This window comes from Nitrospirales bacterium (genome assembly GCA_031315865.1).
GTDB lineage: Bacteria > Nitrospirota > Nitrospiria > Nitrospirales > UBA8639 > JAGQKC01.
Window position 1 is genome coordinate 1,378,357 of record JALDRJ010000002.1, and the last position, 115,343, is coordinate 1,493,699.

At 50.0% G+C, this 115,343-nt stretch carries 101 protein-coding genes, 1 tRNA gene and 1 pseudogene (2 of these 103 only partly in view); 45 read left to right on the plus strand and 58 right to left on the minus strand.

The features are described from left to right. Nucleotides 1-241: the beginning of an orotidine-5'-phosphate decarboxylase gene (gene pyrF / locus MRJ96_06405; GenBank protein MDR4501065.1), read on the minus strand. Its footprint begins 488 nt before the window's first position; the window shows 241 of its 729 coding nt (coding positions 1-241); its start codon is at nt 239-241; its stop codon lies off the left edge, out of view. 519 nt (nt 242-760) lie between these two features. On the opposite strand from pyrF, the gene MRJ96_06410 reads away from it, so the two are divergent. Continuing rightward, nucleotides 761-2,641, plus strand: coding sequence for a TonB-dependent receptor (locus MRJ96_06410; protein MDR4501066.1), 1,881 nt, complete (start codon nt 761-763; stop codon nt 2,639-2,641). Nucleotides 2,642-2,849: 208 nt separating this feature from the next. Then, nucleotides 2,850-3,443, plus strand: a complete 594-nt coding sequence (locus MRJ96_06415) for a DUF3365 domain-containing protein (GenBank protein ID MDR4501067.1) — start codon at nt 2,850-2,852, stop codon at nt 3,441-3,443. 13 nt (nt 3,444-3,456) lie between these two features. On the opposite strand, the gene MRJ96_06420 is transcribed toward MRJ96_06415, so the two are convergent. After that, nucleotides 3,457-4,866 carry an SEL1-like repeat protein gene (locus MRJ96_06420; protein MDR4501068.1) on the minus strand — a complete coding sequence of 470 codons (1,410 nt, stop codon included), beginning with the start codon at nt 4,864-4,866 and terminating at the stop codon, nt 3,457-3,459. Between the two features lie 574 nt (nt 4,867-5,440). On the opposite strand from MRJ96_06420, the gene MRJ96_06425 reads away from it, so the two are divergent. Continuing rightward, nucleotides 5,441-6,610, plus strand: coding sequence for an aromatic ring-hydroxylating dioxygenase subunit alpha (locus MRJ96_06425; protein MDR4501069.1), 1,170 nt, complete (start codon nt 5,441-5,443; stop codon nt 6,608-6,610). On the opposite strand, the gene MRJ96_06430 is transcribed toward MRJ96_06425, so the two are convergent. From MRJ96_06430 to MRJ96_06445, 4 genes are all read right to left on the minus strand, one after another. Then, a complete protein-coding gene (locus MRJ96_06430) occupies nt 6,604-7,017 on the minus strand; it encodes a response regulator (GenBank protein ID MDR4501070.1) in 414 nt (137 codons plus the stop codon). The two genes, MRJ96_06425 and MRJ96_06430, sit on opposite strands and share 7 nt — an antisense overlap. Nucleotides 7,018-7,028: 11 nt before the next feature. Beyond that, nucleotides 7,029-7,412, minus strand: coding sequence for a response regulator (locus tag MRJ96_06435; GenBank protein ID MDR4501071.1), 384 nt, complete (start codon nt 7,410-7,412; stop codon nt 7,029-7,031). A gap of 237 nt (nt 7,413-7,649) precedes the next feature. Next, complete coding sequence (locus MRJ96_06440) at nt 7,650-8,357, minus strand: response regulator transcription factor (protein ID MDR4501072.1); 708 nt, start codon at nt 8,355-8,357, stop codon at nt 7,650-7,652. Continuing rightward, the gene (locus MRJ96_06445) at nt 8,354-11,341 is read right to left on the minus strand and encodes a PAS domain S-box protein (GenBank protein ID MDR4501073.1); all 2,988 of its coding nucleotides are present in this window, start codon (nt 11,339-11,341) and stop codon (nt 8,354-8,356) included. The genes MRJ96_06440 and MRJ96_06445 overlap by 4 nt, the downstream gene beginning before the upstream one ends. Before the next feature lie 335 nt (nt 11,342-11,676). On the opposite strand from MRJ96_06445, the gene MRJ96_06450 reads away from it, so the two are divergent. Continuing rightward, entirely contained in the window at nt 11,677-12,360 is a 684-nt protein-coding gene (locus MRJ96_06450) for an ankyrin repeat domain-containing protein (protein ID MDR4501074.1), read from the plus strand. 391 nt (nt 12,361-12,751) lie between these two features. Here MRJ96_06450 and MRJ96_06455 read toward each other — a convergent pair whose 3' ends face one another. The 6 genes from MRJ96_06455 to MRJ96_06480 form a co-directional block, all read right to left on the minus strand. Continuing rightward, nucleotides 12,752-13,060: a HigA family addiction module antitoxin gene (locus tag MRJ96_06455; protein MDR4501075.1), complete on the minus strand. Its 309-nt coding sequence runs from the start codon at nt 13,058-13,060 to the stop codon at nt 12,752-12,754. A gap of 108 nt (nt 13,061-13,168) precedes the next feature. Then, entirely contained in the window at nt 13,169-13,447 is a 279-nt protein-coding gene (locus tag MRJ96_06460; protein MDR4501076.1) for a type II toxin-antitoxin system RelE/ParE family toxin, read from the minus strand. A gap of 289 nt (nt 13,448-13,736) precedes the next feature. After that, nucleotides 13,737-13,810 (minus strand) — tRNA-Gln (locus MRJ96_06465). 69 nt (nt 13,811-13,879) lie between these two features. After that, entirely contained in the window at nt 13,880-14,542 is a 663-nt protein-coding gene (locus tag MRJ96_06470; protein MDR4501077.1) for a class I SAM-dependent methyltransferase, read from the minus strand. A 10-nt stretch (nt 14,543-14,552) separates the two neighbouring features. Further along, the gene (locus tag MRJ96_06475) at nt 14,553-15,038 is read right to left on the minus strand and encodes an MOSC domain-containing protein (GenBank protein MDR4501078.1); all 486 of its coding nucleotides are present in this window, start codon (nt 15,036-15,038) and stop codon (nt 14,553-14,555) included. A gap of 100 nt (nt 15,039-15,138) precedes the next feature. Further along, nucleotides 15,139-15,873 (minus strand): alpha/beta hydrolase, encoded by a 735-nt coding sequence (locus MRJ96_06480; protein MDR4501079.1) that lies wholly within the window; start codon nt 15,871-15,873, stop codon nt 15,139-15,141. A gap of 124 nt (nt 15,874-15,997) precedes the next feature. Between MRJ96_06480 and MRJ96_06485 the strand changes: the two genes are divergently transcribed. The 4 genes from MRJ96_06485 to MRJ96_06500 all read left to right on the plus strand — a co-directional run bounded on the left by MRJ96_06485 (nt 15,998) and on the right by MRJ96_06500 (nt 21,078). Beyond that, nucleotides 15,998-16,804, plus strand: a complete 807-nt coding sequence (locus tag MRJ96_06485) for a symmetrical bis(5'-nucleosyl)-tetraphosphatase (GenBank protein ID MDR4501080.1) — start codon at nt 15,998-16,000, stop codon at nt 16,802-16,804. A 317-nt stretch (nt 16,805-17,121) separates the two neighbouring features. After that, on the plus strand, nt 17,122-17,451 hold the full coding sequence (locus MRJ96_06490; GenBank protein ID MDR4501081.1) for a hypothetical protein: 330 nt from the start codon (nt 17,122-17,124) through the stop codon (nt 17,449-17,451). A gap of 250 nt (nt 17,452-17,701) precedes the next feature. Beyond that, the gene (locus tag MRJ96_06495) at nt 17,702-18,757 is read left to right on the plus strand and encodes an ABC transporter substrate-binding protein (protein MDR4501082.1); all 1,056 of its coding nucleotides are present in this window, start codon (nt 17,702-17,704) and stop codon (nt 18,755-18,757) included. Between the two features lie 59 nt (nt 18,758-18,816). Further along, nucleotides 18,817-21,078 (plus strand): ATP-binding protein, encoded by a 2,262-nt coding sequence (locus MRJ96_06500; GenBank protein ID MDR4501083.1) that lies wholly within the window; start codon nt 18,817-18,819, stop codon nt 21,076-21,078. Here MRJ96_06500 and MRJ96_06505 read toward each other — a convergent pair. The 3 genes from MRJ96_06505 to MRJ96_06515 form a co-directional block, all read right to left on the minus strand. Further along, entirely contained in the window at nt 21,075-22,490 is a 1,416-nt protein-coding gene (locus tag MRJ96_06505) for a sigma-54 dependent transcriptional regulator (GenBank protein MDR4501084.1), read from the minus strand. The genes MRJ96_06500 and MRJ96_06505 overlap by 4 nt on opposite strands. A gap of 255 nt (nt 22,491-22,745) precedes the next feature. Then, nucleotides 22,746-23,723, minus strand: coding sequence for a hypothetical protein (locus MRJ96_06510; GenBank protein MDR4501085.1), 978 nt, complete (start codon nt 23,721-23,723; stop codon nt 22,746-22,748). Then, nucleotides 23,716-24,288: a D-sedoheptulose 7-phosphate isomerase gene (locus tag MRJ96_06515; protein ID MDR4501086.1), complete on the minus strand. Its 573-nt coding sequence runs from the start codon at nt 24,286-24,288 to the stop codon at nt 23,716-23,718. Before MRJ96_06515 ends, MRJ96_06510 begins: the two co-directional genes overlap by 8 nt. Nucleotides 24,289-24,478: 190 nt before the next feature. On the opposite strand from MRJ96_06515, the gene MRJ96_06520 reads away from it, so the two are divergent. From MRJ96_06520 to lipB, 5 genes are all read left to right on the plus strand, one after another. After that, nucleotides 24,479-25,741: a TIGR02710 family CRISPR-associated CARF protein gene (locus tag MRJ96_06520; GenBank protein ID MDR4501087.1), complete on the plus strand. Its 1,263-nt coding sequence runs from the start codon at nt 24,479-24,481 to the stop codon at nt 25,739-25,741. A gap of 24 nt (nt 25,742-25,765) precedes the next feature. Next, a complete protein-coding gene (locus tag MRJ96_06525) occupies nt 25,766-26,146 on the plus strand; it encodes a YbgC/FadM family acyl-CoA thioesterase (GenBank protein MDR4501088.1) in 381 nt (126 codons plus the stop codon). A 132-nt stretch (nt 26,147-26,278) separates the two neighbouring features. Continuing rightward, a complete protein-coding gene (locus MRJ96_06530) occupies nt 26,279-26,692 on the plus strand; it encodes a transcriptional repressor (GenBank protein ID MDR4501089.1) in 414 nt (137 codons plus the stop codon). 55 nt (nt 26,693-26,747) lie between these two features. Further along, nucleotides 26,748-27,824: a cytochrome-c peroxidase gene (locus MRJ96_06535; GenBank protein ID MDR4501090.1), complete on the plus strand. Its 1,077-nt coding sequence runs from the start codon at nt 26,748-26,750 to the stop codon at nt 27,822-27,824. Between the two features lie 28 nt (nt 27,825-27,852). Next, nucleotides 27,853-28,581 (plus strand): lipoyl(octanoyl) transferase LipB, encoded by a 729-nt coding sequence (gene lipB, locus MRJ96_06540; GenBank protein MDR4501091.1) that lies wholly within the window; start codon nt 27,853-27,855, stop codon nt 28,579-28,581. 64 nt (nt 28,582-28,645) lie between these two features. Here lipB and MRJ96_06545 read toward each other — a convergent pair whose 3' ends face one another. The 8 genes from MRJ96_06545 to MRJ96_06580 all read right to left on the minus strand — a co-directional run bounded on the left by MRJ96_06545 (nt 28,646) and on the right by MRJ96_06580 (nt 35,556). Beyond that, nucleotides 28,646-29,428: an SDR family oxidoreductase gene (locus tag MRJ96_06545; protein MDR4501092.1), complete on the minus strand. Its 783-nt coding sequence runs from the start codon at nt 29,426-29,428 to the stop codon at nt 28,646-28,648. A gap of 56 nt (nt 29,429-29,484) precedes the next feature. After that, complete coding sequence (locus MRJ96_06550; protein MDR4501093.1) at nt 29,485-30,249, minus strand: TIGR04282 family arsenosugar biosynthesis glycosyltransferase; 765 nt, start codon at nt 30,247-30,249, stop codon at nt 29,485-29,487. After that, nucleotides 30,233-30,928, minus strand: a complete 696-nt coding sequence (locus tag MRJ96_06555) for a TIGR04283 family arsenosugar biosynthesis glycosyltransferase (GenBank protein ID MDR4501094.1) — start codon at nt 30,926-30,928, stop codon at nt 30,233-30,235. Before MRJ96_06555 ends, MRJ96_06550 begins: the two co-directional genes overlap by 17 nt. A 108-nt stretch (nt 30,929-31,036) precedes the next feature. Continuing rightward, entirely contained in the window at nt 31,037-31,477 is a 441-nt protein-coding gene (locus MRJ96_06560; GenBank protein ID MDR4501095.1) for a hypothetical protein, read from the minus strand. Nucleotides 31,478-31,479: 2 nt separating this feature from the next. Then, nucleotides 31,480-32,643 (minus strand): 2'-deoxycytidine 5'-triphosphate deaminase, encoded by a 1,164-nt coding sequence (locus MRJ96_06565; protein MDR4501096.1) that lies wholly within the window; start codon nt 32,641-32,643, stop codon nt 31,480-31,482. After that, nucleotides 32,643-33,767 (minus strand): KamA family radical SAM protein, encoded by a 1,125-nt coding sequence (locus tag MRJ96_06570; GenBank protein ID MDR4501097.1) that lies wholly within the window; start codon nt 33,765-33,767, stop codon nt 32,643-32,645. The genes MRJ96_06565 and MRJ96_06570 overlap by 1 nt, the downstream gene beginning before the upstream one ends. A gap of 44 nt (nt 33,768-33,811) precedes the next feature. Next, on the minus strand, nt 33,812-34,060 hold the full coding sequence (locus tag MRJ96_06575; GenBank protein ID MDR4501098.1) for a glutathione S-transferase N-terminal domain-containing protein: 249 nt from the start codon (nt 34,058-34,060) through the stop codon (nt 33,812-33,814). 47 nt (nt 34,061-34,107) lie between these two features. Then, the gene (locus MRJ96_06580; protein ID MDR4501099.1) at nt 34,108-35,556 is read right to left on the minus strand and encodes a hypothetical protein; all 1,449 of its coding nucleotides are present in this window, start codon (nt 35,554-35,556) and stop codon (nt 34,108-34,110) included. 309 nt (nt 35,557-35,865) lie between these two features. Between MRJ96_06580 and MRJ96_06585 the strand changes: the two genes are divergently transcribed. The 3 genes from MRJ96_06585 to MRJ96_06595 all read left to right on the plus strand — a co-directional run bounded on the left by MRJ96_06585 (nt 35,866) and on the right by MRJ96_06595 (nt 38,442). Beyond that, nucleotides 35,866-36,459 (plus strand): YkgJ family cysteine cluster protein, encoded by a 594-nt coding sequence (locus MRJ96_06585; GenBank protein ID MDR4501100.1) that lies wholly within the window; start codon nt 35,866-35,868, stop codon nt 36,457-36,459. A gap of 116 nt (nt 36,460-36,575) precedes the next feature. Beyond that, nucleotides 36,576-37,457 (plus strand): phosphatidylglycerol lysyltransferase domain-containing protein, encoded by an 882-nt coding sequence (locus tag MRJ96_06590; protein MDR4501101.1) that lies wholly within the window; start codon nt 36,576-36,578, stop codon nt 37,455-37,457. Between the two features lie 172 nt (nt 37,458-37,629). Further along, entirely contained in the window at nt 37,630-38,442 is an 813-nt protein-coding gene (locus MRJ96_06595) for a CbbQ/NirQ/NorQ/GpvN family protein (protein MDR4501102.1), read from the plus strand. Between the two features lie 83 nt (nt 38,443-38,525). On the opposite strand, the gene MRJ96_06600 is transcribed toward MRJ96_06595, so the two are convergent. Then, nucleotides 38,526-38,837, minus strand: a complete 312-nt coding sequence (locus MRJ96_06600) for an STAS domain-containing protein (GenBank protein MDR4501103.1) — start codon at nt 38,835-38,837, stop codon at nt 38,526-38,528. A 321-nt stretch (nt 38,838-39,158) separates the two neighbouring features. Between MRJ96_06600 and MRJ96_06605 the strand changes: the two genes are divergently transcribed. From MRJ96_06605 to MRJ96_06615, 3 genes are all read left to right on the plus strand, one after another. Beyond that, the gene (locus MRJ96_06605) at nt 39,159-39,497 is read left to right on the plus strand and encodes a pentapeptide repeat-containing protein (GenBank protein MDR4501104.1); all 339 of its coding nucleotides are present in this window, start codon (nt 39,159-39,161) and stop codon (nt 39,495-39,497) included. A 298-nt stretch (nt 39,498-39,795) separates the two neighbouring features. Then, nucleotides 39,796-40,674, plus strand: a complete 879-nt coding sequence (locus tag MRJ96_06610) for a haloacid dehalogenase-like hydrolase (GenBank protein MDR4501105.1) — start codon at nt 39,796-39,798, stop codon at nt 40,672-40,674. A 136-nt stretch (nt 40,675-40,810) separates the two neighbouring features. Beyond that, entirely contained in the window at nt 40,811-41,416 is a 606-nt protein-coding gene (locus tag MRJ96_06615; GenBank protein ID MDR4501106.1) for a hypothetical protein, read from the plus strand. 254 nt (nt 41,417-41,670) lie between these two features. Here the strand turns inward: MRJ96_06615 and MRJ96_06620 are convergent, their stop codons facing one another. Then, nucleotides 41,671-43,323 (minus strand): DEAD/DEAH box helicase family protein, encoded by a 1,653-nt coding sequence (locus MRJ96_06620; protein ID MDR4501107.1) that lies wholly within the window; start codon nt 43,321-43,323, stop codon nt 41,671-41,673. A 703-nt stretch (nt 43,324-44,026) separates the two neighbouring features. Here MRJ96_06620 and MRJ96_06625 point away from each other — a divergent pair. The 6 genes from MRJ96_06625 (at nt 44,027) to MRJ96_06650 (ending at nt 49,722) form a co-directional block, all read left to right on the plus strand. After that, nucleotides 44,027-44,353 (plus strand): PepSY domain-containing protein, encoded by a 327-nt coding sequence (locus tag MRJ96_06625; protein ID MDR4501108.1) that lies wholly within the window; start codon nt 44,027-44,029, stop codon nt 44,351-44,353. A gap of 349 nt (nt 44,354-44,702) precedes the next feature. Then, nucleotides 44,703-45,299: a BON domain-containing protein gene (locus tag MRJ96_06630; GenBank protein ID MDR4501109.1), complete on the plus strand. Its 597-nt coding sequence runs from the start codon at nt 44,703-44,705 to the stop codon at nt 45,297-45,299. A gap of 101 nt (nt 45,300-45,400) precedes the next feature. Continuing rightward, a complete protein-coding gene (locus MRJ96_06635) occupies nt 45,401-45,970 on the plus strand; it encodes a hypothetical protein (protein ID MDR4501110.1) in 570 nt (189 codons plus the stop codon). Between the two features lie 204 nt (nt 45,971-46,174). Continuing rightward, nucleotides 46,175-46,786, plus strand: a complete 612-nt coding sequence (locus MRJ96_06640; GenBank protein MDR4501111.1) for a hypothetical protein — start codon at nt 46,175-46,177, stop codon at nt 46,784-46,786. A 300-nt stretch (nt 46,787-47,086) separates the two neighbouring features. Further along, on the plus strand, nt 47,087-47,386 hold the full coding sequence (locus tag MRJ96_06645) for a hypothetical protein (GenBank protein ID MDR4501112.1): 300 nt from the start codon (nt 47,087-47,089) through the stop codon (nt 47,384-47,386). A gap of 71 nt (nt 47,387-47,457) precedes the next feature. Continuing rightward, on the plus strand, nt 47,458-49,722 hold the full coding sequence (locus MRJ96_06650; GenBank protein ID MDR4501113.1) for an FdhF/YdeP family oxidoreductase: 2,265 nt from the start codon (nt 47,458-47,460) through the stop codon (nt 49,720-49,722). Between the two features lie 59 nt (nt 49,723-49,781). Here the strand turns inward: MRJ96_06650 and fdhD are convergent, their stop codons facing one another. After that, the gene (gene fdhD / locus MRJ96_06655; GenBank protein MDR4501114.1) at nt 49,782-50,621 is read right to left on the minus strand and encodes a formate dehydrogenase accessory sulfurtransferase FdhD; all 840 of its coding nucleotides are present in this window, start codon (nt 50,619-50,621) and stop codon (nt 49,782-49,784) included. A gap of 331 nt (nt 50,622-50,952) precedes the next feature. Between fdhD and MRJ96_06660 the strand changes: the two genes are divergently transcribed. Then, on the plus strand, nt 50,953-51,225 hold the full coding sequence (locus MRJ96_06660) for a YrhK family protein (GenBank protein ID MDR4501115.1): 273 nt from the start codon (nt 50,953-50,955) through the stop codon (nt 51,223-51,225). Nucleotides 51,226-51,317: 92 nt separating this feature from the next. Further along, nucleotides 51,318-52,532 (plus strand): hypothetical protein, encoded by a 1,215-nt coding sequence (locus tag MRJ96_06665; protein ID MDR4501116.1) that lies wholly within the window; start codon nt 51,318-51,320, stop codon nt 52,530-52,532. A gap of 91 nt (nt 52,533-52,623) precedes the next feature. Here MRJ96_06665 and MRJ96_06670 read toward each other — a convergent pair whose 3' ends face one another. The 5 genes from MRJ96_06670 to MRJ96_06690 all read right to left on the minus strand — a co-directional run bounded on the left by MRJ96_06670 (nt 52,624) and on the right by MRJ96_06690 (nt 57,884). After that, a complete protein-coding gene (locus MRJ96_06670; GenBank protein MDR4501117.1) occupies nt 52,624-54,255 on the minus strand; it encodes a radical SAM protein in 1,632 nt (543 codons plus the stop codon). Nucleotides 54,256-54,259: 4 nt separating this feature from the next. Beyond that, nucleotides 54,260-55,060, minus strand: a complete 801-nt coding sequence (gene ubiE / locus MRJ96_06675) for a bifunctional demethylmenaquinone methyltransferase/2-methoxy-6-polyprenyl-1,4-benzoquinol methylase UbiE (GenBank protein MDR4501118.1) — start codon at nt 55,058-55,060, stop codon at nt 54,260-54,262. A gap of 7 nt (nt 55,061-55,067) precedes the next feature. Continuing rightward, nucleotides 55,068-55,877 (minus strand): hypothetical protein, encoded by an 810-nt coding sequence (locus tag MRJ96_06680; protein MDR4501119.1) that lies wholly within the window; start codon nt 55,875-55,877, stop codon nt 55,068-55,070. A gap of 156 nt (nt 55,878-56,033) precedes the next feature. After that, on the minus strand, nt 56,034-56,588 hold the full coding sequence (locus MRJ96_06685) for a hypothetical protein (protein ID MDR4501120.1): 555 nt from the start codon (nt 56,586-56,588) through the stop codon (nt 56,034-56,036). 168 nt (nt 56,589-56,756) lie between these two features. After that, nucleotides 56,757-57,884 (minus strand): hypothetical protein, encoded by a 1,128-nt coding sequence (locus tag MRJ96_06690; GenBank protein MDR4501121.1) that lies wholly within the window; start codon nt 57,882-57,884, stop codon nt 56,757-56,759. Nucleotides 57,885-58,061: 177 nt separating this feature from the next. Between MRJ96_06690 and MRJ96_06695 the strand changes: the two genes are divergently transcribed. Next, complete coding sequence (locus tag MRJ96_06695; GenBank protein ID MDR4501122.1) at nt 58,062-58,607, plus strand: redoxin domain-containing protein; 546 nt, start codon at nt 58,062-58,064, stop codon at nt 58,605-58,607. Nucleotides 58,608-58,616: 9 nt separating this feature from the next. Here MRJ96_06695 and MRJ96_06700 read toward each other — a convergent pair whose 3' ends face one another. Beyond that, the gene (locus MRJ96_06700; protein ID MDR4501123.1) at nt 58,617-59,234 is read right to left on the minus strand and encodes a DUF429 domain-containing protein; all 618 of its coding nucleotides are present in this window, start codon (nt 59,232-59,234) and stop codon (nt 58,617-58,619) included. A 129-nt stretch (nt 59,235-59,363) separates the two neighbouring features. On the opposite strand from MRJ96_06700, the gene MRJ96_06705 reads away from it, so the two are divergent. Further along, entirely contained in the window at nt 59,364-60,062 is a 699-nt protein-coding gene (locus MRJ96_06705) for a DUF2490 domain-containing protein (GenBank protein MDR4501124.1), read from the plus strand. A gap of 65 nt (nt 60,063-60,127) precedes the next feature. On the opposite strand, the gene MRJ96_06710 is transcribed toward MRJ96_06705, so the two are convergent. After that, nucleotides 60,128-61,102 carry a hypothetical protein gene (locus tag MRJ96_06710; protein MDR4501125.1) on the minus strand — a complete coding sequence of 325 codons (975 nt, stop codon included), beginning with the start codon at nt 61,100-61,102 and terminating at the stop codon, nt 60,128-60,130. 240 nt (nt 61,103-61,342) lie between these two features. Between MRJ96_06710 and MRJ96_06715 the strand changes: the two genes are divergently transcribed. Then, a complete protein-coding gene (locus tag MRJ96_06715; GenBank protein MDR4501126.1) occupies nt 61,343-62,131 on the plus strand; it encodes an AsmA family protein in 789 nt (262 codons plus the stop codon). A 67-nt stretch (nt 62,132-62,198) separates the two neighbouring features. Here MRJ96_06715 and MRJ96_06720 read toward each other — a convergent pair whose 3' ends face one another. Continuing rightward, a complete protein-coding gene (locus MRJ96_06720) occupies nt 62,199-62,588 on the minus strand; it encodes a response regulator (GenBank protein MDR4501127.1) in 390 nt (129 codons plus the stop codon). Between the two features lie 629 nt (nt 62,589-63,217). Beyond that, on the minus strand, nt 63,218-63,733 hold the full coding sequence (locus MRJ96_06725) for a hypothetical protein (GenBank protein ID MDR4501128.1): 516 nt from the start codon (nt 63,731-63,733) through the stop codon (nt 63,218-63,220). Between the two features lie 728 nt (nt 63,734-64,461). On the opposite strand from MRJ96_06725, the gene MRJ96_06730 reads away from it, so the two are divergent. After that, nucleotides 64,462-64,779 (plus strand): hypothetical protein, encoded by a 318-nt coding sequence (locus tag MRJ96_06730; protein ID MDR4501129.1) that lies wholly within the window; start codon nt 64,462-64,464, stop codon nt 64,777-64,779. Nucleotides 64,780-65,125: 346 nt separating this feature from the next. Beyond that, a complete protein-coding gene (locus MRJ96_06735) occupies nt 65,126-67,630 on the plus strand; it encodes an MMPL family transporter (protein MDR4501130.1) in 2,505 nt (834 codons plus the stop codon). Between the two features lie 152 nt (nt 67,631-67,782). On the opposite strand, the gene MRJ96_06740 is transcribed toward MRJ96_06735, so the two are convergent. Beyond that, on the minus strand, nt 67,783-68,121 hold the full coding sequence (locus MRJ96_06740; protein MDR4501131.1) for a YegP family protein: 339 nt from the start codon (nt 68,119-68,121) through the stop codon (nt 67,783-67,785). A gap of 330 nt (nt 68,122-68,451) precedes the next feature. Between MRJ96_06740 and MRJ96_06745 the strand changes: the two genes are divergently transcribed. Continuing rightward, the gene (locus MRJ96_06745; protein ID MDR4501132.1) at nt 68,452-69,294 is read left to right on the plus strand and encodes an aldo/keto reductase; all 843 of its coding nucleotides are present in this window, start codon (nt 68,452-68,454) and stop codon (nt 69,292-69,294) included. A gap of 52 nt (nt 69,295-69,346) precedes the next feature. On the opposite strand, the gene MRJ96_06750 is transcribed toward MRJ96_06745, so the two are convergent. Both MRJ96_06750 and MRJ96_06755 read right to left on the minus strand, forming a co-directional pair. Continuing rightward, nucleotides 69,347-70,135: a hypothetical protein gene (locus tag MRJ96_06750; GenBank protein ID MDR4501133.1), complete on the minus strand. Its 789-nt coding sequence runs from the start codon at nt 70,133-70,135 to the stop codon at nt 69,347-69,349. Further along, nucleotides 70,035-71,300 carry a hypothetical protein gene (locus tag MRJ96_06755; protein ID MDR4501134.1) on the minus strand — a complete coding sequence of 422 codons (1,266 nt, stop codon included), beginning with the start codon at nt 71,298-71,300 and terminating at the stop codon, nt 70,035-70,037. The genes MRJ96_06750 and MRJ96_06755 overlap by 101 nt, the downstream gene beginning before the upstream one ends. Before the next feature lie 395 nt (nt 71,301-71,695). On the opposite strand from MRJ96_06755, the gene MRJ96_06760 reads away from it, so the two are divergent. Both MRJ96_06760 and MRJ96_06765 read left to right on the plus strand, forming a co-directional pair. Then, nucleotides 71,696-72,022: a TRL-like family protein gene (locus MRJ96_06760; protein ID MDR4501135.1), complete on the plus strand. Its 327-nt coding sequence runs from the start codon at nt 71,696-71,698 to the stop codon at nt 72,020-72,022. Between the two features lie 14 nt (nt 72,023-72,036). After that, complete coding sequence (locus MRJ96_06765; protein ID MDR4501136.1) at nt 72,037-72,516, plus strand: hypothetical protein; 480 nt, start codon at nt 72,037-72,039, stop codon at nt 72,514-72,516. Here MRJ96_06765 and MRJ96_06770 read toward each other — a convergent pair. Continuing rightward, nucleotides 72,506-73,432, minus strand: coding sequence for an alpha/beta hydrolase (locus tag MRJ96_06770; protein ID MDR4501137.1), 927 nt, complete (start codon nt 73,430-73,432; stop codon nt 72,506-72,508). The two genes, MRJ96_06765 and MRJ96_06770, sit on opposite strands and share 11 nt — an antisense overlap. 264 nt (nt 73,433-73,696) lie before the next feature. On the opposite strand from MRJ96_06770, the pseudogene MRJ96_06775 reads away from it, so the two are divergent. From MRJ96_06775 to MRJ96_06785, 3 genes and pseudogenes are all read left to right on the plus strand, one after another. Beyond that, nucleotides 73,697-75,295, plus strand: a pseudogene (locus MRJ96_06775) (fumarate hydratase). A gap of 608 nt (nt 75,296-75,903) precedes the next feature. Next, nucleotides 75,904-77,811, plus strand: a complete 1,908-nt coding sequence (locus MRJ96_06780; protein ID MDR4501138.1) for a S8 family serine peptidase — start codon at nt 75,904-75,906, stop codon at nt 77,809-77,811. A 431-nt stretch (nt 77,812-78,242) separates the two neighbouring features. After that, entirely contained in the window at nt 78,243-80,621 is a 2,379-nt protein-coding gene (locus MRJ96_06785) for a S8 family serine peptidase (protein MDR4501139.1), read from the plus strand. Nucleotides 80,622-80,640: 19 nt separating this feature from the next. Here the strand turns inward: MRJ96_06785 and MRJ96_06790 are convergent, their stop codons facing one another. Continuing rightward, complete coding sequence (locus tag MRJ96_06790) at nt 80,641-81,393, minus strand: SDR family oxidoreductase (GenBank protein ID MDR4501140.1); 753 nt, start codon at nt 81,391-81,393, stop codon at nt 80,641-80,643. A 300-nt stretch (nt 81,394-81,693) separates the two neighbouring features. Between MRJ96_06790 and MRJ96_06795 the strand changes: the two genes are divergently transcribed. Next, nucleotides 81,694-82,233, plus strand: coding sequence for a peptidylprolyl isomerase (locus tag MRJ96_06795; protein MDR4501141.1), 540 nt, complete (start codon nt 81,694-81,696; stop codon nt 82,231-82,233). Nucleotides 82,234-82,341: 108 nt separating this feature from the next. Here the strand turns inward: MRJ96_06795 and MRJ96_06800 are convergent, their stop codons facing one another. Next, nucleotides 82,342-83,379 carry a hypothetical protein gene (locus tag MRJ96_06800; protein ID MDR4501142.1) on the minus strand — a complete coding sequence of 346 codons (1,038 nt, stop codon included), beginning with the start codon at nt 83,377-83,379 and terminating at the stop codon, nt 82,342-82,344. Nucleotides 83,380-83,473: 94 nt separating this feature from the next. After that, the gene (locus tag MRJ96_06805) at nt 83,474-84,652 is read right to left on the minus strand and encodes an NnrS family protein (protein ID MDR4501143.1); all 1,179 of its coding nucleotides are present in this window, start codon (nt 84,650-84,652) and stop codon (nt 83,474-83,476) included. Between the two features lie 125 nt (nt 84,653-84,777). On the opposite strand from MRJ96_06805, the gene MRJ96_06810 reads away from it, so the two are divergent. Continuing rightward, the gene (locus MRJ96_06810) at nt 84,778-85,482 is read left to right on the plus strand and encodes an ABC transporter permease (GenBank protein MDR4501144.1); all 705 of its coding nucleotides are present in this window, start codon (nt 84,778-84,780) and stop codon (nt 85,480-85,482) included. A 36-nt stretch (nt 85,483-85,518) separates the two neighbouring features. Here the strand turns inward: MRJ96_06810 and MRJ96_06815 are convergent, their stop codons facing one another. Next, nucleotides 85,519-86,397, minus strand: a complete 879-nt coding sequence (locus MRJ96_06815) for a vitamin K epoxide reductase family protein (protein MDR4501145.1) — start codon at nt 86,395-86,397, stop codon at nt 85,519-85,521. 133 nt (nt 86,398-86,530) lie between these two features. On the opposite strand from MRJ96_06815, the gene MRJ96_06820 reads away from it, so the two are divergent. After that, nucleotides 86,531-87,442 carry a DnaJ domain-containing protein gene (locus tag MRJ96_06820; protein ID MDR4501146.1) on the plus strand — a complete coding sequence of 304 codons (912 nt, stop codon included), beginning with the start codon at nt 86,531-86,533 and terminating at the stop codon, nt 87,440-87,442. Nucleotides 87,443-87,721: 279 nt separating this feature from the next. Here the strand turns inward: MRJ96_06820 and MRJ96_06825 are convergent, their stop codons facing one another. The 8 genes from MRJ96_06825 to MRJ96_06860 form a co-directional block, all read right to left on the minus strand. Next, nucleotides 87,722-88,633, minus strand: a complete 912-nt coding sequence (locus MRJ96_06825; protein MDR4501147.1) for a mechanosensitive ion channel family protein — start codon at nt 88,631-88,633, stop codon at nt 87,722-87,724. 150 nt (nt 88,634-88,783) lie between these two features. After that, nucleotides 88,784-89,749 (minus strand): hypothetical protein, encoded by a 966-nt coding sequence (locus MRJ96_06830; GenBank protein ID MDR4501148.1) that lies wholly within the window; start codon nt 89,747-89,749, stop codon nt 88,784-88,786. 201 nt (nt 89,750-89,950) lie between these two features. Continuing rightward, nucleotides 89,951-90,202: a hypothetical protein gene (locus tag MRJ96_06835; GenBank protein ID MDR4501149.1), complete on the minus strand. Its 252-nt coding sequence runs from the start codon at nt 90,200-90,202 to the stop codon at nt 89,951-89,953. Between the two features lie 286 nt (nt 90,203-90,488). Next, nucleotides 90,489-91,838, minus strand: a complete 1,350-nt coding sequence (locus MRJ96_06840; GenBank protein MDR4501150.1) for a sigma-54 dependent transcriptional regulator — start codon at nt 91,836-91,838, stop codon at nt 90,489-90,491. Then, a complete protein-coding gene (locus tag MRJ96_06845; protein MDR4501151.1) occupies nt 91,838-92,656 on the minus strand; it encodes an ATP-binding protein in 819 nt (272 codons plus the stop codon). Before MRJ96_06845 ends, MRJ96_06840 begins: the two co-directional genes overlap by 1 nt. Before the next feature lie 710 nt (nt 92,657-93,366). Beyond that, nucleotides 93,367-93,600: a hypothetical protein gene (locus tag MRJ96_06850; protein MDR4501152.1), complete on the minus strand. Its 234-nt coding sequence runs from the start codon at nt 93,598-93,600 to the stop codon at nt 93,367-93,369. Between the two features lie 312 nt (nt 93,601-93,912). Further along, entirely contained in the window at nt 93,913-94,425 is a 513-nt protein-coding gene (locus tag MRJ96_06855; protein MDR4501153.1) for a periplasmic heavy metal sensor, read from the minus strand. Nucleotides 94,426-94,785: 360 nt separating this feature from the next. Continuing rightward, on the minus strand, nt 94,786-95,445 hold the full coding sequence (locus tag MRJ96_06860) for a YkgJ family cysteine cluster protein (GenBank protein MDR4501154.1): 660 nt from the start codon (nt 95,443-95,445) through the stop codon (nt 94,786-94,788). 160 nt (nt 95,446-95,605) lie between these two features. Between MRJ96_06860 and MRJ96_06865 the strand changes: the two genes are divergently transcribed. Further along, a complete protein-coding gene (locus MRJ96_06865) occupies nt 95,606-95,998 on the plus strand; it encodes a CBS domain-containing protein (GenBank protein MDR4501155.1) in 393 nt (130 codons plus the stop codon). 138 nt (nt 95,999-96,136) lie between these two features. Here MRJ96_06865 and MRJ96_06870 read toward each other — a convergent pair whose 3' ends face one another. Then, nucleotides 96,137-96,859 carry an SDR family NAD(P)-dependent oxidoreductase gene (locus MRJ96_06870; GenBank protein MDR4501156.1) on the minus strand — a complete coding sequence of 241 codons (723 nt, stop codon included), beginning with the start codon at nt 96,857-96,859 and terminating at the stop codon, nt 96,137-96,139. A gap of 315 nt (nt 96,860-97,174) precedes the next feature. Between MRJ96_06870 and MRJ96_06875 the strand changes: the two genes are divergently transcribed. After that, complete coding sequence (locus MRJ96_06875; GenBank protein MDR4501157.1) at nt 97,175-97,561, plus strand: hypothetical protein; 387 nt, start codon at nt 97,175-97,177, stop codon at nt 97,559-97,561. 498 nt (nt 97,562-98,059) lie between these two features. Here MRJ96_06875 and MRJ96_06880 read toward each other — a convergent pair whose 3' ends face one another. From MRJ96_06880 to MRJ96_06905, 6 genes are all read right to left on the minus strand, one after another. Next, nucleotides 98,060-98,476 carry a type II toxin-antitoxin system VapC family toxin gene (locus tag MRJ96_06880; protein MDR4501158.1) on the minus strand — a complete coding sequence of 139 codons (417 nt, stop codon included), beginning with the start codon at nt 98,474-98,476 and terminating at the stop codon, nt 98,060-98,062. Continuing rightward, the gene (locus MRJ96_06885) at nt 98,445-98,708 is read right to left on the minus strand and encodes an AbrB/MazE/SpoVT family DNA-binding domain-containing protein (GenBank protein ID MDR4501159.1); all 264 of its coding nucleotides are present in this window, start codon (nt 98,706-98,708) and stop codon (nt 98,445-98,447) included. The genes MRJ96_06880 and MRJ96_06885 overlap by 32 nt, the downstream gene beginning before the upstream one ends. 733 nt (nt 98,709-99,441) lie before the next feature. After that, the gene (locus tag MRJ96_06890) at nt 99,442-100,581 is read right to left on the minus strand and encodes an ATP-binding protein (protein ID MDR4501160.1); all 1,140 of its coding nucleotides are present in this window, start codon (nt 100,579-100,581) and stop codon (nt 99,442-99,444) included. 25 nt (nt 100,582-100,606) lie between these two features. After that, nucleotides 100,607-102,115, minus strand: coding sequence for a hypothetical protein (locus MRJ96_06895; protein MDR4501161.1), 1,509 nt, complete (start codon nt 102,113-102,115; stop codon nt 100,607-100,609). Nucleotides 102,116-102,980: 865 nt separating this feature from the next. Next, nucleotides 102,981-109,283, minus strand: coding sequence for an NB-ARC domain-containing protein (locus tag MRJ96_06900; GenBank protein MDR4501162.1), 6,303 nt, complete (start codon nt 109,281-109,283; stop codon nt 102,981-102,983). 129 nt (nt 109,284-109,412) lie between these two features. Then, nucleotides 109,413-110,897 carry a hypothetical protein gene (locus MRJ96_06905; GenBank protein ID MDR4501163.1) on the minus strand — a complete coding sequence of 495 codons (1,485 nt, stop codon included), beginning with the start codon at nt 110,895-110,897 and terminating at the stop codon, nt 109,413-109,415. Between the two features lie 722 nt (nt 110,898-111,619). On the opposite strand from MRJ96_06905, the gene MRJ96_06910 reads away from it, so the two are divergent. Both MRJ96_06910 and MRJ96_06915 read left to right on the plus strand, forming a co-directional pair. Next, nucleotides 111,620-112,777 carry an integrase family protein gene (locus tag MRJ96_06910; protein ID MDR4501164.1) on the plus strand — a complete coding sequence of 386 codons (1,158 nt, stop codon included), beginning with the start codon at nt 111,620-111,622 and terminating at the stop codon, nt 112,775-112,777. 774 nt (nt 112,778-113,551) lie between these two features. After that, nucleotides 113,552-115,343: the 5' portion of a bifunctional DNA primase/polymerase gene (locus tag MRJ96_06915; GenBank protein ID MDR4501165.1), read on the plus strand. 179 nt of this gene lie beyond the right edge of the window; the window shows 1,792 of its 1,971 coding nt (coding positions 1-1,792); its start codon is at nt 113,552-113,554; its stop codon lies beyond the right edge, outside the window.

Genomic DNA, 115,343 nt, shown 5'->3' on the forward strand with positions numbered 1-115,343 from the left:
CCACGTTGGCCACGGCTCGACGAATGGTTTCGTCGACATCATGCATTTTGAGATCGAGGAAAATCCGGCATTGTCGTTCACGCAACTCGTTCAGAAAGTCGCGTGACGGTGCCGTGAATAATTCAAGCCCGATTTTGTAAAAATTGACGATTCCATCGAGCTCGTCGACGCACTTCCTGGCCTCATCAACATCGGAAAAATCCAGAGCGACGATCAACCGTTCAGATGGAGAGTGATTCATTGTATGCGGTCGTTGAAATCGAGCAATCGTTCGAACAAAAGTGATCTTCAAGAGGTCTGAGGTCGAAATTGTAAAAGGTTCTGGCCGGAAATGCCAGAGTCCGGTCTTCCCGCCTCCATGCAGGCACTCGACCTGCGTAGTCTGATTTCTCAACCGCTGTCAGTTCCAGGGCTATGGATAGCAGATGGCTCCTCTCGTCAAAGGTTCCCATTTTCTGCGGGTCACGTACTTAAGGGAAACTTTCAAGAATCCGAAACATTCTAATGAGAACCGCTCAAAAGACGTACCTGTGCCTTTCAAGCCCGACTCCGAGCTGTATTGGGAAAAAGAACGTTTGATCAAGGTAGGACTGTGAATCGATCTTTTGTTGTGACTCAAGGCGTTCTTCTGCTTTGCTGTATCGTCTTCGCTGCCGTATTTCCTTATCATGGGACTGTCGCTGCTGAGACGAATATGAACGAAGCGGCACAAGATAGCATGCCTTCTGATGATCTTACGTAACTCTCACTTGAAGAGCTCATGAATGTAGAAGTCACGACGGTATCCAAGAAACCTCAACAGCTTTCACAAGCACAAGCCGCGATTTATGTATTATCGGGCGAAGAGCTTCGTCGTATGGGAATCACGAACATTCCAGATGCTCTTCGTTTGGTTCCCGGGATTCAAGTGGCAAGCATCGATTCTAATAAATGGGCGGTAACCGTCAGGGGATTTAATGATCGTTTTGCGAATAAATTATTGGTGCTGATCGATGGACGGAGCGTGTATACACCCTTGTTTGCCGGGGTCTATTGGGAGGCGCAAATGGTTCCGTTGGCGGATATCGATCGCATTGAGATCATTCGAGGTCCTGGAGGGACGCTCTGGGGAGCTAATGCTGTGAATGGTGTCATAAATATCATGACGAAGCGTTCAGATGAGACGCAAGGAGCGCTGGCCTCCGTCGTGATCGGTAATGAGGAGCGAGGCTTTGGAACGCTTCGTTACGGTGGGAAAATCGGAGATGATTTCTCATACCGGGTGTACGGGCAATTTCGGAGTCGTGACACCGGGTTTCAGCAGATGGGGGCACATGATGATTGGCAATTAGGCCAAGGTGGAATCCGAACAGATTGGGACCTCAATTCCAAGGACTCCCTGACCATACAAGGGGATTATTACCGAGGAGATGCTGGCCAGCAGATCACGACTCCTGTGTCGCCCGATGCCGGACCCATGGCTCCAGCGGCGGTGACGACATTCGATGAAGACGTGAAGCTTCGAGGTGGTAATGCTCTTGTACGCTGGCGACGAACGATTTCGAATAATGAAGTGTTCATGGTTCAATCCTACTACGACCATGTGTTTCGCGAAGAGGCCTCACTGTATGAAGACCGCCACATCGTCGATCTGGAAGTGCAGCATCAATTTCCGTTGTTGGCCCACCATGATACCGTGTGGGGGTTGGGTTATCGGTTAACCTATGACAATACTCGCTCCAATGAACTGTTTCGGCTTTCGCCGTCGAACCGTACGGTCAACCTGTTTAGTGGATTTCTTCAAGACGAGATGAAATTTTTCGATGACGCGCTGACAGTGACTGTCGGTTCGAAATTTGAACATAACGCGTTTTCAGGGTTTGAATACCAGCCAAATATCCGGATTTCTTGGATGCCCGAACCGAACCATACCTTGTGGGCGGCGGTCTCGCGGGCTGTCCGGACACCGGCGCGCGGAGAACATGATGTCCGGCTGCGGGTTGTGCCCACGCCAGCCACGGCTCCCGTGACTGTGGCGATTTCCGGCAATGACCAGATGCAAGCCGAAAATCTCCTCGCCTTTGAACTCGGCTATCGTACCCATCCCCATTCGACATTGAACGTGGATATCGCAGGATTTGTGAATCACTACGACGATCTTCGGACGTTTGACGCCATTTCTCCTCCGCCAACCATCACCATTCCGTTTTCCAATAGAATGCATGGAAATACCTATGGGGTCGAGGTTCTGGCGCAATGGCAGGCGCTTGATGCCTGGCGACTGCAAGCGACCTATACGTTCCTCGCGATGGACTTGGAATTGGAACATGGAAGTGTCAGTAGTGAAAAGTTACGTGAAGATGCCAGCCCTCATCATCAAGCGACCCTGTGGTCTCGCATGAACTTGCCTTGGAATTTAGAGTTGGATGGGGATATTCGATATGTCGGAGATATCAGTGTGACAGGCGCTCCCGTCAGTCATTATTTTTCTGCGGATGTCCGGTTGGGATGGCGCCCGACGCCAGATTGGGAGTTTTCAATCGTGGGACGGGACTTGCTGGATAATCGTCATGCTGAATTTTTGCCGACGTTTTTGGCCACCCAAGCCACCGAAGTGCAACGGAGTGTTTTCTTCAGAGCCACCTGGCGGTTGAATCTCTAGCACGTCCTTCCTGGAAACGATCAACATCTCCAACTCTGATATTCCGTTGGCCTAGTGGCGCTCCATTGCCTTTCACGGCTTCTCGCGTTGTTTGTCTTCCCTCCGTATTGTGCAAAGTTGACCAGCTCGTGTCTCATTTGAGACATTGTAGCCCTGAGTCTGCCGAGACTGATTTATATCCAGAACGGGGAAAATGGAGGGTCTACATATGAGGTATCACGCGTTACTGTGGGGAATAATCCTGACCGTGTTGGCGGGTGGAAGTTCGACAGGGTATTCGGAGAATCCATCTCACTCACTCGCAAAAGACGTCGTGGCAGCCGAACAGGTTGCAGAATTTATCCACGCCATTCTTGATGCAGATCGGACGCTTTACACGACTCATGTAGTACAACGGATGCAGGAAAACAATGTGGTCAAGGCAGAAGAATCATGGAAGAAAGAGACTGCGCTTCCGTTACCAGCACAGATGTTGACCCTTTCTGGATTGCACGTAAAGGGTAAGGGAATGGGATTGGAGTATCGGCTGATTAGTCTTTGGCCAATTTATGAAAAAAACCGGCCAGCTACCTGGTTTGAACGAACGGGACTGGAGGCGATTGAAGGAGATCCGAGCAAGCCATTTACGGGTGTCATAAAAAAAGACGGACGTCGTTACTTTACCGCGATCTATGCCGATACGGCTATTTCGTCCTCATGCGTGAATTGTCACAACGCTCATCCTCTGAGCCCAAAGAAAAATTATAAGCTCAACGATGTGATGGGTGGGATGGCCATTTCTTTTCCTTTGTCAGGTTTTTAGCGATGCGTGCTCTCTAAGTAGCCGGCTTCTGACCATTGGGTCCGAGCGCACCGTTCTTTTTGGTCATCCACTCGCGCGCTAATTCTTGAGCTTTCTCGATCTCTTCATAGCTCATGTCCGATGCGACTCTATACAGTTTGATTTTTCCCTCTTTATGTCCACTGGCTGCGCAAAGATTGAGCCACATGTGGGCATCCACGTAATCTTTTTGTAATGCGTACAGATTTCCAAGCTTGAATTGGGCCTCCGCATGTCCTTGATTCGCTGAACGGGTATACCAATCCATCGCCTTTCGATAGTCCTGGGGAACACCTCGACCCGTCTCGTACATTTCCCCCATGCGTCGTTGCGCGATAGGATGATTCTGCTCAGCTGCACGGCTATACCACCGACTGGATTCAGTCAGGTCAACACCCACGATCCTTCCGGTCATGTATATGTCGCCAAGTTGTAGTTGGGCTATCACATGGCCTTGTTCAGCGGCCAGGCGGTACCAGCGAATGGCCTCGGCCTGGTTTTGGGGGACACCCCGGCCTTTGAGGCATAGCGAAGCCATCCGCAGTTGAGCGACAGCATGACCTTGCTCGGCTGCCATTCGATACCAACGGCTGGCTTCAGTTAAGTCTTGGTCGACACCATGTCCTTGTTCGTACATCTCACCAAGGTGGAGTTGGGCTTCCGCCTCGCGTCGGCTGGCGGCCATTTGATACCAGCGGCTGGCTTCTTGATAGTCTTGAGTGACTCCCAGGCCTTCAGCGAACAATTCTCCGAGGCGCAGCTGGGCTTGGGAATCTCCTTGATTTGCGGCCATTCGGTACCAAAGGCTGGCTTCCTGATAATCCTGTGGCACGCCTTGCCCCTGTTCAAACATTTGGCCAAGGCGAAATTGAGCTTGGACATCTCCCTGATTGGCCGCCATATGATACCAGTGACTGGCTTCCTGAAAATTTGCTGGACTCCCGTTACTTTGTTCATACATCCGTCCAAGCCGGAGTTGAGCCAGCACATCTCCTTGACTCGCGGCGAGCCGGTACCAACGGCCGGCCTCGGCATGGTCTTGAGAAACACCGTGCCCCATCATGTACAACTCCGCCAAACGTAACTGTGCGGTGCTATTGCCTTGATCGGCCGCACGTCGATACCAATGGCTTGCACGTTCATAGTCTTGTGAAACTTCGTGGCCAACAGCATACATCTCTCCTAACTGCACTTGGGCCTCAATATCCTTCAACTCCGTCGCACGCTTGTACAATTGTTGCTCTTGTACAGAAGAAAACGTCGGCTCTTTCCGGCCGATGTTGAGGATGTCGAGGGTTGAACATGCATGAAGGGAAAGAATAGCGGTGGGAAGCCATAATAAGGCATGGAAGAAAGAACGCAAACGTGAAAATCTGCCAAGGGAAATCGTGGATGTATGATACATATGAGAACTCCTTGTGATACAAACCAGGCAGGACTCCTTAGTTCGATCGAAGCCGTATTCAGGTATCACAATTTTCCTCATCCGATACGAACGAGGAAAAAACTCGCAACCGCGGTAGAGGCTGAGGGGGGTGAGCCCTCCGTGGCAAGTTGCACGCTCTTTTCTCAATCGTCAATGTAGAAAGGAACGATTGCGCAGGCGGTAAGAGAGCGTAATGAGTCTATACACCCCATTCATCCAGACATAAAATCTGGATGCATGGGATCATAAAAAAGCAAAAACTATTATATTCAGATGGTAAAGTCAATTAGGGGTTATAACTTTGGTCATGCGAGGAAGGCTGTGAGTAAAGGCCGGATTTAGAACTGTTGTTCAGTTGGATTTTTTACATTCAGCATACGTGAAAGAGCGTTCGGATCTTCCATGACAGCTTTGCATGGAACGGCTATCGGTCATAGGGTGTGGTTATCACTATCCATAGGCGAGAAATTTTGGTATAAGAACATACCCCTCTTTTTTGTAGCGTTTCTACTCCCCTCTGTAATCAACAACTGTTCATTCCCCAAACTTCTTCATGACGAAACCACTTCCTGTGCATGCCGAAGTTGCACTTAAGGTCGTTGAGGCTTGTGCGCATCAACCTCCCGCAGTGCATCCGCTTCCGGTCTCTCTTGTCCCCGATTTGCGAAAAGTCGGGAGTCATCCGGATAATTGGTATCCGCTCGCACGTTCAAAGGATCTCAAAAAAGGTCAAACATTAGGACGTTCTTTCGCCGGCGATCCTATCGTATTGGTCAGGACCGAAAGCGATCAGGTGTATGCTCTTGAAGATCGATGCGCACACCGGCAAGTTCCCCTCCATCACGGTGTTGTTCATGGTGAACATTTACAATGTGGATATCATTGTTGGACGTTCGACCGAACAGGGAGTTGTGTCGGAGTTCCATATTTATCGAAGGGCCAGGCGCGTCCCAAAGGCGTAAGGAGCTATCCTTGCCGCGAAGCGTATGGATTGATCTTTGTCTTTCCCGGAAATATCGAAAAACTAACGGACACGGTCTTTCCCGAAGTTTCGTTGGCAGATGACCAGAAATACAAGACACGGTTCCTTAACCGTCGAGTCAACTGTCATTACTCGTTCATGCATGAAAATCTCATGGACATGAACCACCAGTTTTTGCATCGTCGGCTGATGGGTGGCATTAGGACGACGTGCCTAGAACTCCGAGAGCGGGATCATGTCGTTGAGGTCGATTACACGTTCTCCAGGGTCAAGGGCTCACAACCGCTTGGGGAAAAACTGATCTTAGGGAACCCGCAACATGTTCAGGCAGGACCCGAACATGATCTGATGACCATCTGCACCGACTATCCTTATCAAACCCTGAAGTTTTGGACGGCCGGGAGTACTGAACCTGCGTTAAATCTTTGGAACGTGTATGTTCCGATCGATCGTGAACAATGCCAGAATCATACTTTCGGGCTGATGATGATCCGAAAGCCCTCGTTCCCCGGTTTAATCCACCTGCTATGGCCATGTATCGTGTGGTTTACCGAGAGGATCTTTGCCGAGGATCGTTGGATCGTCGAGGAAGAACAAAAGGCTTTCAATCGGCAAGGAGCAGATTGGAATCAAGAAGTCTTTCCCGTCATTGAACGATTGCGGGCGTTACTCAGACGAGAGGGTGTGGTCTTACAGGGGTGTGCGTCTGATACGGAACGCTTCAGGACTTCGTCCTATTGACAGGTGTTTTTCGTCCTAGCCAATGGAATATCGGTCTGTTCCTGGGGGTCTATGACTTGGCGGACGACTGAAAGAAGTTCCGTGTGTGTGAAAGGTTTGGTCAAAAACGCATCGACTCCAGCCCGTTGAGCAGAGCTTCGTAAAGAATCGGGGAGATACCCCGTCACCAAAATGACAGGAGGTATTTTGTCCTTGGGCCTGGAAGACAATTGCTGTAATAATTGCAAGCCTGTCATGCCTGGCATGTTCTGGTCAGAAATCATCAGGTCGAAATGCTCAGTGTCTATGGCATGAAGAGCCTTTTCTCCATCTTCAACGTCTCGGCACACATATCCATGGATTTCCAGAATCTGTTGGAGCATCCAACGAAATGCCCTGTCATCATCGATGATGAGAATATGTTCCACCCGCTCTGTCCTCAGAAGATGTCGCAGCACTTCTTGGAAAGCACTTCAAGATCGATGGGTTTCACGAGGTAGTCACGAGCACCCCATTTCTTCGCTTCATTCATGAGTTCCATGTTTGAGGTTGCGCTCATGACGAGGACCGGTAGACGTGGATAGAGGAGGTGGATGTGGGTAAGCATCGTGATTCCATCCATGACCGGCATTTGGATATCAAGAAGAATTCCGTCAAAAACCATCCTTGCGAGTTTCTCCAACCCCTCGGCGCCATTAGGTGCGACCGACACGGCAAACCCGAATGACTTCAGTCGATCTTGAAGCATCAGACAAATATCGGGGTCGTCATCGACGACTAAGATGTGTCGAGTGGATTCTGGATGGCGATTGGACAAAGACACGTATCTTACCTTCCCGCTAAAAGGGTAGAAGGTTCGGGATAAAGATGCTATTCGTGATTGCTTCGAATGTTATAAAGAATGTGCAAGTGATGGAGCAGCAGGGATATCAGGATGCTTCGGGAGGCCCGATGGCAACGGTCTGGTTGTTAGAATCATGAACCGATTCATGGGGCTGGAGGGAGAAAGATTGCCGGTTTGTCAGGATGAGGCGAGATAGGGGAGGTGTTGAGGGTTCATCTACGGTTGATCTTCTTGAAGATCATGCGTGAATCGATATCCGACCCCTGGGTCCGTCAGGATGTACCGCGGTCGTGCTGTATCGCGCTCGAGTTTTTTCCTCAGCTGCCCGATGAACACTCTGAGGTATTGCCCCTGGTCGATCTGCGATTCTCCCCAAATGGCCTTCAGGAGAGTTCGGTGGGTAAGAACCTTCCCTCTGTACTGAATCATGTATTTTAAGAGGTCATATTCAGTGGGGGTCAGCTTAATGAGTGAATGGTTCAGTCGAACCTCCCGTCGCTCAAAGTTCACCGAGAGATCTCCGCATCTGAACACGGGTTCGGCTCCCGAAACCATCGCAGTTCGGCGCAACGCAGACTTCACGCGTGCCGATAATTCATCCATGCCGAAAGGTTTCGTGACGTAATCATCAGCTCCGCTTTCGAGAGCTTCCACCTTTTTGCGTTCGTCGCCAATCGCTGAGAGTACGATGATCGGAACAGGAGATTCCGTGCGAATCCGACGCGTCAGTTCGACTCCATCAATCCCGGGAAGCACCAGGTCAACGATGATGACGTCCGGCTTCCGTCGTTCGATTGATTCGAGCGCATCTTCTCCCGAGGCGGCCGTGGTGACGACATAGTGTTTATCCTCAAGATTAACTTGTAATGACCGCCGGATTTGTGGTTCGTCATCAATGACGAGTATGTAGGCGCCTGACGTCATGATTCCGATGATCGGTGAAGACCGTCCAGGGAAAAATTCCCCATCGACTGTGTCATGGGTAGTGTGAACGTGATGAAGACCTGGTAGCTGTTCGACTCTGCCCAAATGCGTCCACCATGAGCTTCGATGATCCCTTTACAGATGGCTAAGCCTAAACCCGTACCACGGATCGGTTGCTTCCGGGAGACTGGACGACGATAAAAGCGATCAAAGATGCGAGACAGATCTTGTTGGTCAAGGGGTTCCGCAGGATTGGTAATCTTGACCGTTATTTCCCGATTCTCGACAGCCACCATCAGATGAATGGGTGAGCCGTTCAACGAATACTTCATCGCATTGTCCAGTAAATTAATGAAGACTTGCTGGATTTCTACCGCGTCGACAAAGACTGGAGGAAGGTCTTCGGGAATTTGGACATTGATTTGCTGTGAAGCTGTGCTCACTTCGGTACGGCGAAGTGCACCCTCGACCAGATCTTCTAAGGGATGCCATTCTTGGCGCGGAGTGAGCGTCCCTGCCTCAATTTGCGACATATCCAATAGATTATCAACCAAGTGGCTCATGTAGTTAATTTCTAAGTCGACTTCTTTCAGGAATTCTTGTTGAAGTCCTTCCCTGTTCGATGACCGATTGGTGAGCAGGTTCGAGACCGAGGCTTTCATGGCTGTTAGGGGCGTGCGGAGTTCGTGAGACACCGACGACAGCAAGGCAGATTTTAGGGCATCACTTTGCTTAAGCGCCTCAAGCCGCTTTTCTTCGCTCTCGCGCAAACGTTCTTCAGCCAGTTTTCTTTCCGTAATGTCTTCAGAGATTCCGATGACCTTGATGATCCGGCCTTCACCGTCACGGAGCGGGATAAAACTTTTCGAGAAACATTTCATGTGACCATGCGATGTCGTGTGACATTCAAAATCTACGGGTTGCCCCTGGGCGGCTTGTGCAAAGTACTCCCGCATTCGTTGGTGGTCACGCTCTTCTGCGAGCGTCAGGTACGAGCGACCGGTGATCACAGAGCCATCGGCAGGATTCATCATCTGGTTGCCAGCCTGATTTATCGAACTAATCATTCCATTTAGCTCGATTTCATGAATACAGAATGGAACATGCTCGATCAGGGAACGAAAACGGGCTTCACTCGCTCGTAGTTGATTCTCGATCTGTTTACGCTCGGTAATGTCAACATTCAGGCCGTCGAGATAGAGCAGCTCACCCGACTCATCGAATATAAAGCGTCCACGCGCGAGAATCCACTTTGTTTTCCCGTCGCGTGTCACGATTTGATGCTCATTCTCGTAAGGCAGGCGTTTGGCCAGGGCTTCTTGTATAATAGGCCAGACACGCTCATTTTCTCCAGGAGCCATGAGGGTGTCATATGTTGTTGTTCCCGCAAGCAGGGCGGAGGCCGACACTCCGGTGATGTCTTCGATCCCATCACTCACGTAGATGACGGTCCAGCGCTTGTCATTCAGGCAACGATAGGCAAAGCCTTTTGGCAGTTGCTCGAGAACGCTTTGCGTGAGCGCTTTCCACTCCTGGAGTGCTCCTTCGGTTTTCTTTCTCTCGGAAATGTCCTCGCAGACGATGAGAACGACCAAATCGCCTTCCTGATCGTACACGGCCCGCGCCACTTCCTTCACCCAAATCACATCGCCATGTTTTCGTATTTTTCGAAATTCCCAAGTAAATACTGTTAAAGGGTTCTGGATGCATGCCTGAAAGTGTTCCTGAACGTGAACCTGATCTTTCTCAAAAAACAGGTTCAGGACGGACTGGCCCACTAATTCGGAGGCCGAGTACTCAAGCTGTTGAGCACCAAATTTATTGACAGAAAGAATGATGCCCTTCTGGCTTACCGTGAAATACATCGAGGGGTTATCTTCATACAGCGCGCGATAGCGTTCTTCACTTTCTCGTAAGGCAATCTCGGCCTGTAACCGGTCCGTGATGTCCTCGGAAATGCCTAGCACGTATTGTGGGGCACCGTCTTGGTCAAGAAGAGGTATTTTCTTGGTAGACACATGTCGTTTCCCTAGGCTTTTGGTAGGAAGAATTTCATCTGAAATATCGACACGTTCGCAGGTCTCCAGGACTTCTCGATCCTGCTGGACAAAAAGGTTCGCGATGGCTTCAGGGTGTATTTCAAAGTCATCTTTTCCGAGAATTTCTTCTCGTGCATATCCTGTCAGCAGCTCGCTTGCTCGGTTACAACGGACATACTGAAGAGTATCCGCACGTTTGACGAACACGACATTCGGGATATTTTCAATGATAGAGTTTAAAAATAGTTCACTCTGACGCACTTCTGTCTCCGCACGTTCTCTTTCGACGATTTCTTCTTCCAATCGTCTGCCGTCTCTGACGCCTTGGACCGTAACCAACGCTCCCAATAATCCGACAAACATGGCGATGACCGATTCCCATTTCACCATCGACGAGATATTCTGTTCGGAATAGCGATCAATTTGCTTGACCGCCTGGTCCGCGATTTTGACCAACTCAGTGTTCTGATCCCGAAGGTCTTCCAGTGCCGGCCCGTAATCCGGGTGCGTCGGTTTGAGAGCGATAAAGTCTTCTGTTTTATCAATGAACGCCTGAAAAGCGGTTTGTTGCTCACGAAGCGTGTTCGCGATTGTATTCGTTGGAACCTCTGGAATGTGCTGATTTCGTCCTCCATCGAAAGGAGGGGTAAGGCGTTCCCCTTCGATGAGTGCGGTCAGCGTTGAGCGAATCAGTTGCCTTGTGGCGGTATAGTCTGCGGATACCCCTTGTGTCGTTAACATGACTTCATTGAAATGTCGTTGTAGCAACATGCGTTGACGGCCTGCCAAGTCAATCAGTACCGCATTGGATTCTTCATTCTTGATGATCGCGGTCGTATAGAACAGCATTCCGAGGAGGACCGTGAGAAACATGACGGTGACGATCGCGAAACGTCGACCTAAAGTCTTTGTTTCAGCCGGATGTTGAGTTGATGGTGTTGGCATGGTCGTCTCTGTAACGAGATTCATCTTCATCATAATACCGGGGGATGGGGGGACTGCAAGCCTACGCAGGGATGCGACAGACCATGTGAAGTCTTTCATGAATCCTGGAATATATAGCAGGTTTAAGTCTCTAAGTGTTACATAGTGATACTTCCTTGATAGGCGGTTTCCTTCGTGACTCTCTCTTACTCAGCAAAATTGAACAATGAGCAGTCTGTCTCTGAACCTAAACAGAAATTTGTGAAACGAATGCAGTATACTCATTCATTTACCTATCGCGACTGACGGGCTATTGAGAGTCTCTTTTTCAACCTATTCATAAAGGACCGGCATACATGAAGACTATGGTCGCTAGCGTCAGTCTTTTGGGCGTGAGCGCGTTAGTCGCCGTCTTGAGTTTCGCGAAACCGGGCATGTTTTTGAGTGACGAAGAGCTACGCCTTATGGAGGCCGTCGCCCAGAATGACCTGACTACTGTGCGCGAAGTGATAGAGACAGGAGTCGATATCAATGCCCAAGATGCGCGAGGGCGTACGGCCTTACTCATGGCTGTTGAAGGGCACAGTCTGGAAATAGCCAAGACGTTATTGGAGGCCGGCGCAGATGTAAACCTACAGGATGACAAATTGGATAACCCGTTCTTGTTGGCGGGAGCCGAAGGCACGGTCGACATCATGAAACTCATCTTGCAAGCTACTCCAAATTTTACCCTCTACAATCGCTTTGGGGGGACACCGCTCATTCCCGCCGCGGAACGGGGCCATGTAGAGATGGTTACACTGTTACTGAGTACGAAAGTTGATGTCAATCATGTGAATCATCTTGGATGGACGGCCTTGTTGGAAGCCATTGTTTTAAGTGATGGGGGGCCGCGTCATCAACAGATTGTCGCGCTGCTCGTGGATGCCGGAGCGGATGTTCATATTGCCGATAAGGAGGGTGTGACACCGCTACAGCATGCTCGTCAAAAAGGGTTTTACGAAATTGCAAAGATTTTGGAATCTGTTCTGGGCAAATAAATTCAATCGTCAAGACAAGAGAGTCTGATTTGTCATGTATCACCAAATACGATTGCGATCGACTGGTAGTAGGGATGGTAACGAAGAGCAAACTGGGTGCGAAGATTTTTCAATGGTTGCATTTCTCTATTGAGAAATTTTGAGGTATCAATGAGGTCTTTTTCAAGGCTTCACTAAAACTTTAGAATCCTGTAAGAATTGTTGATAAAGCCTGCCTAAGCGAAAATCTCTTCGCGTAAAATTGCCCGGCTCAACAAGGGCAGTCCTCAGGTCCCTATTGCAGGATGAATTGACTTGATGAAAAATCTCCTTTCTCCTTTATACGCGAATCTTGCTTTATAAACATAAGCCCACACAATTGTGAACGGTGCAAACCAGAAGCGAAGGTGTTTCAGGTTAGCTGTAGGGCTCGTTTGATCGGTTTTACGGTAATCTTTTTCGCTAGGCCTTCGACTTGGGCAGCATCGTACTGAAACTGAACACGCATCCATCCTTCAGGTGTGCTGCCGAATGCTTTGGAGAGGCGGATGGCCATATCCCAAGATAATGATGCATGTTCATTCACTAAATTGTTGAGTGCGGACCGAGACACTCCAAGCAGTTTTGCCCCCTCGGTCACTGTTAAGTCAAAGGGTTCTAGGCAATCAATACGTACAAGTTTGCCTGGATGGGCAGGGTTTTTCATCTTTAATCCCTTCATCTCTACATCCTTTCCTAGAACACGATAGTTCCTTTGTTGTAATTCGTTTTCACTATTTTTTCCGATTTTGGTCAACACGACACGATTGACTATCCCATCATATGTGTTCTAGTGGTAATCTTCAAAATCCATATCTCGTGCATAACCATCTTGAAAACGGAACGTAATCCGCCAGTTGGCACGAACCGTCACGCTCCACGTGCCCTTTCGATTTCCTTTTAATTCATGCAAGTGATAGGAATACATATCCATTTCTTGAATTGTTTCCGATGCCGATAGTCTTGTCAAAATCGCCTCAATCCGATCGATCATGTCACTGGGCAGTCGGCCAGCATCCCCATCTGAGAAAAATCTCTTTAACCCCCGATGCTTAAAATTATGAGTCACACTCTTAGTGCATTGTGATGAGCGTCACGAGTCAAATTATCAAGCCACACTAGCTTTCAAGCGAGAACAGGCTGGTGTGGACCTCTACGCTGTCAAAGAAATTCTCGGGCACCGAGAAATTCAGACGACCATGCGTTACGCGCATCTTTCACCTGGCTACCTTCAAGATGCTGTGAACCGAGGAAGTTTATCTGGAATCGGGAGTAAAACCGGGAGTAAGCTGAGTCAGGAAGAAAAGACTAAGAGTGATGAAACTGCAGAAGTGCCTGAATCTAGAAGGGAAAAAGAATGGCTGGGGGACCAGGAATCGAACCTGGGTTCTCAGAACCAAAATCTGATGTCTTGCCCCTAGACGATCCCCCAACCAAAGGGCAGCTCCTACATTAAGGCTTGCAAGGGCTCGAGTCAAGATGTAAAAACGTTACGATGTCATCAGAAAACACGGCCTTCGACGATCCAATGTCGATCATCCGGTACGTCGATGAGAAGTCGGCTGAGATTGAGTTCGGCGAGGTGAGCCGCCACCTCGTCTTCGGTAAAAGCGGCCAGGAGAGAATTGTAAAAGTCTTGACGCAATTGCTCTGGCTCATCGGAGGCGTATTGATCGACGATCGCGTGTGCTTCTTCTGAGGATTCAGGTCGTATGAGATCCATGACGAGTACCGGCGCGCCTGACTTGGCGAGGGTCTTGATGGCGTACCAGAATTGAAGGGGGTTGGGGACATGGTGGGCGAGGCTGTTGGAAATCACGGCATCGGCAGGAGGGGATAGGGTGATGTCTTGAAAACGTTGGCAGTGGAGTTCGATCCGCTCGTTCAACGTGGCCGCGTTAACGGCTTGTCGCGCAATGTCGATCATAGGCTGGGAAGCATCAACTCCGGTGACTCGCAAGGTCGGGTGGGCCCTTACGAGCCGGATGAGGATGTCGCCAGGCCCGCACCCCAGGTCCAGGACATGCGCGTGGTCAAGTTCACGGCCATGGTTTTCTAGAAAACGATCGACGAATGTTTGATTTTCCTCAGCAAAATCGGCTGACGCATAGATTTGCGCCTGCTCTAAGTCATCCATTAACTCTGGCTCAAGAACGCGTTTCATGCCTGCTCCCTTATTGATTCCTGGTGTTCACACATACTGAATCGCCGTGATGGACTGTTCCTTCAGTCAGCACCTGGGCGTAGAGCCGGCTCCAGCCAGGGTGCATTTTCTGGGAAATCCGTTTGTAATTGTTGTCCCTGAACCAGCGGGCGTTATGGCGACAGGGTTCGGCATAGCCGGTAATGGCAATCTGAAGGCATGGCCCGATGCGCATGTGGTCTCCGGGCCGGAGTACTGACCAATCAAGACCGGCAATCGTCAGATTCTCCCCGGATGACCCGGGTTGAATGTCGTGACCTTCCGCACGAAGGTCGTCAAGCCTTTCGAGGGAGTACAGGCAAAGCGCGCGATCGGTTCCTCCGTGGATCTTTCGATTCTTTTGCCGGTCCCCCTCCAGGCCATTGATGGAAACGTAGGCCTTTTCCACCGCACACTTCGGTACCCCTCCATTCGAGATATTAATTTGATAGACATAGGTTCCGTCGTGATTGGTCATGATGTCACAGGCCGTGTTCGTAGGATGGTAATGGGCTTTCTTGAGGAGGGTCAAGCGTACGGTGAGTCGATATGGTGATAGATTCGTGACGGCAAAGGGCTTAGGGTACGACTTTCTGAATAAAGCTCAGCAGTCGTGCATAGTAGGCTTGTCCGCCTACCGATGGAACATCGTTATGTCCCGCCCCCTTTACGGGATACCAGATCTTTGGCCCTCGAGCGGTTTGGAACACTTGTTCTCCAAATTTTAAAGGAACAATGGTGTCGTGTTCTCCATGAATGACCAAGACCGGCAGGGAAATGTGGGAAAGCTTTTCCTCGAGGTTGAACGTCGAATCAACGAACCAACTTGCCGGTAAGCCCAAATAATGGTGGTCTGCCATCGATTGAATGGAGGGAAAAGCCCCTTCTAAAATGAGTCCCGCCGCTGAACGCTGGCGTGTCACTTCCGCAGCGATGGAGGTGCCGAGCGAACGTCCGAAGACGATGAGTCGTTCGGGAGCGATTGCCCTCTGGTTGATCAAAAAGTCATAGGCGGCCAAGGCATCCTGATAGAGTCCATTTTCCGATGGCGTGCCTGAACTTTTGCCGTACCCCCGGTAATCAAAAATCATGACCGAGACGCCGCGTCGATAAAACTCGGCGATGTTCATCAGACGATGACTGATATTCCCGGCATTGCCATGACACCAGAGAATCACTGGTCGCCCAGGCCCGGCATTCACGAACCACCCGAAGACACGTGTCTCTGAGCTCACTGACAGCCAGATGTCTTCAAGAGGCAGTCCGCTTAATTGCCTCCAGCTCCGTTCCGTCCATTCGGACGGTTGAAACACGAAAAAATTATCCAGCATGAAGAAGCGTCAGCCCCCAATCTTCTTCCAAAGACTTGTTTCCGGCTCGATATCTCGTTACCGTGTTCCCAAGTGTCCAATCATAAACCTTAATGTATGAGATGCGATGGCAATCTACGCAATCGGCGATGTCCAAGGCTGTTTTCGGGCGTTACGCAAATTAGTTAAACGCATAAAATTTGATCCTACCACTGATCGGCTCTGGTTTGTCGGAGATTTGGTCAATCGTGGACCGGATTCTCTGGAAGTTCTGCGATACATTAAAGATCTCGGGTCGGCCGCCGTCACCGTGCTTGGAAATCATGATATCCACCTCCTTGCGGTTTGGGCTGGGGTGGCCCGATTGCATCGCAAGGATACTGTAGGCCCGGTATTGTCCGCTCCAGACTGCGATGAATTGCTGACATGGTTGCGCCATCGTCCGTTGGTATACCGTGAGCATGACTATGTGATGTTGCATGCTGGATTGCTCCCCCAATGGACGATCGCGCAGGCAGAAAAGCTGGCACGAGAAGTCGAAGAAGCATTGCGGGGCGAAGCATTCGTGGACATGCTGCCCTTCATTTATTTTCGGGGTTCGCAGGCGTCATGGTCAACAGACTTGGGGCATCAGGATCGACTCAGTTTAGCCACGAATGTCATGACCCGGATTCGAGTCTGCACTCCGGAAGGAGAGCCGGACTTTTCTTTTAAAGGCCGTCCGAACGATGCCCCTCAAGGGTTAGTCCCATGGTTTGCTGTGCCTGGCCGAGCGACGGCTCGGGACACGATTATTTTTGGACATTGGTCGGCTCTAGGGCTGTTCGTGAAAAAAACGCTCATCGGGCTGGATGCCGGCTGCGTATGGGGCCAAGAGCTGATAGCTCTTCGGCTTGACGATCGAAAAGTTTTCCGCGCCTCTTGTTCCGGGTAGGTCGGTCGGGTCTTCTGGGAAGGGGGATTCCGCTTATTGCGCGGCCCGTCTTCTATCCCGTCTTTTATGTCTCCAGTTATGTCTGCAGTGTATCTGTTTCGATAACAAGTGTATCCATTTCGATTACATTTTCAGGAATGCTGAACGGAACTATCGTTCCTGTCCTGAAAATCACCTTTTCAGAGCCTTCTCTTTCGTGACCTCCCGTTCCGGGATTTCCGGCATCAGCTTTGCTTTACGTCCTTCTACAGCCATTTTGGCTCATTCATAAAACACTTTCATAAAAAGTCAGTTAGTCTCGAGAAAGGAGAGAATTGATGAAGCGAAAAGTTTCCAAAGCCCAACCTGCCCGCAAGCAGCGTCGAACCCGCTCGACTCCAGGCTCTTTGCCCGTGACGGAGTCTCAAACTTCATGGTCGGAAAATGTCAAGTTACACGGTATTCATTCCTCTGTCGCCAGGCGATGTCCAAAATGTACCGGACTCTTAATGGCGCAAGTCATTGATCTGACGACCGAAAACGACATACGATGCATTAATTGTGGATGGCAGCCGCAGTGGGGGACGCGAGTGGTGTCTGAAAGTGATGAGGTTCGATCCATTCGACGACTGACAGCAGAATTTTGTACATCCGGGATAGCCCCATGAATGGAAATTCCGTGTCTGTCTTCAGCATGGAGTGAGGCAAGTAATGAGCTTAGAGATCTGAGCCATCTCATGGTCTGGGAGTAGGATGTTCTGACGATACGTCATTCTCTTCGAGTTGACGCAAGGATGAGTCACTCCATGACGGATTCGAATCGGTGCTGGTGCTCATTTGTCCCGAATAGGGGGAAGAGTCCGGAGTTAAGCCGTTTGGGGTTGGACAATCCTGTGTATGAAACTAGGAGAGTCACGAGTGAATATCTCGCGTTGTGTCGAAGAAATACGATCCCGACGGTTATTTGAAAAACAGCTTAGCTTGTTCCTTATCAACCCTGACATTCGTCCCAGAAAAGGGGAGGTGATATCTCCTGCGCGCATTCGACATGCCCGGGCCTCTGTCGTGTCATGCGTCCTGGTATTCGTCGCATGTGTGGTCAGTCCGTCCCATGATTTGGCTTTTGCCAAAACCGTGGTCGTTCTACAGTCCTCAAACATTACTTCCTACAATCGAGCTGTCAAAGCTTTTCAAGAAAGCCTCCCGTCCTCACAACATGTTCACCAATTTTCTCTCGCCGGTGATTTCAAGAACAGCAACTCCGTGATTTCAAAAATTCGAGGGCTTGCCCCGGACGTCGTGGTTGCCGTGGGTTTGAAGGCGGTCCTGGTCCTGAACCAAGGGCTCCCTTCTGTTCCCAGTATATTTTGTATGGTCTTAGATCCCGGTAAATATCATCTGCCAAGATCGGACATGATTGGTATTTCCCTCGAGATTCCGTTCAAGGATCAAATGCAGTCGCTTCAAGAAGTCCTGCCGACTGTGAAGCGTGTGGGAGTGCTTTATAATCCCGAGAAAACAGGACGAATCGTCCGCGCGGCTTTACCTCAAGCTGAAGCTCTTGGAGTCGAACTCGTTTCACGAGAGGTTTCATCAGAAAAAGATGTTCCCAACTCACTGCGGGCGATCGTTCAGCACATCGATGCCTTGTGGCTCGTTCCTGACAGTACGGTACTGACTGCAGATTCATTCAATTTTCTACTAAAAACCACACTCGATGCCAACATTCCCGTCATGGGCTTTTCTCCGGATCTGGTGAGCAAGGGTGCTCTTCTCAGCACCCATTTCAGTTATGAAGATGTGGGGAAGCAGGCGGCTCAGCTTGCCATGAAAATCGCGCATGGGAGAAGGGTGAAAACGGGAATTCTCTACCCTCCGGAACCGTTACGCTTGGCGATCAATCTCAAAACAGCCCATTTTTTAAAAATCACCGTTCCTCCCAATGTCTTAATCAGGTTCCATGAAATGTATTAATTTCACCGAATTCAAGAATTCGAGATATGGATGTCTCAGCGCTACAAGGAAATCGTTTCTTGAGTCTTCGAACCAAACTCATCCTGTTTATCAGTTTAATCATTATCGGGGTGTGCACGGGATTGAGTTGGTATTTCGTCAATCAACAAACGCAATCGATGGAACAAGCATTAAGGAAAACCGGAACCATCCTGGTCAACAGCCTTGCGCATAATGGTCGGTATGGGTTGATTACGCAGGATAAGGTGTCTTTGAGTCAAGTCGTGGCAGGTGCGCTATCGGTTCAGGATGTCGTGTATGTGGTGATTACGGGGCCCCAGGGCGAGTGGTTGATCGCCAAGAGTAAAGGGATGTTGAACGCAATCGACCGTTTCACGAGGTCTGCCGATCATCCATTATACCCGAATCATGTGTTTGAAAACTCCGCTTTGACGAGTACTGGCGATCGTCCCATCATCACGATTTTTCGCGCACAAGATCAGCGGCTGCAGATGCCCGCAAACCGTGGCAAGGCTGGATCGATGCCAACAGAGGTGTTTGTTCCAGGGGAAACTCTGTATGACTTTGCGCTCCCTGTGAAACGGGACGTCAATTCTTCTCCCCAATTTGATCCCTTAACATTGGAAGCTCAAGAATCCTCTCTTTCCGGCGAAAGCGTTGATCAGACCCCTGAAGTGTATGGTGTGATACAGGTCGGCCTGACGAAATCGCACATGTTACAAACGGTCGATACGATGATTTGGAATGTTTCGGTCATGACGATCCTGATCATCATCGTCGGTATCGTGTTTACGATGATGTTAGCCAATCGGATCATTACCCCGATCCGGAAGTTGGCTAAAATGGCCAAGGAAATTGCCTCAGGGAATCTGCACACGTCCGTCATTCCACGATCTCGGGATGAAATCGGGCAATTGACCAAGAGCATCAATGATATGACCGTGTCGTTGAAGCAACGCGAACAGGCGATTTCCACCTATGTCGAGACGATCACGAGGCAGGTTTCACAGCTCTCAACGATCAATCAAACGACAGCAGTCATTTCTTCGAATTTGGATGTTGATCGTCTGTGGACCACAGTCCTGAATCTCTTGGTGGAAAACTTGAGCTATGCTCGAATGATTCTCGTCTACTATAAACCGGAGGAACAGGTGAGTGTCGTCTCCCAAATAACCGGTGTGTCAGAGCAGATGGAAGCGTTAGTGAAGAAGATTGAAATTCCAGTACACGACGATGGCGGGATTAGCAGTGATCTGTTGATCAAAGGAATTCCTGTATTGGTACAGGATATCGAGACTGTGGCTGACCGGTTGTATCCTGCCGTCTTGAAAGTCTGCCGAGAAATTGGGGTCCAATCGTTCATGGCTGCCCCATTAAAAAGTCAGGATCGTATCTTTGGATACCTTGGGACTGACTGTGGCGATAAGCCCTGCAAACAAGAAGATTTAGATGTTCTGATGACTATTGCCAACCATGTGGCCGTTGCCATCGATAATGCCCGTGCTTACCAACATTTGGGCCAATTCAACCAGATGCTCGAAGAACGAGTCCAGGAAAGAACGGAAGCCTTGCAGCAGGCCAACGAACGACTTCGGGAACATGACCGTTTGAAGTCGATGTTCGTATCCATTGCTTCCCATGAGCTTCGGACGCCGATGACATCGATGAAAGGGCTAGTCGACAATATGTTGGATGGTCTCACCGGAACATTAACTGAACGGCAATCCTTTTATCTGTCCCGTGTGAAACGGAATCTCGAGCGATTAACGCGTATGAGTAATGATCTTCTCGATTTATCGAAGATTGACGCCGGAGTGATGCAACTCAGTTGCACATCGTTTTCTGTCGAAGAATTGGCGCAGGAAGTCGTCGAGGTCTTGCAACCGGTGGCAAAGCAAACTTCATTAAATCTGATTTTTGACCAGGAATCCCCCCTACCGAAGATCTTGGGGGATCGCGATAAACTCGATCAGGTCCTGACCAATCTCATCAATAACGCCATGAAGTTTTCTGATCCTGGCTCAAGGGTCGAAATTGGGGGCAGGTTTCGCAGTGATGAAATGGTGGAGTTCTGCGTCAGTGACTCCGGTTGCGGAATTCCCTTGGATGAAATTCCTCACATTTTTGAGCGATTCTACCGCGGGGAATCCGTGGCCGTCGAAGCCAGCGGGTCGGGGTTAGGCCTTGCGATTTCGAAAAGCCTGATCGAACTCCATGGAGGCAAGATCTGGGTGGAAAGTAAAGTCGGGGAGGGCAGCCGTTTCTTTTTTACGTTGCCCGTCGTTCCGACTGTTTCGATTGGCTGGTCGAAACGAGGCTAAAGGGACGGAGGCTCAACGGAGATTTCCTTTTGTTTGAGCAGTCGTGAAAGGTACGTGCGTTGAAGTTGCAATAGATCGGCGGCTTTTGTCTGACTCCAGTTGCTTCGTCGAAGCGCTTGCTCAAGAATATGACGACTGTACTGTTCAATCGCATCATGGTACGGAAGATTTTCACCTTCTTGGAATGGATCAACTCCCCAAGGCCCCAAGCCTAACTGTTCAGGCACGATTTTATCATCCGTGCCCAGGACGACGGCACGTGCGATGGCGTTGCTTAGTTCTCTGATATTCCCCGGCCATCCATAACTTCGCATGGCACTGATGGTTTCCTTCGCGAATGTTCGTGGTGGCCGTTTCATTTCTCGGAGATGGAAGTCGAGGAAAAATTCAGCCAAGGGAACGATATCATCCGGTCGTTCCCGCAAGGGGGGTAAGGAAAGACTGACGACATTTAAACGAAAATACAAATCTTCCCGGAAACGCCCTTCTCTGACGGCTTGTTTGAGGTCTTTATTCGTTGCGGCCAGCACTCGAATATTCACTTTGACCAGACGATTCCCACCAACCCGGTGAAATTCATGATCCTGGAGCAGGCGTAGCAGTTTCGCTTGTAGCGTCAGCGGCATGTCGCCGATTTCATCCAGGAACAGGGTCCCGCCATCGGCCTCTTCGATCCTGCCTTTTTGACGAGAATCCGCACCGGTAAATGCCCCTTTTTCATGGCCAAACAGCTCGTTCTCGAGGAGCGTCTCATTTAACGCCACGCAATTGATGATACTGAACGGCATGGTCCGGCGCCCGCTCCATTGGTGAATGGAACGGGAGAAGAGTTCTTTGCCGGTCCCACTTTCCCCCAACAGCAGGACGGTTGCGTCAGAATTCGCGGCCCGTTGAGCGAGTTCGACGATGGACTGAATGCTCGCACTTTGACCGACGATCTGGTTATACCGGCTTTCCACTTCTGTTCGTAAGGATGTCACTTGTTGTTTCAATGCTTCTCGTTCGAGCGCTTTCTTGATGACGATCTCAAGGTGATCGAAGTCAATGGGTTTGGTCAAAAAGTCATAGGCTCCTGTTTTCATGGCTTCTACGGCATTTTCGATCGTGGCGTTGGCCGTCATGACGATGATGGGAAGATCGAGGGACTCTTTGTTTGTGGAAGACGTTGAATATTCCTTGGTCGGGTTGGGCGAGTGTATTTGCGGGAAGAGATGATGGAGAACTTCAAGCCCGGACATTCGCGGAAGAGACAGATCCAGCAGGACAAGATGCGGAGTTTCGAGTTCGATGCTATCAATGGCCTGTTTTCCGTCGGTCGCGGAAACGGTCGAGTACCCCTGGCCTTCTAAGCGGTCCATCAGCATCAATACGATATCCGGGTCATCATCTACGATCAGAATCTTCTTTTTCATGGCAGACTCCTCTTAATCAGTCATTAAGAGATTCTATAAGCAAGCGGCTAGCAAAGAAATACTGCAAAAAATAAGCCATTGGATTTTTATGGAACATTGAGTCGTTCGTTTTCGGTTCATTGACGATTCTCTGGGGCGATTCTCTGGACATGTTGGGAGGGGAAGGTCCGGAATAGAATTCTTGAATCCATTATCTCAAATCCCGGAATCCTGCCGCTCATGATCGTGGATGAGCATTGCGGGTTAGGAATCACATTAAGAGCCGATCTGCTCAATAATGGCTGCCGCTAATAAGGGCAACATGATTTCATGATGTCCGATGAGCGTATAGCCTCGTCCGCCTTTTTGAGTCGGACGCTTCACGACATTGGTCGCCGGACGGTAATGGTGAAGAAAGTCCATGTTTACCGTCGTGATGTTTTTTAGCGCACGGCCCAGGTTACGGCTCAACGTGACGGTTTTGAGAAAAACCTCCGGAAGCATCACCGCTGATCCAAGGTTGAGGTACACTCCGCCTTCCATGCGGGAGACCGTAGACGCGAGCAAGCGAAAGTCGATCAGCGAACTTCCTCCGATGGCAGCTCCATCCGCGGAAGGATGCATATGAATGATGTCCGCGCCCATCGCCACATGCACGGTGACCGGGATTCCGACTTGCACGCCAGTGGCGAGGAGGCTCATTCGACGATGCGGAAAAAGTTTGGGATGTCTGGTGATATATCGTCCCACGCTTTCCCCGATACCCTGTTTGGCTTCCCAGCCTTCACAAATCGCTTTGTTGAGTATTTTCCCTGTTTCTTCTGCCATTCCAAACCGACCGGAGTCAATTTCGGTGTCGACTTCTTCCGACGTGTGTCCCAGGTAAGCCAGCTCGAAGTCATGGATGATCACGGCCCCGTTCACGGCGATGGCGGTGATGATCTGTCGTTGGATCAGGTCGATCAGGATCGGGTTCAGCCCCACTTTGGTGGGGTGCCCTCCCATTCCGAATATGACCGGTTTCCCGCGTTCGCGTGCCCGGATAATGGCGCGGACCACCGCACGTAGCGATTGAACCGCTAAAAAATCCGGAAGAGAATCAAGAAAACTCCGGAAGTTCTTGCCTCGTTTCCACGATACCGCAAAATCTGAAATGTTGACCTTGCTGTGGCGCGAAGAAAGGGGATACGTCCGAACGTGTGAGAGGTTCAGTGGTTGAACGGTCGAACGGGGGGTGTGACGGTGTTTACGCAAACAGTCGCTCTTCGATGATTTCACAGAGCACGTGTCCGAGTGTGATGTGACATTCTTGAATTCGAGCTGTGACCGTCGACGGAACTTGAAAGCTGTAGTCCACAAGATCCATGAGTTGGCCTCCCGTTTGTCCTGTCCAGCCGACCGTGACGAGTCCTCGTTCCCGGGCCGTTTGAACCCCCTTGAGGACGTTTGGAGAATTGCCACTTGTACTGATCGCGATGGCGATATCCCCTTTTCGCCCCAGTGCTTCAACTTGTCGAGAAAAAATATCCGAATAGTCGTAGTCGTTTGCGATGCAGGTCAGGGCAGCAGAATCAGTCGTGAGGGCTATGGCCGGCAGGGCAGTGCGGTCACGTCTGTAGCGCCCGATAAATTCTGCAGCGATGTGGGAGGCATCAGTAGCACTGCCCCCGTTCCCGAATAACAGAACTTTATGGGTATCATTGAATGCGCGAATCAGGACTTGGGCGACCTCGATGATTTGTTCGGCGTAGATTTCAGCGAATTGACGTTTAATGCTGGCGCTCGCTTCAAACGCGTCGATGACCCACTGTTTCTCCATAAAAAAAGATTTTAGCAGGCTATTCTAAAAATTTCACATCTTTTGGAAAAGATTCCCCGACACTGAAAAGCGCTTAACTATTTCCTATACCCAACAAGAGATAAGATTCGCAAACATTCAGGCCGGTCAATCTACCCGTGTCTTCATCGTTATTGCTGCCTGGCCTCGGGAATGATATAGTCGGCACATTGTGAGTGTTGATGGGCCGGTGAAAGCCCTCCTTATCGCGATGGCGCAGAACTCTGCGCCTACGGTTTCTTCCCTGCAGCGCCTGTCCCCGGAGCGTTTGTGCTTTTTTCTTCCCGAATCCAGCATCAGCTTGATTGAGACCGAGGTTCAGCCTCACCTGTCGAAAATGCCCCAGAAGTGGGATTGGATCATCACCCCGAATCCAGAAAGTTTCGCAGACTCCCACCGGACATTGACCGAATCCTTACCAAAAATGTTGAAAGCCTGGAATGTGTCGCCAGGTGAACTCATCATCGATATTACGATGGCAACCCCGGCTATGGCTGGTGCCATGATTCTGGCGGGTTTTCCCTTTACCGCTAAAGTCATGAGGCTCGAGCCGACCTATCTTGAAAAACTCTCAGGTCCCGATGTTGAAATGGTGGGAGAAACTCCTGGAGTTTGGAGTCAGAGTAATCCGTGGGATGAGGAAGCCCTCGCCATCCGTCAAGAAGCAGCGGGATATTTTAACCAGGGTTCATATCGTGTGGCTGGGCGGCTATTTCACCGGTTGGAAATGCGGGTGAGCGGGAGCTTCAAGCCTCTGTATCGAGCGTACGTCGATATCTCGGACGGGTATCACCACTGGCACGTGTTTCACTACCGGCAAGCATGGGAAAAATTGAAGAACGGGGTTAAGGCACTCGACTTGGCCGCGGCCTGGGGCGGTCCGCCAGGGACGAATGCCTTCGTGAAGTCTGTCAAAGAAAACCTCCGCTTTCTAGAGCAGATTGTCTTGGATCCCTCTGAGGTGAAAACAAAACTGGTTCATGATTTGTTGGCCCAGTCCAAGCGCCAGATTGACCAGCGTCAGGATGTGGAAGTCGGGGCTCGTCTTCTCCTTCGTGCGATGTCGGCATGTGCGCAGGGCCGTTTATTTCATACTCATCGGATCAAGAGCTGGGATGTGAGTCTTAATGACGTTCCGCAATCTGTTCAGGAACAGGTCCGGCAGCGATATGTGAGTGAAGTAGACGGAAAGTATCAGCTTCCGATGCTCGCTCAATTCCATGTGTTGCAAGCATTGGAAGATCCTATCGGAAGTGCTTTCGAGAAGCACTGGCCTCAAATGAAATCGCTTATCGATGCCACGGATCACGCCGTGTTAGGCAATGGGTTCGAGCCCATCAAGGTTGAGCGCTGGCGCCAATTCTATGAGGTAGCTTTAAAGGTAATAGACGTTGAAGAACGGGACCTTCCACAATTTCCCTCTCTATTGTTCTGATGCTCTGAGCTGTTCGTTCTAGGCATGAATATTCGAATTTATTACGAAGACACTGATTGTGGTGGAGTGGTCTATTATGCCAATTATCTCAAGTATTTTGAGCGGGCACGGACCAACTACCTGGAAGAACGAGGTCTGTCCGTTTCGGAATTGAAGAAGCAGGGAACGGAATTCCGGGTCACGCATGCAGAAGTTCACTATAAATCCGCAGCGGTCTATGGCGATGAACTTGATATTCAGACGGCTCTTGTCATCAATCGTCGTATCTCCTTGATCTTTTCTCATGTGATTCGCGAGACTCATTCTCGTCGCATCGTGGTTGAAGGATCGGCGACATTAGTCGGCGTTGATACACAAGGAAAAGTGAAGCGCCTGAATCCCGCCTTGCTTCAGGAGTTATCTTAACAAACATAAACCCTTTCAATGACAGAATTCGTGGGCAACATAAGCAGGGTGTTGAAGGACGATCTAGGTTCTTGACATGGTTTATATTTAGAATTATTCTAAATATAGACTTCTTTTAAATTATAAGGGACTATGCTTGATTCACGGGCGATAGCGGATAAACTCGAACAGGCTGGGGTGCAGGCGACAGCCCAGCGAATCGCCATCTATCAATATCTTTTGAACGAAGCTGACCACCCGACGGTCGAAGATATCAGAGCATGGATCGATAAGCATTTTCCTAAAATGAGTCGAGCGACAGTGTACAATACATTGAATCTCTTGGTCAGGGCGGGATTAGTCCAGGAGGTTCGAGTCCCCGATACTTCAAGGGTGATGTACGATTCGAACATGATCCATCATCATCATTTTCTCGACGAAGAGACGGATGAGCTTATCGATGTTGATTCCGATTTAATCGATGTTCAGCCAAGGCTGACAAAAGACTTCCACATCACACAGGTACAGGTCTTGCTTCGTGGAAACAGACGAAAAAAAAGGCCGTGAAAGAAACCTTGACTTGACAAACAATCAAAGCCATTACTGGCTGAAAGGAGATGTCATGGCATATCGGAGTTGTATGGCGAGGAAGTATGATGAAAAAAGATTCCCCGATACCGGCTTGTTCTTTTCCTTAATGTTCATCGCTACCTTAAGTTTCATGAGCCCTGCGTTTGCCGAGGGAACGTATGAGCTGAAACTTCCGTTGGGCCTCAGGCAGGATGCGGTCGTTATTCCAGAAGACAATACATTGACTCAAGAAAAAATTGCATTAGGGAAACTGCTATTCTTCGATAAACGTTTGTCCAAGAAAAACAGTATCGCCTGCGCGACGTGTCATATCCCCAGTGTCGCTTTCACGGACGGACAGCCCGTTTCAACCGGAATCGATCGCCTTCAAGGCGGGCGTAGCGCCCCGACGGCGATCAACCGGCTATTCAGTTCGGCGCAGTTTTGGGATGGTCGGGCTCCCAGTCTTGAAGATCAGTCGATCGGGCCTTTTGTCAATCCCGTCGAGCATGGGTTCAGGAACCATCAAGAACTCGTCGACAAGGTGAAAAGCATCCATGGCTACGCGCCTCTCTTTGAAAAGGCATTTGGAGCAGCAGGGATCTCCAAGGAAACGATAGGCAAAGCGATCGCCAGTTTTCAACGAACGCTATTGTCGGGAAATAGCGCATTTGACCGGCATAATTCCGCCCAGGATGAACGGGCTCTGTCCGCCAGCGCCCAAAGAGGATTGTCTATCTTTAGAGGCAAGGGGTTGTGTTTTACGTGCCATTCCGGACCAAACTTTACGGATGAAAAATTTCACAATCTAGGCGTCGACTGGGACACCGATCATATTGACCTCGGACGGTATGCGGTCACGAAGAAGCCGTCGGATATCGGCGCCTTTAAGACGCCCACGTTGCGAGAGATCTCACGAACCGCGCCGTACATGCATAATGGCCGTCTTGCGACCTTGCGGCAGGTCATCGATTTCTATGATCAGGGTGGAATCGATAATCCGCACAAGGATCCGTTAGCGCAGCCCCTGAAGTTAAGCGAGGCCGAGAAAAAAGATTTGATGGAGTTTTTGTTATCGTTAGATGGTGAGGGTTGGCAGGTAGCGCCACCGACGGATTTCCCGGAGTGACGAACATCCGAATTGAGAAGAAGGTGACATGCCGGAGGGAAGGTCCGGAGATGACCAAGCGGGAGAACGGGTGGTGGTAAAGCATCCTGGTCGTATCCTTGATCTTGCCTCCATGCCTTTTGAAACCGCCTGGGACCATCAACGCGTTCTGGTTGAGGAAAGGATAAAGGGTTCTTGTCCGGACACGCTGCTCATCGTCGAGCATGATTCAGTATTTACGATGGGTCGGAGAACGAAAGCGCAACATTGGCATAAACTTACGACGTCCTCGTTAGAAGAGAATTTCCCAACCTATGTGATTGAACGAGGGGGGTCCGTTACGTTTCATGGTCCCGGACAGATTGTGGTCTATCCGATTATACGGCTCCACGAGTATTGTCGGGGACCCAAGGCTTATGTGGGCCAGTTGCAGGAGGTAATCGTTCGGGTCTTAGCCGAGTGGGACATTTCAGGCAGAATCAGAGAAAAGTTTCCAGGTGTGTGGGTGAAGAATGCGTGGGCGTCTTTTGAAAAAATCGCCGCGATTGGAGTTCGAATTACCAAAGGGGTGACGATGCATGGCCTGGCGCTCAATGCCAATGTGGACCTGAAACCGTTTGCTCTCATCACGCCGTGCGGGATCGAGGGTTGCGTCGTGACTTCGATGAAAGAATGTCTTCACCGTCGGGTTGATGAAGAACACGTCAAAGCCCGATTTATTCATCACTTTGCAGAAGTATTCGGGATCACGTGGGTGGAACGCAGAACGACATGGTGACGCCGTACATCTGAAGAATGCTGAGTTGTTTTATGAATTCTCTCGAAACCTGGCTCGTGTGCCCTCAGACTCCCCACCCCCCGCTAATCTGAAGATTCGCGCCATTCACATACCGGGCCTCATCGGATAACAGATACCTGACGGCCGAAACCGTATCGGTTATTGAGCCGACATATCCGGCCGGAATCGTCGTGATCGCTTTCTCGAGTTCTCCGGCTGGTGCGCTGCCGGAATCTATAAACCCAGGAGAAATGGCGTTGACGGTGATGCCATCAGGCGCCAGCATCTTTGCCAATGTTCTGGTCAAGATCAGGATCCCCGCCTTGGCGATATAGTGAGCGGTCACGTTTGGTTGCGCTTCCATTTTGTCGGCGTTGGCCATCCCGAATGAGATGATGCGACCGTATTTTCTGGCACGCATACCCGGCGCGACAGCTTGCACGAGGTAAAATACCGGATTGAGATTGTTGTGTAGCATTTCATTCCATCCATCGGGCGTCTCTTTGAAGAGATCGATTCGGTGGTATGGCCCCGCTCCGTTGATTAAGGCATCGATATGCCCCCAAGATTCCTCGACGTGCCGGACAAGTTGCCGTACGGCCTTCGGGTCGGATACGTCACAACGAATGGCCAAGCCCTTCCCGCCTGAATCTTCGATACGCCTCTTGGTCTCTTCGGCTTCTGTCTGGCTTGTTCGATAGCAAATGGCCACCGACCACTGCTTGGCACCCAGGTCCAGGGCGATCCCACGCGCAATTCCCCGAGCACCTCCGGTAATTAATGCGACACGACGGGGCATCGCCGGTCTGTTCTCCAATAGTTCATGTGTCGTATGGTCTGGGCTCATCGTTGTTTCACATGCGTCACGATATTAAAGGGAGGAGCGTGATGACCTCGAAATGGTTATTCTCTATCGACTAACCGTGTGTTCAGTGTCTTGAAAATTTGTGACGTGCGAGAGGAAATACGTTGACGCAAGGCCTTTGGGGATTCCTGGATATAGTATTGCAGATCGTCGGAAGTATCCAAGTCCCGTTGAAGGGGCAGCAGCTTGAGCGTCAGGCCCAGTGTTTCGGCGATTTCCTGGGTGCGCGAGATCACGTGATTTGTTGACCACGGAATCTCAGAAAATAAACCCGGAGTCGAACAATTTAGGCCGATCAAATAATACCCTCCATCGTGCGCCGGTCCAAGCACGACATCGTGCTTGGATAAGGCTTCAACGGCCTGTTGAATGATGTCATGATCGATCGTGGGAAGATCGCTGCCGATAATCATCGTTTTGAGATAATGCTGTGTAAAAGCCGCATCAAACATGTGGCTCATTCGTTGGCCCAAATCGTCATCAGGAACCTGTTCCCACAGTTGAACAGTATGACGAGCGGCGAGGGCGTGAAAGAAGGGGTGCTGTTTGGAAGGCGCGCAGGCGACAATACGGTCGATGCCGACGAGAGGCCTGGTGTGTTCTAACGTGTCTAAGACCAAGCTGCCGTGTAACGTGGCGGCTTCATCAGGCGTCAACGGAGGACATAAACGCGTTTTCACGTAGCCAGGCGCAGGGGCTTTGACAAACACGATGAGCGCAGTGTTTGCTTGCTTCTCACGGCGAGACGTTCCCCCTCTCTGGTGAAAAGCTTTTCGCGTTTTTCGATTACCGGACGGCTCCATAAAATTGTTGCAGGGTGTGAGGACTGATTCCCAGCCAATACAAAAACCTCAACGTCCACATATGAACAATCGTCCGAAGAGGACCGTTTTGCTCCCATCGGCGAAACGAGGTCGTCACCTTCTCACGAAGTGGAGCGATGGCCCCGAGTCGTTTCGCACGATAACTGAAGTCGATGTCTTCCATCAGTGGAATGTCGGAGAAGCCATTGAGTTGCCGGAAAATAGGCTTCCGCACAAAAATGGCTTGATCTCCGGTGCAGATGCCACTCCAACGGGAGCGCCAATTCATCATCCGGCTGATGAGCCAACCGTACCCACGATCCGGCTCGAACCGGACGTCAAAGCGACCACCGATGTAGTGTTGCTCCAACGCATGTTCAATCGCACGACGAGCGTCCTTCGGTAAGAGCGTGTCGGCATGTAAGAAGACCAGGATATCCGATTGCGCCATCCACCCGCCAGCATTCATCTGCCGTGCACGACCTCTCGGCGCAGAAATGATGTGTCCGGTAATGTGTGTGTGGGTCTGGAAGTACGATTCAGCAATCGCGGGAGTCTGGTCTTGGCTTCCGCCGTCAACGACGATGATCTCGTCCAAGCCGAGTGGAGTCACATGGGATAAGGTCTTCGCGAGTGTTGCTTCTTCGTTCAAGGCTGGAATGATGACTGCGATCTTCATGAATGATCGTGACCAAGCCATTGGACGTGTGACATATCTTCTCCCTGGGCCTGACTCTTTCTTGCTGAACGTCCACGAGGAGAGTGCGAGGTATTTCTCGCCTTACGGCTAAGACTTTGTCGGTTTCTGTGTCTTAAACATAAAGTACACGACCATCAACACCGTCCCCCAATAAATCACGTAGATGTGCCAGAACAAGACTTCGCCGAAGTGAAAAAAGGCCAGGCCGCACAAGAGAGAAAACGTGATGACCAGATACCGGATCGTCGCATTTTCTATCGAGGAATGGGCCCACAGCGCCATGCCTCCAAAATAGATAAACATCGGAAACACCGTAATCTCCGCGCCTGTCTGAGCGGCGAGAAACACTTGAAGAAATCCGATAAATACCATCGCCGATCCGATCATTTTCATCGCGACCCGCATCTGACGATTTTCACTCTCGTCGAGATCTTCCTCATGATGAGGAGGGTCCGGCTGTGGTGGTACGTGAGGGGTGGGCTCTTCTGATGAGGAATCTGGATTTTTCTGATCGAGATGAGACGACATATTTACCACTTAAAGTGTTTGCTCAACGTTAATCCTTGTTGATGGTACGACGATCCTAATGATGACCCATAGAGCTTGGTGGGGAGGCTGAACAGTTTTTCGTACAGCACTTTAAAAAATGTTTGTCCGTCGTAGATTAAAAACGGGACATCATGAGGGCGGACTTCTAGCACCACCTGAGTGCCTTTCCGTTTTCCGTTGACGACGCCGAACCCTGGGTCGAAAAACCCGGCATAATGCGTGCGGAGTTCTCCGCACGCGGCTTCGTAGGCCACCATTTCAGACGCATATCCCGCTGGTACCTGAATACGCTCTTTGGATGCGAGAATATAGAATTCCTCAGGTTCGAGCAACAGTGTGTTGTTCGCATGACGGGTAATGGGTTCCCAGAAGTCGAGGGCCGAGTAATAATTGATTTTTTTTAGATCAATGACATGGCTGTTTTTCTTCGCTCGATAGCCGATAACCGTATTGGTCCCCTCGTCCGTTCCTTGCAGGTCAACGCTCAGAAAGAGTCCATGGTTGAGGTGGATCTCTCTGGCTGGCAGCGGTTTATTCGCGCGATGGGCTTCTCCGTTGAAGTAGAGCAACGGGGTTTTCCGGTGCACGGCCCGAAGATCGGTGTCGGAAACGGTTGGCTTGCCGGATATCAAGCGCAGTTGATTGAGGGCCAATCCAGTCTGGACACGGATGGTGAATGAACGGGGGACAATTTCCAGGTAGAGAGGGCCTTCATATCCTGTGCGGATCTCGTCAAACCCCACATTGCGGTTGGTGATGACGCGGGTGAAAATATCGAGTCGTCCCGTTGAACTCTTGGGGTTGGTTCTTCCCCGTATGTTTTTAGGGAGACGCAGGTGCTCGAGTAACGGAATGAGATACACGTGGCCCTTTTCAAGAATGGCTCCATCGGTGATATCCATGTCATACATGACCAAATCCGACTGAAAAGCTTTTTCCCAATGCGCGTGCGGGCCAAACGTATCGGGGTGTTCCGGCAGAAAGCTACTGAGCAGCCTGTAGGCTTTCCGTCCGAGTCGAAGGTCAAGGCTGGCGGGCTGAAATTGCGCTTCTGTCAACGCGGGTTTGGCCGTAATGGCACCATCTGCCGCGAGTTCTTTAAGGCGTTGGTAGGGAAGAATGCCTTGTTTGCGAGGAACCGGCATTAGAGATCGTCCATTGTCTCGATACTACACGAACCATTGGAGAGATGCGCCCCTACCATCGGCAGTTCCCGTTTATGCTCTTGATCTGGCTGAGGATAATGATAGGTCTTATTCTCGTAATTTTTCAGAACCGCGCCTTTTTCGTCAAGGTGTAGCAGGTACTCGCTGGGAAGAATCGGAATCTTCCCGCCACCACCCGGTGCGTCAATGACCAGATGCGGCACCGCCATTCCGCTCGTGTGTCCTTGAAGAGCTTGAATGATCTTGAGTCCCGTCTCGACCGGGGTACGGAAATGATTCGTTCCCTTGGTCAAGTCGGCTTGGTAGAGATAATAAGGTTTCACTCTCGCCAGGAGCAACTGATGCATTAACTGTTTCATGATCGCCGGGTCATCGTTCACCCCCTTTAATAGGACGGTCTGTGCGCCAAGAGGCACTCCGGCATCAGCGAGTCGGCCGCATGCCTCTTTGACTTCAGGCGTCAGCTCATCGGGATGATTGAAATGTAAGTTCATGTAGATCGGATGGTATTTTTTGACGATTTCACAGAGCTCGGCCGTAATACGTTGGGGTAAGGTCCCCGGTACGCGGGAGCCGAAACGAATCAGTTCAAGATGAGGAATTGTCCGCAAGGCTCGGAGGATCCGTTCAATGAGATGGTCAGGGAGGAGCAATGGATCGCCCCCTGAGAGAATCACATCCCGGACTTCGGTATGTTCCCGAAGGTAGGCGATGGCCTGGTCGAGTTCTCCTTTCTTTAAAAATCCTGGCTTCCCGACCAACCGTTTTCTCGTGCAAAAGCGGCAATAGATAGGACATTGATTCGTGACCATCAACAAGACCCGGTCAGGGTAACGATGGACCAAATGTGGAACAGGACTGTCGGTGTCTTCTTCCAAGGGATCATCGGGAGCATCGATGTCATCGATCTCAATGGCTTCAGGAACCACTTGTTTCCAGATCGGATCTCCCTTTTCCTTAATGGTCGCGAGCACGGTGGGCGTGATTCGCATGGGATAGGGGCCTACCACGTCTTCAATTTCCTTGGGGTCAACGCCCAGGTGTTTTGCCAAATCCTTGGGTTTCGTGATGCTTTCGGCAAGAACACGTTTCCAATCGTCCATCTGTTATTCCTCACTCTATCGTGGTTACAGAATCGACATTGCAGCTACTTCTCGTCAGAAGGACGAGAGGATGCATATTGATCGAGGTGCGTTAAGATATCAGGTGTTTCCGTGAGCACGGTCTCATTGTCGACTAAGACCGGCACGTAATACTGTCCCGATACATCATGAACTTGAGTCCGCATCGGTTGAAAGTCCGGGACGATGACGCTCTCGTACGGAATTGAGAGCGCTTCAAGCTTTTCCTTTACGATACGGCATTCCGGGCACCAGGAAACATGGTACAAAGTCATGATCGTCCTTCGGGGTTACGTGAAACTCGTCCTTCACGCCTGTTTGTTCACATGTCACGTTCGGTTCTGCATGGCATCATGACGGCATCAAGCATGCCATGGATAATCTTTTTATCTTTGGGGCAGACAGTGGCCAGGACGCCACTGAGTTTCGCCCGGTCACCACGGACGAAATAATAGGGAGACAAACGGACGCGCCCTTCCATCATGGTCCATTTTTCATGATCTTGGTCATAATACTCGACTTGATGCAGCCGGCCTTTGTGAAATTCTTGAAGAATATACGGTGTCTTCGAGAAGGATTCCAACCCTGTCTTCAGTGTTTGAGCCCAATCGGCTTGAGAAAGATCATGACCTATGGAGACGCCTCGGCTTCCCCAGGCCAGTTCAGAAAACCCGGAAGGCTTGACGACATAGTGTCGTTCTTTCTGAGTCGCCATGTCGAGTTGACGCCAATCAGAAACGGCGCGAGTTCCGAATACGAGTCCGGGAATCACACCCATCGGCGGAATCGGCGAGGGGTCGAGTATCCAGGTATGAGGTATGAGTCTTTTGAGCAACTGAAATGTTTCATCAGGGAGGTTGGCCTCCCAATATTGTTCTACCATCGGGTGATGGACCAAGGCAAAAGCCAGTTTTTCTTCCAGCCAGGGTTTGTAGGGAGGCGTCACGACCGTGAGCCCCTTTTTGGCTGCATACATGAGTAACTCAAACTTCGGGATATTGGGGAGGTCAAACAGTTCGAAGAAACGATACACGACTGAAAGAGGTTGATCTCCGAACAGATCCGGGAGACATAACCCGTGATCCCTAAAACTGATGTCTTGAGGAGTCACGCAGGCGATCGAAAGTCCCTGGTTGTTCAGCTGTTTCGTCAGCCACTGCATTTCCGGTCGGTATGACTCGGATTCCTCGGAGACCACGATAGCGATCGCGGGAGACGGGTCTTTCGCCCGTTCGAGGAGGCTCGACGCAAAACCGTCCGACAATCCATCCGGTCCCCCCAGCACGTCTTCTCCCAGCCGGTGATACGCTTGGGTCAAGCTTCCTGTTAGCCCTATGCCTCCGGGGACAGAATCCAGCTCGGTAATAATCATCCCGGTTTCAGTCGGAATAATGTCTGGACGAATGATGTCGGGTAAGACATTCTTAAATCGATTCATTCGCGCGAAAGACACTAACGCTTCCGGTTTTCCCTGATCAAAGTACTTATGGATCCATGCCGGTTGCTGACCTTTCACGCTTTCAAGGTACAGACGGTTTAGGGATCGGGAGAAGGCCAATAAATGATCGCCGAGTTGTTCTAAGAACCTTGCTTCAGATGATGCGAGTTGGAATGGGCGTCGAGCGACCCTCCAGGCGTCGGGTTCACCCTCTCGAAACAGTCCATCGTTGCGTAGACTCCGGCGGATGACCTCGAAGGGACCTGTCCCATCTTGAGCGCGGCTGTTTTCAGGGATGGAAATATCGTGGGGAACGGTTCCCGTTGGCACCATCGCGTTTACGTCTCTTGGAGTTTTGTGGATTTCAAACGATGGAATCCCTCAACCTCTCCAGGTGAGTTGTGAGGGGATAAGCAATCTCGAATGATGACCTGGCATACGTATCATGTCGCCGGGGCCCAATACGCCAACTTTGGACAGGTGAAATGTAGAACCCCTTCGACTCGATCGTAACATGATGATTCTAAACCAAACAAGGCAACGTGTCTTCTCGCAAGCCTGTCTTGCGGTGGATACGGGTCCACGTTAGGATGAAGAACCTATTATTTTATGGCTTTTTCAGCGTGATGAGGGTGGGCGTCCATGTCCGCAGTTCCGCAATTCGTCCCGTCAAGGATTTGTTTCAACTGTGATGTCTGTTGTCGATTTCCGGAGCGAGATAGTTTTCTCCGTCCCTATTTCACGCGTTCAGAAATCGAAATGGCGATACAGCATGGTGTCTCACCAGAGCACTTTGCGAACCGGGGAGGGAGTCAAATCGAGGTGGTTCCGCACCCCTCAGGAGAGGGCTACCTCTGTCCGGCGTTCGATCTGTCCACCTCGCGTTGTCGCATCTATGAGGCTCGTCCCTTTGACTGTCAACTGTACCCTTTGGTGTTGATGTGGGATGACCGGCACGACGAGATCCAGTTAGGTTGGGATACGAAATGCCCATTCTTGTCGCCAGCCGGTTCGGATGTGCCGTTTTCTCAGGATCTCTCGAAGCTGACCGTCCCCCCCCCATTGCCAGAGGAAATCATGCAACAGGCGAAACGCGTGGCGGATCGGCTGGAAGAGGGAGCGTGGCATGATCAAATTATTCAACATCCTCATCTTGTCACCCCATTTCAGGACGATGTGGTCATCCTTCGATCGTTACCACGACTGACCAATGCGGTCGGTCGTCCGAATGCATAAGCCGGTGACCGGTCCGTCATCCAACTTTCGTTCATGAGCACGAACCCACTGTGGCCATTCGTTTAACGCCATTGACGCTGAACGACCGTCACCGTTTCGAACAGGCGGTGTCGTCGATGGCAAATGGTAGAACAACGGCGTTATCCACGTGGGCCTTCGCTCCACATTATGTATGGAAAGATCAGTTTTCTTTCGCATGGACGGAGATTGAGGGGTGGTGGTGCCTGTTTGCGGAATACGTCGATGGTCTGTACATGCCCTTGCCTCCATTAGGCCCTGGCTCAGCATCAGGCAATGCTCTTGGATTTGATGCTGTCGTCAGTCAGGTCATGGAGTTTATGAGGTCCAAAAACTTCGGCTCCTCTGTGACGAGAATAGAGAATGTGCCAAGCGAGTTGGCCGCATCTTTCGAGGGCATGGGATATACGGTTCGAACGAAGGATGCGGAGTATCTTTATCGACGGGAGGACATTGCGAAGCTGGAGGGTGATCGATACAAATCGCCTCGACATGCCTATAACCGATTTCTGCAAAACGGCCGGATACGGTATGAACCCTATGGGACTGGCGATCGGGTCGAGTGTCGGGAACTCTTTCATCGATGGTCGGGTCAGAAAGAGAAGCAGTATGCTGGGGCATGCCGCGACGGTTTCGGTATCGAACGGTTCATGCTCCAGGATGCTGAGTCGGCCCATCGAATCATCATGGAATGTTCGGAGTCTTTGGACCTGACCGGACGTGTCGTGCGGGTTCATGGGGCGATGTGTGCCTATACCTTTGGCTTTAGGCGGTCTTCAGACGTATTCTGTGTTCTGGTCGAAGTGACGGACCGAACGATCGTGGGGGCTTCGCACTATGTCTTTCGGGAGTTTTGTCGGGAGCTGGAACCGTATACCTTTATCAATACGATGGACGATTCAGGTCTTCCCAGTCTCGCCAGATCGAAACAAGCTTACGCGCCTGTTGAACGGGTGCAGAATTACATTGTCACCCCATGACTGTGAGCGAATGATGAGCGGTCCGACAGAATCGCGCTGATAGATTGGAGGCTGTCAGTATTTTCTCCGTAACCATGGGACATCATGCAGCACCAACCTTGTTCTCGTTCTCAACGCATCAGTATAATGAGTCCGCTGTCCGAGGAATCGTGCAAACAGGGGAACTATCGAAATGAAGGGTCAAGAATTAGGGATTGAACAATACCAGCTGGTTGAAGAACCGTTTTACGAAGAAGTCAACGGCGAAAAAAATCTGCTGAAGATCGCGGCGGAGAGCAAGATGCCCGTGATGTTGAAAGGGCCGACCGGGAGCGGGAAAACGCGTTTCGTGCAACATATGGCCTATGTATTGGGAAGGCCGTTGATTACCGTTGCCTGTCACGAAGATCTGACGGCCTCTGATCTGATTGGCCGCTATTTGTTGAAAGGCGAGGAAACGGTCTGGATTGATGGACCCCTGACGTTAGGAGTCAAACACGGGGCGATCGTGTACCTCGACGAAATTGTCGAAGCCAGAAAAGACACGACCGTGGTGATTCATCCGCTGAGCGATGATCGCCGGTTTCTTCCCCTTGAAAAGAAGGGCCAAGTTTTGGAAGCGGTCGATGATTTTATGTTGGTGATCTCGTACAATCCTGGCTATCAAAGCGTTCTCAAGGAGCTGAAGCAAAGTACCAAGCAACGTTTTGTCGCGATTGAATTTTCGTATCCGCCCAAAGAAATCGAGGTTCGAATCATCCAGCATGAAGCACAGGTTGACAAAGATGTGGCGATGCGTCTCGTAAAACTTGGGGAAAAAGTGAGAAACCTGCGAAGTCACGGACTTGAAGAAGGCGTCAGCACGCGATTGCTCATCTACGCGGGAACGTTGATCCGACGCGGCGTCTCTCCTGACCGGGCGTGCGAGGCGGCGGTCACTCGCCCGATGACGGATGACCAGGATATGCAGCGGAGCATACAAGAACTCGTGAAGGCGATTTTCTAAAAAAGACGAGAGAAGTGTGTAGTTCGCAAATCCTCATGACACGTGTGCATGTAACGTGAGATAACGACGAATGAGGCGAATCCTCAAATCGTTAAAACCATAGAGACAAGTTCAGAAATTTTCATCTGCTCGAGCGTTCGTTTGACATGACCATGGGATACGCACAGGCGCAAGGTGCGTGACGAGGTTTTGCACTGATTATGTGCGACCATAAGAAGCCCTAACGCGGTGCTGTCAATAAAGGGAACCTCTCGCAAATCCACGACAATTTCTTCAGTGTTTTCGTCTTTGGCTTGGCTAAAGGCCGTGAGAAATTCTTGGCGCCACTTTACGTCAAAGCGCCCCCAGAGCTTGAGGATGACACGGTCTTTTTCGATCGTCAGGCTGGCTTCCACAAAACATCACCAATGAACACTCGGCGGGAAGGTCTCTGTTCCATCCGTCCACCAGTGATGTGTAGGTAATTAATTAACTAGGTTGGGTCTGAAGCCCACGTGAGGGCTTGAGAGCTTGTGTGTAATACCGCCTATGGTTATCTGGTGTCAAGATATCATCAAAGTTTTCTCATTCAAGCTGGATTCACATTCTCAGGCTTCTCACGATCGATATTTCCCTGAGTGGCCTATGACTTTAGTCTGCGGCCGCAAATGACCGATAACAGAAGATGTAAAGATAAATGGAAGGATATCGGCAATCGATGCGAAGGAGAGTCCCAGATGACACCACGCATACCTTCAGATCCCATGTACCAGTTACTTCGGGAAGGAAAGGTCGAGGACTTTAACGACCGGCGGGCTTTGGGTGAGAACGTTGATCTTACGAACTGTGATTTTCGGAACGTCGATCTTCGAGGGTTAGACGCAAATGGCCTCGATCTTCGAGGTGCGTATTTTCGGCAAGCCGATCTTCGTGGTGTAGACCTTTCGGAAGCGCAATTAGAAGGCGCTAGCATCAACGGTGCCCATATCTCCGGCACCTATTTCCCCAAGGCCCTGAGTTCCACAGAGATCTTACTCTCTTTTCAACATGGAACGAGGATGCGCTATTCCGCTTAAGAGTATCTTGTCTTCGCGCTTGGTCCGGCTCATGTCGGGCCGCACACAAGTCTAAGACGACAACTGCCAAGCAACCTTTGCAATCCTCCCGCTATAGCCGTTTCAAATAACTTCCATATGGTTCAACCTCGTACTGCGCAGAGTATGTCGTATGTATCGATTGGAACTTATTTGGATTCGCTATAACATAGGCTTTTGAGCCGTTGCCCGCCTCGCACTGCACGATTCACTCGCATTGACACTCCATTGTTTGCCACATACACTCCATCCCTGACCCACTGACGAAAGGACATATGGGATGAGTCACCCCCATAATATCATCGCTATCGTGTATGACTTTGATCATACCCTGAGTCCCCATTATATGCAGGACCATACTATTCTGCGCCATGCGGGCATCGATCCCAAGGAATTCTGGCCGAGTTGTACGGCCTTGATTCAATCGAAGGGCTATGACCAGGAATTAGCCTACATGAAAAAGCTGCTCGAGCATGAGGCCATTCGCGCCCTGTCTAACAAAGATCTGGAGACCATGGGAGCGGAGCTGACGTTTTTCCCGGGGGTGCCTGATTGTTTTGAGGAATTGAATGCGTTGTTTGGCCCCGAAGAGTATGAAGAATTCGGGATACGTTTAGAACACTATGTTGTGAGTTCAGGGCTCAAGGCCATCCTTGACGGAAGTCTTATTGCCAAGCATGTCAAAGCAATCTTTGGCTGTGAGTTTGATGAAGATGACGGACACATTAGTTTTCCCAAGCGGACGATTAGCCACACGCAAAAAACACAATTTTTGTTTCGGGTCAATAAGGGCCTGCTGGACTTGGATCAAGACGTCAATGATCACATGCCCGAAGAAGTGCGACGAGTGCCGTTTCGTCATATGATTTACGTCGGAGATGGGCCAACCGATGTGCCGTGCTTCACGCTCATGAAAAAGAATGGCGGATTTGCCGTGGCCGTGTATAACGCCGAAGATCATTCTCGCCGGTCATTTGAGAAATGTTACCAACTGGCCCATCATGCCGATCGAGTGCATTTCATGGCACCAGCCGATTACCGGGAGGGGAGTCATTTGCGTTTGATATTGGAACAACACATCAAGGAGATTGCGAAGGGCGTGCTCGAAGAACGGCGGCAGGGAGTCGAGAAGTCACGGGTCGCAGCGCCGACTCCATAGGGGCCCCAGAAGAATGGCGCAGGTGCAAACGTTCACGACTCTCATATTGCCCAAGGCCTGTGCATTGTGTGCCGAATTTGGAGTACAATAGAGGTATTGGGTGATGAAACAGTGAGAGAGGCCGGGAGGTGGCGAGATGATGAGGTTTCCGACATATTATTCCAATAACCGTGTGAGGCTTGCCCTTGTTCTTGTGTCGAGTATCCTGGTCGGTCCCGCATTTGCGAAAGATCCGTTTGGCACAGAAGAATCTCCTCAAATATTGATCGAAAAACCGACGGATATAGCCCTAGATCAGGTCAATTGGAAAAAGCCTCAGGGTGTGTTTACGTGGATTGCCATGGCTCGAGGGTACGACACGCCCTGGGCCACTCATGGCAGACCCGGATGGATGACTGATGATGCGATGGTTGAACCCATTGATCCCGGCGTTTCCACGTTCGCACCCGATACTCCTGAGATTTACATCGTCTTTGAGGGGCAACCACTTGATGCACCGGGACAATTTGCCGCTGCCTGGCATTTGCTTGCGGATGGCAAGAAAGTGGGTGACAAACCCCTGGGCAAAGATGTCGTCGAATTAGAGATGAACCAACGGTATGCCTATTTCATCATCACCCCACCCAAAGGAGTCTGGGACCCGGGAAAATATCTTGTAGATATTTACTATGGCAGTCCCGGCCAAGAACTGCATGCCATCAACATTATCGGCACGATGACGTTTACGATTCAGGAGTCATAAGCGATTCCCAGTGAACGCATGCGGAGTTAAAGCTCAACGTCGGAATCCCGGCAATCATCCAACGAACCCATTCCTTTCTTCCCGGCCCTCCTGTGCAATCTCATACGAACGCTTTCTAACGCCTGCCATTGAGGAATAGTCGTTTCTCCAATTTTTTCCTCAGACGACTGAATCTGTCGGAGCGAACCAACCCCCCAAAACGTGAACAGCCCTATATGCGGCGTTTCCTGCCATTCGGGATTCACGGCTGGCCGTTAACGGCGAAGCCGCGGCTTGAGGAATCCCCGGGCCAGCCAACGGTCGAGCAATTGAAGGCGTTTCTTGAGTTGGCTGATTGTCGCCTCGTGAATGGAGGTCCCGGTCGCGTCTTTTAGTGCGGTATTCACTTGCCAGGGGTCGAGCCGTTCTTTGCGGGTCAACTGAGAGACGAGTTGTTTATGATGGTCCCGCAAGCTGGCCTTCTGCTCGAAGAGGCTCAATTCAGGTTCAGGTGGTTTGGGCGAGGTCGGTCCTTCTTCGGGATTGGATTCTTGAGCAGAGCTGTTAGGGCGAAAAAAGGCTTGCTGTGATTCGGGGACTTCAGGATGAGTCAGAAAAAACGTTCCTCCTATCCATTCATCGGCACGCGCTACGCCGTCTAATGGAACGAAGTCGTCATCCTGTCCGGTTCTTTGGCTGGGCGCCGCTAAAGGCTGTGAAACGGGAAAATCCCGTTCCTTCAACGCGTGGGCGCGTTCTTCGGTGATCTGTTTCGCATGCTGCACGATCGTGGGATCTTGAGAGATGTAGAGGTAGGATTTACGATCCTGCCCTCCATGCTCATTGACCCGGACAAAGCGACCAACGACCTGACGAAAATACATTTCCGTTAACACATTGGTGGCATAGACGCCGACTCGCAGCCGAGGGATATCGACGCCTTCGCTCACCATATTGACCGCGACTAACCATCGTTGCCGTCCTCTGGCAAAGCGCTGAATCGTCTTGTGGGCCGTGGGGTCATCGGAAACGGCGACTAGCGCCCGTTCACTCGTGAGTTCTTGAACGAGTGCCGCGATGTCGCGAGCATGTGTCTGGGACATGGCGACAATCAGGCCACCAGCCCGGTCGTGGCCAGCCGAACGCACGGCAGATAGTCGTTCATCGGCATCCTGAATGACTTGACCAAGCCAGCGGTCTTGTAAGAGCGCGGTGCGCAGTCGTTCACGACGCCATGGTTTTTTTATGCCGTCTTTGAACGTGGCTTCAACGGTTTCACCTCGTGACGTCCAAGCCAGTTCCCCTTCATACGATGGAAAGATGACTGGACGGCAGACATGATCCCGAAGGGCTTCAGGGTATCCATATTGAAAGTCAGCGATACTGCGGCGGGCCGAATCGTAACGGACGTAGGGGATGGGATTCTGGTCACTGCGGAATGGTGTCCCTGAAAGGAGGAGCCGTTGAACGGCTGGGTCAAAGGCCACGCGTAAGGCATCACCCCACTCCTTCCCCTCTCCCGCATGGTGGATTTCATCAAAAATGACCAATGTCTTCGATCGAAGGCATTGCGCTCGATAGCGTGTAGGTTCGAGGCAGACTTGTTGGTAGGTGGTGGCTAATCCATGAAAATCGTTGGCCTCGCGATCCTGTTGAGTGGACGAGGTGGGGTCAAGCTGAAGGCCTTCAAGATGAGCGGCCTTGGCCCATTGTCCGCGCAAATGCGTAGTGGGGCAGACGACCACGATTCGATCGGCTCGTCCTTTCGTGAGTGCATCGTGCGCGACATGCAACGCGAGCCGGGTTTTCCCGGCACCGGGCGTGGCGACAGCTAGAAAGTTCGGGGAAGCATGCTGGGAAATGGCCGAAAATGCTTCTTCCTGCCAGGGGCGAAGCGGCGAGGTCCAGGGATCGGGTGGCTGCGGCATCTCAGAAGAGTACGGAAATCTGTCTCAAGTCGAGGAATTAAGGAAAGGCGGTACGATAAAGATTTTGTCGTTTGATTGCAATGCGTAAGTAAAAATACGTTACTTTCAGGCTTTCAAGTGTGCGGATTTGCCAGGGGAGTGCCGAGCGCAAAACGATGAAACCGCACACATCAACAAGGATTGTTTCGTAACTGTTTGATATTGCAGGCTGTTCGGATTGGCACGTCTGTTGCTGAAGTTCAGTCGGGCAACCGCATGTAGTTGCACAACACAATCACGCCAAACTCTATTATGTTTTAGAGGGTGGTTTTGATATGTGATCGGCGGAATTACCGCTGACATGTTCATAGTCCATCCTTAAATTTTGTTTCCTCATAACAATTTGATATTGTTTCCCGTTGGGAGTGGCTGTGTATGACACGCAGTCCACTCGGATAATGGCATACATATGGGTATACGACACGATCATGTCGGTCTCTGTTGTTCTAAGGGATGATTGACGTCTGTGTACTCAAAATTCACAAGGAGGAATTATCGTGAATGTGCCCACACGCGGGGATCCAATGGAAGTATTTCAAGGCATTGAGAATCATCAGTTGTCATGGTTTGGCCGTAGGCCCGATGACAACACGCGAGCAAGGTCTCCACTCAATTTAATGATGGGGCCTTTTAATTCACTCAAACATGAAAGAGGAAATTGATCATGAAACATGCACGTTTTTTAATGTTTTTCACGGCCTTATCGATCATGCTTGGAGTAGGTTTCGGAACCGACATGGCATCCGCGAATAGTCATAAAAAGCTCTTGCCGACCTCCGAGGCTATAAAAATTGTTGAAGCCCAATATTACGGTCAAGTAGAGACCGTCCACTTCCGTTCGACAAAGGGCGGGAGCCCGTACTATCAAGTCACCGTGTTCAGCGATGCTGACGGGAAAGAACTAAAAGATGTGCTGGTTGATGCCGTCACCGGGAAAGTTAAGGAGGTATTCGTGCATCCAGACCTCGTATTGAAAGAAATGGGGCATTAAGTCTTCACGTTCTCTGCTTGTGTTGTATGACGAAGTTAGCAATAAGCATACGGTGGTAGGCTACCATCGTGTCATGAACACAGAGAGAAGAGACGGGCGATTGCTCATCACAAGGGGTAAGCGGATAAAGACTTATCACTTACACATTAACAACGCTGAACAACATTGATACAGCAGAGAAGCTCTAAGACATTTTTCCGGCGGGTGAAGATGTCGGCGTTTTCGACATCTTCACCAAGGCCAATTGGAAAGAAAGAGCGAGAGGGAGATTCCGATTATGAAGAATACATGGGTACATGTAAACCGAGGTAATACGTCGCGAGGAATTGTCAAGGCGAGAGGCACGAATATGCTAAAGATGGTCGTCGCGGCGCTCTTGGGTCTGTTCGGAGCAGTAACCATTGGCACCGGGGTGTCAGCCAGCGACGCTCCGCCGTCTGCTCAGGCTACTGAACAAAAGCAACGTGATGATCAGATCAAATATGATGTCGAGGATCGCTTGCGAACGGATGGACGGATTGATTGGGAAGTGCTCGACGTCGAAGTCAAGCATGGTCATGTGACGCTGTACGGTGAAGTCCGGACTCAGGAAGAAAAGGGATTCGCGACGGATATTGCGATCGATGTTGCCGGGGTCACGGAGATCTTCAACCGCATTATCGTCGACGTGCCGCCATCGAAAGACCATAACCTTCAAAAAGCCGTGTGGGAAACCTTGCGGGGTGTAGACGTGCTCCAAACAGACCCCTTGCGTGTCCGGGCCAGAAATGGAGTCGTGACGCTGTCCGGCGTGGTCGAAACTGAGAGGGAAAAAGAGGCCGCCCAGAGAGCGGTTGAATCGGTTTCCGGTGTCGAAAAGGTCATTAATGCGATTCATACCGGGGCTCCGCCCTTACGATCAGAACAAGAGACGTTGCTTAAGCAGAATCGTCAGGAGGTGGAATGATCGCGCTGACCGAAGCACGAGTATTTAGATGAAACCAGTGTATCAACGTAACACATGATTTTGGCGGTGTGGACCACGGACTCATGGAGGTATTTTCGACCATGAGTTTCGTGGTCAGTCTCGCCAGAACCTACAAGGAAAGGAGTTCTGAAGTGGGTGACAACAGCAGCAGCTGTATCGGTATTTACAATACACATACCGATGCAGAAAACGGCATCAAAGAATTGCAGCGGGTGGGTTTCGACATGAAAAAGCTCTCCATCGTTGGTAAAGGGTATCATACGGAAGAGCATGCGGCGGGTTTTTATAATACGGGAGAGCGAGTCAAGTTTTGGGGAAAACTCGGGGCGTTTTGGGGAGGACTGTGGGGAATCCTGTTCGGCTGGGCTACTTTCTGGTTACCAGGCATCGGACCCTTGATAGCCGCCGGGCCGCTGGTGAGCACGATCCTGGCTGGGCTTGAGGGCGCGGCCGTGGTTGGCGGTTTGAATGCCGTCGGGGCTGCCTTGTTCAGTCTCGGCATTCCCAAAGACAGTATCATTACCTATGAAACGGCGCTGAAGGCAGAAAAATTTCTCCTAATCGTGCATGGAACGCCAGACGAGGTGTCGCGTGCCAAAGAAATCTTGAGTACGCAGCCGAATCATCAGGTAGAGACCCATGTTGCTTGAAGAATCATGACTACGGTTTTCATTCATAGAGAAATTATACCGTGCTGGTCGTCGATGACCTATTTGTGACGCATCGATTTTCGATGGCAATGCATTACTCACCCTCAAGAAGGCAATTTTGAGGGAAATGATTGCATAGCCATTCCGATCGGTGCATATACGATGTTGAGGCTCTTCGATGAAGAAGAAAGGGTTGTAAAAAAAATGTTTGCACAATCAAAAAATCCTCGAATTCTTGTCTCTCTGTTGATTTTAGGCGCACTCGTATTTTCCTTTTTCCCGTTATCAGTGGTTTGGGCCGGATCTGACCAAAATGCTCTCATGCGTCGAGGCTTGATGTTGCCGAATGAATTTATCGTAATTGGCACCATTCAACATGTAAAATCCGGGCTCATTCAAGTGAACATCGATAATCTGGACCCACTGTTTCTCTCATTGCAAGCTGCGGCGGACAAAGGGATGACTTCTATTCAAGCAGGAGACAAGGTAGAGATTATCGTGAGTGACCAAAATCAGGTCATCGATTTTCGTAAAGCTGGTACTCCAGGCTGGGATAAGGCAGTCAAGGGACATCTCCTCCAACCCCTCCTGAGAGGTCAAAAGTGGGCAGTATTGGAGACGGAAAAGGGAGACAAAGGAACGTATGAAGTGAACGAAACGGTCCGCCATACGCTTGAAAACATTCCCGCTGGGGTACCGGCCATATTCTTGATCAATAACGAACATAGGGTTATTGATGCCACGTTTGGCGAAGAAGGGACACTACTGGATACTCTGGCCAAATGGGCAAAGGAGCGGCAACGAACCCTTCAGTAACGATGATGGCAGAGAAGTGCCGCATGTGTCTCGTAAGAGGCTGAAGAACGGTAACGCAGGATGTCTACTTGACAGGTTGTCAGCAAAAAAAAGCGAGGTGGGAAAGTCACTCAAGGGATCATGCAAGTACTGTCACGGTCATTTGTTCCCAGAAACGAGTCGGCAATTTTGAAAAAACGTTCAGAAAATACAACACGTGTGCGAAGAACTCTTGAGTGATATCCCAACCCTCTTCTCGCCAACATGTTGACCTTGCTCGTAGGACATGAGTCTCATTCAAAACAAAAAGTAGGGGTCAACATGACAAATATTGAAAAAGAAAAGATGATTCAGCCATGGATCGATCCGGAAGAACGGATCACCGTGAAGTTTCTTGATTCATCAGACCTGAATGCTGAAGTGACGGGTTGTACGGATGAAATCGTCGACTTATCCCTTGAGACTCACATGACTCATTTGAAACAACACGTTTCGGTTCCTCTTAGTCAAGTTGAGGTATCAACAGACTTCTCGCACTATACGCGCGACCCTGATCGACCGCTTCAACATCAACGATTAATGTTAGTGGTCAATGAAACAAGGCCAGCGATCATCTATTAGCGATGAGCGAATCCCAAGTGGATTTTTGGGTTCAAGCTGGGCGACGTTGAGAGTACAAGGAGGAACGTGGCATGCCAAAGACGCCTCACTATAAGAAGAGCGATCAACCTGCTGGCGGATGGGGAGCCGCGGCGGCAACTGCCAAAGTCCTGCTTGAGCAGAGCGTGATCGCCAAAGGATCCCGTGCTCTCCTTTCGATGAATCAGCCTGGTGGTTTTAAATGTCCTAGCTGCGCGTTTCCCGATCCTGATTGCAGAAAAACATTTGAGTTCTGCGAGAATGGCGCGAAGGCGTTGGCCTTTGAGGCAACGAAGTTCAGGGTTACCCGGGAATTTTTCGAAAAATACACCGTATCCGAGCTCATGAAGCAATCGGACCATTGGCTCGAAATGCAGGGTCGCCTGACCGAGCCGATGCGATACGATGCCGCTCTCGATCGGTATGTGCCCTGTGACTGGGAGACGGCTTTCGAATTAATCGGACATCATTTGAGGGCGCTCACGAGTCCGCACCAAGCCGAATTCTATACTTCCGGCCGCACTCCTAATGAAGCGGCGTTCCTGTACTCAATCTTTGTTCGTGAGTTCGGGACCAATAATTTCCCCGACTGTTCGAATATGTGTCATGAGCCCACGAGCCGTGGTTTGCCTTCTTCAATAGGCGTCGGAAAGGGGACCGTGGTCATGGAGGACTTCGCGCATACCGAAGCACTCTTCGTGATCGGGCAGAACACGGGCACAAATTCGCCACGGATGATGATGAATCTTGTCGACGTGCGAAAGCGCGGCGTACCAATCGTCGCCGTCAATCCGATGCCTGAACGTGCGCTTATTCGTTTCACGGCTCCACAGGATATCGTGCAGATGGCCACGTTCGGGTCGACAAAGATCGCGAGTGAATTTGTGCACATTCGTATCGGCGGTGACCTCGCGTTGTTTAAAGGCATGATGAAGGTGATTTTCGAACGCGAGGCGGGCGGGGAGCATATCATCGACCACGACTTTATTCGTGCGCATACCACTGGGTTTGAGGCTGTACGCGACGATGCCCTTGCTCAAGAGTGGTCCGATATCGTCGAGGTGTCGGGCGTCACGGAGGAGCAAATCCGCCGCGTCGCAGAGATCTATATTCGTTCGCGCGCGACGATGATCTGCTATGGGATGGGTCTGACCCAACATCAAGAGGGGTCTCGGCTTCTCCAGCAGGTCGCGAATTTGCTGCTGCTGCGCGGCAATTTCGGGAAACCCGGGGCCGGTATTGCCCCCATTCGCGGTCACTCGAACGTTCAGGGTGATCGAACGGTCGGTATCGATGAGAGGCCGTCTCAGGCATATTTGGATCGCGTACGGGATGTCTTCGGTTTCGAGCCGCCGCGCGAGCCGGGGCACCACACAGTGGAATCCGTGAAGGCGATGCAGAATGGCTCTGCCAAGGTCTTTGTCGGGATGGGTGGAAATTTTGTGCGTGCGGTTCCCGATACCGAGAGAGCCTACGAAGCCATGCGTAAGCTCGAGTTGACGGTCAGCATTGCCACGAAATTGAACCGCGGACACCTGGTTCACGGTAGGGACGCGCTCATTCTGCCTGTTATCTCGCGTTCTGAAACGATACAGACATCGGCAGGTGAACAATTCCTCACGATCGAAGATTCGATGTCGAAGGTTACCGCCTCCAGGGGTGTCTTAGAGCCAGCCAGCCCTCACCTCCTCCCGGAGGTGGAGATCGTATGTCGGATGGCGCTCGCGACGTTACCGGACAGCAAGGTTCCGTGGGAACGTTACATGCACGACTACGGTCTCATTCGTGAAAAGATCGCCGAGGTCTATCCGGAGATCTTCGCCGGCTTCTCCGAAAAGATCAAAGATCCCGAGGGATTTCACTTGGACATACCACCGCGCCGCTTAGTCTGGCCAACACCGAATGGCAAAGCAAATTTTCTGCTCTTTCCGAATCTAGATGTGGATGCCCGGGTCTCCGATCCGGAAATGTTACGGCTGGCGACAGTTCGTTCGCACGATCAGTTCAACACGACGATCTACAGTTACAACGACCGGTATCGCGGCGTGTACGATGATCGCATGGTGCTCTTCATGAATCCAGATGACCGGGCAGCGAGAGGACTGGAGCCGGAGAGCCGTGTCGCGGTGGAAACAATCAGCGATGATGGCATACGGCGTCGTGTGGAAGGATTGACCGTATTGGACTATTCGATGCCGCGTGGCGCCGTGGCAGGATATTATCCAGAGCTCAACCAGCTTTTGCCGATCGAGTACTACGACAAAATTAGTGGTACGCCTGCGGCGAAATCGATTCCCGTTCGCGTCGTCGCCATGTAGGTCTCATCTGTTTGAGAAAAAATCTCAAGAGAATCACTATCAGGTGAATACGCCCAGTCTCAAGCGATATTCCCCAAAGCATCGCAGACCACCAGCGCTGAATCCTGGCGTGCGAGCGTGACCAGCGTGAGTTTGGCATCAATCGCCCGCTCGATGGCAAGGCTGGTCGGCGCAGAAACCGTGACAAGCATCGGGCAACCGGCGAGCACTGTTTTCTCCACCAGTTCATAACTGCATCTTGCCGACAGCAGAATGAAGCCTGATGACGGAGAGGTGCCGTTCACCGCCAGCGCGCCGATCAGTTTGTCGAGCGCGTTATGCCTGCCAACATCCTCACGTACACAAACAATACATCCATCCGGCGTACAGAAGGCGGCTGCGTGAACGGCTCCGGTCGCCTGCCCGAGCGGCTGATGGTCCTGCAGCTGAGACAATGCGTTAGCCATGGCGAAACGGTCCGTCGCGATACGTGCAGTCAGTTGGGGCAAGGGCCTCAGGACCTGTTGAATGTTCTCGATGCCGCACAGGCCACAACTGCTTTCTGAGATACGCCTGCGGGCGCGCTTGAGCGCGATTGCCGCACTCTCGGGGGGCAATTTGATCTTAATAACCCAACCGCGATCGGCCTGATGAATGTCGATTGTGCTGACTTGGTCCGATCGAACCACCAATCCTTCGGCAAGCGCAAATCCCAAGGCGTAATCACGCAGGTCGGACGGCGTGGCCATCATAACGGCGTATCCGATCCCGCACACCTCGATGGCAACCGGCGCCTCGATCGGGGCGTGATGTCGCAAGTCGCCATCACATGCCTCCATAAAGCCGAGTCGTTGAACGGCAAAGTCGCGGGATTGAAGCGGAAGCGCTGTCATTGCATGCGGGTCCGATGATTCAGTCATCTTACCTCACTACCACGATTTCTCAAGACAAAGCAATCGATCCTGCCTTTGTGTTCTCCGTTATGCAGCAAACCCTGTTCTGTTTTCCGAGGTTTTGGTAAAGTGTGCGGCCATACCATGTATGTACGGGCGTTCTTGGCGGTTATATCCGTGTCAATTCTCATATGTCAGTGAATCGGCTCTAGCCACCAATCATTGAGCTATCGGTTACCGAACAAACGGTGCGCAGTGCGCACCCTACGAATATCCGGAGTGGTGAGGGGGAAATAATGCGCCTTGCCCACCAATTCTTTGGGTAAAACTTTCTATGGCTAAGGAGAGGGAATACGTCATGAAGCTGTTTAATCCGGATAATGCTTCTCGCAGTGAAAAGCACAAAAAGATCTACGCGTTCTACGCGCTTGCCTATACGATCGTCGATTTCTCGGCGGCCGTTCTTTTTATCGTGGGCAGTATTCTCTTTTTCAAACAGAGCACGACATATGCCGCGACGTGGCTGTTTCTCATCGGCTCGATTTTCTTTGGGTTACGCCCGACGACAACATTGCTGCGCGAGCTCGCGTACATTCGCGCAGGTGACTATGACGATGTTCATTCGAACTGAGTTCAAGGACATATCGGCTATTGCCCTCTTCAGGGAACCACTGAAATCGATGATGTATGCAGGATTGAGAGTGAAGCGGGAGGACGCATGAAATGACGGTCATAAATATCACACTCGTGGTCGTCTGTGTCGCGGCCTTCGGGATCATGGTCAGTGGACCTGTGCGCAACAACAGAAATTGGTCTGCGACGGTCACGCCTTTGGCGTCGATTATCGGCAGCGGATTCCTCGTCTCTGTCCCTCTCCTGGCCAGTGCGATAGGCATCTGGGCGGTTGCCGCGGTGGCGGCACTGACGCTGCTCGCGTACTTCATCGGCGGCGCGATACGGTACAATATCGGCTTCGGGGAACCGATTTTCGAGAAGGCTCAAACGGGGCACATCATCAAATCCGTCGAGACCTTGTCGCACCTCGTGCTGATCGGGGCCTATTTCATCTCCGTGGCCTACTATCTGGTTTTGCTTGCGGCCTTTGGGATGAAGTTGCTCGGCTTGAACGAACCGCTCATCGGAAAAATCGTCGCCGCCGTCATGATCGTCGGCATTTGTGGAGTTGGAGCGACTAAGGGACTGGAAGGCGTCCAGCGCACCGAGAAGTTTACCGTGAGTGCCAATTTGGCCGCCATTGCCGCGCTGCTGGCGTCACTTGCGATCTTCGACCTCCATCTTCCGTCAGAATACAGTTGGACCGCCGCGGCAGAGCAACAGCACACTATCAACTGGGACACGTGGAGATTTCTCATGGGACTCCTGATCATCGTGCAGGGGTTTGAGACGACGCGGTTCATGGGGCAGGTCTACGACCCCGAGACGCGGATCTCCGCGATGAAGAAGGCGCAGATTTCGTCTTCCATCGTGTATATCGTCTTCTTCGTCTTGATGATCCCGCTCTTCCCGTATTTTACATCGACCGCAGACGTGGCCGGGTTCATAGGCGTGATTGACCGGGTTTCTCCATGGCTGCCTTATGTCGTCACGGCCGGAGCGATCGCCAGCCAGTTCAGCGCCTCGGTGGCTGACTCGATCGGGGCCAGCGGATTGATCTCCGAGACGACACGCAAGCTTGTCAACATAAAGCATTCGTACATCCTGATCGGGGCCGTATCGCTCCTGGTAATCTGGACGACAGACGTGGTGGCAGTCGTGGCATTGGCCTCGCGTGCCTTTGCCTTGTTTTACGCGTTGCAGTGCATTGTAGCCTTTCTCATCGCCCAACACAGGGGGGAGAAGAGCAGGGCATGGGTCTTCGGCGTGCTTGCCGGTTTGTCTTTTATCGTCGCAATCATGGGGATTCCAGCGGGCGGGTAGGACGCACATCGATGACGCAGGGTGCATTCGGAAAACTGCGTCACCTGTTGGCTTTTCATGCCAATCAATGCTTTTGAGAGTATTCGACGAGTTAAGAAGACGGGGTTGGCGTGGGGGCTGGTGCGTTCTGCCCGGAGGTTTTGGACTTTCTCGTAAGGAGAATTTCTTCGAGCGTCAGAAGGGCGTCTCGTCCGGAATTCGTCTCAAATCCCTTGGAAAGACTGGAGTCGGCGTAGGAGTGGCCGTGTTCTTGCGTGGCGCTTTGACTGAGGCTGCCTGACCAGGCGCGCGGGTCGCGTGAGCCGTGTTTGCGGTTCCAGGCGGTCAAACAGGCTTTGGCGATGAGCTTGTTGAGGGGCGCCGGATTGTAGAGGAGCTTTTTGATATTCCAGGGAGTCAGGCTCAAAGGGTTGTAGCCAGCCGAGAGATAGCCATCCGAGAGGAGTTTTTCCTCCAGATCGGTGTTGGGCTGGACGCCCAGAAAAAACATCAGGGGAAAGACGCGCTCTTCTCCGAGGATGGAGGCCACGACCTTATAGGATTCAATGCTTTGGAGTAATGTCTCTTCGGTTTCTTCCGGCGAGTTGAGTGAATAGTTCAAGATCACGCGGCCTTGAAAGCCCGCCTCTTTCAGGTATCGGCATCCGTCATAAAGATGTTCCAGTTTAAAGCCCATGTGTAAGCTATTGAGCACTTTTTGCGAGCCGGCCGTGATGGCGACCTCCAAGTCGCCGACGCCCGATTGGACCATCAGCTTGGCAAGATCGGCGTGGATCATCGACGTCCGCACGTACCCCGACCATTGAATCTCCAGTTTTTCTCGGATAATGCGTTCCAGGATTTCCGTGCATTGCGGATAGGCATCTTTTCCGGGAATGAACTGCGCATCCGTAAACCAAAACCGCCGGGCACCCCATTGGTGATAATACTGTGAAATATCCTTGACGACGTTTTCGGCTGGCCGGTAGCGCACGCGCTTGCCTTCAATATACGGATAGAGACAGAACGCGCAGTCATAGGGGCAGCCGCGCTTGCTCTGCACGCCGATGGATTCACCAATGTACTCTCGATATTGCGGAAAGATGGTCGTGAGATAGGGAATATCCACGGTCAGCGAATCGAGCATGGCCGGGGTATTCTTCGTCCCTTTCTTGACCGTGCCGTGTTCTTTGACGATGAAGCGTTCTTCACCCAGGGATTCATCGTTCAGGACTTTGAGAATGGCGTCTTCTCCTTCGCCGAGAATGCCGATGATTCCTTCCGGCAGCTTTTCGATTAACTGATCGGCAAAGGCCGTAAACGCCCCACCCCCGATCATCATCCGCATAGCCGGGAATCGTTTGTGAATCAGCCAGGGATACGACAAGTTATTCCGGATATCCATGTAATACCGGTAGAGGTTCCGTAACCCCTGGAACGAGGCCACCAGGCGTTTGAGCGGATTGCTGGCGTAATAGAAATTAAAGGCCTGTTCGAGCGAAGCGTCTCCTTCATGGGGTGAGAAAATCTGGATATCCCGCCAGGAAAAACATACGAGTTCAGGTTGAAAGGAGCTTGTCACGTCTTGTAGGGCTTGTTGCCGTTCGCTCAATGGATACAGCGAGAGGTCTAAGATGCGTTGCCGGACGTCAGGCCGACGGCGGTGGATGAAATCAGCCAGATAGGTAATGCCTGTAGGGTAGACTTTCTTGCACGGAAGAAAGACGTAGAGGACGGAATTCATGAATTTATTTCACGGCTGTGTGAATGGCGACGATGCCGCCACTGAGGTTTTGATAGTCGACATGCTGGAACCCGGCCTTGAGAAGCAGTTCGCGAAGCCGTTCTTGATCGGGAAAGGTGCGGATCGAAGCCGGCAAGTATTCGTAGACACCGGTCCCGTCACGCGCCACGACCGTTCCAATCCACGGCAGGAGTCGAAACGAATAGACATCGTATAATTTTCGCAGAATCGCAGTGGTTGGCCGGGAAAACTCCAAACAGATAAACCGCCCGCCAGGCTGTAACACGCGATGGATTTCTTTGAAGGCCCGCATGTGATCGCCCACGTTTCGAACGCAAAATCCTGCCGTAACGGTGTGGAACGAATCATTCTGAAATGTCAGATACTCGGCATTCATTTGAAAGCATGAGATTCGTGGTTCTAAGCGTTTTTCCTGGATTTTCTGAAGTCCGACTCGCAGCATGGCTTCGTTCAGGTCTGCTGCCACGACCTGACCGGATGGTCCGATCTTTTGATTCAGCAAAATGGCTAAATCCCCTGTTCCGGCGCCCAGGTCCAGCGCTCGGCCTCCCGTATCGGTCACACCCCGCACGGCGCGCTTTTTCCAGAGATGGTGCAGACCGAAACTCAGCAGGGAATTATTCAGGTCATAAAACCGCGCGATGCCGGTAAACATCCGTTGTACGGCTTGCTCGCGGGCTGTGCCGGTCCAGGTTGAGATCGATTTGGCGGAGTCGGATTTTTCAGGACTGTGGGCGACGGGGACCATGGAGAGACGGTAGAACCGTCTTTCGGCATTTGTCAAGAAAAAGTCAGTCCTTGTGCCACAGACTGATGATCGGGATTTCGGAGCGGGGAAAAAGTGGTTGAAGAGCTTGAGGGGGTTGAAAACCCTGGAATCCGCTCCGTTGAGCAAATTCACATGCCCAGCCCGCTTCTTCTTTTCCATGGTTCAGCATGAGGAGGAACCCTTGTGCGTTCAGACTCTTCTCCATCCGCGCGAATAACCGTTGCGGACGATAGACTTTGAGCGGTAATCGCCAGGCGACCAAGGGGTCAGGGATGACGAACGGATAAAAGCAGGTGATCCCATCCACTGAACCGCCGTACTCGCAGAAGTCCATCACCGTATACGAGGTATTGGGGAGACCACGGATATAGTACTGGGCGTAGTCAAAGCGGCTGTAGAAGTTGGTATACACCCGATAGCCCTCGATTTCGATCCCTGCGAGCTGCCGGGGACGAAAAAAGGCATGAATGGCTGGAGCGTAGTAAAAGTTCAGTGAGCCTACATCGACGAGTGATTGATCGGCTTGAGGGCGCCAGTCCAGAATCTGTGTAACCTGATGCAGCATATCCAGATATTCATAGTTGTCCAATGCTGTTGAGGACTGGAATTGATTTTCAAATTGAACTCCGTATTGGTCTTGAAGCGATTCTATACGTTGGCGTTGCTGGGCCGTCAGTGATTCGGGCAGGGTGTGAACCGGATCTTCCCGGTATTCTCGACGAATCCATGTGAATCCTCGAGACACTTCATACCAACACCGGTAGTAGGCTGAACGGATGCGCAGGAGTGGGGATATGGGGGGAACGGTTAAAACTGATGAGGGTTGAGTCATGCTTGACCGTGTCTATGGAGATCAGTCTGTCGCATTTGTCTGGCGGCTTTTTTCAACAGCCCCTACTAATTGTATGTCGGTCATCGAGGGATATTCCTGAGTCTGGCCCCAGGAGGCCCCAACAGTATGAAACCGATATCTGTTCAAGACGCGCACTCAGATGTCCAGGACTATTTTTTTCCTTGATTTCCACATGATCCAACCAATGCTTCCCAGAAGTGCCAAGCTGGCGATCATGAGCCACAGGAGGTTGGTCCAAAAGTCGGACCCCTGTGAAGCGGGAGCCGGCTCTTCTTTCTTCTGGTCGATTAAATTGTTGTTGTTCAAGAGAGCGGTCGATTGCAGTTTTTCGGGGTGTGGAAGAAGACGAAATGAAAAAAGAGGATGATCGGTGGTTTCAAGCGGGTCAGGTGTAGCCGTATAGGGTCGTCCGAGGGCCGTGAAACGAATTTCGTAAGTCAGGGAAGAAAGGATTGTACTAAACAGAGCCGAAAACGACGTTTTCGGAAAAACGTTGTGCACAAAACCTTCAGGGGAAGCCGTTGGCGGTGGTGGCGATGTTTGTGTGATTTCCCGGAAGTGATGGGCCGGTGAAGATTCGGCGGATGGCTGAAGGTCCTGGTCCGTGAGCGACGAATTGATGGGAACGGCGAAAGCCGTTCCTGCCAGAAGCAGATGACATTCGAGTATGATCACAATAAGCCAACGCATCGGGAATCGAAATGCAAACAATCGTTTGAAGAGCACATGGAGAATTCAGAGGGGAGATAACGCTTAATCGTTCCATAAAACTTCGCCTGAATCAATAGTAAAAATCCCTGCTGAATACATGCAGTGGGTTCGCTAAGAGATCATCGTCTGGCAGACACACGGTGATCGTCATGGTGTATACCGGAATGCCCATACCGCGAGGCGCTGTGCATGGAATTGGGGTTTTTCAAAATGCAGGAACACGTCAGCTTTCGAATCATACTGCATGAGATAATTCATGCCGAAGAGAGGCGGGCTTTTCACGGGCAATCTGCTCCACTGCTGGTTGTCGCTGTGATAGAGGAATGTGGCGCTGCTTCCGGATGGATTATCGTACGATGAGGGCCCGTCGTTCGCCAGATATAGGAGAATCTGATGGCGGGTATCGTAGGCGATAGCGGCGCCGTTGGCCGGAAGTGGCGGGTGCGTGGCATTGATTCGTTTCCATACCACCGACTGCGGGGAATAACTCCACAATTCATGGCTTCTTTGATTGTTCCCCAACGATAAGAATGCCTTGAGGTATGTGTCGTAGACCAGCCTAAAATGATAGCCGGACAACGCGGAGGCCGAATAGGCGGTCCATTCAGGATGTCGAGGGTCATAGTGATAGGTTTGCTCGCCGTCGTACGCGATAAAGCGGTGTCCAAGCGAATCCCAGGCGAGTCCACTGGCAAAGAGTTGTGGCGTCGAGATGTCAAGGCGTTCCCATGCCCGGGTATCTGGATCATATTTCCAGGTAGCAGGTTGGAGAGACTGAGCGGCAGTGGGATTTTTTGTGGTCAGACGGAAGGCTAGTGTGGCATGTCTCGGCGAACCGACGAGCAGCAGCGTGCGGTTTTTCCGGTCATAATCCCATCCGTCAAAGGCATGCATGGCCCATGGGCGATTCGTGGCTGTCACGGCATGTCCCTGTGAGGTGATGCGATAGCCGGTCAGCGGGTCAGCTTGGTAATCTTTCGTCCAACTCAGGTCTGTGAGCAGAAGTCGATAGACGCTGTTGTCATAGTCCTCTTCATGCGTATCTGCGCCGAAGAAAAAGACGGTGCGTCTATCGGAGGCCATCGCGGAAGCGCCGTGGAACACTTTTGGCGCTGGAGTCAGGCATGTCGATAATCTGACCCATTGATTGGGAGTGAGTGTTCCCCAGTCGAATGTCTTGCATCGTTTAGCCGGTTCAGCGGAACGTCCAACCGTGGGGAAAGAGAAGAGCAGTCCCGCCAGTACGCAAAGCCAGTACGCAAGAAGGAACATCATAGTTTGTCCTGCGGAATGTCTTGTGTGCGACGACATGTTGCCAGTGTAATACATCGTGCATTGCTGAGACTCCTGTTTTATGGAGATGGTCGCATTGTTGGATATCGGACAAGGAAATTCAAGGATGGTCATGTATTTGGCAATTTGGCGATGATTACGAGAGAGAAGGAGTAGACAATGAGTACTCGCAGTGTCATCGTGACCGGAATGTGCCTCGTTAGTCTCATTCTCATGTTCGGAGGAATATGGAGCGGTGCCTACCCCACTGCTCAGGCAGGAGTAGGCATTCAAGCTCCGGAGATCACGAGCGAGGTGTGGCTGAACTCACAACCCCTGAAACTCTCGGATCTCCGGGGGAAGGTCGTGATGGTGGAGTTTTGGACGTTCGGGTGTTGGAACTGTCGAAATATCGAACCATATGTGAAGGCCTGGCATGAAAAATATGCTGAAGAAGGATTGGTCGTGATCGCTGTGCACTCACCGGAGTTTCAATACGAGCATGATGTGAATCGCGTCAAAGAGTATATTCACGATAAACGACTGGCTTATGCCGTGCCGATTGATAACGACTTTAAAACCTGGCGGCAGTATCGGAACCGGTACTGGCCGACGCTGTATTTAATCGATAAACAGGGCGTCATTCGGTACATCAAGATCGGTGAAGGGGACTATGAGAAGACAGAGAATGAAATTCGACGTCTTTTAGCCGAACGCTCGTCATAAAAAACGGCATCAGGGATTTCTTCGCGGGATCACTATGCCTTCATCGCCGCCGAGCATTTCTCCTTTTCCCTGGAGGTACCATTGCCCCACGAGAGCGGCGGTCACGGCGTCGAGTTCGTCACCCGTGGCCTTCTTGGTTAACCCCTTGATGCCGAATTTCTTGAGCCCCTGGAAGAGTCCTGTCAGATCTTGATGCTGACGGGGAATTTCCCAAATATCCTGGGCCGCTCCCGGGTAACATTCGACCGCTCGATAGCCCATGGCTTCGAGTTGTTTCTTCAGACGCAGCCCCCGCTCTGTCAGCATCCGCATCGGCCCGAGCGTGATCGGGAAAAATCTGATTCCGAGACGCTGTAACTCACGGTCACATTCACGGAGATGTTCACCATTGCGGTCGTGGATCGTTGTTCGGCCCCTGGGTAGGCTTAGCGGAGCGTCTATCGGCACGAGGTCGGGCTTGGCCTGGTCTACGAATTCCAGAATGCGCTGATCGTCATACGCGACTTCAGAAAGTGCCGTCATTCCCCGAAGTGTACATAGACCCGTCGGGCGGCGAGGAGAGCCTGCCAGGTCTACTCCAACGATGACGATTGTTTGACGTGCAGACATCGCACCATAGTCTAGCATGATGGAATGCCCCTCTTCGAAAGGACTGAGCCCTGCTCCATGGGCATGAATATGGTACATTCCCAAAAGAACAGTATTGAATAAGTGATGTGAAACGGCTAGGGGACTAAGAATTGAGACGCATGTAGCATGCTCGTCATCATCAGATTCATAACCTTGTTGATCGCCATGGTCTTCATCGGAGGGCTATGGGCAGATAAGGGATATTCGGCGACGGACCATGATGGCCAGCTCTGGTTCCCGATCTACAATCGCGTGCATTTACCGAACAGTTTTCTCGGGTGGATCGAGGTGAATCCCAGGTTTGGGCACAACATATCGGAAATCGATCAACTGCTGCTTCGTCCAGCGTTGGGCTATCAGATTTCACCCTCGTTTTCCATCTGGCAAGGCTATGCATGGGTGACGAACTATGAACCTCGATTCCTGGATGAACACCGGTTGTACCAACAGTTGAGCTTTCGCCAGGCCTGGACGGGGTTCCGCATGTCTAGCCGAACCCGATTTGAAGAGCGGTTTATTCGGGACGCAAGGGGAACGGCGCTTCGTGCGCGAGAAATGATTCGCGGGGACATTCCCTTTGGGGCCAGTACAGGTTGGGGACTCGTGATTTACGATGAAATCTTCGTCAACCTGAACACGCTCCAGGGAGGACCGAAATCCGGGTTCGATCAGAATCGGGTCTTCATCGGCGTCAGCCGCCGATGGACGAACTTTCTGAGCATGGATGTCGGATACCAGAATCAGGCTATCAACAGAAGACGGGGCCCGAATTCAATGAATCACATCATCCTGGCTCAGTGGTTTATCGACTGGGGAAAGAACTAAGCCATTGTCCGTGAGGCATTTGCTCTTGAGCGCGCACTCAGATGGCATGAAACGTCTAGGCCGGTCTAGCGCCATTGCCAGCTTTTGGGAAGGAAGGTATAGAGTTCGAGCATCAGGCGGGCGCCGTAGGTTGGGCCGAAATCTTTATTGTTGAGTTGATCGTTCCATGTCTCGATCGTAATGGGATGAAACCGTATGGCCACCGAATAAAAACGTTCTTCTAAAGAATCCCCGAACACATCCAAGAATATTCCGGAATCGATCGTCACGCCGAATTCAACTTCAAATTTTGGAAACCCGTCAGGCCTGAACCACCCATAACTGAGGGAACCTTGGGCGATGTGCGACTCGGACGCCAGCGCTCGAAAGGCCGCACCTTCCCATATTCTTGAATACCGGTAGATTCCAGAGAGCTTTAAAGGTCCAAAGACCGAGACCCACCAAGGCTGCTCTTTGTCAGACTTTTCATAGAATGTCTCCACGATGGACCAGCGGCGAAACCCAATCCGTCCGAAGACCTCATGGTACAAACTGCCGGAAGTCACCCCTAATCCGGCAAATCCGAGCCGTTCATGCGACGCGATCGAGAGCCACCGATTGAGTGAACCCGTTATCATGAAATCCGTTTGCCGCCGCTTCTCACCGACCGGAACTTTGGGAATCCCCTTGAGCCCTTCGTGGACAACCTCGTTCTGAAGGTATCGGGTCGGTTGATCTCGAGTCGGCCCTGCCCCAACCGTCAGGTTTGTGCTCCAGTTTTTCAATGTCGTGAAATGTTCGGTCCAGCTCAAGGTAATCTGATTCAGCCCGATCGTTTCATGGATGCCATTGAATCGTTCGCCTTCTCCGTTAAATTCCGTAAAGCGATTGAGGGTGAGTCCTAATTGAAGGATTGGATATTGATCAGGATAAGCGAGTGCGCCCCAGTGGATTTCCGGAGCGGGAGTTTCCGCGTAAGCCCTGCCATGCAAGAAAACGACGAGGACTAGTAGAAGGGAGAAAGAGAGCAGCGGCACTGGATGTCGGAAATAGGCATTCATGTTTGTGGACCTCCCGAATCGTAGGTGCCGACAGACTTCACTGAGTATTCATTCGTGTTTGGAATGGGTTTGAGGCATGTCTTATACCAGAGGGGGGGGGGCATCATGTGATGATGAAAAATCGGTAAAGACTTAACCTCTATTACAACATATAATCGTTTTCAGTAAAGATTGTCGAGGCAAAATGTTTTAAAAATAGTTCTATGTCCTATTCTCTGCACGAAATCCCAATGGGGAAGCTTGAAAATCCTGTTTAAAATTAGCGGTTTTTTCCTGATCCTGGTTGGAGCCGTCGTCCTGCTCCTTACCTTGTTTCTCAATGATATGATCAAGGCAGGAATCGAAAGACTTGGCCCGGAGCTGACAGGTACACCCGTCACGTTGACGCAAACCAATCTGTCCGTGTTCTCTGGTCAGGGACAATTGGAGGGATTGACGATCGGCAATCCGAGCGGATACGAGACTGGGCATGCGTTAAAGGTGGGAAACATTCAGGTCGCGCTTTCTCTTTCTTCCATGCTTTCAGGCACGCTTCTCATTGAAGAAATTCTGATTGAGAGTCCGGAAATTGTGGTTGAGGGCGGTCTGACACAGAATAATTTACAGCAAATTCAGGAACGTGTTGAAGCGTACGCTTCTTCGAATCACGAGGGCGATCAGCCTGATGAAGAGACAACCGTCAACGAAGCAAAAGTGAAAATCGAACATCTTCGCATTCACGATGCTCGAGTCCAACTGGCTTTGAGTCTGCTCGATGGAAATGGTCCAACGATTTCCCTGCCGGATATTCATCTTCGGGATATCGGGAAAAAGACCGATGGAACGACCTGGCAGGACGTGACGGAGCAGCTTCTGGATGCCATACAGTCATCGGTACTTCAGGTCATCCCGAAAGCCGGAAAACATATAGAGCGTGGAATACAAAAGATGACGGAATCGGTGCAAGATCTTGGCGTTGTCTCGAAAGATGCCGTGTCAGAAGTCTTTCAGGGTATCGGGGAATTGTTGCAACCTCAGAGAGGCCGGTGATTCAGATCATGAAGAACGAGATCATCCTGACTGGAAAGAGACGGAGATTGAGAGGTTCCGGAATGTACTAAGATTGGGTGGCTTCATCAACGGTGTGGACGAGCTCTCGAAAGTTACAAGGTTTATCGACGATTGCATAGGCTCCAAGCTCCATCGCTTTCTGCTTGTCTTTTAGTTTCAACACACCGCTGAGCATGATCACAGGCGGAGCCTTCCCATTCTGGTTTTCATTAAGGCGTTCGAGCAAACGCATTCCACTCATAATTGGCATGTGATAGTCGGCGATGATGAGATCTGCATGGTTTTCTTCCAGCCAGGCGAGACCAGCGGCCCCATTTTCCGATTCTGCACATTCATACCCGGCAGATTCCAGTGCCGCTCTCACAGTTCTGCGTACGGCCGGTTCATCATCGACGATCAGAATACATTTTTTTCGCTGTTCCGTAGGTCGAACCATTTCACGCTTTCGTCAAAGTTTCCGACACTATGAGTTTTCATGCAGCGTGAAGGTAAATATACTTTATTTTTCATGTGCTTGGCTATCATAAACTACGTGTTCGTACTTGGGAAATGATATGGAACTAGATTTTGTATCTCGAGCAAAGCATGACACAATGCCTAATTATTGAGCAACCTGCTTAATTGGTTCATCTGCTTGAGGCCTGATGAGTTCAATTCACTTTTCTCACAGACTTGTCCACAGAATTAGGGGATTCATGTGACGGAGGAGCGAGAGAAGCCGAATACCTGAGATCCACGGGGAAGATGACAGTTATGAGCAGCCTATCCTGGAAACATTTGACGTTCGTCTTGGTGGGGATATGGTGCGCTGGCTGTGCCAGTGTGGACTATGGACTCTACAAACCTGGAGGCACTGAGGAAGAATTTAATCGTGATGCGTCGGAATGTCGAAGGAGTGTCGGCCTGGGAGAAGGTAGATACAATCCCTCGCAGATGCTCGCATTTGTTATCCCCCGTTATAAGGAAGAGCTACGCTCTTGTCTTCACGAGAAAGGATGGAAGCTGAGACCTGATGCCGTATAGCGCGCGCCATGTTTTCGTCCCGAAATTTTCAACATTCCAGGGTCAATGCAAGCCCATGGGCATTGCCCCGCTCGCGTTTTCATAGATCTGATATGGAACGATATCGCACGGGGATCCATCGCCTTGCCGGTCGATCCACATGTCAAATTCTCCATCCTGATCATCGTCTTCCCAGTATAAAAGAGGAAATTCTTTTGTCTCGACGACGGAGTTCCAATGTTCATTGTATTCGGAAATCAGAATCTGGCGGGCGGTCTTGTAATCGATCACACCGTCTTGTTGTCGGGAATAGGAGCGAGTATACAAGCCGGTGATAATGTTGACATCTTCGTTCACTAGATACTCTTCCAGGGGTTCGGGGGAGAGTGTCTTTGTCGTCAGAGACCAATTGGTCTGGCCTGATGCGCGGACCCACTGGCATTGGGTCTGCCGATCGAAGGAATTCTCCGGTCCAGCACGTGCTAACTGAAGGGTTGGGAAGATCGCCAATATGCAAGCGCCCAAGAATACAGTCAGGAATTTCTCGAATGGTTTGGTATGTAAGCGAAGCGACATCATCGGTAATCTCCTTGGTAAAAAGTTAAAAGGTTCGAGCATTGGAGCGGTTTGAGTGTTTTGAGCTTCATACTTTGTGACGGAGCAACCTATGTGCCAGGTTCGGTTCATCACGAACAGGAACGCGAATATCATGTTGCTGCGCAGGACTTCGCAGGAAGATTGGCTAATTCTCTACCGAGGGGTCTCACAGTTCTGTATTCTTTAGAGAGACATATATGTTTGAGAGTGAGGGGCGTGAAAAGGGATGATGTCTATGGCCAAAGGGCTGACATCAAACATGTTTCATAATCAGGCGGGTTGAAGAGCCATCGACCAAGGGTTGGCCATGTCAATTTTTTGTCGCGCAATGTCCGGCCATCTGACGCTACGGTGACGGCAGCTTTTTGTATCTCTTCCAGTCGCACGTTGTATCCGATTCGATACACCGGGATTGTTTCGATTGCAGGCTATTCGTATCATTGCCGTTCTAAGCCATCCTTGTTCAACGTGTCCTTGCTTATGCTGCGTCACAACGTGTATTGCATGCTGGGATGTGAGCATGACCGCATTTTGTAAAGAAGTGCCTGATGGTGTAATTTATGCAGCATATCATAGACATTGGATGAGATGGTCGAAGTGAGTTGTGAAAATGGTCTGATGGAAACGTCCATGAAAGAACACGTTCGGCAATTTCAAGCATTGCCGTTCAGTGTTGTCACGAACGATCGAGGATCTGCGAGGTCAAGCCCATGTTCTCTACCCTCATTCCCTGTCTCTTCGCCGCTTATCTGTATGGAGGGTCTCTGGCTTCCGCCTACGACTATCGGCCAGTCCAAATTACACCTGCCGATTGTCAGTTCAAGGCGTATATCACGGAGAACAAAAACTTTATGCTGATTCTGCTGAATCCGAATGTCGCGACCACGGATGCTGCGCAGATTCGTGTTGAGATTCCCATGCCGAAGAGTAGCGGGTGGAAACGGTTTCAGTATTGGTGGGGGTCTGATCGCGCGTATATCGAAGGCGAAGAAGTGCTCGTCAAGCATGGGCCCATCAGCGTGTATTAGTCAGTTGTCCTCTTTAGTGGCTTTGCGTCTGTCCAGCCGTTTCGGCATTTCATGTTCTTCCGACTCTGCTACCATTATGAACACGGGTCAGGTTGAGCGCCCGAGAAGCAATGTGTGTGTCCGTCCATTTCCCGGCCCTAGTGGTTGGCAGGAAGAAGACACGATAGTCATTATGGTCTTGACCTGAGTGGAGCCTTTGGTCATTTCTTCTTGAAAACGATGTGAGATAAGTGAAAGAATGGGCACTTCGTTTTCAGGCTTGGGTCGTCGGCCTGTAGTATCATTCCACCTCCTGTATTGTTGGTCTCCTTTTCTACGGAACAGCGAACGTGATTGACCGTTTCTTATGACCTCCCTGTTTGTGAAGCTTTACAAGAAAGTCGTGATCGAGAAGCCGTACTTCTCGTTGATGCTTGTCTTCAGTGCGTTCGTATTTTTCCTTTTACACAGCACCGAACTCAAATTAGATGCCTCGTCTGAGTCAATCGTCTTAGAGAATGATCAAGATTTAAAGTACTACCGTTCCACTCTTAAAACTTACGGCTCCGATGATTTTCTCATCATCACTTTTTCTCCGAAAGATGACCTATTCTCGCCCTCATCCTTAACGACGCTCAAGTCGCTACGGGATGAATTGTCCAAATTGGAACGGGTTGAATCCGTCCTCACGATTCTGGATGTGCCATTGCTGAACAGTCCCAGGGTTTCCATCTCGGAGTTGACTGATGGCGACGCCAAGGTTCGGACACTTGAAACTCCAGATGTGGACCTTGAATTGGCCCGTCTGGAGTTCCTGGAAAGCCCGATTTATCGGAATAATCTCGTCAGCCTTGATGGGCTTACCGCGGCTGTGGTGGTCAACTTCAAGACCGATGAACGTTACCAGGCGCTGTTACAGAAGAGGAATCAGCTGCGGGAAAAAAAGAAAACGGCAACTCTGACGGCGGAAGAAACAACACGATTGGAAGAGGTATCTCGAGAGTTTATTGCGTACCATGCCCGCATCGTTGAGCGAGAAGGGCTGGATATCCAACGTATCCGGGCCATCATGGGACATTATCGTGAACATGCCCAGTTGTACTTGGGCGGAGTTCAGATGATCACGTCCGATATGATCAGTTTTATCGAACATGACATCGTCGTGTTTGGGATTGGAGTGACCGCCTTCTTAATCGCCGTCTTGTGCCTCTTTTTCCGGAAGCTCCGCTGGGTCTTGATTCCGATGTCGTCATGCTTAATTTCCGTCGGCATGATGATGGGCTTCCTGGGGTTTACCGACTGGAATGTGACGGTGATTTCGTCGAACTTTACGTCGCTTCTCCTCATTATCACGATGTCCTTGACGATCCATTTGATCGTGCGATACCGGATACTTTGTGAACAGTGCCCAAACGACAGTCAACAGTCACTCGTGTTTGACACGATGAAGACGATGGTCATGCCATCGTTCTTTACGGCCATGACGACGATCGTGGCGTTTTGCTCGCTCGTCGTCAGTGATATCCGACCCGTCATCGATTTTGGATGGATGATGACGATAGGTATTGCCTTGGCCTTTGTCCTGAATTTTCTGTATTTCCCGTCCGTGTTGTCCTTGCTTCCTGTGGAGAAGGTCGTGCCTCAACGTGATCTCACGAGGCGATTCACGTCCTGGATCGCGACGTGGACGTTGAAACATGCGACATTCGTGATGATCGGAGGCGGGATTCTGGCTCTCATCGGAATTATCGGGATCACAAAGTTAAAAGTCGAAAACCGGTTTATAGATAATTTTAAAAGCACGACGGAAATCTATCGGGGGATGGACTTGATCGATTCCCAACTAGGTGGGACGATTCCACTGGACATCATCATCGATGCTGATGCGGATTTTTATCAGGGTCTGAAAGAGAGCCAAACACAGCGTGATCCTTTCGATGACCCGTTTGATGAAAGTGACAGCGCAGAAGAGGTGACGTATTGGTTCAACGGAGATCGCTTAGGCCTGGTCGAGAAAATCCATGACCATTTGGAAGAATTGCCGGAGGTGGGGAAAGTCCTCTCAATCGCCACGGGCATGAAAGTCTTCAAGCAACTCAATGATCAGAAAATACCGGAGGATTATGAATTGGCGCTTCTCCGAAAATGGGCACCAGATAGTGTCAAACAAGCGCTGATTAACCCCTATCTTTCACCAGATGGCAATCAGGTCCGGCTGACGATGCGTCTGATAGAGTCTGCTCCGACACTCAATCGAAAGCTGTTGATCGAGGAAATCAGGTCGTATCTGACGGAGGACATGGGGCTCTTGCCGGAAAACGTCCATCTCACCGGGATGGCCGTGCTTTACAATAATTTGCTTCAGAGCCTGTACACGTCACAGATCCAGACTTTAGGGGTGGTCTTCGTGAGTATCCTGGTCATGTTTGTGATCGCGTTTCGGCAGGTCGCGATTTCGTTGATCGCGATCGTCCCCAATATTCTGGCCGCTGGCGTCGTATTGGGCCTCATGGGGTGGGTCGGCATTCCCTTGGATATGATGACGATTACGATTGCGGCCATTACGATCGGTATCGGTGTGGATGACACGATTCATTATGTTCACCGGTTCCAAGTGGAGTTTCCGACCTATCAAAATTACAGAGAAACGGTCAAAGCTTGCCATGGAAGTATCGGTATCGCGATGTACTATACCTCATTGATCATTACGGTTGGATTTTCAATCTTGGCGTTGTCGAATTTTATCCCGACGATCTACTTCGGATTATTGACTGGCGTGGCGATGTTGACGGCGCTCATGAGCAATCTGACTTTGCTCGCTGCGATGCTTGTCGTATTTAAACCGCTCGGGCCTGAGCGGAAGCCGGCATGAGATCACGCCAGGATCTGAATGTGAACTAGGGGCGGCAGGGTTGGGATGTGACGGTTATGGAGATCGCATAAAAGCGCCTCTTGCTGGAACAACAGTTACCCTTCTCCCGCATACGACATGAAGAGAAGGGTAACCGTTCGATCATCCTGGCTTCAAACTGATTCAATCACGGCGGCAGGGGCAGCGGTTTTGACGGCTTGAATACTCTTCTGCATCGAGGCTTTCGATTCAAACATTTCGCTCTTTCCGATTGGCTGCATATTTTTAGCGATCAGAACGAAGTAGTGTTTACCGTTTTTCGAAACTTTTTCTTCATACTGCCCACCCAGTTGGGCATTGGTTTTTACCGATGCAATCGCACGTCGGGCACCCGACGGTGAATGGTAGCCCTGGCTTGCCAGGATACATTCCCCGCTTCGCGCCTTTAAGCGAAAATAGGCCTTGCCGTCTTTTCCCTTGAACACTTCAAACTTCGGATCTTTCATTGCCATGGATGATCTCCTTTGGTTGGTAGTGAGTGAGGAGGGGAACGTGACGCTCGCATGAATCGGGAACTTATTGTGCCATGATCCATCAAAATTTCAAAGTCGTAAGCAGGCTTTGCCGATGTCGCATTGGCCCTGAGGTGCTTTCAACAGGCGTTCAAGGTCTGAACTCAGATTTTCCTGCTTTGGTTCTGAACTTCATCCTGATTCTATTCCTCTCTTCTTGACCTTCCCTCTAAAGAAGCTGGATACTCTTGCCTGATAACGCGTGCGGGGTTTCATGGGCATCGAAATCGTGCAACGTCTCAGCTGGACCAGCTATTCGGGGGAGGAATTATGAGTGCATACATCGCGTCTAACGGGGTATCAATTCCGTCGTTCATGTACGGAACGGCCTGGAAAAAAGGGACGACAGCCCAGCTTGTCGAGTTGGCCGTGTCTTCCGGATTTCGAGCGATCGATACGGCCAATCAGATCATTCATTATCACGAAGCCTTGGTGGGCGAGGCGCTTTTGACTCTCGCGGGGCAGGGTATCAAGCGCGATTCCCTCTTTCTCCAAACGAAGTTTACACCGGTCGGGGGGCAGGATCATCGCACACCGTATGACCCGTCCAAGCCTATTTCTGAACAGGTAGAGCAATCATTCCGGAGTTCCCTGGAGCATCTGCATACCGACTATATTGATTCATATGTTTTGCACGGCCCCTATTCACGGGGAGGGCTGGGCGCTGAAGATTGGGAAGTGTGGGCGACTCTTGAAAAGCTTTATGAATCAGGGACAGTCAAGATGATTGGCGTGAGTAACGTGACTGCGGGACAGCTCCGTCTTCTTTGCGACAAGGCCAAGATTCAACCCATGGTCGTGCAAAATCGGTGTTATGCTGCGTTTGGATGGGATAAAGACGTGCGGGAAATCTGCAACATGCACAAGATCATCTACCAGGGGTTTTCATTGTTGACGGCGAATCAAGATGTGTGGATCGACCCGACTATTCGATCCATCGCGCAACGGGTTGGCGCAGGACCTGCGCAAGTCATCTTTCGGTTTTCACAGCAGATTGGCATGCTTCCGCTGACTGGCACGACCGATGCTGACCACATGAAAGAAGACTTACGCATCGAAGAATTTGAACTTACCCCAGAGGAAGTTGATCACATAGAAAAGATCGCAATGTGAAGAGTTCTTCACAAACTCATCGGATGCACTGTGCATAAGCTTCATGTCAAAACTAGTAGCCTTGCCTCGTGATGTAAGCATTGGCAAGGGCAATTCTCTCTCGCCGACATGTTCGTTCAAGTAATTGATGATGGTAAAACGAGTCTGTCACGGCGATGAGCTGGAACTCATGACAAAGCTGGATCGTGTATTGCAGAGAGGCAGAAGTTTTAATCAACGCCATCCCATACTCATAGAAGACTTTTTCGTCGTCCAATACAAACTTCCTGCTCAAAATCCTGACTATGTCGACGTCATATACGGCTGACTCCCGCTCGGCTTCTTGTAAGCGGCATAACGCCGCCGGATCGGTTGGGCCGGTACTGTTTCCGTGGGCATCCTGGCAAAAGGGGACAAGGCCGCGTTGAAATTGAGGATTCTTCTTCAACCCTTCATGAAAGGCTGAACGCCAAGTTGGATCGCGAAGATCGAGATTGACGGCCAGTTCGGTTTCAGATGACAGGGCTCCATTCACTGAATGCCCCTGGACGATTCGTCCGGTCTCGACAAGGTGTGAGTGGGTATCACCCATCCGATCTGAGTATGCGATCGTTCCCGCCAAGGGCGAGAGCTGTAGGGCCATGTAGTCTCGAAAGTGGATTTGCTGGTACGTTTGCAACAACTGGTGCAGCGTGCGTTCGTGACAGAGGTGGAAGGGATAAAAGAGGGCGTTCAATGATTCAAGTCGACCGAATGGTGTCTTATGACTGGCCAGGTGGCAGACGAGCACCCAGCCGGCAATCGTGAATATAGGATTTTTCTGAACGTGCGCATTCTCGCGACCGATCATCAACTGTCGCATAGAGGGTCAACAGTTCTTCGCCGATCGCGAAATGACAATCCTTTTTGTGCCGTTCGGGGGTCTGCTGACAGAACTCGAACGCATTGTCGGAGGCGTGACCCGATACATTCAGGAAATTCTTCACGACACCGACGAAACAGCGGCCCTGGTACGTGGCGCCTCCTAATTCACACAGGGCGATCGATTGTCTGATGTCGCGCAGCGTATGCCCGGAAATATCGCGTCCCATGCTTTGGTAGCAGGTCGGTTGCATGTCTTGAGGAGCCTTGTCGCATTCGCCAAAGGCTTTGGCAACGTCATACTGTGTCAGGTGTAAGATGATCGACGTCTGCATCATGTAACATTCTCGTAAGTACCGGGTTTCGAGGTTGGAGCAGGGGTACAGTGGATCTTTCGGATCGATGAGCTTGGGTGGTTGAGACATTTCGTGGTGATCCTGAGCCTTCCCGTGATGCTGGTGAGTTTGTTGTGGGCCGCGGATTCCTGTCACGACTGTTTCCATGAAGACTCCGCCATAACACGATTGTTGATCCCACGCAGTTTGTAACTTGTCACACATGGATAACGCACGTTTAAAATCGTGGTTGAGGTGCATGGTGAGCCCATGTCCCAACCCGTGGAAACAATTGAAATAGGCGAATCGTCCTTTTTCCTGCTCGAGTCTAGCGCTACAAATGGCCACGACGTCTTCAGGGGTTACGTGGGGCTTGCTGCTTAAATATGCCTCGAGGGCTCCATGATAACATCCGGACTGATGAGCGGCCGTACATTCAAACATGACGGCTGAGACATCATGCAGATGATGATACGAGGTCCGTCCGACATGATGAGTCAGGTTGTGAGCTTCACTGCGGGCAACGGGATCCTGAGCTACGATTTGGTCAATGACTTGTAGCGCTCGTAGAATGCCTTGCGTGTTGATGGTCTGTTCCAAATGGTGCTTGTAGCAGTCGATCTGTCCTCGACACCGTTCGTGAAGAGGCGCGGACGGCTTGGTTGGCGCGGGAGAGATATTGAGGCCTTGAGGCTTTGCGGGAGAGGCGTGAGGTTGTGCTTCTACCGTCGTCTGACTCATTCCTGAGTGAGGGGTTATCCCGTCAGCTAGAAGAAAGAGTCCTATCCACCCAACTATCCAAACAAACCGTGCGTGAGCCAGTATTCTCATGACCTTCTCCATCGATGAGTCTGTCTTGTGGGTCATTGCTGAGGGCACCTCTAAACACGGTCCTTTTCCGCGATGACGACGTCAACCGCGTGCTCAAATCCTCATGTATTCCCGCATACACTGCGGTTTTCCGCGCGCGGTTTCCTTGCCCCCACAGAAAAATCCTCGTTTTTAGAGATACCCTTGACGAGGAATTCCTGAGAAGCACATCTTTTATATGAGATGACGTTCAATATTAAACCTTTTCATGTTCTTCGATCTAGATTAAGCTATGGCCAGCCGGATTTTCATCAAACGACATCGCTGGACCAACAAGAGTGATTCATCTTGGTCATCTTAATATATACGGAGGAATTATCGTGAACTGTCTCCCATCATGGTTGAAAGCATCGGTAATGTCTAGTTTGCTCGTAGCGGTGTTGTCCGGATGTTTATACACGGATATTCAATCGCCGCGGGCCTATCGTTCTGCGAGTCCAATAGATGTTCAAGCGAAAAGCACCGACAAAGTCGTGACAGGGGAAAGTTGCAATCGTTCTGTTCTCTTCCTGGTGGCATGGGGGAATGGCGGATATGTCGAGGCTGTCCGTAATGCCCTGTCAAACGAACCTGTCGGTTCCGTGCTCTACGATGTCCATGTCGATACGAATGCTCAAGCGTATCTATTCGGGCTCTACGCCAAATGGTGTACGGTCGTGAGAGGAAAAGTCGGGTCCCTATGAGAACGAGGGTGATCGTGCTATTCGTCGTACTTGCCCTTTGCAGCGCTTGCGCACCGTTGCAACGGTGGAACTATGAAGCGCGTTCCGGTTTAATCTTCGTGGGAACATTCGTCGTGTTTTATGACTCGGAAGGGCCCCTTTCCTATCAAGCATTGACCCCGCATGACATTCTTCCTGCTATGGTTCCGGTCGGGGAAGTCGTGGGGGATAGCTGCCAGCATGGTCTTTCGATTCCCATCATATTTTCTGCGAACGATCGCTTCAGTGTTTCGGGCGCCAAAGGGGATGGCAGTTACAGGAAGGCGCTTCGAAACATTCAAGAAAAGTATCCGCATCTTGCGGGTGTTTACGATGTGAAGGTGGATGTACAGAAATGGTCGATATTGACGATTTATAGGCGGGAATGCACGGTCGTTGCGGCTCAAGGGTTCACCCATCCTGATTCTGATAACCTTGTCAAGGTTTCTGCTCAAAGCTCGCCGTTCAGGGAGTAAATTCCTTGGATGAAAGCGAGTCGGATTGAAGGGCGGAGGATGTCTGCGGACAGTGCAGGTGCGTGTTGAGAAATGCACGCACGCGAGTCTCGTACTCTGCCGGCGCATACAGGTGGAAGTCTTGGTGACGAGCGCCTGTGATGAGCCAGAGTTCCTTTGGCGACTGCGCCTGAGAAAAAAGAGCTTCCGTTTCCGATCGCAACGTGTGTTGATCGTCGGTGCCGCCTATGACGAGGGTCGGAACCGGTAACGAGTGAATGGCGTCGATTGGACGCAAGCCGGCAGGGTCGATCCCATAGAAAAAATGAAAGTGCCATAACAGGGGATAGGCCAAAAGCGGAGCCAGCAGCCCCACTTTCTGTCGTACCCGATTGACTATGGCTTGATCGAGCGTCGAAAACACGGCTTCGAGGATCAAGACGTCGGCTTGTAACGACGCATCTGTTAAGACTGCGGCCGTACCGCCCAATGAAAACCCGATCAGGCCGATTTGGCTCGACGGATTTCCCTGCCTCACATACTGAATGGCCGCTCGAACGTCTTCTTTTTCCAATGCGCCGTACGTAATCGTCTCTCCTTCACTTTCCCCATGGGCTTGAAAATCGAACAGCAGCACGGAATAGCCGGCGTCATGTAAAAACGGAACGCGACTGGCCATGCCGAGACGATTGCTTCTTACTGCATGCATGAGAATCACGGTGCCGCATGCGGGATTTCCAGGGACGAGCCATCCTGCAAGCTGTTTCCCGCTGGGGTCTAAAAACTGAATGGACTGGGGGCGAGGCACAAACGAAGATGGACTGATGCGGGTATGAGCAGGGGCTGTGAGTTGCGTGCCCATCCAATACGTTCCAGCCAGGATGATCAGAATGCCGACACTGGATAGCCAGACGACGTACTTGAAGAACTTAGTCATTGGAGTGGATGAGTCGCTTTCACCGGAATACCTGTGAATTCCCCCCACATCTGCTCATTGTACAGGAAAGCCATACACCAGCCCATTGAGGAAATATCAGTCTGTTGGGCGTAGCGGATAACTTTTATCTTGCCAAGGCCGTGAAGCAGCGATTACGGTAGGACTATTTCCCGTACATTGATTCGTTGAAGGAGCAACCCCATGGCTGAATTTCAGTACCAAAAAATTTTTGAACATGCCGTCGATAAGACGAGATACCGGAAGCTGACATCAGAATTCGTCTCTACGACCGTCTTTGAAGGTCAAGAAATCCTCAAAGTGCAACCGGAAGCCTTGACGTTGTTGGCGCGTGAGGCGATGGATGATGTCACGCATTTGTTACGATCCAGCCATTTGAAGCAATTAGCTAAAATTTTGGAAGATCCCGAAGCCTCAGAGAACGATCGGTTTGTCGCCCTGGAACTGCTCAAGAATGCCAATATTGCCGCGGGGCGTGTGCTGCCGGGTTGTCAGGACACGGGAACGGCCATCGCGCTTGGATATAAAGGACAACACGTCTTTACAACCGGGAATGACGCTGAAGCGCTTTCCCGGGGCATCTACGAAGCGTACGACCAACGGAATTTGCGGTATTCGCAAATGGCTCCACTGGATATGTACACCGAGAAAAACACCGGCACAAACTTACCGGCCCAGATCGACCTCTATGCAGACTCGGGTACCGATTATCGCCTATTGTTCATCGCCAAGGGGGGAGGGTCGGCTAACAAAACCTTTTTATATCAAGAGACCAAGGCTCTACTGAACCCGGCGTCGCTGCGAAAATTCGTCGCGGAAAAAATTCGGACGATTGGGACATCCGCATGTCCGCCGTATCATCTCGCGTTGGTCATTGGTGGTCTGTCGGCGGAGTTCACGTTGAAAACCGTCAAGCTTGCCAGCTGTCATTATTTGGATGATCTTCCGACCTCCGGAAACGAACTGGGCAGGGCCTTTCGAGACCTCGAGTTAGAAAAAGAGATTCTACAGCTTTGCGCAGAGACCGGAATCGGTGCGCAATTTGGCGGAAAATATTTCGCCCATGACGTGCGGGTCATCCGCTTGCCACGACATGGGGCTTCTTGTCCTGTAGGGCTTGGAGTGTCATGCTCGGCTGATCGACAAATCCTGGGGAAAATTTGCAAGGATGGCGTCTTTCTGGAACAGCTTGAAACGAACCCAGCCCAATACCTTCCGGAGGTCACCGAAAAAGACCTGGAGGGCGAAGTGGTCAAGATCGACCTGAATCGACCCATGTCCGAAATCCTGGCCGGGTTGAGGAAGCATCCTGTGGCTACTCGACTGTCACTCACCGGGCCGCTTGTCGTTGCGCGTGACATTGCGCATGCCAAACTCAAAGAACGGTTGGACTCGGGAGAGGGGTTGCCTCAATACATCAAAGATCATGCGGTCTATTACGCGGGGCCAGCCAAAAAACCGGATGGATTGCCCTCGGGTTCTTTTGGTCCCACCACCGCTGGCCGTATGGATTCGTACGTGGATCAATTTCAGGCAGCAGGCGGAAGCATGATCATGCTGGCGAAAGGCAATCGCTCCAAGCAGGTGCGCGACGCCTGCGGCAAGTATGGCGGGTTTTACCTGGGCTCAATCGGCGGGCCAGCCGCACGTCTGGCCGAACATAGCATCAAAAAGGTTGAAGTTCTGGAATACGAAGAACTCGGAATGGAAGCGGTTTGGAGGATCGAAGTCGAAGACTTTCCAGCCTTCATCGTCGTCAACCACGAAGGGAAAGACTTTTATGCCGACCTGGACGCCCAACGGCCAGCTACACTTGTTCAGGTAACGGAAAGAAGTGAGTCATAGCAAATGTAATATAATCGAATTTTTCGAGAGAACATAACTGACTAGGAGTATTCAATCTGACATTTATCCTCATGTTAGGTGCCAAATATGAGTAAGAGGAGATGCTCAGGTTGAGCCCCGGTTGTCACTCGCTGAGTTTCCAGAGCAACATTTCGTCAGCTTGCTGTTGGGATCTTCATTATCAAAATAGATACGATGAATACATAATTAGATACAAGCCTAGTTAATTCCTCACGTTCTTTCTCCAGAGATTCTCCTCCTTTCGATCAACAATTGCTGGAAAAACCAACTGATTTTCCGACGTTTCAATTGGCTCGTTCAGGTTCGTTCTATCTGGTACGACGTTTGCTTTCTCGCGGGTAGAACGAACCGGATCAGTTCTCACTCTGCCCCGTCCCTTCGAGATGGCCGCTCTTGGGTCTGGTGGTGAAAAGTATCTAGTCTCGTCTCTTCAACTGCCACAGTCCTGCGTGACGAAGATCGGTTTCCATGGAACCGTTCATCGAAGCTCTGTGCCATTCCGGCATAGGGAGCTTAGGATACTGAGGTGGTGAAAAGAGCGAAGGTAACAATAATGACGCGAAAACACGAATGAAAGGAATATGTATATGCCAATGTTTCACACGTCCAAATTGACGACAAGTCTGTGCTCGGTCATGATGGGCTATTCCATGGTGGTGGCACCGGTGTTTGGTGCCGACATGGAAGTGGTCGCCAAAAAGACAAAAATCATCAATGGGAAAGAGTATGTTTTTACGAAGTATTTAGATGAGAAACATGACGTGAGGAGCATGATTCAGGATCGGACGGGGCAGAGAGTGAGTGAGAAGATGGTCGCTGGAGAACAACGCCGGGTTATTGGAAAAAAATTACAAGCAGTCCTGGAACAAAAGGAAAGGGGGCTTGCTTATGGAGATCGAGTGACGGTCAACATTGCTTTAAATGTAGAAGTGTCAATGGTTCGGGAAGCCCCGCAATCTGGTGGAGGAGAGATAGTGCAAGGACGGACACTTGGCTCTGTCCTCAATGGACGCCAGCTTTCGGACGCTGAACTTCAACGTCAGAGCAAGACAGAAATGTCCCAGTTACGTAGTCGCCATGAACAAAGAATGGATCAGCAAAAGAAGCAAATTATGGCGTGGGCAAAAGAACATGGTTTCAGTCAACGAGCGGACGTTGAAAAAGCCGTTAAAGACGGCCGAACGATGGTGACGATCGAGTTGTCGAGATCAGAGATTCACGATCTGGTCCAATCTCGGGATATGAAAATCGCCGGGATTGAGCTGTATGAAGCTGGAGAAGATGATATTGCTCAAGCCATGTTGGACACCAGTGTCAATCCCACGGCTCTTACGAATACGAACACGCGGGGAAGCACGATCGGCGTCTATATGACTGAAAGTGGTTGTGCCAATGAAACCCGGATTACGAACTACAATCGTTTATCTGGCAGCGAAACGGATCATTCCAGAAACGTGGGCGCGATCATTCGGGCGGTGTCTCCCGATTCGTTTCTCTATTGCCGCGGTGGTGCCGTGTTGCCAACCTCTATCGATCTCAATGGATTGCGTCTCTTTGGCATTCAAATCATCCCACCCCTCGATCCACCAATCCACATCGTGACTCGTTCGCACAGTACCAATGATAATACGGACTATACGTCCCTTGATCGCGAGTGGGACAATTTTGTGTATAACGAGAACATTGCAGTCTTTAATAGCGGTGGGAACACAGGAAATGGTACGGGAAATGTCCGGTCGCCAGGTAAAGGGCTGAATGTGATTACGGTCGGAAACTATGATGATGCGACCGATACCATTTGGGGGAGCTCGCCATTTGTTGATCCAGAGACGGGCAACGAGAAGCCAGAAGTGGCGGCACCTGGCCGGAGTATTGCTGCCGGAGGATTTACGATGACCGGGACAAGTCAATCGACTCCCCACGCTGCAGCTTTTGCGGCCGATATGATGTCAGATCCCTTTCGTCCTTGGTTGAGGCATCGGCCATACTTATTGAAAGCCAACATGTTGGCGGGGGCGACCGATGATATCGCGTCGAACAATTCCACCTCCCAACTGGAAAAGGCCGGTCTGGGAGGGATTGATTTTGCCAGTGCGCATCTGAATGGCTGGTATTGGTACTGGTCCGGAAACAACAACGCCTTCGACTCGTTCGCGAGTAACGACGGGAACGATGATCAGTACATCGAAAAGAAGTTTTATATCTCCAATTCCTGGGACAAGGTTCGCGCGGTTATCAGCTGGCTCAACAGAGGGAGCTACACCTATGACCATCGGAATGATACCCATCCGATCGGTATGGATCTGGATTTCCGGGTGTATGATCCCAACGGCAACTATGTGGGGAGCTCCGCTTCTTGGGACAACCCATACGAGAAAGTCGAGTTTACGCCAACGGTGTCTGGCAACTATACGTTTAAGATCAACCGCTATGCCAATCGGGATACCGCTTCAAACCTGCGATTAGGGATGCAAGTGAATCTGTACGATGAATAGCTAATTGAGAATGTCAACTTCTAAAAGGAGGACTCGGAGCAAGCTCGGGGTCCTCCTTCTTAGCCTAAAATAAGTACCGAATGTGTTCCTTTGTTTATCCAATTTGATACACTATGAATCGAATTGGATAGCGAGCCCCTCTTTATTTAAGCCCTCTTTTGCTTTTTTCGTCTTCATAATCATTGAATTTCCTTGCCATACCTGATTGTTTGAAAAAAATAAATTCTCAACTTCCTCTCATTGCTTTGGTGCGTCTTTTGCTTGGATACGCTCATGAATAGAAGCGTGCAGGTAAACGTTGTCCCCGTGCAGGTTAGGCAGCATGGAATTTCTACAAACAGAAGCCTCAAACAGAAGATAGAGTTAAATACTTGCGGTCGTTCCAACATGAAACGCACGGATGTTCGTTACAAGATGCCTAGGAGAGGTACATGATGAAACAGAGCAGGCGTTGGCTTCTCATGAACAGCAACATGATGGTTTCACTCCTGATCCTATTGGGATTCAGCATTGGCTTGGCCGAGGCCGCTGATCGTCCTTCCCTTCCTCAGTCAGCCTTACGTCAGATTGAGGCCTTGATGCTCGAAAAATCATCCCGGTCTCCCGTGCAACAAAAAATCAGTTCACGCTTGTGGTATGCCAGTAAGATGCGGCGGGGTGACGCGATTGCCAACGGGGTTTCGCGCTTACGAAGTCGTGTGGAAGTGTCCCGGGACAATACCACGCTCGTGGATATTCGAGCCGTCGTGTCAGAGTCGGTTCTAGCGCAAATTGAGGCGGTGGGCGGGACGATCGTAAATCAATTCCCACGGCGTCGGGCAATTAGAGCCAGAATTCCCATTGACCAAGTGGAAACGATCGCCACGATGCCGCAAATTCAGTTTCTCAAGCCTGCGGATACGATGATGAGAAATTCTCATTCAAGTTCAGCGGTGAATGTCACCGAAGGCGATGTGGCAAGTAAGGCGGACCAGGCCCGTGAAGTGTTTAACGTAGATGGGACAGGTATAAAAATTGGAGTTTTGTCGGATGGAGTCGATTCTTTAGCCGATAGGCAAGCCTCGGGTGATGTGCCCGAGAATGTGACGGTATTGCCGGGGCAGGCTGGTTCGGGAGACGAAGGGACAGCCATACTTGAGATCGTTCATGATCTGGCGCCTGCGGCCGAATTGCTGTTTGCGACGGCTTTAAATGGACAAGTCTCGTTCGCAGAAAATATTGAAGCGCTTCGAACCGCCGGGGCCGATGTCATTGTCGATGATATCTTTTATTTTGCCGAACCGACGTTCCAGGATGGGGTGATCGCTCAGGCGGTCAACTCCGTCGCTCATCAGGGGGCGTTATACTTTTCCGCTGCCGGAAATTCTGGAAATGTGAATGATGGCACCTCAGGAGTCTGGGAGGGAGACTTTGTGGCGATCGATGCTCCGGCTGTCCTTGGCGACGGGGTGATCGCACATGATTTTGGCGGAGGAACAAATGCGAATCGTATCACCGTGGACCCTCCGTTTGTGATGACGCTTTCCTGGGCAGATCCACAAGGTCAGTCAGGGAATGATTATGATCTTTACCTTCTAAGCCCTGATTTAACGCAGGTGTTTGATGCGTCAACTAACGTACAGTCCGGCACGCAAGATCCCTTGGAACTGATCGATTCGGGACCATTCAATGATATCGGCAATCGGCTGGTTATCGTGAAAACGTTCGGAGAGGACCGCTACCTTCACTTGAACACCCATCGAGGGCAGTTGGGATTGGCGACCGACGGGCAAACTTCCGGCCATGCGGCGACGTCAGGGGCCTTTGGCGTCGCCGCGGTGAATGTGGCGACCGCGAATGGAGGAGTGTTTACGGGAGGAGCAGATAATCCAGTCGAGACATTCAACTCCGACGGTCCGAGACGAATGTTTTTCGATGAAAATGGTGTTCCTGTGACCCCGGGCAATTTTTCTTCAACCGGAGGTCTTGTCCTTCAAAAACCGGACCTGGCTTCGGCGGACGGGGTGATGACCTCGACGCCAGGATTTAATCCTTTTTTTGGAACATCGGCTGCCGCTCCTCATGCGGCCGGAATTGCGGCTCTTGTATTGGAGGCGAATCCCAATCTCACTCCTTCGGAAGTTCGTGACATCCTTACATCCACAGCCTTGGATATTGAGGAGGCCGGAGTGGATCGGGACTCAGGGTATGGGATCGTTGATGCCTTTGCCGCGGTTGGTGCGGTGGGTTCAGGCGATCCACAGATTATCAGCCCTCTTCCTGGCACAACCTTCGATGATTCATTAGCTGTGTTTGAATGGTCTGCCAATGGGACGACGGTTACGGATTGGTGGCTGTACGTTGGGACGGCTCTAGGGAAAAGCAATATCCATAATAGCGGTCCATTAGACAGCCAGACGCTTTCGGCCTTCGTCGCCGGTCTTCCGACCAATGGTCAAACAATATCTGTTCGTCTATGGTATCGAACCGATTCCTGGAAATTTCTCGACGTGCAATACACGGCTCTGAAAGTTCCAGGAATCTTGGATCCGCGTCCATGGTCCCTGTTGACGACGAGAGAAGTGACATTCAAGGGAGAACCGACTGCCGATGCGCATCAGCATTGGCTCTGGATCGGGACCAAAAAAGGAAGAGCTGACGTTCTCAGCCAGAACATGGGACAGTCCAACGAGTTGATGGTCGAGAGGCTGCCAGTGTTTGGACGTATCTTCGTGCGCTATTGGACCAGACTGGGAGGCGGCTGGCGATACCGGGACCAGTCCTATTTCATGTGGGCCATACCCAATAGGGCGCCTTCTGGGATGCCCTAGCGGCAGGCTGATGAGTTTCTTACAGTTGCGTCATGCCTCCATCGACGGTCAAGTCGATGCCCATGATGTAGGAGGAGTCATCCGAAGCCAGAAACAATGCGGCTTTGGCGACTTCCTCAGATGTGCCCATGCGTTTCATGGGGTTTTCCTTCATAAAACCTTCCTGGACCTCGGGTAATGATTCTTTCGGGATACCGATTTTTTCAAAAATCGGTGTATCGATAGGTCCCGGAGCGACGGCGTTGACTCTGATTTTGCTTTCAAACAACTCTCCTGCCAAGGTTCGGGCAAGGCTGCGGACAGCGGCTTTCGTGGCCGCGTAGATATTCGTCCCGGCAAACCCTTTTTGATCGGCAATGGAAGAGTTGAAAATGACGGAGGCGCCCTCTCGAAGGAGAGGCAACGCTTTTTGAACGTTAAAAAACAGGCCTTTGAAGTTCACATTGACCATGTGATCGAATGTGGCTTCATCCATGGTCGTGAACGGACCAAACGTCGCGACGCCAGCGTTGAGAAAGAGCACATCAATCTTGCCAACCTTCTCGTTGATGGTTGCGTACAAGGCATCAATGTCCTGCATGTTGCCGGCATCCGAAACAATTCCGACCGTCTTGCCTCCAATATCCTGAACCGCCTGGTCGACCGCGTCTTGTCGGCGGCCGGTAATCACTACGGTGGCGCCTTCAGCATGGAAGAGTTTGGCCGTAGCTAACCCAATGCCGCTATTGCCTCCAGTAATGACCGCCACTTTGTTTTTCAGTTTATTTCCCATGAGATCTCTCCTTATTTTCTCTGATGTAAGAATGCTCTAAAATCGCAAGAAAGGCGGTAGATGTCAACACGAACATGATGACCAAGCTGACGTTTGAACGATTACGAAAATATATCTGGATGGCCCATGTAGCTCGTACCCTGTTTCTCAGACCATGATAGCCATATACTGAATATTCTGTTAGTGTGAGCGCAACAATTCATCTTTAGTCTGGATCCGCTCGCCTCTCCATTTCCTGACAAAACCGCGATCTTTTCCAGCCTACGCTGTATTCACTTTTTTATACGGAGGAATCATCTCATGGCGTTGCAAGCATTAGCCGTCAGAATGGTGTGCGCGTTTTTTCTGATCGCCGTTACATGTCTACCCATCGCGCAGGCGGAAGTTCCAGGCGATGCGGCCGGAACCGTCTCTGACGGAAAGACCATTTCAATGGAATATACCCTCACGCTCGATGATCAAAAGGTGGTGGACACCAACGTTGGGCGAGAACCGTTGAAGTTTACGCAGGGGGCGCATCAAATCATTCCGGGGCTGGAAACGGCGCTTGCGGGGATGAAAAAGGGTGAGAGCAAGCAGGTCACAGTCGAACCAGAACAAGCCTATGGCGTCCCTAACCCGAAGGCGATTCAAGAAATTCCTATTGATAAAATTCCACCGGAGGCTCGAAAAATCGGAGCGACTCTTCAGGGAACGGATGCGCAAGGACGGACCGTCCATCCTCGAGTGGCGGAGGTGAAGGAGCAAGTCGTGGTTCTAGATTTTAATCATCCGCTGGCGGGCAAAACACTGAACTTTGACGTCAAAATTCTGGATATCGAAGACGCCCAAACCCCATAAATTCAGACTGCCGAGAAGGGATGAACCTTCCTTGGGAGGGTTCATCCTTATTTCCTTCCCCCATTCCTTCGAGAAAAGAAGCTGAATCCCAAATGTCAGACAACGCGATTAAGGCTCAACCGTGATATCCACGAAGTCTGGAATACTATCTGCGCCCTGGATGTCTCTGACACGGAGTTTAAAGCGAAACGTGCGAGTGTCTTCCACGAAGGGGGCTAAGAAGCTCGCATTCGCGGAATAGGGATCAAGAAGAGAAACTTTACTCCCCCCAACCTGCGACCAATGATATTCAAGCGATCCCCCCTCCGGATCAAAACTATTCAACGCTTGTAATTGGACGCGGGTGGCTTCCTGGACGGTCTGATCTTTACCTGCATCAGCCACGGGCGGTTCATTCGGTTCCTCATTCACATCCACGACCACTTCCAGGGTAGCCTCAAGTCCTCGATTTTTGGCAGTCACGATCGCCGTTCCGTTTCCAGCCAACTGGAGAAACCCATCAGAGTTGACGATCACGACATGTTCGTCTGACGAATGATAGGTGGTCCCAGTTGAACTGAGACGAAGCGGTCTGGTGACCCCATCGGCGAAGGTGCCGACAACCGGAAGCTCAATAATTTTTCCTAGCGAATCGATTTCTGCGTAAACGGCCGCCAACGCAGCACGCCCAAATCCCAGAGGTTTCTCAATCTCAAAATCAATGTCTGTGAGTTCCGAGTCCGGTTCAACGTACAGGGTTACTTCATCAAAAATGGCCCAAGGCTCCGTTCGAAATCGTGCGCTCGCACGTTCTCCGACTCCGAGCAATCTCAGCGGGCCGATCGCCGTCTCTGGTACCCTGAGCGCCCCACCAAACGGAGGATCGTGAGTACTTGATGACACAAGCGCAAGATTTTCTTCAGCTGATTCTTTGAGCATGTCTTCTTGCTCGTGATACCAGAAATACGTGGCCTGAATCAGATTGTCGAGGTCTTTGGGGTCCAATCGAACAGTGATAACTTGTCCAGGTTTGACTCGTTGCGCATCTGTAGGTTCAATGATCGTAAACCCAGATGCATGCCCACTAGCGAATATGGATACGGCCAAGAACGGCAAAGTCGCCGAACGCATGAATTGAATAACGGGGGACGAGAAAAGAGTCATCATGGTCGATGGATTATTGAGATGAACCGTCAATTTTCTAGGCCTGTCTGTCCGGTTTTCTTGGTATGATGCGATGAGTTTCCTATTATCTGAAATATCACTCCTGTTCGTCTACGCTTGGGGAAAACAAAATATAACCGTAGGCGACAGCAAATAACAGATATGCGCCACTCCAACTTGCTCCCGCTATTTCAAGTATGAGATGGCCAGGCAGGTGAACACTTGGGCCAAATACCCGTAGAGCGGCCCCGAGATTGATCAACAGGTACATTGTCACGGTCAGTGGGTCGGCATGTTTCACTCGTCCAGTATGTCCTAAGCTCGCTCGTGTCATAATTGCCAGAGTCATGACACCGACGGCTCCCGTCGTGAGCGCGTGTATAGCATCTTCCGGATTAAGCCAAACGCCAAGGATAGAACTGCCCAACAGGAACAGTGAAATGACCAACCACCCGTAGCCTACATGGAGAACCAGGACGAGTGGCTCGCGCCATGTCATCCAGCCATACCAGCGAAGTAATCGAACCATATGGATGAGGCCGGCGACAAGGAACAGCATGCCGGTTGCGGTCGATCGTGGAGCGAGGACCCAGAAGCTGGCGGTGATTCCGAGAAGAAGGATCGAAAATCCATCGTAGCGAGAGAACGTAGACGGTTGTTTCGAATATTGTCGCTCAGCCATAAAGTCTTCGGTAAATCCCGGGGTAACCCGGCCGCCAATCAGCGCGAGCAAGACCAGGAGAATAGCCAAGCCCATTCGATAAGCCGGATCGGCTTCTTCATTATGTACCGACAAGGCATGAAACGTCAGATTGGCGAGGGCATAGAACGTAATGAGGATGCCGATTGGCGAGCGGTCCCAGATTTGACTGAGCATGATTTCACGCCAAACGATCCCGGCCACGACGACCAAAAACGATCCATCTATGATGGCCGCAAGGACTGGGGCGATTGAGGCGTTGGCCATAGCCATTCGCCCACATACCCACGTTGCCAAGAGAAGCATGAGGGTCCATCCGCAGATTGGAGGACGATCAGACCAATTGGGGATGGCGGTGAAGACAAATCCGGCGATGATGCAGGGCACGAAGCCAAAGACCATTTCATGCACATGCCAATCTCTTGCGGCATAGAACAGTTCGATGTCGGTGGACCCGGACAGGAGCAGAATCCATAATGGAACGGCGATGCCGGCAAACAAAGAAGCTGAAAAAAAGAATGGGCGAAATCCATAGGAAAAAAACGCTGGTCCTTGAGAACTGGAGTCATGATTCATGAGTGTTTTACGCTTAAGGATTGTGAATCTGTATGATACGGTGGATGCGCAAACTCTGTACAGGGATTGTGTCTGACATTATGTCAGTTAGGTCGTTTCACGATTGACTTGAGGGCTTTTCCACGATGAATACATCCGTCCAATCAATTTCACTCGTTGGATTACTGGCTGCTTTCGCGCCAGTCGGTATCGTCATTCTCATCCTGAAACACTGGGCATTGGGTGCCAAGACCGCTCTGTATGCCGTCGCACGAATGTTCATCCAACTGCTCCTCATCGGCTATGTCTTGACCTATATTTTCGAGGCGAAGCATGCTGGAATCATTACGGGAGTGCTGGCAATTATGCTGTTGACCGCCAGCTGGATCGCCCTTCGGCCTCTTCAGAAGAAAGAACCTCACGTGTACGGTAAGGTCTTGGGGGCCATTCTGTTTGGTGGAGTGCCGGTACTTGTTTTAGTGACTCAGATTGTTCTTGAAGTGCAGCCTTGGTTTCTCCCCCGTTACGTTGTTCCACTCGCCGGGATGATCTTTGCCAGTTGTATGAATACGGTCAGCTTGGCAGCAGAGAGATACCAAGCAGAGCTTGACCGGGCGGCTTCATACATCGAAGCCAGGAATGCGGCCTTTCACTCTTCGTTGATTCCGGTCACGAACTCCCTTTTGGCGGTCGGTCTTGTCTCGTTGCCTGGAATGATGACCGGTCAAATTCTCTCTGGAGTTTCGCCCGTGATTGCCGCCAAATACCAAATGGTGGTGATGTGCATGATTTTCGGAGCCTCCGGGATATCTGCGGCCCTCTATCTTATACTGGCTGGATGGCGGCGGTAGCGTCTGCGCCCACGGCTCTCTGCCTTGTATGCGACGCTAATCTTTCCAGGCAAAGCCTGAATTTACAGCAAGAGAAGAAGGAGTCTGCAGGCCGGTATAGCGCGTGTCGTTGATAATCCAGGTGGGGTAACTTTTGATTTTTTCGGCCGCGCAAGGCTTGGTGAGAGGACTTCCACGTCCACCGGAGCTGCACTCGACATACGGTAATCGTTTGGCCGAAGCTTGAAATATGGCCTTCTGCTCCTGACAGCGGGGGCACCAATACGCGCCGTAGAATCTGGCGCCTGTCTTCGTTAAATGCGTGGCTAAGGCTTGGAGCTGAGGATCTTCAGGGCCGGCGGCGGCATCGAATGTCCCACTATAGTGCAGATGGAGGATGCCAACGATGATTAACGCAATCACGCTGGCTTCTTTAACCGATGTCAGCCATCCAGCAGGGCGTTGGATAATCGCGAGAATAACCATACTGGTGAGAATAAAAAAGGACGCCAGGCAATAGGGGCAGGTCGCTTCAATTTCGACGATGGACACGATCGTGAGATAGGCACTGATCGCGAAACCACAGATGGCGACGAAGAGGAAGGGCTTTGAGATGCAGGGTCGGTGTCTACTGTTCCAGATCAAGTTCGCCATGATGATGTAGGTCAGTAATCCCCAAAAGGCCATCGGGACCATTAAAAAGGTCGACCAGCGGCTACTTTGGACGAGGTCGCAGGCAGAACCTTCTGAACAAAAGGCTGGATGGTCTTCAAACCAAGCCACGTACGTGAGGTAACTCGTCAAAAGAATGCCGGCTACGGCGAGAATCAACAAAGCGAGGGTTAAGGGAGGGATCCCATGAGGCTCGTTCGAAGTGGACGTGCCGTGAACGTTTGAGGCGGGCTCTGATCTCTGTCGCTTGTGACGTTTCGACATGTAAATACCTGATTCTTTATAGCATGACTGGACTTGTAAAAACGAGCTATGTCAGGATCGTAGCACACCAGTCTAAAGACAGGATCATGAGTTTGAGAAATTACTGTAATAGTGCAACAAAAGATTTGACCCTATGATTGAAGGCCGGAGTTTTTATCAAATTCTCGGCGTGCCGGAAGATGCGCTCTTGAAGGAAATTCAACGAGCCTGGCGCACGTTCGTGAAAGAGAATCATGAGGACGTCGTTCAGCCTTGGGAGCGGCAGGCGGCCAAGGAGCGCATGATCCTGATTAACCAAGCTTATGAAGTGTTGAGCAATGAAGACAAGCGAGCGGTATACGACAATTCGCATATGCTGAACGGAGGGTCCAAGATTGAACTGGTTCGCATTCGTGTCAGGCAGGCCAAAGAGATTATCCAAAAAGACTGCGCTCTGATTACCTGGGAGGATATTAAACTCATTGAGTCGATCATCGATTATTTGGATCGCAAGACTCAGGAGTCCTGTTTCGGACGGATGATCGATATTGTGTGCAATCATCCAGGCATGGCAAAGCATGCGGTCTCCCTGGCCTTTGACGAACAGATCCTAAACGTGAAGACGACGCTCTTTGATACCGTGCTCCAACGGGCTCCGGCTGCTATCACCTTCGATAAAGTCTACTTGTATGGAGAAGAGATTATCGGGGTTGGCGGGAAAGAGGAAAAAGAGCGGAATTATAATCAACTGGCTCGTGTGCTTTGTCACCGGTTAGATCTGGCCAAGTACTTCGTGTATCCGTCCTTTCAGGAGCAGGCCTCAGGTTGTGAAAGCAATCTCCTTCGGACCTTGCTGACCCTCTCTCCCGACGCTATCACCCAAGATGACTTTGACAACTTTGTGAAGGCCGTGTGCGAGATCCGGTGGCATATCCATCATCAATTACGAAGCTATAACGAACAAGCCATAGTTTGGATTCTCAAGGCCAGGCCCGATCTCATTCGAAAGCCCCCAAAGAAAAAAGAAAAAATGGAACTGCCTTTCCCCCTTCGGTCGAAGCCCTGACTCAAGCTTTTGAGATGTCAGCACATTCATCATTCGTAAGCTGATTCACGCACTCTACAACTATTGTTACCTGATTGTTGAAACGCAAAAATGTCTCCAACAACGCCGCGGCACGAGCGTATGCGAAGCCCGCGTTTTTTCAAGCATAAGGATGGTGGCGATCTACGGCGTTGCGTGAATGGGTTGTAATGATCTTTTGAGTCGCTGGAGGGTTTGCATCGTTAATGCGTCTTCACAGACAACCCGGGAGATTCATGGATTGGAACACCGAGATAATGTTCAAGAGGAGGAAGAGATTTGTTCGAAGTTGTCGGAGTGCATTAATTCAATGGAGCTAGGCATGGGCGTTGATCCCGAAAATCTCGGGGCATACGAAAACTGATTCAAAAATTTTTTAAGAATTGCTTGCTCCAGTCTGGACGGGAATGGAGTTGGGCAGGGGATGCGCACTAATAAATGAATGTGTCCCGGCTCTGGCAATTGAATGGTCACTCGTGGTTCGACGGACGGTGTGTCGAGCCAGGCTTTGCCTTCGAGCGCCTTCATTTTTTTCCTGGCCTCTTGAAGATAAGGTTGACATTCTTCCTGGGCGGCTTTAAGCAGCAGATGTTCTGCCAACCTCCAATCATCATCGGTGCTCAAGGGGACGGTTATCACATGCAGCCGATAGTCCTTGGAGTATGTCTCGTTGGTTAACGAATGGTTGAGGAGCTGATTGTTCGGGAGAACAATGGCACGACCTGTGTATTGATGGGAGGTTTGCCCGGGACCAATCTCAAGGAGCGTGGTCGTCAGGAAGTTGTGATCCACGACATTGCCCCGTATCCCATTGATTTCGATCCGGTCGCCGACAGAATATGCATTGGAGGCTGTTCGAAAGAACGAACCAATGAGGCAATTCAGCAGTTCTTTGGTGGCCAGTACGAAGGCGACGGCTATGGCGATCAACGACACCGCGAAGTTTTGCAGTTGAGGAGCCCAGATAATCGCCAGCCCGACGATCGAAATCAGGATCAGTGTATTTCTGATCGTGACCGACCAGCGCCGTCGCATGTCCCCACTCAATCGAGATCGCTCGAGGACCGAATGATGAAGCCCGGCACGCAAAATCAGTCCGATCAGGACCAAAATGCATGCAGTCAGCCCCAAACGAAATAAGGTTTCTATGGGAAATGGAAGGATTCCACTCATATTAAACTATTATACACATTCACAGTGTTCTTAACTGAAGAAATTTTCCTTTCATTCAAATATTGTCGGTGCGGTTAGTTCAGATATTAAAGCGACTCAACGTTCGCAGGGGAATACAGGTCCCTTGATTGGCCGGTTGGCGTGGGGTACTTATGCCATTGCCTCGACAGGATCAGGAGCCTGTGTCAGTTCATAAGAAAAAACCGGTTCCTTCCCAAGCGCTTGAAGAATTTCAGTGACACGTTCAGATTTTCCCCAATCACTCCACAACACATCTTTCAGTTCGATCACACCCATCGATTCGGGGATATGCGCTAAGAGATCCGATGAAAGATTCTTCTTCGGCATCTCATGATAAATCGACTCAAGCACTCGCTCTTCTTCGGAGGTGCCAATCACTCGTTCGAGTCTTTGGAATTGTTCCATGACCTCCGGCAGACATTTCCACCCCAATCTCCAAAGCGTCTCAGCCTTGGCGGCCAGGATGCCTGTATTCCACAGGGCCCTGTTGGATAAGGCATGTAAGCCTTTGAGTATCTGGGGTTTTTCGAAGAATCCATGGACCCGCCTTATACAAAGTCCGCTGCTCCATCCCAGCGGTCCTCCTATCTCAATCCACCCGTAATCCAGTTCAAGCGAAGTTGGCGGGACGCCTACGAGGATGATGCGATCTTCTAATAGTCTCGTCGCCTGGACCGCTTGTTGCACTGTTTGAATGAATCGTTCTTCGGGAAACACAAAATGGTCGGATGGGAATACGACCACGGTGGCATGGGGATTTTGGGCGCGAATATAGGTAAGGGGCAGAAACATTCCTACGGCCGTGTCACAATTCAAAGGTTGAGGGAGAATCTTTCCCGTATCTTTGTGGCCTGCCTGAGCAAAAGCTTGGCGCCGATGCTGACTTGCCACGACGGTGATTTGCTGAGCCGGAGAAGTTACCTGTCTGGCTCGGTCCCATGTGTGTTGTAACATTGAACGAGTGCCAGTAAAGGTACAATATTGTGCGGGAAGTGGATCTCTGATCCGTTGTTCTATAAGGTGGTCCGTTCGTCCTCCGGCCCCACCCGCAAGGACGATTGACCAAAGATGGTCAGGGAAATGTGTCGAAATCATTGTATATACCTTATTAAAGAATATGACTCCATGTTTACCGCCTATGGTCTGGTGAATGTGTGCTGGACCACCGAATCCTACTGGTCTGTTTATCGATATGAGGGCCATGGGTATTCTGCGTGCCTTCAATTACATCAGACGAAACTTTGGCGATTGCCCAGAGCACTCCGAACGCAATGAGGTATAAAAGAATCCAGGTCATTATGATGCCTTGGCGGAGAGAACGGGATAAGTCTGAATGTCACAGGGAACATAGAACAGCCGAGTCAAGTTAGAGGCGCGCCCATCACTCGTGACTTGGCATTGCACGTCTTCTCCCAGACGGGCAGGGCCGTTTCCACGTGTCAGGTTGTTCGTCGCGACGAATCGCGTTGATCCTTCGGCGACGCGAACCATGTAGCCTCGTTTCAATACTTTCACGACTTGCCCACATACCAGAGAGTCCCGGTCCATACAGTCAGCCTCCTTTTCAAAAAATGAGTACTCCCTACTCGTTTTTGCCATGCAAGTGTCGAGCCATTTTATTCGGTCTGGGCGGCATGCCACGGCAATCAAGCCCAGGCTGCTGATTGCTATCCGTGCGCTTACTGGACAGAGGTCACCTGACTCCAACGTACGGACAAATTGTCTCATGTTAGGACAAAAGGCGGTGGGTATTCAGAAAAATGAACGAGGAAGTACGGCTCAGGAAAGAGGAGAAGAGTACGCACAGACCAACATATGGGACCAGTCTACCGTGCTATTGGTATCCGTATTCTTTCAGTTTGCGTTGAATCGTTTTCCGGTGGACCCCCAGGATTTCAGCGGTTCGAGCTTCATCGCCGTGATAGGCTTCTAGCACGCGAAGGATATGTTCGCGTTCGAGTTGTTCTAACGTCTTCCAGGCACTTGGAGAAGCGGGCTTCGATGCTCCCTGCGAAGTAATGGTTTCAGGAAGGTCTTGAGGCATGATTGTCGAACGTCCGGCCATCACAATAGCATGTTCAATCGTATGTTCAAGCTCACGAACATTACCCGGCCAGTCATATTGCATGAGGAGAGCCATCGCTTGTGAACCGACGTTCGTGACCTTTTTGGACCCCATGGTTCCATACTTCGCCAGAAAGTGATCGACGAGGGTTGGAATGTCTTGAAATCGGTCTCGAAGGGGAGGGAGGACGATCGTAACCACATTGAGCCGGTAGTACAGATCCTCTCGAAACTTTCCCTGTTCGACTAATTTCTTTAAATTTTTGTTCGTGGCGGCCAAAATCCGCACATCGACCTCAAGCGATGCGACACCACCTACCCGGCGAATCTCATGTTCCTGCAGCACGCGAAGCAGTTTGCTCTGGAGTACGGGTGAAATATCGCCGATTTCATCTAAAAAACATGTTCCGCCATGCGCGGATTCCAATAAACCCTTTTTGCTGGAGACGGCCCCGGTAAAGGACCCTTTTTCATGCCCGAACAATTCACTTTCCAGCAGAGTTTCTGCGAGTGTTCCACAGTCGACCGCCACGAACGGGCCGTCTTTTCGTGAGCTGTTCGCATAAATGGCACGCGCAATGAGTTCTTTGCCCGTGCCGCTTTCGCCTTGGATCAAGACCGTCGAATCAGTGGGGGCCACGCGGGCGATCAATTTATAGACCGTCACCAAGGCCGGACTATTCCCTTGGATATTGCTCAGCGGATTGGACGAAGAGACTTGCTCCCGAAGCATCTGGCTCTCTTCCAGGGAATGTTTATGTTCAATGGCACGGCGAACCCCCGTTCGAATTTCATCAAGGACAAAGGGTTTACTCAAATAATCGAATGCGCCGGCCTTGATCCCTTCGATCGCGGTATTCAGGGACCCATAGGCTGTGAGCAGGATCACTTGGGTTCTGGGTTGGTGTTCGTGAATTGCTCCCAACAATTCAATGCCGCTCATGCCAGGCATCTGGATGTCACTCAATACCACGTCAAGCGCTTGCTGTTTGACGACGTTCAGCGCCGATTGGCCATCATAGGTCGTATGCACGTCGTAGCCCTCTTTTTCCATGATCTCATGGAGAAGCGAGCAGGTTTCCGTTTCATCGTCAACGATGAGTACGCGTGCCGATGCCATCAGGTTTTCTCATTCCATGAGGGAAGCCAGAGAAAAAACTTGCTCCCCTGTCCCACCGTGCTTTGCACAGAAAGTTTCCCGTTGTGTTGTTGCGCGATTTCAGAGGCAATCGCTAACCCTAACCCCGTCCCCTCACCAATACCCTTGGTCGTGAAGAAGGGTTGAAAGACCGAATCGAGGACATCCTTGGGAATCCCCGGTCCTGTGTCTCGAATTTCGATGCAAATTCCTGTTTCCTGAAGCCCTGTTCCTTGCAGAGATTCCGGCCGCGCGCAGACGGTCAATTCCCCGCCTTTGGACATGGCGTCAATCGCGTTATCGATGAGGTTATTGATGGCCTCCTGAAGTTGTAAGAAGTCTGCGCAGGCAAGTGGTAACGCTGGGGACCAATGAGTGATAAGACGTATGGATTGCTTCTCAAGTACCGGGTGAAACAATTGAAGGGATTGATCCAGACAGTGCGGGACTGAAACCGCTTCGAGCGTAAGAGTCGGAGTTCTGGCAAAGTTCAACAAATCTTTCATGACCGTATTCAGCCGATGGGTCTGCTGATAGATGAGCTGAAGCCTCTGGTACACAGCTTCGGATAGATTTGTATCTTCTAGCAATAGTTGAAGATGTCCGGAGATGGCCGTGAGCGGTGTCCCAATTTTGTGAGCCATCGTCGCGACCAGTTTGCCCAACACGGCTAACCGTTGTTGCTTGAGCAATTCCCGCTGATCTCCAGCCAACCGTTCGTTGACCTGGGCCAGCTCTTCGTTGCGCTGTTTCAGCTCTTCAGTCGATTCCATCACGGAATAATCTGATTTTTTAGGCAAATGCCTTCTTCTCCTTCCATGTTGATGATAACACTCCAGGCTGTTCACTTTGACAAAACCTCGAGTCACTTGTCCAGATGATCAACCCTCGTCGAAACCGTCAATCTGAGTATTTCCCAATCTCCTGGGTTCTTGCCAACCACAGCCGAGCGCTTTATTTCCTGAGTAAGATGATAGATATTGTGGGATCTCATTTTTCGTTTGTGGTTTCTTTTAAGACAATGCAAAGGGGGTACCTGAAAAAACTTGCACGATATGGAAGATGGGTAACTCTCAAGATCGTCTAACGTTCCTCTCTCGTATTCGCCCCTGGCTTGCCATTTGACTGCTGCTCTTGGTGGACAAGTTGTCTGATTGAAGGACAATTTGTCGTAATCCCTACGCAGACTATCCGTGCAGAAAACAGCTCAGAAGGAAAACGCCCCGTCTCTGCGTGAGGGATGGGGCGTTTTTGTGAGTCTCAAGGTCTAAAAAATAGGAGGGCCAACTTACATGTTATGTCTCTTCATGTGAGTCATCATGGTCCAACACCGCATGTCGAATTTCCACGCCATTTGACTTCTTTCTGGGTCCTTCATCGTTCTTTCGTAAGTCGTGCGGCTCTGGTTCTGAAATAAGAGCGGGATATCCGGTGTCCATAGCAGTGACCTCCATATGACAGATGAATGTAGATGATAGATGAAGGCTCCTCGTTGATCGTCCTAACATCATCAGCTTATCCGCTGGTTTTCCTTCTTGAGCATGAGTAATGCCTGACGAACGCTTGCCGTCTTCGTAAGTTGGTGAGGGCCTGAACTCGTATGATCCTTAAGGGCGAAAGGCTCTTCATCACTGGCGGGTTCTTCATGATCTTGTGGATTGTCTGGATGTGGTGCCTGTCGATTCGAATCGCTACAGGCACCAAACTTCATCATCAGTAGAAGACAGAGACAGATTCTAGTCAAGTTTCTCCTCATTCCTCCTGCCGTTGATCTTTTCATGAGGTCATTGATGCGGACGATCATGTACGAGTTGGCCCTTTCCAACATGAGATACGGAATACCCGTCCGCCCTTTAGGTTGACGAGCGCTTTCCTTACGTCTGCCCTAATGTCAGAGAGCAAGGTAAGTGCCAAAGTGAGTCTGGCTTGAGGTTATCGGGAGGCTGTGCTGGGATGTGGGTTGGCAAGAAAGGCGGAGATCCGCTCTCCGCCTTTCTCGATTAAAGGCTGGTATTTGATTGCTTTTACATTTCCTGCCTTTTCAGGCAATCGTGAATTACCGATGTCCGTAATTTTTATGGCCAGACTTCTTCTGATATCCCTGACCTTTCCCGTGTACGGCTTTTTTGAGCAGACTCATATCGAATTGCACTCGCTGTTCGGGAGTTAACATGCTGCGGATCGCGATTTTGAAGGCATATTTTTTCTGCATTTTCTGCTTCTTTAACGCCAAAATCTCATTGATCTTCTGGTCAATGGCGCTTTGGTCCGGGTTATCCTCCGTCACCAGTGTCACCAGCTCAATTTTTTTGACTTTGATTTGAGCCTTCAAAAGGCTTTTGGCCTTCTTGAGTTCCAGCCGCATCTTTGCGAATTTGGCCTTTTGGTCGTCGGTCAATGTTTCTGTCCAACAGGAGACCTCGTGAGATTTCTTGCCATAATTCATGTCCCCGCGATGATGGCCGGTATGATGTCCCTTCTGCATATGGTCCATATCAGCTAACACAGGGGCGCTGAAAAGGAACATCATGATGGATGAAAGAAGAATCGCTTGTGCAGTCTTTTGCATTGAATCTCTCCTTGGTGTGATGGTTATTTTGTGAATTGGGTTGGTGTGAAATTTTCCGGCTATCGCCTGCCTGCCGATGCCTTCATGCATAATGAATATGTCACGAATTCAAGCGTGGCAAGCCTAGACGGATATCTTAGATATTGTTACGTAAACTGTCGTTTTTTCTTCTCTTCCTTATCGAAAGAAGTTTTCAGAGAGGAGAGATAATGATGATTTAAAAGGTACACTAACATTCCTCATTATACAGTATACATGTTCGTTGAGAGGAAATGTATGTGAAGAAAGGAAGTCGTGGTTCAATCACGTGGGTTATCGCGTCATCCTCCTTGATGAACGACGGACGGTCGTTTCGGATGCCTACGCTTTCGACGGACAGTCTTCTGGATCGGGAAGATAGGGAGCGAACCCCAACGTTCTGAGTTCTTCGTGATGGGTTGGAAGGAGCTGATCGTCTTGAGAGGAGATGTTTTCATCCTCGATAGCATCGGCGACCATTTGTCGAACGGATGCTTCTTGTTCGTCAGTGGCAATCTTTGGGCAGGGAAGTCCGGGAATAAATCTGGCGATCGTCACCTCACGTGACTTCGTGGGCTTGAATTCGATCTCATACGGGAACCGGCGGCAGATGATGGGGCGCAGGCCGTATTGTGTACACAGCCCGGATGTTTCCTCGTAGAAAATGCAGTTGCCGTTCTTCTTCCTCAGACGTGGCATGTTATCGATTTCCGGCAGGACGGTGCCATGCTTCTTCTTGAATGTGTACCGGCCGACGATGAACTCTCCGAGTCCGTTGTCTGTGAGAGCCGCAATATCCCGGAGAGAAAGGAGAATGCCTTCTCCCCGTTTTTTATGAACGCAACAGCGGTCCCGACAACTGCTGCAGTCGGGCATCTGGAAGGATCCACGGGATTTCTTAATCCTGACGGTCGCCGGATCCACCACACCGTTGGTTGATAGTGCCGTTCGCGTCAGGCGATTGAGTTTCTTAGTCAGTCTCCCGTGTATTCTCGTATCCATCGTCCTTGTTCCTGTCTCGGCAATTCTTCTCCACGTATATCAAGCCGGGGAGTGACAGCGCAATTGGCTCGTCATGGTGGATGGCGTTAATTACTTGACAATCCCGTCAAAAAGGCAGAAAGTTGAGGGTGTTATCAGTTCAACCCGTGGAGGAACGATCATGCTTGAAAAAATTATGCAGACTAAACTGAAGACCATACCCTATGGGGCCACCATTATCGAAGCGGCCGAAAAAATGCGGCAAGAAAGCATTGGCGGACTTTTGATCGAAGGTAAGGGCGGATTCGTGGGATTCCTCACAGATACCGACATTGTACGCAAGGGCGTCGGAAACAAAAAAAACTTAACCGATACCAAAGTCGAAGAGCTTATGAGCACGACATTACCCACCATTCAAGTATCTAAAACATCCCATGAAGCCTTTGACCTCATGGGTGATCTTGGACTCCGGCATCTCTTGATCTGTAATGGTGACGAAATCGTCGGATTGGTCTCGTTACGGGATCTCCTGTTGTATTTTCGAAGCCTCGAACCCAACATCGGGGTTGATTAACTTCACGATTAAATTTTTGGCAATCATCGAGAATGTTATAAGCATCGCCTTTCCCTTAAAGCATCCAGATCTGAAGTAAGGGGAAATCGGTTGTTTGCGGATATCATGCGAGAAAAACTGGATGGTTTTCAAAAACTGTCATGTAAAAAAGTCTTCATTATACGGGCGCAAATCGAGTTCTAGGGACCAGGCGTTACGTGGTTGTTGAACGAGCCCCCAGTACGCTTCGGCCATGTCATCTGGATTCAGAAGCGGTTCCGTTGACGTTGGAGAGTCCTGCTCTCGAAGATGTGGAGTATCAATGGCTCCGTCAATGACGACATGAGCGACATGGATGTTATGCGGCCAAAGTTCTCGCGCCAGTGAATCGGCCAAACCTCGAACAGCAAATTTGGCGCTGCTAAAGGCGAGCCCCCCTTTCCTGCCACGAATAGACGACGTGGCCCCGCTGAACAGTATCGTTCCCCGTTGCAGGCTCATCATGTCGGTGACCGCCTCCTGGGTGCAGAGAAAACTGCCATAGGCACAGACGCGCCAGGCTTGTTCAAAGTCCTTTGGGGTCAGGTCCGCAAACTCTTTCCATGCGGCATTTCCGGCGTGATTAATGAGGAGATCGACCGGCCCGAACTTCTCGCGAATCGTCTCATAGCCATTCCGAACTTGCGCAGGGTCGGAAATATCTGTGGGAATGCCTATGGCAACCGTTTCCTTCGTATTGAGCTCTTGCTCTAGGCGGTGAATGTAATCACGCGACCGCGCGAACATTCCGACCCGATATCCTTCTTTAGCGAGTTTTCGTACGAGGGAGGCCCCAAGGCCGGACCCCACTCCCGTCACTATTGCTGTGTGTCGCATATTCATGCCTTTCTTCCCATACCCCACCCCTCTCCAGGTAAAGGTTCTGCTTTGATCTCTCTATCGGATCGAGGCCCGATCTTACTCTGAACCATGGATGGATGAAAAGTAAGAAAAGCAGACATACAAGTGGAACAAGCCTTCTTCAGGCTACTCATTCAGTCCTCGCTCGGTTTGTGCACGCGTTGGACATGCCGGCTACAGGTCAAGAGCAGCACTATTCGACCATAAGGTTTTTATCCTGATTTCCGATATAGGTGTAGCAAGATTCATGGTTTCCTCAAACAAGAGGGAATATCATTCAACAAAAGGAGTCATCGGATGGGAAAATCGTCTGTGCCGTTCATTGCATTGCTAGGAGTCGTGTTGCTGTGTGGAGTCACTACGTCAAATAGCCATGCGGTAACTTTTGGAGCAAACGTCGTGTCGCTTCAAAATCAATGGGCAATCGATCAAGATGTTTCCGAACATTCCTCCCCATTCACCCTCGTGAAAAAAGAAGGCGGAAAAGGGAAAAAGTCTCATGAAGCAAAGGGGAGTAAAAAACACAAGGGCGAACACAAAAGAACCAAACGAGGCAATTCCGGAGAGTCAAAAGTCCATGGGATGGACCGGGCGCATGATGTGGCTGGTGAACATGGAGAGCACGGACGTGCAAAGGCCAGAGCGAAACATGATCGCGAACATCATGATGATGACGAAGAATAGCGTGCTGCCCATGTATTCCTCACCTCTATTCGTCACCTCACTATCAGTAGATTCTCACGGGCTCTGCCCGTGGGAATCTACTGAGGATTTTGTTGAACGATCCTTACACTCGATAGCCCCTATAACCAACATCAATTCCTGAAATATCTAAAAACTTGTAGACTGTTCATAGCAGCCGGCTGGCCTGGCTTGTTCCTAGTTCCATCCTCCTAGACGTCTATACTTTGACCAGAGCTTTTTGAAGCTTACCCAACCATCTTGACCATTCTGCTGGATGAATCTGTTCCCCCTTTGCTCTAACCATTGCTCTCCGAGTGCTCCGTGTTCACAGTGAAGGTAATAAGTTATTGGGGCTCCAAGGTAAGGTTGTTCTCGTCACGTTGGCCTCGTTCGAGCTTGATAGGGAGGCATGCCTACCAAAACCGTCGAATAAGAATACAACAACAAAAGATTTGACCCCTTTACTCTCATGTTCCGGCGCGGCTTCTTTTTGTGAGCTCAGGGGGATTGCCAGCGGGTCTTGAGCCGACTGAAATCCTTTTTGTCAAAGGAGTACAAAACCATGTTTTGCTCATTTGCCCGTGAGGCTAGATAACAGTCGACGAAATCAATTTTTGTGGAAGCATATGACCGTAATGCGGTAGAGATGATACTCGTTTCCGGCCCTCTTACGCCTTTGAAGCTGAAAATCGTCATCAGTTTTTGCGCAATATCACGTCGAGGTACTTCGTAAAATTTCTCAAGTGTCCATATCATCTCAGCGACAACGACCGGAGGAATATCGAGTTCTTCGGATCCATCTTCAACACGTTCCATGAGAGATGTCGCTCGTTCAGTCTGTCTGGGTTCATCGCCGACTAAATATCGTAGAAGAACATTGGTATCAACGAGCCGTGGCTTCTTTGGCTGTGGCAATGGCCACCTTCCTTCTGGTTATTTCCCGAATGTTCTTGCTATCGGACTTTCCTTTCGCAAAGTGACGTAGGGATCCTGCGAGGGCCTTCGCCCGCCCCCTGGGAATTCCCTTGAGTTTTACGTCGCCATTCTCAAGAACAAAATCGACTGCATCACCCTCTTTTATCTTCAGCGTTTCTCGTATTCGTTTCGGGATCGTGATCTGTCCTTTTGATGACAAGGTTGCTGACATAACTTTACCTCATTAAAAATCTTTACTATATATTATGGTAAAGCGAACCTTGAAACATGTCAAATGCTTGGAGCTTAGGAGGTCTCGATCTATCTATCGCCGGAAAAAGCAGGAAGAGATGAAAGGACTGAATCGGAAGTCTTGCCCAAGACCTCGTGATTATCTCATTCACCTGATAAAGATTCTGGATCGTGCAGGGAGCAACTGAGGGTATTGTTGACCATGGCGAATCCATTTAGGATTTTGTTGAACGATTCTTGCACTCGATAGCCCCTATAACCAACATCAATTCCTGAAATATCTAAAAACTTGTAGACTGTTCATAGCAGCTGGCTGGCCTGGTTTGTTCCTAGTGCCATCCTCCTAGACGTCTATACTTTGACCAGAGCTTTTTGAAGCTTACCCAACCATCTTGACCATTCTGCTAGATGAATCTGTTCCCCCTTTGCTCTAACCATTGCTCTCCGAGTGCTCCGTGTTCGCAGTGAAGGTAATTGTGGCTCCAAGATAAGGTTGTTCTCGTCACGTTGGCCTCGTTCGAACTTGATGGGAGGCATCCCTAGCAAAACCGTCGAATAAGAATACAGCAACAAAAGATTTGACCCGTATGCTGATCATCAGTCAGCGGGCCTCGCGCTGGAAAGGGCATGTGGTTCAAGAGTTTGCGATCTTGATGAGTTCAAGAAACCTGTTACGGGGCCTGTTTTTGAAAGTCTCGTGATAAAGTGACTTACTATTCTCTTTCTAATTCTGTTGTTAAATCATCTGGAACAAGTTTCCCTTGATATATTTCAAAACTTAAGCGGATTGGAATAGTGATGGGGTTAGCAAGATTATCTGCAAAGATTTTAGCCTCTAGCTCAAATTCAGAAGTTCTTGTTGCGCCGATGTAAAAACAATCATCAGACCATGATGTAGCACGAGGTTGAATGTCGCCCATCTTGGCCACAAGGGTCCATCTTTGGGAATGGGTTTTTAATTCTATGCAGGGCTGACTAATAGGTGAGAATACGTTAGGTATTTTTAATCGCGTGTTCTCTGGTCTAGTGGGATAGGATGTCTCGTCTAAAATAAGTAAATGGTCTTCATTTGGACCGCAAATTTCTATCCTAACATTCTTTCCCAACACACCTGAAAGGTTTTGGATCGTGAACCCAATTGCATGTAATGGTTCTTTTTCAATTAGATATTTTACAAGATTATGATGATATAAAGGATCATCCGTTCTCATTACTTCTTCCCAGTCGTAGCCTCGACGTGCTTTCTTATCTAAATAAATTTGCACATCTGAGGATATTTCTAATAGTCGACATTTACAATTTAGATTCGTCCCCAAGCTGTTCCTAGAAGATATATCCGCAAATTGCATCTCAAGATTTGGGGTTTGCTCTTTGTGTAATTCTTCCTTGCCCATTTGAGCTACTTCATCCATGTCTGCTTCGGCACAAGAACTGCCCCTTCGGACGTAAACAACATCTTTCTTAACAATTCCATAGTCCTTAATTGCGTAGAATGGCCGTTTTTGAACAGGGATCAGGATTGCGCCTACTTTAAGTCCTTTGTAATCCAAGGGTTGATAGGAAAAGCGTATAGGTCGATTGATTTTTGAATTTATGAACTGTTGAAGATTTGAATCGGATAAATGATGAGAAACTCCAACTACCTTACTGACCTGAGTTTGACCTTCAATTACACCGAGAAGAATGCAAGCTTCCTCCGTTCTCCAGCCGTTAGCAAAGGCTAAGATATCTTTTAGTATCTCACTTCTTTTTGCCTCCTCATGAGTTTTCTCAAATGGATATTGAGTTTGCTTGAAATCCAAAGCTTCACCTTCAGCTCTATACAACAAGCGACTAATAAATTGTTCATTCATAACCGTTTTTTCTTATACAGATGCTTCAGGTAGATTTCCTGGGCCAGTTCGGGAATATTGGTTGTCGATCGGGTTCCGACTTATAATTTGAGTATACCCACCTCTCACAATACGTAATTGCTAGTTCTTCTTGAGATTCTTGTTTTAATTTTTCAATGTCGGGATGGTTTTGAAGGAGTTCTATTAATTTCTCTCTGGATGTATGCTTGTATGTTTCATATAAGAAATCAAACATATCTAGGCCATCCCTAATTTTTCGACCATTTGGCTTGTGAACTCCGAAGAATGTCTCGGGATACTTTCGATAAGCAGATAATTCATTATCAGTTATTGGACGGGATGCTATTATTTTCCTGCCATCTTCCAGTGCATACACGCCAAAAATAATTCGGTCTTCTTCTGAAACAAACGCGTCTTGTAAGATTCCGACAACTTCCACTCCGTCCTCTCGTGGCACCAGATATTTCTCGCCTATTTTTAATCTAGGAACATTAGGCTCTCCAAAAGCAAATTCGGGAATCTCCCCATCGAATGTCGAAGGAATATCCGAATGATCTTTAACAGAATCTATAACCTTAAACATGGGGTGATGTTTGTCGCGAACATGAAGAGCTTCACGAATGCTTAAAGACGTGAAGTCATGCTTAAAATCTGGGATTTTGAACCCTTCTCCTAGTACAACCTGACGTGGTGCGGGCCTTTCTAAGGCATAGCGACAAGGATGGTTAGTTACAAAGACATACGCTTCAGGCGCTGGCTGTCCATTTATCGTTAAATCAGTCTCTTTTTCTCTCATGCTCAGAACTGCTTCTTGCAACCATGTGAGACTCTGGATCTCATCTGCAGTTTCGGGAACATTTACATCTATAAAAACCACCCTCTGGTGATTTGCCGTTTTACGCAGAGCGTTATAGAGCTGATTCGTAATTACTGCGGAAGTTTTATGGGGTTCACGGGACTTGGCTTCGACTGAGTATTTGGTTCCAGTATTTTCAAACGTCGCAGTGAACTCACAATGAGAGCTTGATACATCCTCCTCATTCTCTAACTCCAGATTAAATCCTGCTTTGATAAGAGTGGCAGCCACAAAGGTCTCGTAATAAGCTCCATTAAATTGGTCTGGGTTCTTCAAACGGTTAATTAATCTAGATTGAAGCTCAAGATTATGAGCTAAAAGATAAAGGTTGTAAGATAAGTCTAGGTAAGCCTGGACCGCTCCCGTCATCGGAGCCTCACTCACTTTTTCTGGTTCCTTGATTATTTCCCTCTGATATTTACAGATTAGGTCATTCCATTGAAGGATGGGATGGCGTTTGTTGAAGTCTTTTTTTATCTCCTCAGTACCCCATTCCTCTCCCATTGCAATTTTCACATAATCAAATAAAAAATCATGAAACGTTTTCCATTTTTTTGAGTAATGTAAGACACTACCAACTGCTACTATTCGGTATCCCATATGACAGAGTGAAATTATTGGACGCCCCAGTCCTTGCTGTTTTTCTTGTTGTCTTCGAACAGCTTCCATTTCAGCCATCTTTGCGTCCAGTTGAGCTCTAACCGTGGGAGAAAGATGTGGGGTTTCAATATAGGAAGGTGTCCTGCCATGACACTTTTTATACTTCTTACCACTGCCACAAGGGCAGGGAACGTTTCGTCCAATCTTCTTCCTAGCTTGTTTTCTTCTTTGACGTTTTGGGTTACTCATAGGAGTTATATTAGAGCAAAACTTGACCATATAAAATTAAACGTTATTCGGTATTAAGTACTAATGACAATTAGGTCATAAAGTGACACCTCAGACGGAAGCTACCAAGAGCCGAAAAGAACTAGATGGGGTTCAATGAAGAAGATGTTGCTCAGGCAGCGACTAGGCTATTGGTAAATTAGCCAAAGCCCCAACTTCCGAAAACAGGTCTAAAACAGGTTTTGTGGGAAAGGGTCTACCGGCGGGGTGCGCGTAAGTGCTTGAAGAATATGGTGGGTCGTACAGGGATCGAACCTGTGGCCCGCTGATTAAGAGTTGTCGACCCAGCGATATACCTTATTATATAGAGGTATGCGTATCATTTTAAAGCAAGGACTTCTGCTTCATCTTCATTTCTCGAGATATCTACAGATATTGATTGGGACAGGTTCCAAAACAGGCTTCCGTATTTTCACTAACTTCTTCAAATCAAGCTATATCCTATGAATTTAGAAGTCTTTATTTCGAGGGAAAATTTTCGTTCTTGCCTACTTTATACATGCAATCGCTTTTGGAAATTAGATCTTAGGTGCAGGGATGATTCTTCCTGTAGAGTAAGTGCTCTAGTACTTAAAGATAGCTTAAAGTAGCCATTAGTTTTTAGTGACTCGTAATCAAAATAAGCATCCCCCTATCTATCACATCAAATCTTCCATTAGGGCCACCAACGTCCTACATCTTCAATGGCAGAGGCAGTCTCAAATAGCGCCGCATCACCACCAAGAGTCTTCACAACATCCGTCACCAATCTGAGATTTGCCAGCAAGTCTGCTCTGGTACCGCGAGCGACAAAACTGACTATCTCGGTCATATACTTTAGGAGCATCGCTTGCGGGAGAGCAGCTAGTTGCTGAACTAGTCTTTCTCGTCTCCGTAGCATTAGCTCCTCATACCATAGAGTATTCACAAACAGAAATCTCATGTCCTCTAGAGCGCGTTCCAGCCCACTAATCAATATCTTTGTGCGTAAGTCTTCTGGCAAAATTGGACCAAGTGCTGTCACAAGTTCTACACTTATCTCAGCATCCTTACTCTCTACAAAGTTCAAGATTTTGTTTGTCACGCCCGATCGGAGAAGCTCTGGTCCGGCAGTTTTTAGCTCCTGTGCTATTCTGTTCCAAACAACACAAGCTTGTTCAATTGGCAGAGACTCTCCCAAATCGAGTAATTCAAGAACATGGGAATTGGTATCTTCGTTTCCCTCGGGCAGACGATGATCAAAGGCATCACAAGACAATTCGTTCTGCAGTTCGCTTTGAGGCTCTTCTACTAGGGAAGAATCTTTTTGCTCAGAATCTAACTCCGCTATTTTCTTGATGATACCCTCAGTTACATAGTTCTGCGTTTTACTAGATTTGGCGGCATGTAGGATATCCTGTCGCATTTCTTTTGAAAGGCATGGTGCCAATTGGCAAAATGTAATATAAGAAATTGGCCTGAGAGTTAACCAAGTTGAATCCTCTTTCCTCAGATCTTTTATTATTAACTCGACCTCCGGCTTCAGTACTTCGTTTCTTTCATATTCTGAGACACGACAAGCCAGCGAGACCAACGCTTTTCCCCTCAGTGCAGCCTCTTTCTCATCCCAAATGGTTACCTTTGATCTCACTGTATCAAAACCTTGACAAACTAAATGCATAGGCAAGATGGCTGATAAGATAGTTAGAGCTTGCCAATTGTACTCAAACTTAGCTGCTTCGAACGCCTCAGAAAGTTGTTGAGGCTGACACTTATACACCACAGGAAGAGCGCGGACTAGGTGGGATTGAGCAAGTGTCCCCAAATCACGGTCTTTGAAAGATTTCGTCACTTCAAGAGCCTTGATTAAAGATTCCAAAGGAAACCGATTACTTAGCTTGATGAGCCCCCTACACCGAAAATCTTCGTTTTCTATAGAGACCACCATCGCTAATGCCTTGTCTAGAGAGTCGTCGGAAACTGCACAGGTAAGCTGAACGAACACAGCGTCTCGTTCCATCTCATCATTATGTCCGGTCTTACGTGTAAATATCGGTATCGCACGATTGAGTTGTGAACTTGATAATCGAAACGCAAATGCTTTTAAAAGATTCTTTAGACTAACATTGTCATCAAGTTCCGATACGACTGTTAGCATTTCGTCAAGCAGTTCGTCCGGAAACTTTTTGGCGAGTTCCGTCAAATGCATTACATTATGCCAAAGATTGCGAGTAGCTCTAACGTGGAGGGCTTCTTTGAACGTCTGTCGCTGCTCTTCCCCTTGCAGACGCTCAGCCAGCGCTTCGAGGGTGAGAGCTTTTATCGCCGAATCTGGTAATAGTCTTGCCGCTGCGAGGACCGTGCCTTGATTTAGGCCTGAAGATATGTGTGCTAACTTTTCAATCACCAAGCCTCGCCAAAACCCATCCTCGTTCATAGATATGGAATTGCAGGCATCCATCAGTGTATCCAGGCTGTCAACCCGCTCATGTTTAACGAGAGGTTCCACCAAGGAAACGAAAGCCTTCGCCCTGTACATATCTTCCTCAATCTTAGAAGCTATTGATAGTGCTTCATCTAATAACGAAGCAGGAAGATGCTCAGAGAGTATCGACAAATTTTCGGCTTGTTTCTCATCTGAAAGCAACTGGATTGCAGCTAGAGCCTCCTCACATACCGTCTTAAGAAACGGTACCACTTTGCTTAAGATCTCAGCACGATATTCTAAATATTCAGAGGACTCGATTGTTTGCGTAGCAGCTAAGGATTCATGAACTACTTGCGACCATTCTCCATTCGAAATTAACGGGAGTAGCTTAGGCAACGCTCTTCCTCGTGCGTATGGGTCTTTTATTTTTCGCAATCTTGCAAGGATGGTTTTCACGACTTCCTTCCGTTTCAAGGCAGGCAGTGCAGGCGAGAAACTAGCGAAGCCATCCAATAATATGCCCTGAGTCTCTGTTACGGATTGAGCGTAATCGGAGTTGTCATTAGGTTTTATATTTTCTATTAAGCTTTCAGGATAAATTTTATCGGATAACGAAAGTGCAATTTGTTCTTTTTCCTCTTTTGATAAATAGGACGTAAAATACGTCAATGTATAAATTCTATTTACTTCAGTTTCAATGGAGTTCGCCACTCTCAGAACTGGCTCGATGAGAGCTTTCGGCAAACGTTGAGGAAGATAAGAAAGAATTGTCGCTCGTTCCTCATCATCTGCTGTGGACATTGCAATGTTAATAATTTCTTGCAACTTAATAAGACGCACCTTGCCAACCTGGTGAGCTGCGAATTGTGATAGAACCCATGCCCTATCCTTTTGATCAGAAACAGCTTTTAGGGTTTCTTCGGCCTCTCTGATGCTTTCCCTTCCTAACGGCCCAGACACGCGCTTGCTGAGCCCTAAAAGGGCGTCCACTCTAGAAGGTACATATCTCGGTATCGAGGCAGATTTAATAAAATACTCCTCGAGGAGATCTGTTGATATGTTCTGAGCGAGTTTCCCGAGCAACCATCCAAGGTAATGCTGGTTAGAAATTGACCATACCCAAGGTGCCACAAGCGTAGCTGCATCACTTGATAAACACGGGACGAGCGTTCCAAGAGTGTGGAGTACGGCCAATCCAGCTTTTTCAGCATTAGGGTAGCTCTCAACTAAGAGTTGAAGTGTTTTGATCTGTTGATCTTCAGATTGACGTTGCGCTAAACCCAAAAGTGCAACAAATCTGGCATCGTCGTCGCTTAACTTGCGTGCGATTTTCTCTGACGAGGTCAACTCGTTATCAGGTAAATGTTTTGTGAGGAAACCCAGCAGGAACGCTTTTCCTAATTGCACATTGCTGGACATGCTCTCTCGCGCTGCTTCAAGTACATTCTGCAACCCTTGCTCTCGTTCTTCCTCTGGTAGATAGGGAATAAAATCTGGAAGAAGCTTGGCATCCTCCTTGTTTTTTGCAAAATTTTTTGCCAAGATAAATGCTTCTTTCACTAGCCTTTCAGGAAGGTATCGTGATAGCTCCCGTAGAGTCTCTATGCGCTCATACTTCACAGATTTGGCCACGTTGAAAGATTCATCAGCCAACGACTCAGTAGTAATTGACGCTAACTTCCGCAATATCACGGCGCTAAACAGAGGACTCTCATGCGCTTCACGTAAAAGCTCACGATAAATTGATTCCACCTCCTCGGGAGGCAACTGTCTAGCCAGCGTCACGATAAGATCGGTTCGTTCCCGTAAACTCAACGATGAGTTCATTGCCCAATGCACAGTTTCTCTCACTAAATGTAGACCTAATAATGGAGTCAATTCCTGGATAACTTCTAGTTGGTCCTTAAAATCTGAAATTGTAGAAATTGTTTCTGCTGCACGGTCTAAAGCCGTGACCCGCAAAGTTTCTGAAAAGTGTTCTTGCCCAGCAAAATCTCCAAGTGCCATAGCTCTATATCTAGCGTCGTTTATAGCGGCTGCCACCTGAAGATGGCGATTCTGTAACGAATCGGGCAGATGAGGCCCAAGTTGATTCAGGAGATCTCTGGCTAGTGCTGGCAGTGAGTCTAGAGCGTTTATGAGTCGCAGTACTTCTTCGAATGCATGAATCCGCACACTCCATTCCTCAATTTGGGGCGTCAGGCCTACTAGGGCCCTCGCTTTATTGTCTGTGTCTCTGAACGAATACGCCATAGTAATCGCTTCGTTAAGGTATGGTTCTGTCAAATACGTACCGCTTGCTAAAAGGTGTTCCGACCTGTCACGCTCCTTAAAAGCGCGCCCTATATAATCAAGCCCCTCTCTGAATCTGCCGTTTCGCATCAACGCAACGAGAAGTTCAATTGGAAGATTGGCGATGTTTCGCTTGATTGAGGTTTCCATCAAGGCATATCGGAAAAGACGTCCGACAGCTTTTGAGGATTCGGGAGGTAAAGAGAGTGATGCAGCAATTTGGGCTGCGCGCGACACATCCGCCAGATAACCAGGAAGATTTGCCGACCCCACTTGCATTTGGAACCATCCATTGTGACCCTGATCAGTCTCCTCACAGAGCAGCTTATGAATTTCCTCGCTTTGCTCAGCTTGTATCATGTGCCACGTAATATTCCCCTCAATGTAGCCATCATTTTCTAGCGTACACCACAGACCATTCTGTATTTTCGCACGGTAGTGGAAAAGTATCTGCCTATGTGCCTCAACTTTTGACAGACTTGAGCCCCCGCATTTATAGACACTTTCTGTCGTGAGCAACTGAAAAGCGATATCGTGCCACAAGTCATGCAATCGATACGCTGCTTGATTCCTTGATTTAAACACCAGGGATTTATCACATAGAAATGTTAGGTTCTTAGCTGCCTGTAAGGCGCTTGTATCCCATAATGATGCCGCACTCTTTACCGTAAAGTCCGCATCTTCACGCAAGACTCCCAGCCAGGCAAAGTGCATCCGCTGCTTATCGTTCAACCGACGCAGGCTAAGGCTAAATGATGCACTGAGACTAAACCGCTTCCGGTCCGTTACTCGTTTCAGTCCCTCAGCCACTGGATCGTCTAATTTTTCCAACCTAGTACTTTCATCACGAATTTCTTTCTCGAGTTGACCCCACGAAAGGTCACTACTGATTTGAGCTGCTGCTAGTTCTAAGGCTTGAGGAAGATAGCCCACAGCATCTGCGACCTCTTTAGCCTGCTGCCTTTCTTCAGTCTCAAGTGAATGCCCTACTCGACGGGAAAGCAAGTCAAGCGCCTCTTCCTCGGTCATCACACCTGGATCGTGCCATGTACAGGTATAGCCAGACTTCTCTAGAACCTTACCCACGCTTGCTTCACGGGTTGTTATTATCGCGTGGGAAGTGTCTCCACCAATTAGGAAAGGCCGTGCATCAGCCGGGTCCCAAACATCATCAATGATCGTCAAAACCCGTTTGTCTTTTGCCAGTACTTTCAGACATGCAGATGCTGCCTCAACGGTTGATGGTTCGCCAGTATCGTTTTCATCTTTAAGAACCATCCACCACTTGAGGAGAAGTGGTAGTAGCTTGGGTTCATGATCAGAGTGTTCCTCTTGTCCCACTGTGACCCAGAGTATTCCATCAGGAAAACCCTCATCTTGTACTTCGCCGTCGTGAGCGAGCGCCTGTGCCACAGTCGTTTTGCCACTTCCGGGCATGCCGTGAATGATGCTGATTTCTGGAGATTTCTCCTGATCTGGTCGTTTTATCAGCAATGTATGTTTCAGTTCTGCGAGAATTCGCGGGCGGATCACATAGTATGCGGGCGGGTGTTCTGCTTGATTAACTCCAGCACTATGTACATTAGTGGCATCCTCGAACATCGCTTTATGTAAGCCCATATCCACAATTGAATAGCGTGGTATTCCCCATCGGAACTGAAGTGACGCAATATCAAGCGCGCAATCAAAGTCTTTCGTGACGTTGAGAAGTGTTTCGGCTTTCGATTCAGCATCTTTGAACTTTAGCGGAACACAATAGGTGCTGCTGTGAGAAAACCCCGTGCACTCTATAGCCATGTACTGCCGATCATTAACTAATTGAGACAGCAATATTGGATCCCGAGTCAAACCTTTGTCGAATTTGTAGATCTCATGCCGCCCGAAGCTCTCCCACTCCCTCAAGCTGCGCACAAGTGATACCATGACGAATGCATGGTTACTTGTTAATACAAGTAGTGGCAAAAGGTTAAAATCCAGACATAACCCACAATACAAGACCGAGAGATCTAGGCAAGTACCCTTTTTTTTTGTCACAAGGATTTCTCGCGGTGTGCGAATAGGTTGAACATGGTCATTAGGATGATAGGATTCTTTATCGTAGCTTATGTTTAGTGCTTTGAGCGCGTCGTACAACTGGGACACCAGTTGCCTCTTTCCATCTGGTTGCTGTACCGTGTCGATTGGACGATCGATAAGATGGACCACGTCAGCAGCATCTGGCGTAACATATCGTGCAAGATTTGTTGGCGTGCTCTTAGACCAGTCTTCCGCCCACGGCATACAGACTCTCCAAGTTCATCAAGTTATTTATCGCCACAGGAAAATTGCCTACCCCCTCTTTCATATCGCTCTCATTTCACTGGAAAGCTAGTCAGCAGTATTAGACTATGTCATTTCCTGCTCTATGACTCAGTCGATTGTGTTTGCACCGACTTCGAATATATCTTGGACCGGCGGGGGATCGAGGGGACCTAGTGTCTTCCCTCTAAGATTGAGATGGTATGTGCCAGGTGATAAGTCTTCAAGAGTGCCTCTCCAAGTGGATATCCCGCCTTCTGATTTTGTTTGCTTTAACTGGAGACGTACATCTTTTAAATCGGTGGTCATAGATTTCACATCAACGATAATTGGACTTTGGTAGTATTCGGCATTTACCAGCTTGGCGATAATCTCAACGGGTTCTCCTTGGCTATACCAGTCATCAACTTCGAGCCCAAGAGCTGGATGCTCCTGGGCCTTAGGGGCAGGTTCTGGCTCACGAACTGCAGCAAGACTAGTTACTTGCATCTGTTTGATTCGCTCATACAGTTGTTCAAGTACTTGAGTGTTTCCCTGAAGCGCTCCGTGTTGCTCCGCAAAAAAAGTTTCACTGTACTCATCCGATAACTCTAATGGAGTAGCGGAAGCACGCGGCACAGTCCCGTCACCATCCCAAAGAAAATCAGACACTATGTCCGGGGTTGCGTGGCTCACAGTAAGTTTGCCATTTGTTAGTTCAGCAGATTGGTAGGTCGGTTGTCGAGATCCCACTATTGGTATGATCTTGTATCCTTGTTCATGATATGCCGCATTTTTACGATTGGCTTCAACCGCAGTCTCAATTTCTCGATGAAAAGCATCCCCCTTTATAGCACACTCCTTATTCACACCAGGTATACTTTCTGCGTCTTTAACTCGCTTGTAGTTGCTACCGTCTTTCAGTACTTCGTAAATTGGCAATAACTGGTAGAGTGAATTAAAGGAACGTATTACTGTAGTTAAATCTAAAAAGAGGTTTTTATAAGGATGAGACAAAGACTTAAGTGCCTTTATTGATCCACGATAGGGAGTGCCGAACGTAATTAAGGCCTTGCAATTGCGCCAGTTCTCTCCTTCCAGATTCTCCAAGTAGTAGCGAGCAATCAATCCACCCATGCTATGAGCGATAAGCAATACCTTCGCATCCTTTGCACCGCTTTTTTCACGCCATTCAGGCAGTTTCTTATCAATGAGTGTTTTCAGTTGACGAGCTGCTGCACGATTATCACGTCGCCAATCGTATGGGAACTCGAAGTAGTTAGCCTCTTTCTTGCCATCTAACGTCCCTGGAGTGACTTCAAAGCTCTCTCGAAACAGTTGCCTTAAGTGTGTGTACCCATCAACAACTTTGATTAAGCCTGGAACCAGATGGAAATTCTCCATAACACGCGTTGCCTTGATGCCGTCGCCGAGGTCATCCACTTCCCAATCATCCTGTTGTAAGGCTAGCCCATGTAATGACGAACCCCAAGATGTGACCGCATCCCAAATCGATTGCCCAGAAATTTCCCATAAATCCCGATCATCTTTCTCAAGTACACTACCCATGATCCCCGGTAAGATGACTACCAGATCTCTAATTTTTACTTTAGACATGAATCCACCTCCCTCTTACCAATCCGGTATATGTTCCGTTCCATAAATAAGGTTCTAGCTTTTTCCAATATACTTATTGCTACTCATTAACAGCACTCACTATGTACTTAAAAGTCACCAATATCGTGCATTTAGTGAGTTAAATGTCAAGGAGTTTCTCCAATATTTATTTCCACATTCAAATGCACTCTGGATTAGCAGGGATCTAAATAAATTCCTCCGAGCGCTCATTCTGAGCTCAATTCTTTCCAGCTCTCATCATTTGAAAATCGAACCAAGGAGGCACTACCTCGGTACATTCTCTGGAACATGTTCTGTGCTCGTTTTACAGTGTACTCACAAAATTCTGGAGTAAAAGACGCAAATTTGGCGAAGGTTTCCCCTAAGGGAAGACTTCCCCCATTTCTAGTCAATTAGCTTCAAGGCTTCTTTTTAATTTTTTGAATGGTATGGCATAGCTTCGGAATAGCAACTCACATCAAACTTTTCTTATGGGGCCAAACGCATGGGAACCAAGTGGGTTTGAAGCTAACTCCAGCGATTCCATCCATCTCTAGACAATATCCTCCTGATAAATTTTCTATCGATACTGCTCCTAGCCCTTCTGGGTTATTCGCATCTCAAGGCTTGCACGATTAAATACTGTGTAAGGACTCACCGAGAATACTTATTGAAGGGGAACATCCTGTCCCGATATCCCTAGTAGGTGGGATATAAGATTTATGGCAAAGAAACTCACAGAGGCACTGGTTCGGGCCCTGCCCTTCGGGGGAAAGGCCGTTCGGGACAGCGAGGTCAAGGGGCTCATGGTGCTCTGCCACAAGCGGTCAAAGAGCTACGCCATTCAGGGCGACATATGGCGGAACAAGCGGAAAGTCAAGTGCGTGAGGATCACCCTTGGCCGGACCGACCGGATGTCGTTGCGGGAAGCCAGGAGTTCGGCACGTCAACTGATGGCGGCGATCTCCAGAGGCGAAGATCCGACGGCTCCGCTCCGGTCCACCGCATTGACCCTGGCCGATGCCTGGGAACTCTATAAAAAGAACGGAACACTCTCGCCTAAGACGAGGAAGGAATACAGTGGACATCTCGCCCGTGAGTTCAAGGGGTGGTTGACCGTTCCTTTGGATGAGTTGGGCAACGACCGCCGCGCGGTCAGAGAGAAGCACGAAGCGCTCACAGAGAAACGCGGACCCTATGCGGCCAATGCGGCGTTCCGCACGTTCAGAGCCTTGTACAACCGGGCGTTGAAGGAAGATCCCACCTTGCCCCCCAACCCCGCCGTGGCGGTGTCGTTCAACAAGGAGTCCCGACGGGATTGGTCGATGAGCCGGGAAGAGTTACCAACATGGTTTGAAAAAATTGACCGCCTGCAACCGATCTTTCGTGACCTACATATGTTCCTGTTGTTCACGGGGCTCAGACGGTCCGAGGCCTGTAGCGCCCGGTGGGAACAGTTCGACGAGAAGAAGGCCACGGTGCATATCCCTAACCCCAAGGGTGGTGTGGTGCGAGCTTTCACCCTGCCGCTCAGTCGTTTTCTGGTGCAACTGCTCAAGAAGCGACGGAGACAGAATGAGGTCTTGTTTTCAGCCAGCCCTTGGGTGTCTCCTTCGACTTCAGTCTCCGGCCATGTCGAAGAACCGAAGAAGCACGGACTGCCGTCGCCCCATGCGTACCGCCACAGCTATCGCACCTTGGCACTGGAGGCTGGCATCCCCTATACCGAAACGTGTTTGCTATTGAACCACAAACTCCGGGACGTGTCCTATGGCTACATTACGCGAGATGCCCTCATGCAGCACCTCAAACTCCAGCAGGAAAAGATGACGAATTACCTGCTGGACGCCCTCGATCCTGCCCCTGATCTTATGCGTTGATATAGGTTGTTATATATTGTTTGCTGTTCATGATTCTCTTTTGACAAAGTGACTTATACTTCGGTACATCTTAAGGAAGAGAACCGGGTGCGATGATTGTACCGGCTCGCTTGTGTTTCTCAACAAGGAGGTGCTACCAGCAAACATTGATTTCATCTTTGTTGTCTCTGACCTCAGACGAGGTTGGTATTACTCACATTTAAAAATAGGAGGGCTTTCAATGAAAAGCTCACGAAACTTCCTTCCGCGTTCCTGCAGGGCGGTCGCTACCTCTCCCTCCTGATCAATCTTCCTCCCCACAGGATCCTCCAATCCGCTCACAACGTGGGGATCTTCAAACGAAAAATCCAAAAAATTCCTCCGTTGAAGATACCGATGCCGTTGATTCATTGGCTAGAGGTAACCCCGAAAACTCCAATCGTTTTCTGACTGCGAAAGAAGCCGCTGACTTTCTGGGCTTCGCCGAGATTACTCTGGCCATGTGGCGACATTATCGGAAGGGACCTCCCTATGTTCGAGTAAAACGACACATTCGATACAGTCTCAGGGATCTGGAGAACTACATGGCCGGCCGGTCCGCAGAGGGGGATGGGCCAGTGAAAGTTTTTCCTGATGCCAGTGCTACGGATTCTTCCAAAAAGAAAAGGATCTGAATGCCGAACAAATCACTGAACCAACGGCGTTCACGTTTAGAAAAGTTGATCAATCCACAATCCGAAATTCATCCCCTCATACCAGACTGTCAAGATAGGGTTTGAGGGAAGGAGGCAAACTATGATGACCGTCAAGAAAAACACGAAACTCGACATTGCACTGACCCTCGCCGCCATGGGGTTCAAGATCTTCCCTATTCGTGAAGGTACGAAGAACAAGCCGCGCGTCCGCTGGGCGAGGGGCGGATCCAAGGAACGAGCGACCGACGATCCAGCAATAATCAGGGAATGGTGGACGAAGTGGCCGCAGGCCAACATCGGCATTGCCACCGGTCCGTCGAACCTAGTGGTGCTGGATATTGACATGAAAGATGAACGGAATGGGGAAGAGGCCTTCGCTCTGCTTGAATTGCTCTACGAATCCCTGCCTGAGACGCGGCAGGTCAGAACGGCATCCGGTGGGCGCCACCTGTTCTTTTATCGATCTGTTCCGATCAAGAATCAGGTCAACTTCAACAGCCGCATGATTGGTGAGGGTATCGACCTCCGTGGTGACGGCGGCATGGTCGTGGCGCCAGGATCTGAGACGGAGAAGGGAATCTATACGTGGATCAATCCAGAGCATCCCATAGCCCAAGCCCCCGAGTGGCTTGTTGAGTTATGCACTTCGAATGAGGGAGGAGGACAAGGAGTTGACCTTCGGCTCAACAGGACGAGTGACGCTCAGCCTTTGGACCCAATCGTTCCCCTCGACGAGGAGCTGGCAATTGCGAGGACCATAGATTTTCTCAAATCGCATCCACCGGCTATACAGGGTGAGGGCGGAGATTTGCACACTTATAGGACCATATGCCAAGTCAAAGATTTCGGTATCTCCGAGTCGAAATGTCTTGAATTGCTGGTAAAGTACTGGAACGACGGCTGCGAGCCACCTTGGGAAGTTCGAGATCTAAAGAAGAAGGTGAGCAGTGCCTACAGGTACGGCACGGAGCCCCCTGGCGTTCTCTCTCCGATGGCGGACTTCGACAAAGTTGAGGATGGGGATGAGCAATCCGAAAAACATCCTTCTATACCACCTCGGTTCCTGACGACCTTGTTACTGAAGCATTTACCTTCCCTATCGTGGTTGATCGGGGGCTTGATCCCTGAGTCCAGCTTCGGCATGCTGGTCGGCGAGCCTGGCACGTTCAAATCATTCTTTGCCCTTCACGCTGCGCTTTGTGTGGCCAATGGGAGAGCGTGCTTCGGTCGCCCCGTCCGACAGGGCGACACCTTTTATCTTGCCGGCGAGAGTGCCTTCGGTTACCGCCTGCGAACGATGGCGTGGGAACAACACATCGGGTATTCCGTTTCCCAACCTCCCTTTTACCTGCAGGTCGGGGGATCACACTTGAATCAGGGTGGGGAAGTCAGAAAACTGGCTGAAGACATCCTGACCCTATCACGGAATCCGAAACTCATCATTATCGACACCGTGCAGGTTTACTTGTCCGGTAATGAAAATAGCCCGGACGATATGGGATCATTTGTGAAAGCCTGTCTCTCACTTCGCGACTTGACCGGTGCTGCCGTGCTCGTCATCCATCACCTTGGCAAGGATGTCAGCAAGGGGGCTCGGGGGCACACCTCGCTCATCGGTGCGGCGGACTTTATCTTCAAGACCGTGAAGAAAGAATCATCGATCGAAGTTGTCTGCCAAAAGATGAAAGAAGCTGATGACCGCACTCGAATGTTCTTGGAACCACACGTTGTCACTGTTGACCCAGGAGGGGAGTTCCCAGACTCGTTGATCCTCAGAGAGGTTCAACGGCCGATGGACGACGAGACGACTAGCATCCTCCGGCAGGCCAAGGAGTATGACGGCCGGGGTCAGGGCGTGTTCGTCAAGTCGGTTGAGGAGGACCTGAACATTC

Bases quoted from the DNA above. Each gene is read 5' to 3' on its own strand.
- MRJ96_06410 (MDR4501066.1), top strand. From the start codon at position 761: ATGAATGTAGAAGTCACGACGGTATCCAAGAAACCTCAACAGCTTTCA.
- MRJ96_06415 (MDR4501067.1), top strand. From the start codon at position 2,850: ATGAGGTATCACGCGTTACTGTGGGGAATAATCCTGACCGTGTTGGCG.
- MRJ96_06420 (MDR4501068.1), bottom strand. From the start codon at position 4,866: ATGTATCATACATCCACGATTTCCCTTGGCAGATTTTCACGTTTGCGT.
- MRJ96_06425 (MDR4501069.1), top strand. From the start codon at position 5,441: ATGACGAAACCACTTCCTGTGCATGCCGAAGTTGCACTTAAGGTCGTT.
- MRJ96_06440 (MDR4501072.1), bottom strand. From the start codon at position 8,357: ATGACGTCAGGCGCCTACATACTCGTCATTGATGACGAACCACAAATC.
- MRJ96_06445 (MDR4501073.1), bottom strand. From the start codon at position 11,341: ATGCCAACACCATCAACTCAACATCCGGCTGAAACAAAGACTTTAGGT.
- MRJ96_06450 (MDR4501074.1), top strand. From the start codon at position 11,677: ATGAAGACTATGGTCGCTAGCGTCAGTCTTTTGGGCGTGAGCGCGTTA.
- MRJ96_06455 (MDR4501075.1), bottom strand. From the start codon at position 13,060: ATGAAGGGATTAAAGATGAAAAACCCTGCCCATCCAGGCAAACTTGTA.
- MRJ96_06470 (MDR4501077.1), bottom strand. From the start codon at position 14,542: ATGAAACGCGTTCTTGAGCCAGAGTTAATGGATGACTTAGAGCAGGCG.
- MRJ96_06475 (MDR4501078.1), bottom strand. From the start codon at position 15,038: ATGACCAATCACGACGGAACCTATGTCTATCAAATTAATATCTCGAAT.
- MRJ96_06485 (MDR4501080.1), top strand. From the start codon at position 15,998: ATGGCAATCTACGCAATCGGCGATGTCCAAGGCTGTTTTCGGGCGTTA.
- MRJ96_06490 (MDR4501081.1), top strand. From the start codon at position 17,122: ATGAAGCGAAAAGTTTCCAAAGCCCAACCTGCCCGCAAGCAGCGTCGA.
- MRJ96_06505 (MDR4501084.1), bottom strand. From the start codon at position 22,490: ATGAAAAAGAAGATTCTGATCGTAGATGATGACCCGGATATCGTATTG.
- MRJ96_06515 (MDR4501086.1), bottom strand. From the start codon at position 24,288: ATGGAGAAACAGTGGGTCATCGACGCGTTTGAAGCGAGCGCCAGCATT.
- MRJ96_06525 (MDR4501088.1), top strand. From the start codon at position 25,766: ATGAATATTCGAATTTATTACGAAGACACTGATTGTGGTGGAGTGGTC.
- MRJ96_06530 (MDR4501089.1), top strand. From the start codon at position 26,279: ATGCTTGATTCACGGGCGATAGCGGATAAACTCGAACAGGCTGGGGTG.
- MRJ96_06535 (MDR4501090.1), top strand. From the start codon at position 26,748: ATGGCATATCGGAGTTGTATGGCGAGGAAGTATGATGAAAAAAGATTC.
- lipB (MDR4501091.1), top strand. From the start codon at position 27,853: ATGCCGGAGGGAAGGTCCGGAGATGACCAAGCGGGAGAACGGGTGGTG.
- MRJ96_06545 (MDR4501092.1), bottom strand. From the start codon at position 29,428: ATGAGCCCAGACCATACGACACATGAACTATTGGAGAACAGACCGGCG.
- MRJ96_06550 (MDR4501093.1), bottom strand. From the start codon at position 30,249: ATGGAGCCGTCCGGTAATCGAAAAACGCGAAAAGCTTTTCACCAGAGA.
- MRJ96_06555 (MDR4501094.1), bottom strand. From the start codon at position 30,928: ATGAAGATCGCAGTCATCATTCCAGCCTTGAACGAAGAAGCAACACTC.
- MRJ96_06560 (MDR4501095.1), bottom strand. From the start codon at position 31,477: ATGTCGTCTCATCTCGATCAGAAAAATCCAGATTCCTCATCAGAAGAG.
- MRJ96_06565 (MDR4501096.1), bottom strand. From the start codon at position 32,643: ATGCCGGTTCCTCGCAAACAAGGCATTCTTCCCTACCAACGCCTTAAA.
- MRJ96_06570 (MDR4501097.1), bottom strand. From the start codon at position 33,767: ATGGACGATTGGAAACGTGTTCTTGCCGAAAGCATCACGAAACCCAAG.
- MRJ96_06575 (MDR4501098.1), bottom strand. From the start codon at position 34,060: ATGACTTTGTACCATGTTTCCTGGTGCCCGGAATGCCGTATCGTAAAG.
- MRJ96_06580 (MDR4501099.1), bottom strand. From the start codon at position 35,556: ATGGTGCCAACGGGAACCGTTCCCCACGATATTTCCATCCCTGAAAAC.
- MRJ96_06585 (MDR4501100.1), top strand. From the start codon at position 35,866: ATGTCCGCAGTTCCGCAATTCGTCCCGTCAAGGATTTGTTTCAACTGT.
- MRJ96_06590 (MDR4501101.1), top strand. From the start codon at position 36,576: ATGGCAAATGGTAGAACAACGGCGTTATCCACGTGGGCCTTCGCTCCA.
- MRJ96_06595 (MDR4501102.1), top strand. From the start codon at position 37,630: ATGAAGGGTCAAGAATTAGGGATTGAACAATACCAGCTGGTTGAAGAA.
- MRJ96_06605 (MDR4501104.1), top strand. From the start codon at position 39,159: ATGACACCACGCATACCTTCAGATCCCATGTACCAGTTACTTCGGGAA.
- MRJ96_06610 (MDR4501105.1), top strand. From the start codon at position 39,796: ATGAGTCACCCCCATAATATCATCGCTATCGTGTATGACTTTGATCAT.
- MRJ96_06615 (MDR4501106.1), top strand. From the start codon at position 40,811: ATGATGAGGTTTCCGACATATTATTCCAATAACCGTGTGAGGCTTGCC.
- MRJ96_06620 (MDR4501107.1), bottom strand. From the start codon at position 43,323: ATGCCGCAGCCACCCGATCCCTGGACCTCGCCGCTTCGCCCCTGGCAG.
- MRJ96_06625 (MDR4501108.1), top strand. From the start codon at position 44,027: ATGAAACATGCACGTTTTTTAATGTTTTTCACGGCCTTATCGATCATG.
- MRJ96_06630 (MDR4501109.1), top strand. From the start codon at position 44,703: ATGCTAAAGATGGTCGTCGCGGCGCTCTTGGGTCTGTTCGGAGCAGTA.
- MRJ96_06635 (MDR4501110.1), top strand. From the start codon at position 45,401: ATGAGTTTCGTGGTCAGTCTCGCCAGAACCTACAAGGAAAGGAGTTCT.
- MRJ96_06640 (MDR4501111.1), top strand. From the start codon at position 46,175: ATGTTTGCACAATCAAAAAATCCTCGAATTCTTGTCTCTCTGTTGATT.
- MRJ96_06645 (MDR4501112.1), top strand. From the start codon at position 47,087: ATGACAAATATTGAAAAAGAAAAGATGATTCAGCCATGGATCGATCCG.
- MRJ96_06650 (MDR4501113.1), top strand. From the start codon at position 47,458: ATGCCAAAGACGCCTCACTATAAGAAGAGCGATCAACCTGCTGGCGGA.
- fdhD (MDR4501114.1), bottom strand. From the start codon at position 50,621: ATGACTGAATCATCGGACCCGCATGCAATGACAGCGCTTCCGCTTCAA.
- MRJ96_06660 (MDR4501115.1), top strand. From the start codon at position 50,953: ATGAAGCTGTTTAATCCGGATAATGCTTCTCGCAGTGAAAAGCACAAA.
- MRJ96_06665 (MDR4501116.1), top strand. From the start codon at position 51,318: ATGACGGTCATAAATATCACACTCGTGGTCGTCTGTGTCGCGGCCTTC.
- MRJ96_06670 (MDR4501117.1), bottom strand. From the start codon at position 54,255: ATGAATTCCGTCCTCTACGTCTTTCTTCCGTGCAAGAAAGTCTACCCT.
- MRJ96_06680 (MDR4501119.1), bottom strand. From the start codon at position 55,877: ATGACTCAACCCTCATCAGTTTTAACCGTTCCCCCCATATCCCCACTC.
- MRJ96_06685 (MDR4501120.1), bottom strand. From the start codon at position 56,588: ATGCGTTGGCTTATTGTGATCATACTCGAATGTCATCTGCTTCTGGCA.
- MRJ96_06690 (MDR4501121.1), bottom strand. From the start codon at position 57,884: ATGATGTTCCTTCTTGCGTACTGGCTTTGCGTACTGGCGGGACTGCTC.
- MRJ96_06695 (MDR4501122.1), top strand. From the start codon at position 58,062: ATGAGTACTCGCAGTGTCATCGTGACCGGAATGTGCCTCGTTAGTCTC.
- MRJ96_06700 (MDR4501123.1), bottom strand. From the start codon at position 59,234: ATGCTAGACTATGGTGCGATGTCTGCACGTCAAACAATCGTCATCGTT.
- MRJ96_06705 (MDR4501124.1), top strand. From the start codon at position 59,364: ATGCTCGTCATCATCAGATTCATAACCTTGTTGATCGCCATGGTCTTC.
- MRJ96_06710 (MDR4501125.1), bottom strand. From the start codon at position 61,102: ATGAATGCCTATTTCCGACATCCAGTGCCGCTGCTCTCTTTCTCCCTT.
- MRJ96_06720 (MDR4501127.1), bottom strand. From the start codon at position 62,588: ATGGTTCGACCTACGGAACAGCGAAAAAAATGTATTCTGATCGTCGAT.
- MRJ96_06725 (MDR4501128.1), bottom strand. From the start codon at position 63,733: ATGATGTCGCTTCGCTTACATACCAAACCATTCGAGAAATTCCTGACT.
- MRJ96_06730 (MDR4501129.1), top strand. From the start codon at position 64,462: ATGTTCTCTACCCTCATTCCCTGTCTCTTCGCCGCTTATCTGTATGGA.
- MRJ96_06735 (MDR4501130.1), top strand. From the start codon at position 65,126: ATGACCTCCCTGTTTGTGAAGCTTTACAAGAAAGTCGTGATCGAGAAG.
- MRJ96_06740 (MDR4501131.1), bottom strand. From the start codon at position 68,121: ATGGCAATGAAAGATCCGAAGTTTGAAGTGTTCAAGGGAAAAGACGGC.
- MRJ96_06745 (MDR4501132.1), top strand. From the start codon at position 68,452: ATGAGTGCATACATCGCGTCTAACGGGGTATCAATTCCGTCGTTCATG.
- MRJ96_06750 (MDR4501133.1), bottom strand. From the start codon at position 70,135: ATGCGACAGTTGATGATCGGTCGCGAGAATGCGCACGTTCAGAAAAAT.
- MRJ96_06755 (MDR4501134.1), bottom strand. From the start codon at position 71,300: ATGAGAATACTGGCTCACGCACGGTTTGTTTGGATAGTTGGGTGGATA.
- MRJ96_06760 (MDR4501135.1), top strand. From the start codon at position 71,696: ATGTCTAGTTTGCTCGTAGCGGTGTTGTCCGGATGTTTATACACGGAT.
- MRJ96_06770 (MDR4501137.1), bottom strand. From the start codon at position 73,432: ATGACTAAGTTCTTCAAGTACGTCGTCTGGCTATCCAGTGTCGGCATT.
- MRJ96_06780 (MDR4501138.1), top strand. From the start codon at position 75,904: ATGCCAATGTTTCACACGTCCAAATTGACGACAAGTCTGTGCTCGGTC.
- MRJ96_06785 (MDR4501139.1), top strand. From the start codon at position 78,243: ATGATGAAACAGAGCAGGCGTTGGCTTCTCATGAACAGCAACATGATG.
- MRJ96_06790 (MDR4501140.1), bottom strand. From the start codon at position 81,393: ATGGGAAATAAACTGAAAAACAAAGTGGCGGTCATTACTGGAGGCAAT.
- MRJ96_06795 (MDR4501141.1), top strand. From the start codon at position 81,694: ATGGCGTTGCAAGCATTAGCCGTCAGAATGGTGTGCGCGTTTTTTCTG.
- MRJ96_06800 (MDR4501142.1), bottom strand. From the start codon at position 83,379: ATGATGACTCTTTTCTCGTCCCCCGTTATTCAATTCATGCGTTCGGCG.
- MRJ96_06805 (MDR4501143.1), bottom strand. From the start codon at position 84,652: ATGAATCATGACTCCAGTTCTCAAGGACCAGCGTTTTTTTCCTATGGA.
- MRJ96_06810 (MDR4501144.1), top strand. From the start codon at position 84,778: ATGAATACATCCGTCCAATCAATTTCACTCGTTGGATTACTGGCTGCT.
- MRJ96_06815 (MDR4501145.1), bottom strand. From the start codon at position 86,397: ATGTCGAAACGTCACAAGCGACAGAGATCAGAGCCCGCCTCAAACGTT.
- MRJ96_06820 (MDR4501146.1), top strand. From the start codon at position 86,531: ATGATTGAAGGCCGGAGTTTTTATCAAATTCTCGGCGTGCCGGAAGAT.
- MRJ96_06825 (MDR4501147.1), bottom strand. From the start codon at position 88,633: ATGAGTGGAATCCTTCCATTTCCCATAGAAACCTTATTTCGTTTGGGG.
- MRJ96_06830 (MDR4501148.1), bottom strand. From the start codon at position 89,749: ATGATTTCGACACATTTCCCTGACCATCTTTGGTCAATCGTCCTTGCG.
- MRJ96_06835 (MDR4501149.1), bottom strand. From the start codon at position 90,202: ATGGACCGGGACTCTCTGGTATGTGGGCAAGTCGTGAAAGTATTGAAA.
- MRJ96_06840 (MDR4501150.1), bottom strand. From the start codon at position 91,838: ATGGCATCGGCACGCGTACTCATCGTTGACGATGAAACGGAAACCTGC.
- MRJ96_06855 (MDR4501153.1), bottom strand. From the start codon at position 94,425: ATGCAAAAGACTGCACAAGCGATTCTTCTTTCATCCATCATGATGTTC.
- MRJ96_06860 (MDR4501154.1), bottom strand. From the start codon at position 95,445: ATGGATACGAGAATACACGGGAGACTGACTAAGAAACTCAATCGCCTG.
- MRJ96_06865 (MDR4501155.1), top strand. From the start codon at position 95,606: ATGCTTGAAAAAATTATGCAGACTAAACTGAAGACCATACCCTATGGG.
- MRJ96_06870 (MDR4501156.1), bottom strand. From the start codon at position 96,859: ATGAATATGCGACACACAGCAATAGTGACGGGAGTGGGGTCCGGCCTT.
- MRJ96_06875 (MDR4501157.1), top strand. From the start codon at position 97,175: ATGGGAAAATCGTCTGTGCCGTTCATTGCATTGCTAGGAGTCGTGTTG.
- MRJ96_06885 (MDR4501159.1), bottom strand. From the start codon at position 98,708: ATGTCAGCAACCTTGTCATCAAAAGGACAGATCACGATCCCGAAACGA.
- MRJ96_06890 (MDR4501160.1), bottom strand. From the start codon at position 100,581: ATGAATGAACAATTTATTAGTCGCTTGTTGTATAGAGCTGAAGGTGAA.
- MRJ96_06895 (MDR4501161.1), bottom strand. From the start codon at position 102,115: ATGGCTGAAATGGAAGCTGTTCGAAGACAACAAGAAAAACAGCAAGGA.
- MRJ96_06900 (MDR4501162.1), bottom strand. From the start codon at position 109,283: ATGCCGTGGGCGGAAGACTGGTCTAAGAGCACGCCAACAAATCTTGCA.
- MRJ96_06905 (MDR4501163.1), bottom strand. From the start codon at position 110,897: ATGTCTAAAGTAAAAATTAGAGATCTGGTAGTCATCTTACCGGGGATC.
- MRJ96_06910 (MDR4501164.1), top strand. From the start codon at position 111,620: ATGGCAAAGAAACTCACAGAGGCACTGGTTCGGGCCCTGCCCTTCGGG.